Annotated in this window: 93 protein-coding genes and 3 pseudogenes (2 of these 96 only partly in view); 59 read left to right on the top strand and 37 right to left on the bottom strand. The window is 72.9% G+C overall.

The window, feature by feature from the left end:
• Positions 1 to 890 carry the 3' end of an alpha-mannosidase gene (locus ACWCO8_RS08980; protein ID WP_451031665.1) on the top strand. Its footprint begins 2146 nt before the window's first position, so only the last 890 of its 3036 coding nucleotides appear in the window; its start codon lies beyond the left edge, outside the window; the stop codon is at positions 888 to 890.
• A gap of 116 nt (positions 891 to 1006) precedes the next feature.
• On the opposite strand, the pseudogene ACWCO8_RS08985 reads toward ACWCO8_RS08980, so the two are convergent.
• The 11 genes and pseudogenes from ACWCO8_RS08985 to ACWCO8_RS09035 form a co-directional block, all read right to left on the bottom strand.
• A pseudogene (locus tag ACWCO8_RS08985) lies at positions 1007 to 2197 on the bottom strand (MFS transporter); the annotation flags it as partial.
• Between the two features lie 87 nt (positions 2198 to 2284).
• Positions 2285 to 2644: an ArsR/SmtB family transcription factor gene (locus tag ACWCO8_RS08990; RefSeq protein ID WP_362010157.1), complete on the bottom strand. Its 360-nt coding sequence runs from the start codon at positions 2642 to 2644 to the stop codon at positions 2285 to 2287.
• A gap of 93 nt (positions 2645 to 2737) precedes the next feature.
• Positions 2738 to 2959, bottom strand: coding sequence for a hypothetical protein (locus tag ACWCO8_RS08995; protein WP_362010155.1), 222 nt, complete (start codon positions 2957 to 2959; stop codon positions 2738 to 2740).
• A 129-nt stretch (positions 2960 to 3088) separates the two neighbouring features.
• Entirely contained in the window at positions 3089 to 5629 is a 2541-nt protein-coding gene (locus ACWCO8_RS09000; RefSeq protein ID WP_451031666.1) for a DUF4118 domain-containing protein, read from the bottom strand.
• Positions 5630 to 5669: 40 nt separating this feature from the next.
• Positions 5670 to 6356, bottom strand: a complete 687-nt coding sequence (locus ACWCO8_RS09005) for a response regulator (RefSeq protein ID WP_451031667.1) — start codon at positions 6354 to 6356, stop codon at positions 5670 to 5672.
• Between the two features lie 98 nt (positions 6357 to 6454).
• On the bottom strand, positions 6455 to 7198 hold the full coding sequence (locus ACWCO8_RS09010) for a potassium-transporting ATPase subunit C (protein WP_451031668.1): 744 nt from the start codon (positions 7196 to 7198) through the stop codon (positions 6455 to 6457).
• A gap of 2 nt (positions 7199 to 7200) precedes the next feature.
• Positions 7201 to 9336 (bottom strand): potassium-transporting ATPase subunit KdpB, encoded by a 2136-nt coding sequence (gene kdpB, locus ACWCO8_RS09015; protein ID WP_451031669.1) that lies wholly within the window; start codon positions 9334 to 9336, stop codon positions 7201 to 7203.
• The gene (kdpA, locus tag ACWCO8_RS09020) at positions 9333 to 10997 is read right to left on the bottom strand and encodes a potassium-transporting ATPase subunit KdpA (RefSeq protein WP_451031670.1); all 1665 of its coding nucleotides are present in this window, start codon (positions 10995 to 10997) and stop codon (positions 9333 to 9335) included. The genes kdpB (ACWCO8_RS09015) and kdpA overlap by 4 nt, the downstream gene beginning before the upstream one ends.
• A gap of 8 nt (positions 10998 to 11005) precedes the next feature.
• Complete coding sequence (gene kdpF / locus ACWCO8_RS09025; RefSeq protein ID WP_329853613.1) at positions 11006 to 11095, bottom strand: K(+)-transporting ATPase subunit F; 90 nt, start codon at positions 11093 to 11095, stop codon at positions 11006 to 11008.
• Positions 11092 to 11220, bottom strand: coding sequence for a hypothetical protein (locus ACWCO8_RS09030; RefSeq protein WP_362419934.1), 129 nt, complete (start codon positions 11218 to 11220; stop codon positions 11092 to 11094). The genes kdpF and ACWCO8_RS09030 overlap by 4 nt, the downstream gene beginning before the upstream one ends.
• Positions 11221 to 11375: 155 nt before the next feature.
• The gene (locus tag ACWCO8_RS09035; protein WP_451031671.1) at positions 11376 to 12992 is read right to left on the bottom strand and encodes a hypothetical protein; all 1617 of its coding nucleotides are present in this window, start codon (positions 12990 to 12992) and stop codon (positions 11376 to 11378) included.
• 467 nt (positions 12993 to 13459) lie between these two features.
• Here ACWCO8_RS09035 and kdpB (ACWCO8_RS09040) point away from each other — a divergent pair.
• From kdpB (ACWCO8_RS09040) to ACWCO8_RS09055, 4 genes and pseudogenes are all read left to right on the top strand, one after another.
• Positions 13460 to 15620 (top strand): annotated as a pseudogene (kdpB, locus tag ACWCO8_RS09040) (potassium-transporting ATPase subunit KdpB).
• Positions 15621 to 15905: 285 nt separating this feature from the next.
• The gene (locus tag ACWCO8_RS09045; RefSeq protein WP_451031672.1) at positions 15906 to 16715 is read left to right on the top strand and encodes an SDR family NAD(P)-dependent oxidoreductase; all 810 of its coding nucleotides are present in this window, start codon (positions 15906 to 15908) and stop codon (positions 16713 to 16715) included.
• 50 nt (positions 16716 to 16765) lie between these two features.
• Positions 16766 to 16843, top strand: a complete 78-nt coding sequence (locus ACWCO8_RS09050; RefSeq protein ID WP_451031922.1) for a 50S ribosomal protein bL37 — start codon at positions 16766 to 16768, stop codon at positions 16841 to 16843.
• A 78-nt stretch (positions 16844 to 16921) separates the two neighbouring features.
• Positions 16922 to 17701, top strand: coding sequence for a GNAT family N-acetyltransferase (locus tag ACWCO8_RS09055; protein ID WP_451031673.1), 780 nt, complete (start codon positions 16922 to 16924; stop codon positions 17699 to 17701).
• Between the two features lie 21 nt (positions 17702 to 17722).
• Here ACWCO8_RS09055 and ACWCO8_RS09060 read toward each other — a convergent pair whose 3' ends face one another.
• Together ACWCO8_RS09060 and ACWCO8_RS09065 are read right to left on the bottom strand one after the other, a co-directional pair.
• The gene (locus ACWCO8_RS09060) at positions 17723 to 18475 is read right to left on the bottom strand and encodes a DUF4118 domain-containing protein (protein WP_451031674.1); all 753 of its coding nucleotides are present in this window, start codon (positions 18473 to 18475) and stop codon (positions 17723 to 17725) included.
• A 121-nt stretch (positions 18476 to 18596) separates the two neighbouring features.
• The gene (locus ACWCO8_RS09065; protein WP_451031675.1) at positions 18597 to 20435 is read right to left on the bottom strand and encodes an APC family permease; all 1839 of its coding nucleotides are present in this window, start codon (positions 20433 to 20435) and stop codon (positions 18597 to 18599) included.
• A gap of 217 nt (positions 20436 to 20652) precedes the next feature.
• Between ACWCO8_RS09065 and ACWCO8_RS09070 the strand changes: the two genes are divergently transcribed.
• A complete protein-coding gene (locus tag ACWCO8_RS09070) occupies positions 20653 to 21438 on the top strand; it encodes an ATP-binding cassette domain-containing protein (RefSeq protein ID WP_451031676.1) in 786 nt (261 codons plus the stop codon).
• Here ACWCO8_RS09070 and ACWCO8_RS09075 read toward each other — a convergent pair.
• On the bottom strand, positions 21401 to 24601 hold the full coding sequence (locus tag ACWCO8_RS09075) for a BTAD domain-containing putative transcriptional regulator (RefSeq protein WP_451031677.1): 3201 nt from the start codon (positions 24599 to 24601) through the stop codon (positions 21401 to 21403). The two genes, ACWCO8_RS09070 and ACWCO8_RS09075, sit on opposite strands and share 38 nt — an antisense overlap.
• A 142-nt stretch (positions 24602 to 24743) precedes the next feature.
• Here ACWCO8_RS09075 and ACWCO8_RS09080 point away from each other — a divergent pair, with 142 nt between their 5' ends.
• Together ACWCO8_RS09080 and ACWCO8_RS09085 are read left to right on the top strand one after the other, a co-directional pair.
• Complete coding sequence (locus tag ACWCO8_RS09080; RefSeq protein ID WP_451031678.1) at positions 24744 to 25439, top strand: DUF6338 family protein; 696 nt, start codon at positions 24744 to 24746, stop codon at positions 25437 to 25439.
• Complete coding sequence (locus ACWCO8_RS09085; RefSeq protein ID WP_451031679.1) at positions 25414 to 25578, top strand: hypothetical protein; 165 nt, start codon at positions 25414 to 25416, stop codon at positions 25576 to 25578. The genes ACWCO8_RS09080 and ACWCO8_RS09085 overlap by 26 nt, the downstream gene beginning before the upstream one ends.
• Positions 25579 to 25623: 45 nt before the next feature.
• Here the strand turns inward: ACWCO8_RS09085 and ACWCO8_RS09090 are convergent, their stop codons facing one another.
• Positions 25624 to 30618 carry a CHAT domain-containing protein gene (locus ACWCO8_RS09090; RefSeq protein WP_451031680.1) on the bottom strand — a complete coding sequence of 1665 codons (4995 nt, stop codon included), beginning with the start codon at positions 30616 to 30618 and terminating at the stop codon, positions 25624 to 25626.
• Between the two features lie 211 nt (positions 30619 to 30829).
• Between ACWCO8_RS09090 and ACWCO8_RS09095 the strand changes: the two genes are divergently transcribed.
• Genes ACWCO8_RS09095 through ACWCO8_RS09105 form a run of 3 tightly spaced genes read left to right on the top strand, consistent with a single transcriptional unit; the run spans position 30830 to position 33113 of the window.
• Positions 30830 to 31465, top strand: coding sequence for a metal ABC transporter ATP-binding protein (locus tag ACWCO8_RS09095; protein WP_362010106.1), 636 nt, complete (start codon positions 30830 to 30832; stop codon positions 31463 to 31465).
• Positions 31462 to 32340, top strand: a complete 879-nt coding sequence (locus ACWCO8_RS09100; protein WP_451031681.1) for a metal ABC transporter permease — start codon at positions 31462 to 31464, stop codon at positions 32338 to 32340. The genes ACWCO8_RS09095 and ACWCO8_RS09100 overlap by 4 nt, the downstream gene beginning before the upstream one ends.
• On the top strand, positions 32283 to 33113 hold the full coding sequence (locus ACWCO8_RS09105; RefSeq protein ID WP_451031682.1) for a metal ABC transporter solute-binding protein, Zn/Mn family: 831 nt from the start codon (positions 32283 to 32285) through the stop codon (positions 33111 to 33113). Before ACWCO8_RS09100 ends, ACWCO8_RS09105 begins: the two co-directional genes overlap by 58 nt.
• A 65-nt stretch (positions 33114 to 33178) precedes the next feature.
• Here the strand turns inward: ACWCO8_RS09105 and ACWCO8_RS09110 are convergent, their stop codons facing one another.
• Positions 33179 to 34912 carry a class I adenylate-forming enzyme family protein gene (locus ACWCO8_RS09110; protein ID WP_451031683.1) on the bottom strand — a complete coding sequence of 578 codons (1734 nt, stop codon included), beginning with the start codon at positions 34910 to 34912 and terminating at the stop codon, positions 33179 to 33181.
• Entirely contained in the window at positions 34909 to 36702 is a 1794-nt protein-coding gene (locus tag ACWCO8_RS09115; protein ID WP_451031684.1) for a CoA transferase, read from the bottom strand. The genes ACWCO8_RS09110 and ACWCO8_RS09115 overlap by 4 nt, the downstream gene beginning before the upstream one ends.
• A gap of 171 nt (positions 36703 to 36873) precedes the next feature.
• Here ACWCO8_RS09115 and ACWCO8_RS09120 point away from each other — a divergent pair, with 171 nt between their 5' ends.
• On the top strand, positions 36874 to 38058 hold the full coding sequence (locus ACWCO8_RS09120; protein WP_451031685.1) for an acyl-CoA dehydrogenase family protein: 1185 nt from the start codon (positions 36874 to 36876) through the stop codon (positions 38056 to 38058).
• Here the strand turns inward: ACWCO8_RS09120 and ACWCO8_RS09125 are convergent.
• A complete protein-coding gene (locus tag ACWCO8_RS09125) occupies positions 38045 to 39154 on the bottom strand; it encodes a sugar ABC transporter permease (RefSeq protein WP_451031686.1) in 1110 nt (369 codons plus the stop codon). The two genes, ACWCO8_RS09120 and ACWCO8_RS09125, sit on opposite strands and share 14 nt — an antisense overlap.
• Positions 39151 to 40344, bottom strand: coding sequence for an MFS transporter (locus ACWCO8_RS09130; protein WP_451031687.1), 1194 nt, complete (start codon positions 40342 to 40344; stop codon positions 39151 to 39153). The genes ACWCO8_RS09125 and ACWCO8_RS09130 overlap by 4 nt, the downstream gene beginning before the upstream one ends.
• A 231-nt stretch (positions 40345 to 40575) precedes the next feature.
• Here ACWCO8_RS09130 and ACWCO8_RS09135 point away from each other — a divergent pair, with 231 nt between their 5' ends.
• A complete protein-coding gene (locus ACWCO8_RS09135; protein WP_451031688.1) occupies positions 40576 to 41286 on the top strand; it encodes a hypothetical protein in 711 nt (236 codons plus the stop codon).
• A gap of 117 nt (positions 41287 to 41403) precedes the next feature.
• The gene (locus tag ACWCO8_RS09140) at positions 41404 to 42120 is read left to right on the top strand and encodes a sigma-70 family RNA polymerase sigma factor (protein ID WP_451031689.1); all 717 of its coding nucleotides are present in this window, start codon (positions 41404 to 41406) and stop codon (positions 42118 to 42120) included.
• 130 nt (positions 42121 to 42250) lie between these two features.
• Here ACWCO8_RS09140 and ACWCO8_RS09145 read toward each other — a convergent pair whose 3' ends face one another.
• Positions 42251 to 42949, bottom strand: a complete 699-nt coding sequence (locus tag ACWCO8_RS09145; RefSeq protein WP_451031690.1) for a helix-turn-helix domain-containing protein — start codon at positions 42947 to 42949, stop codon at positions 42251 to 42253.
• 96 nt (positions 42950 to 43045) lie between these two features.
• On the opposite strand from ACWCO8_RS09145, the gene ACWCO8_RS09150 reads away from it, so the two are divergent.
• The 6 genes from ACWCO8_RS09150 to ACWCO8_RS09175 all read left to right on the top strand — a co-directional run bounded on the left by ACWCO8_RS09150 (position 43046) and on the right by ACWCO8_RS09175 (position 50048).
• Complete coding sequence (locus ACWCO8_RS09150) at positions 43046 to 44680, top strand: amidohydrolase (protein ID WP_451031691.1); 1635 nt, start codon at positions 43046 to 43048, stop codon at positions 44678 to 44680.
• Between the two features lie 113 nt (positions 44681 to 44793).
• Positions 44794 to 46428 (top strand): ABC transporter substrate-binding protein, encoded by a 1635-nt coding sequence (locus tag ACWCO8_RS09155; protein ID WP_451031923.1) that lies wholly within the window; start codon positions 44794 to 44796, stop codon positions 46426 to 46428.
• A complete protein-coding gene (locus tag ACWCO8_RS09160; RefSeq protein ID WP_451031692.1) occupies positions 46425 to 47378 on the top strand; it encodes an ABC transporter permease in 954 nt (317 codons plus the stop codon). Before ACWCO8_RS09155 ends, ACWCO8_RS09160 begins: the two co-directional genes overlap by 4 nt.
• A complete protein-coding gene (locus ACWCO8_RS09165; RefSeq protein WP_362010069.1) occupies positions 47375 to 48253 on the top strand; it encodes an ABC transporter permease in 879 nt (292 codons plus the stop codon). The genes ACWCO8_RS09160 and ACWCO8_RS09165 overlap by 4 nt, the downstream gene beginning before the upstream one ends.
• A 5-nt stretch (positions 48254 to 48258) precedes the next feature.
• Positions 48259 to 49236: an ABC transporter ATP-binding protein gene (locus tag ACWCO8_RS09170; protein ID WP_451031924.1), complete on the top strand. Its 978-nt coding sequence runs from the start codon at positions 48259 to 48261 to the stop codon at positions 49234 to 49236.
• A complete protein-coding gene (locus ACWCO8_RS09175; RefSeq protein ID WP_451031693.1) occupies positions 49233 to 50048 on the top strand; it encodes an ABC transporter ATP-binding protein in 816 nt (271 codons plus the stop codon). The genes ACWCO8_RS09170 and ACWCO8_RS09175 overlap by 4 nt, the downstream gene beginning before the upstream one ends.
• Positions 50049 to 50061: 13 nt before the next feature.
• Here ACWCO8_RS09175 and ACWCO8_RS09180 read toward each other — a convergent pair whose 3' ends face one another.
• Positions 50062 to 50460, bottom strand: a complete 399-nt coding sequence (locus ACWCO8_RS09180; protein WP_451031694.1) for a hypothetical protein — start codon at positions 50458 to 50460, stop codon at positions 50062 to 50064.
• Between the two features lie 169 nt (positions 50461 to 50629).
• Between ACWCO8_RS09180 and ACWCO8_RS09185 the strand changes: the two genes are divergently transcribed.
• From ACWCO8_RS09185 to ACWCO8_RS09200, 4 genes are all read left to right on the top strand, one after another.
• Complete coding sequence (locus tag ACWCO8_RS09185) at positions 50630 to 51385, top strand: DJ-1/PfpI family protein (protein WP_451031695.1); 756 nt, start codon at positions 50630 to 50632, stop codon at positions 51383 to 51385.
• Between the two features lie 74 nt (positions 51386 to 51459).
• Complete coding sequence (locus tag ACWCO8_RS09190; protein ID WP_451031696.1) at positions 51460 to 52215, top strand: (Fe-S)-binding protein; 756 nt, start codon at positions 51460 to 51462, stop codon at positions 52213 to 52215.
• A complete protein-coding gene (locus ACWCO8_RS09195) occupies positions 52212 to 53654 on the top strand; it encodes a LutB/LldF family L-lactate oxidation iron-sulfur protein (protein ID WP_451031697.1) in 1443 nt (480 codons plus the stop codon). Before ACWCO8_RS09190 ends, ACWCO8_RS09195 begins: the two co-directional genes overlap by 4 nt.
• Positions 53651 to 54301 (top strand): LutC/YkgG family protein, encoded by a 651-nt coding sequence (locus ACWCO8_RS09200; RefSeq protein WP_451031698.1) that lies wholly within the window; start codon positions 53651 to 53653, stop codon positions 54299 to 54301. The genes ACWCO8_RS09195 and ACWCO8_RS09200 overlap by 4 nt, the downstream gene beginning before the upstream one ends.
• A gap of 80 nt (positions 54302 to 54381) precedes the next feature.
• Here ACWCO8_RS09200 and ACWCO8_RS09205 read toward each other — a convergent pair whose 3' ends face one another.
• Positions 54382 to 54678 carry a hypothetical protein gene (locus ACWCO8_RS09205; protein WP_451031699.1) on the bottom strand — a complete coding sequence of 99 codons (297 nt, stop codon included), beginning with the start codon at positions 54676 to 54678 and terminating at the stop codon, positions 54382 to 54384.
• 218 nt (positions 54679 to 54896) lie between these two features.
• On the bottom strand, positions 54897 to 55832 hold the full coding sequence (locus ACWCO8_RS09210) for a TIGR03564 family F420-dependent LLM class oxidoreductase (protein ID WP_451031700.1): 936 nt from the start codon (positions 55830 to 55832) through the stop codon (positions 54897 to 54899).
• A 227-nt stretch (positions 55833 to 56059) separates the two neighbouring features.
• Between ACWCO8_RS09210 and ACWCO8_RS09215 the strand changes: the two genes are divergently transcribed.
• The 6 genes from ACWCO8_RS09215 (at position 56060) to ACWCO8_RS09240 (ending at position 62987) form a co-directional block, all read left to right on the top strand.
• Positions 56060 to 56827 carry a GntR family transcriptional regulator gene (locus ACWCO8_RS09215; protein ID WP_362010046.1) on the top strand — a complete coding sequence of 256 codons (768 nt, stop codon included), beginning with the start codon at positions 56060 to 56062 and terminating at the stop codon, positions 56825 to 56827.
• 45 nt (positions 56828 to 56872) lie between these two features.
• Complete coding sequence (locus tag ACWCO8_RS09220; RefSeq protein ID WP_189962398.1) at positions 56873 to 57100, top strand: 4Fe-4S dicluster domain-containing protein; 228 nt, start codon at positions 56873 to 56875, stop codon at positions 57098 to 57100.
• A gap of 14 nt (positions 57101 to 57114) precedes the next feature.
• Positions 57115 to 58488, top strand: coding sequence for an ABC transporter substrate-binding protein (locus ACWCO8_RS09225; RefSeq protein ID WP_451031701.1), 1374 nt, complete (start codon positions 57115 to 57117; stop codon positions 58486 to 58488).
• Positions 58485 to 59396, top strand: a complete 912-nt coding sequence (locus ACWCO8_RS09230; RefSeq protein WP_451031702.1) for an ABC transporter permease — start codon at positions 58485 to 58487, stop codon at positions 59394 to 59396. Before ACWCO8_RS09225 ends, ACWCO8_RS09230 begins: the two co-directional genes overlap by 4 nt.
• On the top strand, positions 59393 to 60139 hold the full coding sequence (locus ACWCO8_RS09235) for an ABC transporter ATP-binding protein (protein ID WP_451031703.1): 747 nt from the start codon (positions 59393 to 59395) through the stop codon (positions 60137 to 60139). The genes ACWCO8_RS09230 and ACWCO8_RS09235 overlap by 4 nt, the downstream gene beginning before the upstream one ends.
• An 82-nt stretch (positions 60140 to 60221) precedes the next feature.
• Positions 60222 to 62987: a fumarate reductase/succinate dehydrogenase flavoprotein subunit gene (locus ACWCO8_RS09240; protein ID WP_451031704.1), complete on the top strand. Its 2766-nt coding sequence runs from the start codon at positions 60222 to 60224 to the stop codon at positions 62985 to 62987.
• Between the two features lie 8 nt (positions 62988 to 62995).
• Here the strand turns inward: ACWCO8_RS09240 and ACWCO8_RS09245 are convergent, their stop codons facing one another.
• Both ACWCO8_RS09245 and ACWCO8_RS09250 read right to left on the bottom strand, forming a co-directional pair.
• Entirely contained in the window at positions 62996 to 63682 is a 687-nt protein-coding gene (locus ACWCO8_RS09245; protein ID WP_451031705.1) for a class E sortase, read from the bottom strand.
• A 125-nt stretch (positions 63683 to 63807) separates the two neighbouring features.
• Positions 63808 to 64521 (bottom strand): hypothetical protein, encoded by a 714-nt coding sequence (locus tag ACWCO8_RS09250; protein WP_451031706.1) that lies wholly within the window; start codon positions 64519 to 64521, stop codon positions 63808 to 63810.
• A 235-nt stretch (positions 64522 to 64756) separates the two neighbouring features.
• On the opposite strand from ACWCO8_RS09250, the gene ACWCO8_RS09255 reads away from it, so the two are divergent.
• The 9 genes from ACWCO8_RS09255 to ACWCO8_RS09295 all read left to right on the top strand — a co-directional run bounded on the left by ACWCO8_RS09255 (position 64757) and on the right by ACWCO8_RS09295 (position 78163).
• Complete coding sequence (locus tag ACWCO8_RS09255; protein ID WP_451031707.1) at positions 64757 to 65800, top strand: iron-containing redox enzyme family protein; 1044 nt, start codon at positions 64757 to 64759, stop codon at positions 65798 to 65800.
• Positions 65801 to 65877: 77 nt separating this feature from the next.
• Positions 65878 to 66564 carry a 2OG-Fe dioxygenase family protein gene (locus ACWCO8_RS09260; RefSeq protein WP_451031708.1) on the top strand — a complete coding sequence of 229 codons (687 nt, stop codon included), beginning with the start codon at positions 65878 to 65880 and terminating at the stop codon, positions 66562 to 66564.
• A gap of 74 nt (positions 66565 to 66638) precedes the next feature.
• Complete coding sequence (gene dapF, locus ACWCO8_RS09265) at positions 66639 to 67568, top strand: diaminopimelate epimerase (protein ID WP_451031709.1); 930 nt, start codon at positions 66639 to 66641, stop codon at positions 67566 to 67568.
• Positions 67565 to 68677 (top strand): pyridoxal phosphate-dependent aminotransferase, encoded by a 1113-nt coding sequence (locus ACWCO8_RS09270; protein ID WP_451031710.1) that lies wholly within the window; start codon positions 67565 to 67567, stop codon positions 68675 to 68677. Before dapF ends, ACWCO8_RS09270 begins: the two co-directional genes overlap by 4 nt.
• Before the next feature lie 239 nt (positions 68678 to 68916).
• Positions 68917 to 72090 (top strand): non-ribosomal peptide synthetase, encoded by a 3174-nt coding sequence (locus ACWCO8_RS09275; RefSeq protein ID WP_451031711.1) that lies wholly within the window; start codon positions 68917 to 68919, stop codon positions 72088 to 72090.
• Positions 72083 to 73528 carry a serine hydroxymethyltransferase gene (locus ACWCO8_RS09280; protein WP_451031712.1) on the top strand — a complete coding sequence of 482 codons (1446 nt, stop codon included), beginning with the start codon at positions 72083 to 72085 and terminating at the stop codon, positions 73526 to 73528. The genes ACWCO8_RS09275 and ACWCO8_RS09280 overlap by 8 nt, the downstream gene beginning before the upstream one ends.
• Positions 73525 to 76026 carry a non-ribosomal peptide synthetase gene (locus ACWCO8_RS09285; RefSeq protein ID WP_451031713.1) on the top strand — a complete coding sequence of 834 codons (2502 nt, stop codon included), beginning with the start codon at positions 73525 to 73527 and terminating at the stop codon, positions 76024 to 76026. The genes ACWCO8_RS09280 and ACWCO8_RS09285 overlap by 4 nt, the downstream gene beginning before the upstream one ends.
• Positions 76027 to 76031: 5 nt before the next feature.
• The gene (locus ACWCO8_RS09290) at positions 76032 to 76847 is read left to right on the top strand and encodes a thioesterase domain-containing protein (RefSeq protein WP_451031714.1); all 816 of its coding nucleotides are present in this window, start codon (positions 76032 to 76034) and stop codon (positions 76845 to 76847) included.
• Positions 76844 to 78163, top strand: coding sequence for an MFS transporter (locus ACWCO8_RS09295; RefSeq protein WP_451031715.1), 1320 nt, complete (start codon positions 76844 to 76846; stop codon positions 78161 to 78163). Before ACWCO8_RS09290 ends, ACWCO8_RS09295 begins: the two co-directional genes overlap by 4 nt.
• On the opposite strand, the gene ACWCO8_RS09300 is transcribed toward ACWCO8_RS09295, so the two are convergent.
• The 3 genes from ACWCO8_RS09300 to ACWCO8_RS09310 form a co-directional block, all read right to left on the bottom strand.
• Positions 78150 to 80222, bottom strand: coding sequence for a BTAD domain-containing putative transcriptional regulator (locus ACWCO8_RS09300; protein WP_451031716.1), 2073 nt, complete (start codon positions 80220 to 80222; stop codon positions 78150 to 78152). The two genes, ACWCO8_RS09295 and ACWCO8_RS09300, sit on opposite strands and share 14 nt — an antisense overlap.
• Positions 80223 to 80682: 460 nt before the next feature.
• On the bottom strand, positions 80683 to 81435 hold the full coding sequence (locus ACWCO8_RS09305) for a response regulator transcription factor (RefSeq protein ID WP_362009997.1): 753 nt from the start codon (positions 81433 to 81435) through the stop codon (positions 80683 to 80685).
• Positions 81419 to 82336: a sensor histidine kinase gene (locus ACWCO8_RS09310; protein WP_451031717.1), complete on the bottom strand. Its 918-nt coding sequence runs from the start codon at positions 82334 to 82336 to the stop codon at positions 81419 to 81421. The genes ACWCO8_RS09305 and ACWCO8_RS09310 overlap by 17 nt, the downstream gene beginning before the upstream one ends.
• Positions 82337 to 83164: 828 nt before the next feature.
• On the opposite strand from ACWCO8_RS09310, the gene ACWCO8_RS09315 reads away from it, so the two are divergent.
• From ACWCO8_RS09315 to ACWCO8_RS09325, 3 genes are all read left to right on the top strand, one after another.
• Positions 83165 to 83800 (top strand): MerR family transcriptional regulator, encoded by a 636-nt coding sequence (locus ACWCO8_RS09315; protein ID WP_451031718.1) that lies wholly within the window; start codon positions 83165 to 83167, stop codon positions 83798 to 83800.
• Between the two features lie 206 nt (positions 83801 to 84006).
• Complete coding sequence (locus ACWCO8_RS09320; RefSeq protein WP_451031719.1) at positions 84007 to 85566, top strand: M28 family peptidase; 1560 nt, start codon at positions 84007 to 84009, stop codon at positions 85564 to 85566.
• Between the two features lie 190 nt (positions 85567 to 85756).
• Complete coding sequence (locus ACWCO8_RS09325; RefSeq protein ID WP_451031720.1) at positions 85757 to 86980, top strand: cysteine desulfurase-like protein; 1224 nt, start codon at positions 85757 to 85759, stop codon at positions 86978 to 86980.
• Here ACWCO8_RS09325 and ACWCO8_RS09330 read toward each other — a convergent pair.
• A complete protein-coding gene (locus ACWCO8_RS09330; protein ID WP_451031721.1) occupies positions 86970 to 87527 on the bottom strand; it encodes an FABP family protein in 558 nt (185 codons plus the stop codon). The genes ACWCO8_RS09325 and ACWCO8_RS09330 overlap by 11 nt on opposite strands.
• Positions 87528 to 87636: 109 nt before the next feature.
• On the opposite strand from ACWCO8_RS09330, the gene ACWCO8_RS09335 reads away from it, so the two are divergent.
• Both ACWCO8_RS09335 and ACWCO8_RS09340 read left to right on the top strand, forming a co-directional pair.
• The gene (locus tag ACWCO8_RS09335; RefSeq protein WP_451031722.1) at positions 87637 to 89739 is read left to right on the top strand and encodes a DUF4139 domain-containing protein; all 2103 of its coding nucleotides are present in this window, start codon (positions 87637 to 87639) and stop codon (positions 89737 to 89739) included.
• Between the two features lie 7 nt (positions 89740 to 89746).
• The gene (locus ACWCO8_RS09340) at positions 89747 to 91399 is read left to right on the top strand and encodes a DUF4139 domain-containing protein (protein WP_451031723.1); all 1653 of its coding nucleotides are present in this window, start codon (positions 89747 to 89749) and stop codon (positions 91397 to 91399) included.
• On the opposite strand, the gene ACWCO8_RS09345 is transcribed toward ACWCO8_RS09340, so the two are convergent.
• The gene (locus tag ACWCO8_RS09345) at positions 91386 to 93545 is read right to left on the bottom strand and encodes an FUSC family protein (RefSeq protein ID WP_451031724.1); all 2160 of its coding nucleotides are present in this window, start codon (positions 93543 to 93545) and stop codon (positions 91386 to 91388) included. The genes ACWCO8_RS09340 and ACWCO8_RS09345 overlap by 14 nt on opposite strands.
• Positions 93546 to 93658: 113 nt before the next feature.
• Between ACWCO8_RS09345 and ACWCO8_RS09350 the strand changes: the two genes are divergently transcribed.
• The 4 genes from ACWCO8_RS09350 (at position 93659) to ACWCO8_RS09365 (ending at position 96125) form a co-directional block, all read left to right on the top strand.
• The gene (locus ACWCO8_RS09350; RefSeq protein WP_451031725.1) at positions 93659 to 94591 is read left to right on the top strand and encodes a MurR/RpiR family transcriptional regulator; all 933 of its coding nucleotides are present in this window, start codon (positions 93659 to 93661) and stop codon (positions 94589 to 94591) included.
• 267 nt (positions 94592 to 94858) lie between these two features.
• Positions 94859 to 95248, top strand: coding sequence for a hypothetical protein (locus tag ACWCO8_RS09355; protein ID WP_362009972.1), 390 nt, complete (start codon positions 94859 to 94861; stop codon positions 95246 to 95248).
• 103 nt (positions 95249 to 95351) lie between these two features.
• Positions 95352 to 95795 carry a DUF6325 family protein gene (locus ACWCO8_RS09360; protein WP_451031726.1) on the top strand — a complete coding sequence of 148 codons (444 nt, stop codon included), beginning with the start codon at positions 95352 to 95354 and terminating at the stop codon, positions 95793 to 95795.
• A gap of 51 nt (positions 95796 to 95846) precedes the next feature.
• Positions 95847 to 96125, top strand: coding sequence for an SHOCT domain-containing protein (locus ACWCO8_RS09365; RefSeq protein WP_451031727.1), 279 nt, complete (start codon positions 95847 to 95849; stop codon positions 96123 to 96125).
• Positions 96126 to 96149: 24 nt separating this feature from the next.
• Here the strand turns inward: ACWCO8_RS09365 and ACWCO8_RS09370 are convergent, their stop codons facing one another.
• Entirely contained in the window at positions 96150 to 96335 is a 186-nt protein-coding gene (locus ACWCO8_RS09370) for a CsbD family protein (RefSeq protein ID WP_451031728.1), read from the bottom strand.
• Positions 96336 to 96516: 181 nt separating this feature from the next.
• Here ACWCO8_RS09370 and ACWCO8_RS09375 point away from each other — a divergent pair, with 181 nt between their 5' ends.
• The 4 genes from ACWCO8_RS09375 (at position 96517) to ACWCO8_RS09390 (ending at position 98818) form a co-directional block, all read left to right on the top strand.
• Entirely contained in the window at positions 96517 to 97176 is a 660-nt protein-coding gene (locus tag ACWCO8_RS09375) for an HdeD family acid-resistance protein (protein ID WP_451031729.1), read from the top strand.
• Between the two features lie 282 nt (positions 97177 to 97458).
• Positions 97459 to 97917 (top strand): Crp/Fnr family transcriptional regulator, encoded by a 459-nt coding sequence (locus ACWCO8_RS09380; protein WP_451031730.1) that lies wholly within the window; start codon positions 97459 to 97461, stop codon positions 97915 to 97917.
• A 26-nt stretch (positions 97918 to 97943) separates the two neighbouring features.
• On the top strand, positions 97944 to 98090 hold the full coding sequence (locus ACWCO8_RS09385) for a hypothetical protein (protein WP_451031731.1): 147 nt from the start codon (positions 97944 to 97946) through the stop codon (positions 98088 to 98090).
• Between the two features lie 41 nt (positions 98091 to 98131).
• Complete coding sequence (locus ACWCO8_RS09390; protein ID WP_451031732.1) at positions 98132 to 98818, top strand: response regulator; 687 nt, start codon at positions 98132 to 98134, stop codon at positions 98816 to 98818.
• Positions 98819 to 98824: 6 nt separating this feature from the next.
• Here ACWCO8_RS09390 and ACWCO8_RS09395 read toward each other — a convergent pair whose 3' ends face one another.
• The 3 genes from ACWCO8_RS09395 to ACWCO8_RS09405 form a co-directional block, all read right to left on the bottom strand.
• Positions 98825 to 100558, bottom strand: coding sequence for a GAF domain-containing protein (locus ACWCO8_RS09395; RefSeq protein ID WP_451031925.1), 1734 nt, complete (start codon positions 100556 to 100558; stop codon positions 98825 to 98827).
• 127 nt (positions 100559 to 100685) lie between these two features.
• Complete coding sequence (locus ACWCO8_RS09400) at positions 100686 to 100988, bottom strand: universal stress protein (protein ID WP_451031733.1); 303 nt, start codon at positions 100986 to 100988, stop codon at positions 100686 to 100688.
• A gap of 246 nt (positions 100989 to 101234) precedes the next feature.
• Positions 101235 to 102128, bottom strand: coding sequence for a universal stress protein (locus ACWCO8_RS09405; RefSeq protein WP_451031734.1), 894 nt, complete (start codon positions 102126 to 102128; stop codon positions 101235 to 101237).
• A 246-nt stretch (positions 102129 to 102374) separates the two neighbouring features.
• Between ACWCO8_RS09405 and ACWCO8_RS09410 the strand changes: the two genes are divergently transcribed.
• Together ACWCO8_RS09410 and ACWCO8_RS09415 are read left to right on the top strand one after the other, a co-directional pair.
• Positions 102375 to 102998 (top strand): CBS domain-containing protein, encoded by a 624-nt coding sequence (locus ACWCO8_RS09410; protein WP_451031735.1) that lies wholly within the window; start codon positions 102375 to 102377, stop codon positions 102996 to 102998.
• 22 nt (positions 102999 to 103020) lie between these two features.
• Complete coding sequence (locus tag ACWCO8_RS09415; protein ID WP_451031736.1) at positions 103021 to 104010, top strand: Acg family FMN-binding oxidoreductase; 990 nt, start codon at positions 103021 to 103023, stop codon at positions 104008 to 104010.
• An 8-nt stretch (positions 104011 to 104018) separates the two neighbouring features.
• Here ACWCO8_RS09415 and ACWCO8_RS09420 read toward each other — a convergent pair whose 3' ends face one another.
• Genes ACWCO8_RS09420 through ACWCO8_RS09430 form a run of 3 tightly spaced genes read right to left on the bottom strand, consistent with a single transcriptional unit; the run spans position 104019 to position 108258 of the window.
• Positions 104019 to 106409 carry a glycoside hydrolase family 65 protein gene (locus ACWCO8_RS09420; RefSeq protein WP_451031737.1) on the bottom strand — a complete coding sequence of 797 codons (2391 nt, stop codon included), beginning with the start codon at positions 106407 to 106409 and terminating at the stop codon, positions 104019 to 104021.
• Positions 106406 to 107179, bottom strand: coding sequence for an HAD family hydrolase (locus ACWCO8_RS09425; protein WP_451031738.1), 774 nt, complete (start codon positions 107177 to 107179; stop codon positions 106406 to 106408). Before ACWCO8_RS09425 ends, ACWCO8_RS09420 begins: the two co-directional genes overlap by 4 nt.
• Positions 107179 to 108258 carry a zinc-dependent alcohol dehydrogenase family protein gene (locus ACWCO8_RS09430; RefSeq protein ID WP_451031739.1) on the bottom strand — a complete coding sequence of 360 codons (1080 nt, stop codon included), beginning with the start codon at positions 108256 to 108258 and terminating at the stop codon, positions 107179 to 107181. The genes ACWCO8_RS09425 and ACWCO8_RS09430 overlap by 1 nt, the downstream gene beginning before the upstream one ends.
• Before the next feature lie 174 nt (positions 108259 to 108432).
• Between ACWCO8_RS09430 and ACWCO8_RS09435 the strand changes: the two are divergent.
• From ACWCO8_RS09435 to ACWCO8_RS09455, 5 genes and pseudogenes are all read left to right on the top strand, one after another.
• A pseudogene (locus ACWCO8_RS09435) lies at positions 108433 to 108687 on the top strand (MBL fold metallo-hydrolase); the annotation flags it as partial.
• Positions 108688 to 109202: 515 nt separating this feature from the next.
• A complete protein-coding gene (locus ACWCO8_RS09440; protein WP_451031926.1) occupies positions 109203 to 109616 on the top strand; it encodes an MBL fold metallo-hydrolase RNA specificity domain-containing protein in 414 nt (137 codons plus the stop codon).
• Between the two features lie 371 nt (positions 109617 to 109987).
• The gene (locus tag ACWCO8_RS09445) at positions 109988 to 111322 is read left to right on the top strand and encodes a nicotinate phosphoribosyltransferase (RefSeq protein ID WP_451031740.1); all 1335 of its coding nucleotides are present in this window, start codon (positions 109988 to 109990) and stop codon (positions 111320 to 111322) included.
• A gap of 115 nt (positions 111323 to 111437) precedes the next feature.
• Positions 111438 to 112349 (top strand): potassium channel family protein, encoded by a 912-nt coding sequence (locus tag ACWCO8_RS09450; protein WP_451031741.1) that lies wholly within the window; start codon positions 111438 to 111440, stop codon positions 112347 to 112349.
• 122 nt (positions 112350 to 112471) lie between these two features.
• Positions 112472 to 112921, top strand: the 5' portion of a protein-coding gene (locus ACWCO8_RS09455; protein WP_451031742.1) for a DUF4389 domain-containing protein. It continues 222 nt past the right edge of the window; 450 of the gene's 672 nt are visible here — the first part of the coding sequence; the start codon lies at positions 112472 to 112474; the stop codon falls past the right edge of the window.

The following is a 112921-nucleotide window of genomic DNA, read 5'->3' on the forward strand; positions in this document are numbered from 1 at the left end:
TCGACCAGTTCTACCGGAACACCGTCACGGACCTGACGGAGGCGGACGAGGTGGTGCTCGCCGAGGAGGGCCCGCGGGCCGTCTCCGTACGGGTGACGCGGACCTTCGGCGCCTCGCGCGCGGTGCAGACGCTGAGGCTCGCGGCGGGGGCGAAGCGGCTCGACCTGGACACGGAGGTCGACTGGCACGAGACGGAGAAGTTCCTCAAGGCGGCGTTCCCGCTCGACCTGCACACCGACCGGTACGCGGCGGAGACCCAGTTCGGCCACCTGTTCCGGCCCACGCACACCAACACCAGCTGGGAGGCGGCCAAGTTCGAGGCCTGCAACCACCGGTTCGTCCACTTCGAGGAGCCCGGCTGGGGCATCGCCCTGGTGACGGCCTCGACGTACGGGCACGACGTGACCCGTACCGTACGGCCCGAGGACGGTGGCACGACGACGACCGTACGGATGTCCCTGCTGCGCGCCCCGCGCTTCCCCGACCCGCACACCGACCAGGGCGTGCACCGGTTCCGGCACGCCCTGGTGCCGGGCGCCTCCGTCGGCGACGCCGTGCGCGAGGGGTACCGGATCAACCTTCCGGAGCGCGTGGTTCCGGGGGACGCGGAGGTCGTGCCGCTGGCCGTCGTGGACGACGACGCCGTCGTGGTCAGCGCCGTGAAGCTGGCCGACGACCGGAGCGGCGACGTTGTGGTCCGGCTCTACGAGTCCCGGGGCGGGCGGGCCCGGACCCGCCTGACCACCGACTTCGGCTGGGACGCCGTGACGGTGTGCGATCTCCTGGAGCGCCCCCTCACCGACCTGGCGCCCGACGGGGACGTGGAGCTGTCCCTGCGCCCCTTCGAGCTGGTCACGCTGCGCTTCGCGCGGTCGGGCCAGCGCGGGTGAAGGGCGTCGATACGGAAGTCGTGCACGTGACAGGGGCCGTCCGCGCCGGCCAGGTGCGGATGGTCGACGGCCAGCTCGGGATGGCGGTGCTCCAGGGCCTCCGGGTCCTCGCGCGGCCAGAGCCGTAGGGCGGCGAAGGCCGCGCCGAGGGCGAGGAGGCCGAGCGCGCCGGAGGCGACCGCGAGGCCGGCGCGCGAGGCCGTCCACCCCGCCAGGGGGTAGGTCAGCAGCCAGCAGCCGTGGGCGAGGGAGAACCGGGCGGCGAAGACGGCGGGCAGGTCCGCGCTGCCCGCCGAGCGCCGCAGCAGCCGCCCGCCGGGCGTGAGGACGGCCGAGGAGGCGGCTCCGAGCAGCAGCCAGGCGACGAGCAGGCCGGGCCAGGCCCAGGGTCCTGGGACGGCCTCCCCGGCCGCCGGGAGGAGGAGCAGGACTCCGGCCGTCACGAAGGCGGCGGGGAGCATCACGGTGCGGTCGCCGGCCCGCTCCAGGGCGCGGGGCAGCAGCAGCGCGACGGCCATGGAGCCCGCTCCGTACGCGCCGAGGGCGAGCGTGACGTCGCCGGCCGGGCGGCCGAGGACCTCGCGGACCAGGACGACGGTGGTGACGAGGACCAGCGCGCCGCCGGCGGCGACGACCAGGTCGAGCGCGAGGAGGGCGCGCAGGCGCGGGGTGGCGAGGACGAGCCGGATGCCACCGGTCCGCCCGGCCGGGGCGGAGCCGGAGGCGGACACGGCTGCGGGGGCGGGCAGGAGGACGGAGGCGACGAGGGCGGCGGAGGCGAGGAAGCCGACGGCGGTCCCGGTGAAGAGCAGGCCGGCCGGGAGGACCGTGAGCAGCGCGGCCGCGAGCGCGGGGCTGAAGAGGTTCTCCAGGTCGTACGCGAGGCGGGAGAGGGCGAGGGCGCGGGTGTAGTCGCGCTCGTCGGGCAGGACGTCGGGGACGGTCGCCTGGAAGGTCGGGGTGAAGGCGGCCGAGGCGGCCTGGAGCAGCAGGATCAGGACGTAGATCTGCCAGACCTCGGTGACGAAGGGCAGGGCGAGGGCGGCCGTGGCCCGCGTGAGGTCCATGGCGACGAGCAGCGCCCGGCGGGGTATCCGGCCCGCCAGAGCGCCGGCCAGGGGCGCGACGGTGACGTAGGCGACCATCTTGATCGCGAGCGCGGTTCCTAGGACGGCGGTGGCGTCGGCGCCCGCGAGGTCGTACGCGAGGAGGGCGAGGGCGACGGTCGCGAGCCCCGTGCCGGCCAGGGCGACGAGCTGCGCGGTGAAGAGGCGACGGTAGGTGCGGTGACGCAGCACGGACAGCATGGGGCCCGCCCTCGTTCGGCTCCGGGGGTCGTGACCACCGTAGCGAACATGTGCATGCTTGCGCACACGTGGACGAGAAGCCGTGGTTCAGTCGTGCCAGGGCTCTCCGGTCACCTGGTGGTCGGCATGGCTGATCGCCTCGACCACGAGGCGCCGCATATGGCCGTCGGGCAGCGTGTAGACGACGCGGCGGCCGTCCTTCCGATGCTGGACCAGCCCGCTGAGCCGCAGCTTGGCCAGGTGCTGGCTCACGGCCGGGCGGGCCGCGCCGCAGGCCTCCGCGAGGGCGGTGACGTCGGACTCCCCGCGCGACAGGAGCCAGACCAGGTGCAGCCGGGTCGGGTCCGCGAGGAGCGCGAACACCCCCGCCGCCGCCGCGAGCTCGGGGGCGCCCGGTGTGCGCTGGTGCACCACGCTCGCAGCTGGGGACGGTTCGCGTTGCGACATGGGCCCATCGTAGGCACCGGAACGAAAGCCGCCCCGGTGCTCGGGGCACCGGGGCGGTCTCTCGTCAGGCTGTCGGGGCCGTAGAGGGGGCCGTCAGAGCTTGTGCATGCCCTTGTAGGGGCTGAGGACTCGGACCTGGCTGGCTCCGAAGTCGACGAGCAGCGCACCCGTCGGCTCCTGGCCGATGACCTTCCCGAGGCCGTGGCGATCGTGGGAGACGCGGTCACCGACGGCGAAGTCCTTGATCACGGGATCGGTGGGAGCCGCGAAGGGGCTGGTGGACAGGTGGCGCCGGGGCGCGGATCGGTTCGTCATCGTCCTGCCAGTATGCCCCGCGTAAGCGCGGGGGCACAGGCCCTGCGGTGAGGCCTGTGAGGCCGTTACGCCAACACACCTGCGCCGCACGGGCGTTGCCCCGCACATTCGCCGCCTCCGGACAGGTCCCTACGTGGTCGTCGCCGCCGGGAGTTCCGCGCGGGACAGGGGCAGGCCCTCGGCCATGCGGAGGCTGACGGCCATCGTCAGTCCGCCGCCCGGGGTGTCCTCGGCGGCCACCGTGCCGCCCATGGCCTCGATGAAGCCGCGGGCCACGGCCAGGCCCAGGCCGACGCCGGCGCCGCGCGGGGCGTCGCCGTAGCGCTGGAAGGCGCCGAAGATCCGGTCCTTGGCCTCGTCGGGGACGCCCGGGCCGCGGTCCACCACGCGCAGTTCGACGCGGTCGGCGATGGCGCTGGCGGCCACCAGGACCGGCTCGTCCGTCGGGCTGTACTTGACGGCGTTCTCGACGATGTTGGCGACGGCCCGTTCCAGGAGGCCCCGGTCGACGGCGACCATCGGCAGCGTCTCGGGGATGTCGAGCTCCACGCTGCCCTCCGGCACCCCGACGAGCGCCATCGGGACGACCTCGTCGAGGTCGGTCTCGCGGATGACGGCGGTGACGGTGCCGGTCTCCAGGCGGGAGACGTCCAGCAGGTTGCCGACGAGGTGGTCGAGGCGGTCGGCGCCGTCCTCGATGCCTTCGAGGAGCTCCGCGCGGTCCTCCTCGGACCACTCGATGTCGTCGGCGCGCAGCGAGGTGACCGAGGCCTTGATGCCGGCCAGCGGGGTACGCAGGTCATGGCTGACCGCAGCCAGGAGCGAGGTGCGGATCTTGTTGCCCTCGGCCATCTTGCGGGCCTCCTCGGCCTCGCCGACGAGCCGCTGCCGGTCCAGGACGGTCGCGGCCTGGGCGGCGAAGGCGCCGAGCACGCGCCGGTCCTCGGCGGGCAGGACCCGGCCGGTCAGGGCGAGCGCCAGGTGGTCGCCGATGGGCATGTCCACATCCGCGTCCTCGGGCCGTTCGCACTGCCGGGTGCCCACGGAGGCGACGCAGGACCAGGGGTCGGACTCCTCGCGGCGTTCGAGGAGGGCGACCGACTCCATGGCGAAGGTCTCCCGGACCCGTTCGAGGAGCGAATCCAGGCTGGTCTCGCCGCGCAGCACGCTCCCGGCCAGGAAGGACAGCGTCTGGGCCTCGGCCCGCGAGCGCGCGGCCTGCTGGGTGCGGCGGGCCGCCAGGTCCACCACGGAGGCCACGGAGATCGCCACGCCCAGGAAGACCACGAGGGCGACGATGTTCTTCGGGTCGGCGATCGTGAGTTCGCCGATGGGCGGCGTGAAGTAGTAGTTCAGGAGCAGGGACCCGACCGTCGCCGAGGCGAGGGCCGGCTTGAGCCCGCCGAGCAGGGCGGCGGCGACGGTGAGGGTGAGGAAGAGCAGGACGTCGTTGGCGAGCCCGATGTCCGGGGCGATCCCGAGGAGCAGGGTGAGCAGGGCGGGGCCCACGATGCCGGTGAACCAGCCCCAGAGGGTCCGGGAGCGGCCGAGCTTCGCGCCGCGGGCGGTCGGCAGGCCACGCCCCTTCGCCATCTCGTCGTGGGTGACGATGTGGACGTCGAGGTCGGGGCCCGACTCGCGGGCCACCGTGCCGCTGACCCCGGGCCCGAACACGTACTGCCAGGAGCGTCTGCGGCTGACGCCGAGGACGATCTGGGTGGCATTGACGCCCCGGGCGAACTCCAGGAGTCCGGAGGAGACGTGATCGCCGATGACGTGGTGGAAGGTGCCGCCGAGGTCCTCGACCAGCGTGCGCTGGACCGCGAGTTCCTTGGGCGAGGCGGCCGTGAGGCCGTCGCTGCGGGCGATGTAGACGGCGAGGACCTCGCCGCCGGCGCCCTTCTCCGCCAGCCGGGCGGCGCGGCGGATCAGGGTGCGGCCCTCGGGGCCGCCGGTGAGGCCGACGACGATCCGCTCGCGGGAGCCCCAGATCTTCGAGACCCGGTGCTCGGTGCGGTACTCCTGGAGGTACTCGTCGACCCGGTCGGCGGTCCAGAGCAGGGCGAGTTCGCGCAGCGCCGTGAGGTTGCCGGGGCGGAAGTAGTTGGACAGGGCCGCGTCGACCTTGTCGGACTTGTAGATGTTGCCGTGGGCCATGCGTCGCCGCAGGGCCTGGGGCGACATGTCGACCAGTTCTATCTGGTCCGCCCGCCGCACGACCTCGTCGGGGACGGTCTCCTTCTGCCGTACGCCGGTGATCGACTCGACGACGTCGCCCAGCGATTCGAGGTGCTGGATGTTGACGGTCGAGATGACGTCGATACCGGCGGCGAGCAGCTCCTCGATGTCCTGCCAGCGCTTGGAGTTGCGCGAGCCGGGCACGTTGGTGTGCGGCAGTTCGTCGACGAGCGCGACGGCGGGCTTCCTCGCCAGGACGGCGTCGACGTCCATCTCGGTGAAGGTGGTGTCGCGGTAGGCGATCGTGCGGCGCGGGATCTGTTCGAGCCCGTGCAGCATCACCTCCGTACGCGGCCGGTTGTGGTGCTCGACGAACGCGACGACACAGTCCGTGCCGCGTTCGACCCGCCGGTGCCCCTCGGAGAGCATCGAGTACGTCTTGCCGACGCCCGGTGCCGCGCCGAGGTAGATACGGAGCTTTCCGCGTCCCATGGTGGTGTGATGCCGTTTCTTCGATGGAGGACGGACCGGGTCACGCCTCGAAGCGGTAGCCCATGCCTGGCTCGGTGATCAGATAGCGGGGGTGGGAGGGGTCTCGTTCCAGTTTGCGTCGCAACTGGGCCATGTAGACCCGGAGATAATTGGTCTTTCCCCCGTAACTGGGTCCCCAGACCTCCTGGAGCAGCCGGCGCTGGCTGACGAGGACCCCGGGGTTGCAGATCAGTATCTCCAGCAGGTGCCATTCGGTCGGGGTGAGCCGTACGTCACGGTCGCCGCGGCGGACCTTCTTCGCCACCAGGTCGACGGTGAACTCGTCGGTGGCGACGAGGTGCGTGGTGTTCGGCTGGGCCGGGGCCTCCTCCGTACGGCGGGTGGCGGCCCGCAGCCGGGCGAGCAGCTCGTCCATGCTGAAGGGTTTGGTCATGTAGTCGTCCGCGCCCGCGTCGAGCGCGCGGATCTTGTCCTCGGAGCCGCTGCGGGCGGAGAGGACCAGGACCGGCGCCCGGCTCCAGCCGCGGAGGGCTCTGATGACATCGACGCCGTCCATGTCGGGCAGTCCGAGGTCCAGCAGGATCATGTCCGGCTGTCCCGCGGCCACGAGCCGGAGGGCGGTGGCACCGTCGGGTGCCGCGTCCACCAGGTACTGACGGGCCTGGAGATTGATCACCAAGGCTCGTGCGAGCTGCGCGTCGTCCTCCACGACAAGCACCCGGGTCATCGGCGTGCTGCCTTCCTCTTGTCGTCCACGTGCGACGGGAGTCGGCGGGTCCGGGACTTCCCGGGGCCCCGCCGACTCCCTCTGGTGCGTTAAGGCCATCAGCCCTTGGTCAGTTCCTTGAGCGCGATGTTGAGCTTGAGGACGTTGACGCGGGGCTCACCCATGAAGCCGAGGGTCCGGCCGTCGGTGTTGTCCGCGACGAGCTTCTCGACCTGCTTGACGTCGAGACCGTTCTTCTCCGCGACCCGGTGGACCTGCAGCTCCGCGTACTCCGGGGAGATGTGCGGGTCAAGGCCGGAGCCGGAGGAGGTGATGGCGTCCGCCGGGATGTCCTTGGGCGTGAAGCCGGCGGCCGTGTTGTCGGCGATGACGGCTTCCCGGGCGGAGAGCACCTTGTAGCAGAGCGAGGCCTGGTCGTCCTCGGTCTTGTACTCCTCGATCGGAAGGCAGGACGCCTTGCCGGTCTCCGGGTCGTGCTTGGCGCCGTCCTCACCGGAACGGTTGGTCGCGCCCGACAGGATCAGCGAGTACTGCGTGTTGACGCTGTTGGAGCCCAGACCGTTGGACGGACGCGGCTGGAACCACTTGAGGTCCGCGACCGGGGCCTCCTCGGCGTCGTCCGGGTTCTTCTTCGGCAGGTAGTAGCTCTGACCGATGAGTTCCGAACCGACGACCTTGCCGTCGCTCTTGATCTCGGAGCCGTTGGCCTTGTTGTTGAACGCCACCTGAGCCAGGCCCGTGACGACCAGCGGGTAGAGCACACCCGTCACCACGGTCAGGACGAGCAGGGCGCGGAGACCGGCCCAGAGCAGCCGCCCTGCGTTTCCTACGGAGTTGTTCATGATCAGCCGATTCCGGGGATGAGGGAGATGAGGAGGTCGATGATCTTGATGCCGATGAACGGGGCGATCAGGCCGCCGAGGCCGTAGATCCCGAGGTTCCGGCGGAGCATCTTGTCCGCGCTCGTCGGCCGGTACTGCACGCCCTTGAGGGCGAGCGGGACCAGCGCCACGATGATCAGCGCGTTGAAGATGACCGCGGAGAGGATCGCGGACTGCGGCGAGTGCAGGTCCATGATGTTGAGCTTGTCGAGCGACGGGTAGGCCACGGCGAACATCGCGGGGATGATCGCGAAGTACTTGGCCACGTCGTTGGCGATCGAGAAGGTGGTGAGCGCGCCTCGGGTGATGAGGAGCTGCTTGCCGATCTCGACGATCTCGATGAGCTTGGTCGGGTTGGAGTCCAGGTCCACCATGTTCCCGGCCTCCTTGGCGGCCGAGGTACCGGTGTTCATGGCCACGCCGACATCCGCCTGCGCGAGGGCCGGAGCGTCGTTCGTACCGTCGCCGGTCATCGCGACGAGCTTGCCACCGGCCTGCTCGCGCTTGATCAGCGCCATCTTGTCCTCGGGGGTCGCCTCGGCGAGGAAGTCGTCGACTCCCGCCTCCTCGGCGATGGCCTTGGCGGTCAGCGGGTTGTCACCCGTGATCATGACCGTCTTGATGCCCATCCGGCGCAGCTCGTCGAACCGCTCCCGCATGCCCTCCTTGACGACGTCCTTGAGGTGGATGACGCCGAGGACGCGGGCGCCCTTGTCGTCCTCCACCGCGACCAGCAGCGGCGTGCCGCCGGCCTGGGAGATCGTGTCGTTGAGCTGCTGGGCGTCGTCGGAGACGTTGCCGCCCCGCTCCTTCACCCAGGCCAGGACCGAACCGGTCGCACCCTTGCGGATCTTGCGGCCGTCGACGTCCACACCCGACATACGGGTCTGGGCGGTGAAGGCGATCCACTCGGCGCCGTCGAGCTCGCCCTGGTGGCGCTCGCGCAGGCCGTACTTCTCCTTGGCGAGGACCACGATGGAGCGACCCTCGGGGGTCTCGTCGGCCAGCGAGGAGAGCTGCGCGGCGTCCGCGACCTCGGCCTCGGTGGTGCCCTTGACCGGGACGAACTCGGAAGCCTGGCGGTTGCCGAGCGTGATGGTGCCGGTCTTGTCCAGGAGCAGCGTGGAGACGTCACCGGCGGCCTCGACCGCGCGGCCCGACATGGCGAGGACGTTGCGCTGCACCAGGCGGTCCATGCCGGCGATGCCGATGGCCGAGAGCAGGGCGCCGATCGTGGTCGGGATGAGGCAGACCAGGAGCGCGGTGAGGACGATCATCGACGTCTGGTCGTCGGCGCCCGCGTAGATCGCGAACGGCTTCAGCGTGACGACGGCGAGCAGGAAGACGATGGTGAGGGACGCCAGCAGGATGTTGAGGGCGATCTCGTTGGGGGTCTTCTGGCGCGCCGCGCCCTCGACCAGGTTGATCATCCGGTCGATGAAGGTCTCGCCCGGCTTCGTCGTGATCTTGATGACGATGCGGTCGGACAGCACCTTCGTACCGCCTGTGACCGCCGAGCGGTCGCCGCCGGACTCGCGGATGACCGGGGCCGACTCGCCGGTGATGGCGGACTCGTCGACGCTCGCGACACCTTCGACGACGTCACCGTCGCCGGGGATGATGTCGCCGGCCTCGCAGACCACCAGGTCACCGATCTTGAGGTCGGTGCCGGGGACGCGCTCCTCGTTCTTGCCGATCAGGCGGCGGGCGACCGTGTCGGTCTTCGCCTTGCGGAGCGTGTCGGCCTGCGCCTTGCCGCGGCCCTCGGCCACGGCCTCCGCCAGGTTGGCGAAGATGGTGGTCAGCCAGAGCCAGACGGCGATCGCCCAGCCGAACCAGTCGCTCGGGTCCTTGACGGCGAGCACGGTGGTGACCACCGAGCCGACCAGGACCACGAACATCACGGGCGACTTGACCATCACGCGCGGGTCGAGCTTCTTGACCGCGTCCGGGAAGGACTTGATCAGCTGCTTGGGGTCGAACAGACCCCCGCCGACGCGGCCGGCCGGCTTGTGTCCGCCGGACAGGTCGCCGTGCGGCGCCTTCGTCGGGGTTGCGGTGGACATGGCGTCCTCTTGCTTCTTCACATCGATGTTCATGCCGCGAGCCCTTCGGCGAGCGGGCCAAGGGCGAGGGCCGGGAAGTAGGTCAGACCGGTGATGATCATGATCGTGCCGACCAGAAGACCGGTGAACAGCGGCTTCTCGGTCCGCAGGGTGCCGGCCGTCGCGGGGACGGGCTTCTGCTCGGCGAGCGAGCCGGCCAGGGCCAGCACGAACACCATGGGCAGGAACCGGCCGAGCAGCATCGCGATGCCGATCGTCGAGTTGAACCACTGGGTGTCGGCGTTCAGACCCGCGAACGCGGAGCCGTTGTTGTTGGCACCCGAGGTGTACGCGTAGAGGATCTCGGAGAATCCGTGCGATCCGCTGTTGGTCATCGAGTTGGCCGGGGTGTCCAGGGCCATCGCCGCGGCGGTGAAGCAGAGCACCAGCGCCGGGGTGACGAGGATGTAGCAGGCCGCGTACTTGATCTCGCGGGTGCCGATCTTCTTGCCCAGGTACTCGGGCGTGCGGCCGACCATCAGACCGGCGATGAACACGGCGATGATCGCCATGATCAGCATGCCGTAGAGGCCGGAGCCGACACCACCGGGGGCGATCTCGCCGAGCTGCATGCCCAGCATGGTGATGCCGCCGCCGAAGCCGGTGAAGGAGGAGTGGAAGGAGTTGACCGCACCCGTGGAGGTGAGGGTCGTCGCCACGGCGAAGATCGACGAGCCGCCGATGCCGAAGCGGGTCTCCTTGCCCTCCATCGCGCCGCCGGCGATGTCGTACACCGGAGCGCCGTGGTGGAACTCGGTCCACATCATGAGCGCGGTGAAGCCGAGCCAGATGGTGGCCATCGTCGCCAGGATCGCGTAGCCCTGCTTGAGCGAGCCGACCATGCGGCCGAACGTGCGGGTCAGCGCGAACGGGATGACCAGGATCAGCCAGATCTCGAAGAGGTTCGAGAACGGGTTCGGGTTCTCGAAGGGGTGGGCCGAGTTGGCGTTGAAGTAGCCGCCACCGTTGGTGCCCAGCTCCTTGATGACCTCCTGGGAGGCGACGGCGCCGCCGTTCCACTGCTGCGTGCCGCCCGTGAACTGGCCGACCTCGTGGATGCCGGAGAAGTTCTGGATGGCGCCGGTGGCGACCAGGATGAGCGCGCCCACGATGGAGATCGGGAGCAGGATGCGGATGGTGCCGCGGACCAGGTCGGACCAGAAGTTGCCGAGCTCACCGGTACGCGAGCGGGCGAAGCCGCGCACGAGGGCGACGGCGACGGCGATGCCGACCGCGGCCGAGACGAAGTTCTGCACCGCGAGGCCGCCGGTCTGCACGACGTGGCCCATGGCCTGCTCGCCGTAGTACGACTGCCAGTTGGTGTTGGCGACGAAGGACGCGGCGGTGTTGAACGCCTGGTCCGGGTCGATGGAGGCGAAGCCGAGCGAGCCGGGGAGCGAACCCTGCACCCGCTGGAGCAGGTAGAGGAAGAGGACGCTCACCGCGGAGAAGGCGAGGACACCGCGCAGGTAGGCGGGCCAGCGCATCTCCGTGTTCGGGTTGGCACCGATGCCCTTGTAGATCCACTTCTCGACCCGCAGGTGCTTGTCGGAGGAGTAGACCCGGGCCATGTAGTCACCGAGCGGCTTGTAGGCCAGGCCGAGGGCGACGATCAGCGCGAGGAGCTGGAGGACACCAGCAAGAACGGGGCTCATATCCGTACTCAGAACCTCTCCGGCTTGACGAGGGCGAGGACGAGATAGACCAGCAGGGCGACGGCCACGATCAGACCGACGATGTTCTCGGCAGTCACAGCTTGGCCACCCCCTTGGCGATGAAGGCCACCAGCGCGAAGATCGCGATCGTGGTGACGACGAAGGCCACGTCGGCCATCGTGAGCTCCTGAGTGAAGAACGGATTCTCGGACTGGATGAGCAAAGCGCTTTTCGGCCACGTCAAGGCCGCCGTTAACGCGTCCCTGACGACCGGCACCGCGCTCTTTACGCATCCTCTACGTGGCCGAGCCCTGAGCTGGGAGTTCGCCTGCGCCCGGCGTACCGTCGGGCCCTGCGCGGGCCCCGGCGGGGGCACCGTCAGCGGAACTCGGCGAGGCGTGAGCGCAGGCCCAGGGCCGTCAGGACGGCGGCCGCGAGCAGGGCGAGGCCGGCCCAGGGCAGGGTGGTGCCGAGGGCGCCCCGGCCGTCCGAGGCGGCCTGTGCGAAGGCGGTGCGGTTGATGCCGGTGACCTCGTCGAGGGCCGCCATCCACGCGCCGAAGTGGGCGTTGGACTCCCCCGGGTCCCAGCCGATGCAGAAGGACACCGCCTCGCTCTCGTGGCCGGCGGCGACGAGGGACCGGATGGTGCGGTCGTCGCGCTGGTAGACGAGGTACGCCTGCACGGTCCTCTCGGCGGCGTCCCGCTCGCCGGGGAAGGTGATGTTGTCCAGCTCGCGGCGGAACTCGCCGGTGAACCGCTTGTCCGTAGGGTCCTGACCGTAGGCCTGCCAGGTCTCGGTGAGCGCGGGCTCGTACCCGCCGAGGGTGCTGACGCCCTCGACCCCGTAGAGGCTCTGCGACTTCGCCAGGAAGCCCGCCTCGTGGGCGGCGCGGTTCTCCTTGTCGAGCAGGTAGCGGCTCTCGTCGGCGTTGGCGTCGTACGCGATGGCACGGGCGCGCGACAGGGCGACGACGGAGTCGAAGGCGTCGCGGCGGGCGACCCGCAGCTCCTCGGAGGTCGCGGTGAGCGCCTGGGCACCGAGGACGAGCGCGGTCAGGACGCAGACGGTGGCGCCGAGGACGCCCGGGTTGAGGACCCGGTGGAAGCGGCGCGCGAGGTACCACTGGAGCGCCACGAGGACGGTGAGCAGCGCGGCGCCCACGCCCAGGAGCAGCGCGGTGTGCGTCCGCAGGTCCTCGCGTTCGGCGCCGTAGGCGTCCTCGAACTGCTGGTTGTTGGCGTCGACGAGAGCGCGGGACTCGGGCAGCATCCGCTCGGTCAGCAGGCTGTAGGCGGTGCGGTAGTCGTCGACGGCGGCCGTCTTGCCGCCGGCGCGGGTGTCGTTCTCCAGGGCGCGCCCGACGAACTCCTGGTAGCGGGCGAAGTCCTGGGTGAGGAGCTCCACGGTCCGCTGGGCCTTCTCGTCGCCCTCCGCCGCCACGGCGAGGGTGCGCAGCTCCTTGCTGACGGACTCGCGTGCCTCGTCGTAGAGCTGGAGCGCCTTGTCGTACGACTCGGTCAGCCGGCCCTTTCCGGCGTCACCGTTGGACAGCAGGATGTTGACGGCCTGCGCGTCCATGTCGTTGAGCGCGAGGTTCAGATCGGCGGCGCTCACCGTGCGCGGGGCGTGCCGGCCCGCGACGGCGTCCCAGGTGCCGGAGGCGGAGAGGCCCGCGGTGAGCAGGATCCCGGCGCAGGCGGCCGCGAGCAGCAGGACGCCGCCGCGCAGCAGGCGCAGCCGGGCGGGCAGGGTGTCGCCGTAGCGGCGGCGCAGCACGCGCAGGCGCCGCGCGACCCGGTTCACGGCCCGGTCGAGGAGCCGGGCGGGCGGGGCGCCGGGGTCTCCGGGTACGCCGGTGGGGCCGTCCGGACCGCGGCCCCCTCGTGGCCGCGGACCTGGACGGCCCGCCGGTCGTCCGGCTGTCCCCGTCGGTGCGGTGGCGGCCCGGGCCGTCGCGTCCGGACCTTGCGCGATACCTGTCGTGGTAGCCACGCACCCTCCCACCTCACATGATCGGACAGCCGTCCGATCCCCCGTGCGGACGAGTCTGCGTCCCGAACCGGCGCGGAATGACCTTCATTGACGGCCTCCTGACGGTCCGTCGGCCCGCTTTGACGGGCCCTTGGCGCGCGTCCGCGGCGCGCCGTCAGAGCGGTGTCAATTCCGGTGCCCGAACGCGTACGCAGCGTTGCCGTGCGACTAGATTCCCGTCTCGGTCGCTCACCGGCCGGGACGTCAGTGGCCTGACCGTCTCCGGCTCGCGAGGGCACGCGCCACCCGACCCCATCCGGTGGCCCGTGCCCTCACGGAGCGACCGACGCCGCACGTCCGCGGCCGTGACCATGGGTGCCGGGGTGACCCCGCGCCGCCCAGGCCGTGGGCGACGGCGCTCCCTGCCGTCTTCCCCCGGGCGTCCGCCGCGCGGGCTGCTCCGGGGCCCATCAGAAGGTCCTCCCGCGATGCATCCCGCGTCCCCGCACGCGCCTTCGGCACCGTCCGCCCCCTCGGCCCCGCCTCGCAACCCGGTCCCTCGGCCGGGGCGGCGGCGCTCGGCGCGGAGCGGGCTGCTCGACCCCGTCATGCTGATCAAGTGCTTCCCCGAGGCGGTGCGCAAGCTGCACCCCCGGGCCCTGGTGCGCAACCCGGTGCTCTTCGTGGTCGGCGCCGGATCGGTCCTGACCACCCTCTCCGCGCTCTTCGACCCCTCGGTCTTCACCTGGGTCATCAGCGTCTGGCTCTGGCTGACGGTGATCTTCGCGAATCTCGCCGAGGCGGTGGCGGAGGGACGGGGGAAGGCGCAGGCCGAGTCGCTCCGCAAGGCGCGCACCGACACCGTGGCGCTGCGGCTGCGGCACTGGCGGTACGGGGAGGACCTCGACCGGACCGAGACGGAGGCCGTCGCCGCGAGCGACCTGAAGCTCTTCGACTTCGTCCTCGTCGAGGCGGGCGAGATGATCCCGGCCGACGGCGAGGTGGTCGACGGGGTCGCCGCCGTCGACGAGTCCGCCGTCACCGGTGAGTCCGCCCCGGTGATCCGGGAGTCCGGCGGCGACCGGTCCGGCGTGACCGGCGGCACCACGGTGCTCTCGGACCGGATCCTGGTCCGGGTCACCTCCCGCCCCGGCCACTCCTTCATGGACCGGATGATCGCCCTCGTCGAAGGCGCCTCGCGGCAGAAGACCCCGAACGAGATCGCGCTCAACATCCTGCTCGCCGCGCTGACCATGGTCTTCATCCTGGTCGTCGTGGCCCTGAAGCCGATGGCCGCGTACGCCGAGGCCGCCCCGTCCGCGACCGTCCTCGTGGCGCTGCTCGTGACCCTGATCCCGACGACGATCGGGGCGCTGCTCTCCGCGATCGGCATCGCCGGCATGGACCGGCTCGTGCAGCGCAACGTCATCGCCATGTCGGGCCGCGCGGTCGAGGCGGCCGGCGACGTCAACACGCTGCTCCTCGACAAGACGGGGACGATCACGCTCGGGAACCGGGAGGCCGCCGCCTTCGTACCGCTGCCGGGGGTCGAGGAGGCGAAGCTCGCGGACGCCGCCCAGCTGTCGTCGCTCGCCGACGAGACGCCCGAGGGGCGGTCGGTGGTGATCCTCGCCAAGGAGCGGTACGGGCTGCGGGCGCCGGCCGAGGGCGAGCTCGCCAACGCCCGCTTCGTGGAGTTCAGCGCGCAGACCCGGATGAGCGGCATCGACCTGCGCTGGGACAACGGCGCCGCGTGCCACATCCGCAAGGGCGCGGCCGCGCAGGTGATCGCCTGGGTGGAGATGTACGGCGGCCGGGTGCCGGACGAGGCACGCACCTGGAGCGACGCGATCGCGGACGCGGGCGGCACGCCTCTTCTGGTGGCCGTGCACGACTGGGACGGCCCGCGGGTCCTCGGGATCGTCCACCTCAAGGACGTCGTCAAGGACGGCATCAAGGAGCGGTTCGCCGAGCTGCGGCGGATGGGCATCCGTACGGTCATGATCACCGGCGACAACCCGCTGACCGCACGCGCCATCGCCCAGGAGGCGGGCGTCGACGACTATCTCGCGGAGGCCACCCCGGAGGACAAGCTCGCCCTCATCAAGAAGGAGCAGGAGGGCGGCAAGCTCGTGGCGATGACCGGCGACGGCACGAACGACGCCCCGGCCCTCGCGCAGGCGGATGTCGGCGTGGCCATGAACACCGGTACCTCGGCCGCCAAGGAGGCCGGGAACATGGTGGACCTGGACTCCAACCCGACGAAGCTCATCGAGATCGTGGCGATCGGCAAGCAGCTCCTCATCACCCGGGGCGCGTTGACGACCTTCTCCATCACCAACGACGTGGCCAAGTACTTCGCGATCATCCCCGCGATGTTCGCCGGCGCCCACCCGGGCCTGGAGGCGCTGAACATCATGGGGCTGCACAGCCCCACCTCGGCGATCACCTCGGCCATCATCTTCAACGCCCTCATCATCGTGGCGCTGATCCCGCTCGCCCTGCGGGGTGTCCGCTACCGCCCCTCCTCCGCCCACGACCTGCTGAAGCGCAAACCTCACCGTGTACGGCCTCGGCGGCCTCGTCCTGCCCTTCCTGGGCATCAAGGTCATCGATCTCCTGGTCTCCACCATCCCCGGCCTGGGGTGAACTTCCGTCAGGAGGGCGTCAGGGAAACGGGGTCGTGCTTGCCCCGGGACTCCGGCGCGGGTTCGATGGACACCATGAACAGCGCATGGCTCCTTCTCGATCGGCCGCCTCATCAGGCGCCCCGTCGTGAGCCCCGCTGTCCGCAGACCGCAGCCTTCCGCTGTCCGGAGACCGCAGCCTTCCGCTGACCGTCTCCACATCTGCCTCGGGGCGTCGTGACTTCACAGTCCGGCGCCCCTTCTTCGTACCCGAACACTCTTCACCCTTGAGGGACTGAGACCAGTCATGTCCGTTTCCGACCTTTCCTCCCGCACCGTTCTGGTGACCGGTGCCACTTCCGGCATCGGTTACCAGACCGCGCGGCTGCTCGCCGAGCGCGGTGCGACCGTGCTCGTCCACGGCCGCACGGCCGAGGAGGCCCACGCCGCCACCGACCGGCTCGTCACGCTGGCCGACGTCGACGGGTCCCGACTGTGCGCGTTCTCCGCGGACTTCACGCGGCTGGAGGAGGTGGAACAGCTCGCCGCCCGTGTGTTGGCCGAGCACCCGCACCTCGACGTCCTGGTCAACAACGCCGGAATGGCGGCCCCCGAGCGGCACACCGTGACCCCCGACGGCAATGAGATCGCGTTCCAGGTCAACTTCCTGGCGCACTACCTGCTCACGCACCTGCTCGAGCCGGCCCTGACGACCGACCCGGGCGGCCGGGTCGTGAACGTCTCCTCCTCGCTGCACCGCACGGGCTCGATCCAGTGGAACGACCCCAACCGCACCCGTCGTTACTCCCGCCTGGCCGCGTACGCGCAGTCCCAGCTGGCGCTGACGGTCTTCGCCGCCGACGCGCGCGTCACCGCCGTCTCCGTCCACCCGGGCATCTGCACCACCAGCCTGCTGCCGCTCTACGCCCACGAGGGTGTGTCCCCGGCCGAGGGTGCCGAGCACGTCGTGCGGCTCTGCGACCCGGCCGTCGAGATCGTCAACGGCGCCTACTACGACCGCGAGCACCGCGTCGAGCCGGCCGCGGCCGCGTCCGAGGAGCGCACGGTCAAGCGCCTCAACAAGCTCGCCGACCTGCTCGTCGGCCAGCCCGCCTGACGACTCCAGGACCAGCTTCACCCCCCGTACCACCGAAAGGAACACCGTCCATGTCCAAGCGCGCCCGCAAGAAGAAGGCACGCCGCAAGAAGAAGGCGAACCACGGCTCCAGGGCCGGTCAGCGCTGAAGTGCCAGGGGGGCGGCCCGTCCATTACGCGGGCCGCCCCCGTCCCGTCCCCAGGTCCTGTTCCCGAAGGAGGTCTCCGTGTTCCCGCACCCGTCCCACCAGCCCCCCGCCCCCGCCCGGGCGTTCCCCACCGGTGCCCCCGGGACGGCCGCCCTCGCGGAGCACGTCCTCACCACCGGCCACGGCCGCTGGTGGACCGACCGCGCCGAGCGACCGCGCGCGGTCGCCGTCTCCTGCGGGGACCACGCCCTCCTGGCGGGCGACCCGACGGCCATGACACCGGCCGACCTCGCTCCGCTCGCCGACCACTACGTCGAGGCCGCGGACCGCTTCCTGCCGCTGCTGGGCGGCGCGTTCGACCGGGTCACGCCCTGGGAGCGGATGCTCTACATCCACCGCGTGCCCGTCGCCGCCTCCCCGGTGCCGCGCGGGGTGCGGGTGCGCCGGCTCTCCGCCGAGGACGCCCCGGCCCTCGCCGCGCTCGACCCCTCCATGGCCTGGATCCACGACACCTGGGACGGCCCGGCCGGGCTCGCCTCCTCCGGCCTTGCCTGGGCCGCGTTCCACAAGGGCCGTATCGTCGCCGTGGCGTGCACGCGCTTCCTGGGCAGCCGCTACGAGGACCTGGCCTGCGCGACCGCGCCCGACGCGCGCCGCAAGGGGCTGGCCCTCGCGTGCGTCACCCGGCTCGTAGCCGATGTGGCGGAGCGCGGCCGCACCGCGAGCTGGTGCTGCTCCCGCGACAACCGCCCGAGCCGGCTGCTGGCCTGGACGGCCGGATTCCGGCTCGACCACGAGTACGTCCACCATGTCGCGGGCTCGGCGGGGCGCGTGCCTCAGATCGCCGCGGCGGCCTGAGCCAGCGAGGTCGTACGGGCGTCACACCGGCGTCGCGGTCCTGCCGTCCTCGGCGAGGGCCGCGGCCGCCTGGGCCGCGAGGTCGAGGGCGACCAGGCGGGACTCCAGCGGCGGCGGTACGGAGCCGGGTGCGGGCCTCATCATGAAGCGCCCCTGGTAGCGGCCGTGCGCGACGGCGCGCAGTTCGATCTCGCCCTCCGGCCAGCCCTGCCGGTCCAGGTCCCAGATCCAGCCCTGCACCTTCACCGATCCGTCCGGATCGAGCCGCGGCGGGCGTCCGATCAGCGAGCCCTGCTCGAAGCGGCAGGCGCTCAGGTCCAGTACGTCGGTCAGCTCGGCGCGCACCCGGCGGACGATGTCGTCGGAGGAGGTGCTGAAGCGGGCGAGCCGTGTCGTGCCGTGCAGCCGCTCCAGGTGGGTGGCGTCGGTGACGGCGATCCGCTTCAGGGTCCTGGCGCGCGCCGCGAGTTGCGAGACGGCGAGGCCGACGACCAGGAGCAGGACCGAGGTCTCGATGTCGGCCCGGTCCTCGATGTGGAAGCTCTGGTACGGCGCGGTGAGGAAGAAGTCGAACCAGGCGGCGGCCGACAGGGCCCCGATCGCACCGGCGATCCGGTTGCCGAGGGCCGCCACGGCGACGACCACGACGACGAGCAGCAGCGCCAGATTGGTGTGCGTGACGCTGTCGCGCAGCGGCACCAGGACGAGCGCCGCGGCGAAGGGGGCGAGGACTCCGGCGGCCACGGCCACGGTGTCCCGGAGCGGAACGGCCATCGTGCACCTCCGTACGCGCGGCTCCGTACACGTCAAGCCTCCGCCCGGTGTCGCGTACGCGGCAACGGGCGGAGGGGTCCTTGACGGATTTCTTACGGCGGATCCGCGGGGATCCTCCGTGTCAGCAGCGGAACCGGAGCCGGCAGATCACCGCGTCGGTGTCGCGCCGGACGGCGTGGGCGACGACCGCGCCCCGCTGGTTCTGCAGGAGCCGCTGCCACAGGTGCGCGGGCTCGGCCTCCGGGATGAGGACCGTGACGCGGGTGTCCGGTTCGGTCTTCGCGAGCTCGCGGACGTACGCGGTGATGGGGCGGCCCAGGGAGCGGCGCTCGGAGGGCAGGCGGACGAGGTCGACGCCCGGGTTCCAGAGCGCCCAGTCGCGCTCCAGGGCCTCGGTCGCGGCGCGGTCGTCCGGCTCCGGGTGGCAGACGGTCACGGCACGGACCTCGTCGCCGAGGGAGACGGCCGCGGTGAGGGCCTCGCTGGTGAGCCGGGTCAGGGAGGAGACCGGGACGAGGACCAGCGAACGCTCGCGGTGCGGGGGCTCGGGGATCCGGCCGACGCCGAGACGCTCACCGATCTTGCCGTAGGCGCGGTGCACGGTCTCGAAGAGGACGACGAGCAGCGGCAGCGCGATCACGATCAGCCAGGCGCCGTCGTGGAACTTGGTCGCCGTGACGACGACGGCGGAGACGCCGGTCAGGAGGGCGCCGAGGCCGTTCAGGAAGGCCTTGCCGACCCAGCGCGGGCCGCGCTCGCGGCTCCAGTGCAGCACCATGCCGGTCTGGGCGATCGTGAAGCCGACGAAGACGCCGATCGCGAAGAGCGGGACGAGGGTGTTGGTGTCGCCGCCGGAGAAGACGAGCAGGGCGGCGGAGACGACCGAGAGCCAGACGACACCGTGGCGGTGGACCTGGCGGTCCGCCTTCAGGCCGAAGACGTGCGGCAGGTAGTTGTCGCGGGCGAGCAGCTTCAGCAGGACGGGCAGGCCGCCGAAGGAGGTGTTCGCGGAGAGCGCGAGCAGGATCATGGTGGCGAACTGGACGACGTAGAAGGCCCAGTTGTGGCCGAGGGACGCGTCGGCGAGCTGTGCGAGGACGGTGACGCCCTCGACCGGCTGGAGGCCGAAGCGGGAGATCAGGACCGAGAGGCCGATCAGCATGACGCCGAGGAGCACACCGAGGGCGACCTCCGCGCGCATCGCCCGCTTGGCGGCGGGGGCGCGGAAGGACGGTACGGCGTTGGCGATCGCCTCGACACCGGTGAGCGCGGAGCAACCGGAGGCGAAGGCCTTCAGGAGCAGCAGCGCGCCGACGGTGGTGGCGTTGTCGGCGAGGACGGAGGCGTGGCCCGCGGAGGCGGCCGTGGAGACGGGCGCGTCGCGGAAGAGGCCGACGACGATCAGGACGAGGATCGCGCCGATGAAGACGGCGGTCGGCGCGATGAAGGCGCGGGCCGAGTCGACGATGCCGCGCAGGTTGACCGCGGTGATCAGGACGAGGACGACCAGGCAGATCCACAGCCGGTCGCCGTAGAGCTCGGGGAAGGCGGAGGTCAGGGCCGCGACACCGGCGGTGACCGCGACGGCCACGTTGAGGACGTAGTCCAGGACGAGCGAGCCGGCGGCGACGAGGCTGGTGCGCCGGCCGAGGTGGGTCTTGGCCACCGCGTAGGAGCCGCCGCCGTCCGGGAAGGCCCGGATGACCTGCCGGTACGAGGCGACGAGCACGGCCAGCAGGCCGGCGATGGCGAGCGTGACCGGGAGGGTGAAGCCGAGGCCGTGGGCGCCGGCCGCCGCGAGGACGAGGACGATCGCCTCGGGTCCGTAGGCCACCGATGCCATCGCGTCGAGCGACAGCGCGGCGAGCCCGGTGACGGCGGTCAGCCGGTGGCGTGCACCGGTATCGGGGGGCTCCTCGGCGCTGGGGGCGGCACCGGGCTCGGTGGTCAGGACGGCCATCTTGCTGATCCCTTTCGTGGCAGGTCCGCTCAGGTTCGGCCCCCGGGCGGTCGCATTCACGCCACTCTTGCGCCCTCTTGACGCAGTCCTGGCTGGTCCGTACGCGTTCTTGACGCGGCCCGGCCGTCAACGCGCCGTCAGCGCGCTGTCAGCGGCGCCGGACATCGTGGGGCGGGTCCGTCGGGAACGCCGGGGAGCGGAAGGAAGGGGATGGACGATGTCGTACGCCGTCCGGGCGGAGGGCCTGGTCAAGAGGTACGGGGACACGGTCGCGCTGGACGGGTTCGACCTTGCGGTGCGGCCGGGCGAGGTGGTGGCGTTGCTCGGCCCGCAGGGAGCGGGCAGGACCACGGCCCTGCGCGTCCTGGCCGCCCTCGACCGGCCGGACGCGGGCCGCGCGACCGTCTGCGGCCACGACGTCGTACGGGAGGGGGCGCGGGTCCGCGAGCTGATCTGGGGCATGGAGTGGCCCGCGGGCGGTCGGGAGGCCGGCGACCTGCTCGGAAGTCCCCGGGTCCTGCTCCTGGACGAGCCGGACGCCGCGCTGCTGTGGAACGTCGTCGGGCATCGGGCGGCGGAGGGGACCGCCGTCCTGTTCACGACCCGGCACCCGGCCGAGGCGGACGGGCTCGCCGACCGGGTCACCGTCCTGGACGGCGGCCGGGTCGTCGCGGAAGGGCCCCCGGAGGAGCTCAAGCGGAGACTCGGCGACCCGTCGCTGCGGGTGCGCCCGAGCCTGGCCGGGGACGGGGACGCGGTGCAGCGGATCCTGACCGAGCTGACCGGCGCCGTCCCGTCGCACGACCGGCACACCGGCCTCTTCTCCGCACCGGCCACCGATCCGATGCTCCTGTCCGCACTCGTACGCCGCCTGGAGCGCGCGGGCGTCGGCACCGAGGAGGTGGGCCTGCGCCGGCCGGACCTGGAGGAGGTCGTGACCGCTCTGACGGCCGGCGCGGGCTCCGTCAGGCCTCGGTACCCGGCGGTGCCGCGCAGTCGGTGAGCAGGGCCAGTGCCTCCTGGCGGGGCATGGTGGCGCCGCGCTGGAACGCCTCGCGGTAGGCGTTCTCGCCGAGTTGGGCCGTCAGGCGGTCGGCCAGGGACCGCATGTGCGGGTCGCCGTGGTCGAACGCGCCGCGGACGACACGGGACATCCCCTGGCCCACCGCCGCGCCGACCGGGTCCCCCTCCAGGGCGAGCAGCAGGGCGCGCTGTTCCACCACCCAGGTGAGGCCGTTGCTGTCGCCCCGGGCGACATGGCCGCGCACGGCGCGGGGCAGCAGGGCGCGCGCCTCCTCGGCCGCGCCTCGCACGATCAGGTTGGCCATCCTGCCGGCGGCGATGATGTCCCGGCTTGTCTCCTCGGGGTACGGGAGCCGGTGCAGGAGGCTCTCCATCCGGTCCAGCGCCTCCTCGGCCCGGTCGAGCTCACCGGCGACGCGGTACACGTAGGAGAGCTGGGTCAGGAGACCGACCTCCACCCGCCGGTGGCCCAGTTCCCGGGCCTGCCGCTGAGCCGCGAGGATGTCGCGCAGCGCGCCCTCGTTGTCCCCGGAGCGCGAGCGTTCCTGCGAGAGCCGGTACTTGGTCCAGGTGAGGTGCTCCTCCGTTCCCAGTTCGGAGCTGATCGCCACGGCTCGCTCGAAGGCCGCGAGTGCGGGGCCGTAGTCGCCCCGCAGGGAGTGGTCCCGGCCGAGCGCGAGCAGGCTCATCACCAGTCCCCAGCGGTCGCCGACCTCCTCGAAGCCGCGCAGGGCCTCGGCCCGGGCCTCCGCTCCGCTCTCCAGGTCTCCCTGCTCGGAGAGGACGAAGTCGTGTGCCCAGTACGCGCTGGCCCGGACCCAGGGGTCCTGGGAGAGCAAGGACTGCTGGAGCCCGCGCTCCCGCTGGTCGGTGTCGCCCGCGAGCTGGGACATCCGCAGCAGCGGCAGCGCCGGGTGGAAGCCGAGCACCTCGGCGCGGTCGACGTCGGTCTTCTCCAGGAAGGGGTCGTCGGCGTCCGGAGGGCCGGCCGCGCTCCGGACGAGCCCGAAGGCCGTCCGCGTCTCCTCCGGGAGCGCGTCGCCGAGGTTCAGGACCTCCCCGAGGAAGGTCTCGAACTGGGTGGTCATGCCCCTGATCCCCCAGTACCAGAACAGCGCCCTGACGAAGCGGGCGGCGCGGGCCGCGTCCCGGGTGTCGAGGACCGAGCGCAGGGCGGCGGCCATGTTGTCGTGCTCGGCGTCGAAGGCGGCGATCGCGCGAAGCTGTTCGCGGGTACGGAGGAGGGGTTCGAGCTCCTCGGCCAGGGCCAGGAAGTGGTCGGCGAACGGCAGGCCGACGTCGTCCCCGTCCGTGACGAGCCGGTCGGCGGCGAAGGCCCGTACGGTCTCCAGCATCCGGTACCGGGGCTCGTCCTCGCCCGAGCAGGTCACCAGGGACTTCTCGACCAGGGTGTCGAGGACGTACGCCACGTCCTCGGCGGGCAGGGTCTCGTCGGCGCAGACCCCCTCAAGGGCGGCGACCGTGGCACCGCCCGGGAAGACCGAAAGCCGCCGGGCCAGGGTCCGTTCGGGCTCGTCGAGGAGGTCCCAGCTCCATTCGACCAGGGCGAGGAGCGTGCGCTGCCGGGGCAGCGCGGTGCGGCTGCCCGAGGTGAGGAGGCGGAAGCGGTCGTCGAGGCGGCGCGCGATCCGGTCCACGTGCATGGAGCGCAGCTTGGCGGCGGCCAGTTCGAGGGCGAGCGGCATCCCGTCGAGGCGGCGGCAGATCTCCACCACGGGGCCCACGGTGGTGGCGTCGAGGACGAAGTCGGGGCGGACGCCGACGGCCCGGTCCACGAAGAGCCGGACGGCGGTCGCGTCGGCGGACTCAGTAAGCTCGTCGGCGGTCGCGGGGAGGTCGAGCGGGCCGAGCGGGCACAGCACCTCGCCGGTGATGGCGAGGGCTTCGCGGCTGGTGGCGAGGATCCTCAACCTCGGGAGCCGGTCGAGGAGTTCCTCGGCGAGTTCGGCGGCGGCCTCGACGACGTGCTCGCAGTTGTCCAGGACGAGCACGGCCTCGCCGCCCTCGAAGAGTTCGGCGAGCCGGTCGACGGGGGTGAGGCGCCCGCCCTGCCCACTGTCGTAGACGCGGCCGTCCTTGGAGCTGAGCGCGCCGAGGACCGCGTCGGCCAGCTGGTCCCCGGGGCCGATGCTCGCCAGCGGCGCGAACCAGACCCGGCCGCGGTCGTGGGCCCGGTGCCGAGCCGCGGCCTCCAGGGAGAGCCGGGTCTTTCCCGCTCCGCCGAAGCCGACGACGGTGACGAGCCGGGACGAGTCCAGCAGACCGGCGACCCGCTCCAGTTCCCCCTCGCGACCGACGAAGCTCGTCAGCCGGGCCGGGAGGCGGCTCGCCACCGACTCCGCACGGGTGGGGGTCGTCAACTCGCCCCGGAGGAGGGCGAGATGGATCTCCTGGAGCTCGGGCGACGGGTCGACGCCCAGTTCGTCGGCGAGGCGACCGCGTATCTGCTCGTACACCGCGAGCGCGTCGGACTGGCGCCCGGCGGCGGAGAGCGCCTTCATCCGCAGCCCGGCGACGCGCTCGCTCAACGGGCGTTCCGTGCCCGCCGTTTCGAGGTCGGCGAGGACCTCGGCGCACCGGCCGAGGCGGAGTTCGGCGTCGAAGCGGTCCTCGGCGGCGGTGGCGCGCAGGTCGTCGAGGCGGGTGGCGGCGGCGCGGGCGAAGGGGGCGTCCAGGACGTCCGCGAGCGCGGGGCCCCGCCACAGCCCGAGGGCCGTACCGAGCAGCGACGCGGCCTCCTCCACGTGCCCGGCCGCCAGTTCGCGTCTGCCGCGCGCGGCCAGCTCCTCGAAGCGGTGGGCGTCCACGTCCTCGTCCCGTACCGACAGGCGGTAGCCGCCGGCCACGGACTCCAGGGTGGCCGCTCCCCGCAGGGCCTTGCGGAGCCGGGAGACCAGGGCCTGGAGGGCGTTCTGCGCCTCGGCCGGGGAGTCGGCCCCCCACAGGCCGTCGACGAGCGCGTCGACGGAGACGGGCCTGCCGCCCTCCAGCGCGAGCCGGGCCAGCAGCATGCGCAGCCGTACGCCCCCGATGTCGACGGCCGGCCCGTCCTCTATCGAACCGTCCTTGACCGAACCGTCGTCGGCCGTGGCCCCGACCGGGCCGAGCAGCGCGATTCTCACGACGGCAACCTCCCCCATGGTGCGGCGAATCGCGCCATCCTATCGATTCGATCACCCGTGCTCCCGCATGAGACCTCGCACGACGTACGGTGTGGGCCGGGGAGTTGGCGGCGCGCGCGACGGAAGTGGGAGCGAGGGAACGATGGTTCCGGGAACGGTGCAGCAGCTGACCATTCTGCTGATCCTGGTGCTGCCCGGAGTCTTCTACCAGGCCGTACGCGAGCATCTGCGCGGCGCGGTCGCGGCGGAGCAGGAACCGCAGAACCGGATCGTGCGGGCCATCGCGGCCGGCGCACTGCTCGACGCCGTGTACGCGGTGGCCGCCGGGCCGTGGCTGGTGCGGCTGCTCGGCGGGCAGGGCAAGGGGCCGGTCGCCGGGGTGCTCGCGCACCCCAGGGAGGCGGGGATCGCGGCACTCCTCCTCGTGGTCCTGGTGCCGGCGGGGATCGCCTGGGCGGAGGCCCGCCTGGACCGGAGGCGCAGGAGGGCCCGGTACGAGCCGACGCCGACGGCCTGGGACGCGCTCTTCCGAGACCGGGGTTCGTGCTTTGTCCGGGCCCGGCTCAAGAACGGGCTGTGGGTAGGTGGTTGGCTGGGGTCAAGGTCGGCGGTCTCGGCCTATCCGCAGCCGGGCGACCTCTATCTGCAGGCCCAGTACCGGATGGGTCCCGACGGCCGGTTCCTCGGGAAGGTTCCGGACACCGGCGGGGTGTATCTGCGCGCCGCCGACATCGACGTACTGGAAGTGCTGCAGCGGCCGACGGCGCCGGCCGTCCCCACGGCCCGGGCGCACGCGGAGGAAGGAGCCGGTCATGACACAGCATCACAAGGGCAGTGAGGACGCGGAGTTGGAGGAGCTGCTCACGGAGTTCTCGGGGCGCCGCACCTACCGGCCGTCCGACGACGCGGCGGAGCCGGACGACGTCCCCCAGGCACCGTCCGGTACGGCGATGGGCGAGGACGCGCCGTCCGACTGAACGGGCGGGCCGCCGGGTCCGTCGCGGAGGGCGGGCCCGCCCCCGTCACGGTCCGGTGTGGATGTGCGCGGCCCACAGGTGCGGGGCGCCCGCGAGACGGCGGCGCAGCTCCCTGACCGGGCGGTGCAGGGCCGTCGCCGGGTCGATCGGGCGGCCCCGCGCGAGGTCGTCCACGAGGCTCGCGTACAACTCCTCCGTCAGCCGGGTCGCCACCTTGTCGGCCACGGGCCACAGCGTGCCGATCACATGTGGGTACCCGGCCAGTTGGAACGACGAGGCCAGGTGGACCGACTCGTCGGGGAGGGTGAATCCGCCCTGGGAGGTCGAGCAGGCCGACAGGACGGCGAGAACGGCCTCGCGGGGGCGCTGCTCGGCGGCGTCGCGGACCGTGAGCCGCCCGTCGTGGAGGATCAGTCCGCTCTCCGACGGCGTGTTCGGGTCGCTCACTCCGTGGCAGCTGAAGTGGACCCACGGGTGCGCCGGCAGGGCGTCGCGGACGGCCGCCACGGTGGCGGCCCCGCCCGCGAGTTCGCGGTGCGCGGGGAACAGCCTCCGGAGCAGTTCCGCCTCCTGGGCGACGCCGGGCAGCGACGGGGCGCCGGGGGTGTCGGCGAGGCTGACGATCAGCGGGGCGGGGAGGGTCGTGGCGGCGCCGACGGGGGCGTTCCGGGCGCGGACCAGGGCGCGCAGGGTCGGGGTGTACGAGGAGACGACCCGGTCGAGGACGGTCTCGCCCGGCCTCGGGTCGGGGCGGCCCGCGGCGTGCAGCGGTAGGAGCGCCAGCCAGCCCGTGGGGCACCACCAGAGCCGGGTCGACGGTCCGTCCTCGCGCGGGGCGGCGAGCGGGCCGAGGCGGTCGAGGACCGGTTCGGCGACGGCGGTCCAGAGCCACTCCAGGGTGTCGGACAGGGTCCGCATCGCGGCGACGGCCCGCCGGGCCCCCTGGTCTCCGTACGCCCGGTCGACGGCCTCGACGAACTCGGTGGCCCGGTTGAGGGACTCCTCGTGGTCGAGGGCGGGCAGCGGGACGACCTGGATGCCCTCGGCGGTGACGAGGAGGGCGGCGGAGCCGTGCCGGCTGACGTTGACCACCACGACCGGTCCGCCGGAGGCCGCGCCGAGCAGATCCGCCGCCGCCGGCGCGGCCAGGAAGTCCTCCAGACCGGGCAGTCGGCGGATCCGGTCGAGGAGTTCGTCCCAGGTCCGGGCCAGGGCGTGCCGTGTCTCGGCGAGGAGTCCGGCCTCGTGCCCGGAGTACGAGGGGCCGTACGACGGGTCGTCGGGTGCGCCTGCATGCCGGGGAGCGGCGGGGATCGTCCTGAGGCCGCCGTTCGGATCGGCGCTCAGCGCGTCGCGGACGCGTTCGAACTCGGCGGCCAGGGCAGGGTCCGCCGCACGCAGCCGGGAGAGGTCGCCGCGGGTCTCCACGCCCTGGGCGAGCAGAATGCCCCGCCCCTCTTCGAGGAGGGTGAGCGCGGCCGACGGGTCCCCCGCCCGGAGCGCGAACGCGGCGGCGTCGGAGGCGAGCCCCGTACCGCCGGTCAGGCGGCCCTCCTGGTCGGCGCGGGCGAGACCGCGCGGGGCGAGCTTGGACAGCAGGCCGACGGCGTACGTGTACCCGGCGAGCGCCTCGGCGTCCTCACCCGCCGCGGCGGCCGCGTCGCCCCAGGTGCGCGCGGCCAGCAGACGCTGGGAGACCGGGGCGATCGTGCTGTGGGCGGCCTGCCGGGCGCACCGGATCGCCTCGCCGAGATCCGCGGCCCACGCGGCACCGCGGGAGCCCGCGTCGCCGGCCGCGCCCGCGCCCCCACCCGGCCCGTCGGTGAACCGGGCGCGGGCCACCTGGATCCGGGCGAGGATCCACAGGCCTTGGGTGTGGTCGGGGTGGCCTTCGGAGAGCCGGCCGAGCCCCTCCCGTACGGCGCTCAGCCCCCGGTCGAGCAGAGGGCCCAGTGCCGGGTCCGTGGCGCCCTGGGTCATCTCCGCGGTGCCCATGATGGTGCCGGCCAGGTTGATGAGTGCCATCGCCCGGCGCGGGTGGCGGTCGTCCAGGCCCGCGAGGGCCTCCTCCAGGACGCGCCTCGACTCCACGGCGAGGGGGCGGTCCTCCGCCTCCGGGGAGAACGCGACCCGGTGCAGCAGGATGCCGAGGTTGATGCGCGCGAGGTCCCTGCCGTGCCGCTCGCCGTGCTCCAGGGAGATCGCCTCGCGCAGCAGGTCCGCGGCCTCGTCCGCGTCGGCGCGGTCGCCCGTCTCGCTGTATCGGGTGCTCAGCGCGTGGGCGAGGTTGGAGAGCTGGACGGGGCGGTCGAAGGAGTTCGGCGCCGACTCGTCCACGGCGCGGCGCAGGACGGTCAGGCCCTCGGTGAGCCAGGTGCGGTCGCCGGTGAGGCTGGAACGCCGCACGAGGGCGATGCCGAGGTTCATGAGGACGCCCGAGCGCCCGGCGTGGGAGGCGGGGACGACGGTGGCCGCCTCGCGCAGGACGCCGAACGCGGTGTCCATGAGGGTGTCGTCGACGGTGTCGCCGGCGAGGGCGAAGAGAGCGTTGCCGTAGTTGGTGAGGAGGACGTGGCGGTCGCCGGGTTCCTGGCTGTTCTCGAGCGCGGCGCGGTAGTGGTCCAGGGCCTCCTCGCGCTGGGACGCGTCCAGGCTGCGCTGGTGGAGCTCCAGGAGGACGTTGGCGAGGTTGGACCGGGCGCGCCACACGGAGGCCGGGCGGGTGCCGGCGGTCCTCGGGGCGGGCACCCGTGACGCGGCGACGGCCTGTCGCTGCCAGTGGACGGCCTCTTCGAGGGGCCCGGCGTCGCCGGTGAAGCGGGTGAGCGAGCGCAGGGCGTTGCCGAGGCGGGTGAAGTTGTCGGCCGCGCCCGGCACGGTGGGGCCCGCGTCGCGGACGGCCTCGCGGAGCACTTCGACGGCCTCCTCGAGGAGGGTGACGTCCGAGCGGTGCTGGGCCAGGCGCTGGAGCGCGTCGCCCAGGTTGCCGAGGCGGTGCGCCCGGTAGTGGTCGCGCGGGCCGGTCGCCGCGACCGCCTCCCGGTGCGACCGTATCCCTTCGGCCAGCGGCGCCTCGTCGCCGGTGAGCATGCCCAGACCCGCCAGCGCGGCGCCGAGGTTGGAGCAGGCCACGGCCCTGTCGTGGACCTGGCCCGGCGGTGCGACCGCCACCGCGAGGCGCAGTGTGCGCACGGCCTCGGCGTAGGCTTCGGGGCCGCCGGTCGCCTCGCCGTGCTCCAGGAGGACGCAGCCCAGATCGGACAGGTACTCGGAGCGCCGGGGGTCGTCGTCGCGCATCAGGTCGAGCGCCTCGTCGATCAGGGCGAGCCCCTCACGGCGCGCCTCCTCCGCGCGCACAGCGACCGGATCGGCGATCGGACCCGCTGGTTCGCCGTAGACCGCGGCGCGGTTCGCCCGTCGTACGAGCAGCTGCCCGAGGGCGTTGCGGGCGGCGGCCCCGACGCCGTCGTTCCCGACCGTCAGCGCGACGCACTCCCGGTACGTGCGTTCCGCCTCCGCCTCGTGCGTCTCGGCCTGCTCGCTCCGGCCGTCGTCCGACGCGTCGAGGACCCGCGCCAGTTTGAGCAGCACCCTGGGCCGCCCGGCGTCGTGCACCGGGCTCTCGGCGGCGACGCGGCGCAGCAGGGCGAGCGCTTCGGCGAGCGCCTCGGGCGCGTCGCCGACGGCGCCCGCCCGCAGTCGCAGCAGGTCGGCGAAGTCCAGGGCCCGGCCCTCGTACTTGCCGTCGTGCGGCGCGGTGGCGTCCAGCGCGCTGCGGGCGTGCCCGAGCGCGGAGTCCAGCTCTTCGAGGACGCCGGTCTCGACGTACCGGGTGCGCAGGACCTGGGACAGGACGTACTCGGCGTAGGCGTGCGCCGGGTGTCCTGGCGGGGCGGTCGCCAGGGCGTCGCGGGCCGCGCGGTGGGCGTCGTCGAGGGCGGCGGGGTTGCCGGCCGTACGGCCGTTGAGGGCGAACGCGAGGTTCGAGAGGTAGAGGGAGGCCTCGACCGGATTGCCTGCCGAGGCGGCCGCGCGTCGGATGGTGTCGATGCCGTCGTCGTAGAGCCCGGTGCGGTCCTGCGGTCCCGTGGCCGGCTCGGGGGCGAGGGAGAGTCCGATCGACGCCATGCCCAGGTCGGCGAGATGGGCCGCGGGCGGCGGCTGCCCCGGGGGCTCGGCGGCGATCGACCGGCGCAGGAAGTCGACGGCCTCGACGAGGAGAACAGGCTGGTCGAGCCGGGGCGCGGCGCTGAGCAGCGCGGAGCCGAGGAGGCCGAGGTGCAGGGCGTGGTACGGATCTCCCGGCATGCTCACGTCCAGCGTCCGGCGCAGGGTGTCGACGCTCTCGCGCGTCACCTCCGGATCGGAACCCGCCTCCGCCACGTGCCTCAGGACGAGGCCCAGGTTGCCCTGCCTGCGGGCCTGTTCGGCCCGTTCCGGGGAGGGGGCGGCCACGGAGGCGCGGCTCTGGTGCACGGCCTCGTCGAGGAGTTCGGGGCCTCCGCCGTCCCGGAATCCGTAGAGGAGGACCAGACCGAGGTCGGACAGGAACGTGCCCTGTTCGGCGCTCCCCTCGGGGACGCCCGCGACGGCGTGGCGCAGCAGGACGGCCGAGGCGGGCAGCAGGGCGGGGTTGCGGTGCCGGGTGTACAGCAGGAGGATCCCGGCGCCCACGTCGTACGCGCTCCCGGGGTCGGCGTCCGCCCCGGCGGGCTCGCCCGCGAGGAGCGCGAGCAGCGGGCTCAGCAACGGCGGCACGTGCGCGGGCGAGACCCGGTGGACGTCGAGGAAGCAGAGGGCGGCCGAGCCGAGGACGGCGTGGTCCGTCGCGCCGCCCGCGAGGAAGCGGCCCCATTCGTAGTAGCCGATCGCGTTGACGGCGGCCAGCAGGACGTTGCCGTCCGGGAGCAGGCCGGCGCCGCGTACCGCCTCGGCGTCCGCCGTCGCCTCCTCGGTGAGGAACCAGGCGAGCGCCTCGGGGTCCTCTTCCGCCCGCTGGATGTGGTCCAGGATGCGGCGCGCTGTCTCCTCGACGTCCATCGGCCCCGCGCCCCGCTCCCCCGTCGGCTCCACCGTCGTGCCCGGTCGAGGTCAACGTAGCTCAGTGGTACGGGTGTTGACCAAGGTGCTCCGCCCGCACCGAAACCTCCCGGCCACCCGCCCCGCGAAAACCGGACGGACGCCGGGAACCGGAGGGGCGTCGCGTCCGACTACCCGGGCGGACTCCACGAGGATGGCGGGAAGGCGGGGAATGGGCGGACTTGACGTTCACATGCGGGGGGTCGCCTGCCGCCATGGCCGGGTCGACGCCGTCACGGGCGTGGACCTGGAGATCGCGGCCGGAGAGCGGGTCGCGCTGACCGGCACCAACGGGTCGGGGAAGACCACCCTGCTGCGGGCGGTCCTGGGGCTGCACCGGCCGGTGAGCGGCTCGATCCTGGTGGGCGGGCGGGGCACCGACTCCGCCGCGGAGGCGGCCTGGCGGCGCCGGGCCTGCGCCTGGATCCCGCAGAAGCCCGCCGCCGGCCGGTTCCCGCTGCTCGCGAACGAGCTCCTCGCGAGCGGCGGCGCGCCGGCGGAGGCCGCCGAGGCCGCCGCCCGGCTCGGGGTCGCGCAGCTCGCGGAGCGGCCCGTGCACACGCTCTCCGGGGGGCAGTTGCAGCGCGTGTACCTCGCGCGGGCGATGGGGTGCGTGGCCGCCGGAGCACAGGTGCTGCTCGCGGACGAGCCGACCGCCGCCCTCGACTTCGAGGGCCAGGAGGAGGCGGCCGACACGCTGACGGCCCTGCCGGTCACCCTGATCGTCGTGACGCACGACCGGGCGCTCGCCGAGCGGTGCGACCGGGTCCTGGAGATGGCCGCCGGACGACTGCGGGAGGTTCGGTGAACCTCGCCGCCGACTTGGGGGAACTGCTCCAACTGCTGCCGGTGCAGCGGGCCGGGTTCGCGTTGCTGCTCGCGGCGGTCGGCCTGCCGGTGGTCGGGGTGGTGATCGTCGGGCTCGACATCATGCCGGTGCGCTTCGCGATGATGCACGTGGCGCTGCTCGGCATCGCGGTGGGCCTGCTGACCGGTCTCGACCCGATGGTGTGCGCGCTGGTCGCGTGCGCCCTCGCGGGCGCCGGGGTCGCGCCCCTGGCCCGTACCCCCGACGGACTGTCCGGGGCGATGGGGCTGTTGATGAGCCTGGCCATCGCCGCCGCCCTGCTCGTCCTCGCCGTGTCGGGCGTCAACGCCTCAGGTGCGTTCGCCCTGTTGTGGGGGTCGATCCTGTCCGTCGGGACGGCCGACATCGTCGTGCTCGGTCTGCTCGCCGTGCTCGTCCCGGGCCTCTTCTGGTGGAAGCGGCGGGATCTGGCCCTCCTGCTGTACGACCGTGAGCTCGCGCTCTGCTCCGGCGTGCCCGTGCGCGCCCTGACGCTCGTCCTGCTCGTCCTGGTCGCGGTGGCCGTCGCCGGGGCGATCAAGCTGACCGGCGCGCTGCTCGTGGACGCCCTGACCCTGCTGCCCGCGCTGGCCGCCCGGCGGCTCGGCACCTCCCTGAAGTCGATCACCCTCTGGGCGATCTCCATCGGCGTCGCCGTCAACCTGACCGGCTTCCTCATCGCCCTCTGGCTGGACTGGCCCCCCGGGCCCGTCCTCGTCCTGACGGCGGGGGCCGTCGTCCTCGCCGTCCATCTCATCCCCGAACGGAGAACCCGCTCATGGCGCGCACCCGCGTCCGCATCCGCATCGCTTCCCTCCTCCCGGTCCTCGCACTGAGCGCGGCCTCCGTTCTGCTGACCGGCTGCGGCGCCGACTCGGGCCCCGAGCCCGACGCGGGCCGCGACGACGCGCGCCCGGGCGACGGGAAGCCGGTCGTGGTCGTGACCACGACCTGGGAGGGGGCCTTCGCCAAGGCGGCGGGCGCCGAGGACATCACGGTGATCGTGCCGCCGTCCACCCACCACGCGCCCGACTACGATCCCAAGCCCTCCGACCTCGCCGCCGTCGCGAAGGCCGACTTCGTGCTGTACGCGCCCTTCGAGCCGTACGCCGCGAAGATCAAGGAGGCTGCGGGCTCCAAGGCCGAGCTGGTCGAGGTCGGTCTCGACAACGACGCCGACAAGGTGAAGGCCGAAGTCACCCGTCTGGGCAAGCTGTTCGGCACGGAGCAGGCGGCGACGACCTGGAAGGCAGGCTTCGACACCGAGTACAAGAAGCTGTCGGGGGAGCTGAAGGTCGCCTGGCCGGGCGGGAAGAGCCCGAACGTCGTCGCGCAGGTCTTCACCGCCTGGTCGGCGAAGCTGGCGGGTGCGACGACGGTCGGCACGTACGGCCCCGAGGCCGTCACGCCCGCGCAGCTCGCGGACCTCTCCAAGAAGAAGCCCGCGTTGGTCCTCGACAACGCGCACATGTCGACGGGGACGGTGCTGCCCGACTCCGGCGCCACGCAGGTGAAGATCGTCAACTACCCGGGCGAGGACCTCGATCTGCTGGCCGTGTACCGGACGGCGGCGGCCGAGCTGAACAAGGCGATGGGCGCCACGTCCTGAGCCGGACGGTCGTAGGGAAGCGGTGAGGGTGGGGGCTGTCCGGTCGGACCGCCCCCACCGTCATGTCATCCGGCTGCGTGAACTTGCTGGCCTGTGTGGATGAGTTGAGCGCGCAGGGCCGCTCGGTCGGGCTTGCCCGCCGGGGTCAGCGGGAGTTCGGCGACGGTCAGCAGACGCTCGGGGTGCTTGCGCGCTTCGAGGCCGTACGCGGTCAGGTGCGCGCCCAGCGAGTCGAGCGCCAGGGGCGGGCCGGCCGGCCCGTCGGCACGGGGCACCACGCAGGCCGCGAGCCGCTCCCCCATCAGCTCGTCCGGCACGCCGACGCAGACGACGTCCCGGATCCCGGGGTGGGCGGCGAGGGCGCGTTCCACCTCGGCGGGGCTGATGTTGGCGCCGCCGCGGATCACGATGTCCTTGAGCCGGCCGACCACGTGGAGGATGCCGTCCGGGTCGAGGAAGCCGAGGTCGCCGGTGCGGACCCAGCCGTCGGCGGTGCGGTAGCGGGCGTCGAGTTCGGGCGCGCCGACGTAGCAGAGCGGGGTCATCGGGCCGCGCGCGACGATCTCCCCGACGCCGCCCTCGGGGAGCGGCTCGTGGGTCTCGGTGTCGGTGATCCGGATCTCGGCCACCCGGGGGTCGGGCCGGCCGGCGACGACACCGGCCGCGTCGGTGGGCGGGGTGCGGTTCTCCAGGCCGGTGTGGCAGTTGACGCCGTCGGCCGATCCGTACAGGTTGACGACCGGGCAGCCGAAGGCCGCCGCCGCGTCGGCCGCGGTCGTCTCGTCGAGCGGCGCGCCGCCCAGGACGAGGGCGGTGGGCGTGGGGAGCTCGGTGGACGCTTCTTCGGCCGTCTCCAGTCGGTCGAGCATCATGCGGATCATCGTCGGCACGCCGAGGATGTGGGTCGGCTCGTGCTCCCGGATCGCCGCGAGGGCGGCCTCGGGGGTGAACCGGTCGAGCAGCACGAGCGTGCCGCCGTGCCGGGCCAGGGTGACGGCCGTGCCGTTGGAGCCGAACGCGGAGGCGAGCGGCACGAGGAAGAGGCAGCGCGGCGGGGTGCCGTCGGGGATGAGGGAGGCGAGGAAGTTCCCGCGTCCGCCCGCGAGGGCGTTGTGCGAGTACGCGATCATCTTCGGCTCCGCCTCGGAGCCGGACGAGACGAGGATGCGGGCCGCGCTGTCGGGGTCGGGGCGGGCCGCGACGAAGTCGGCCGGATCCGAGCGCAGCAACTGGGAGAAGGCCCCGGCCCCTTCGGGCGCGGTCCCGGGTCCGGCGGCGACGACGTGGCGCAGGGCGGGCAGCTGCGGGGCCAGGGCCAGGAGGTCGGCGGCGGGATGGGCGTCGCGGTGCTCGGTCGCGGCGATCACGGCGACGGCCTCGGCGCGCCGCAGCAGGGAGGCGGCCTCCTGCGCGCACCGGCCGGCCGGGAACGGCAGCGCCACGGCTCCGAGTGCGGCGAGGGCCAGGTCGGCGATGACCGCGTTGCGGTTGTCGGGAAGCTGGACGCCGACCACGTCGCCCTCGCGTATGCCGAGCTCTCTGAGCCCGGTGGCCAGACATCGGACCTTGCGGTCGAGAGCGGTGTAACAGAGCTTCCCTTTGGAGTCGAGGACTGCTGTGCGGTGGAGCTCGGCGATCTGGCGGGCGCGGAAGAGGCTGTAGAGGTCGAGGTCGGGGCAGGTGCCGTCGACGGCCCAGGAGCGGCGCAGCCGCGCGGGGAGGAGGTCCCGGAGACCGGTCGTGGCGCCGGGTGTCCTGGCGAGGGGCAGGCTGGGGGCGGTGAGGCTGTCGGCGGTCATGCGAAGCTCCAGGGGTCGGGGACTGCGGGTGCGCCGTGCGCGTCGCGGCTGATCGAGCCGGCGAAGCGCGGGTCGTGGTGCAGGTCGGAGAGATCGGTGGTGACCGCCGTCGCGGTCAGACCGTGGGCGCTCAGCTGCCGTACGGCTTCATCGGTGGGCAGCTCGCTCAGGTCGTACGCGACCGCCGCGCCGGCGCACGCGTCGGCGGGGGTGACCCAGCCGTCGGCCGTGGGCAGCGGGTGGCGGAACCCGGCAGGGCGGCGCGGGTCCGCGCCTCCGGCGGCCCGCCGCAGCGCGGGGGCGATCAGCGTGTCGGCGGCGCCGAGGAGGGAGGAGTCGACCCGGACGCCGTGACCGGCGCGTTCGCGCAGCAGGAGCCCGGCGAGCACCGCCTCCGCGCCGACGAGCCCCCCGAGGACGTCGAGGAGGGTCATCAGGGAGGGCGCGGCGGTTTCGCCGTGCGGGCGGACGGCCTCGCCGACTCCCGTTCGGGCCTGCACCATGAAGTCCGTACCCATCGGGGCCTCGCCCAGCCGGTCGGCCCAGCCGCTGGTGTACGCGTGGACCAGGGCCGGGTTGACGGCAGCGAAGTCCTCGGCGTCGAGGCCGAGTTCGGCGGCCTTGCCCGGGGCCCAGTTGTGCAGGAAGACATCGGCCTCCGCGGCCATCTCCCGCAGCCGCCGCCGGTCGTCGGCCGACTTGATGTCGATCTCGACGGCGCGCTTGCCCCGGTTGAGGGCGAGCCAGCGCGCCGACACCCCCGAGCACGCGGGCGGCATACCGCGCAGGGGGTCACCGCCGGGCGGTTCGATGCGGACGACGTCGGCGCCCAGGAGGCCGAGGAGGTGGGCGGCGAGCGGGGCCTGGATGCGGCGGCCCGCCTCCAGGACGGTCAGGCCCGCGAGCGGACGCTCGGGGCTGGGCGCGCTCACCGGGGGCGCGGTTGTGCCCGGTCGCAGGAGGCCGAGCGACCAGGGGGCGGCGCCGTCGTCCTCCGCCGCGCGCTCGGCCAGGGTGCGCAGGGCGCAGACCTCGGCTCCGGAGACGCTCGCGGCCCGGCGTACGCGCTCCCAGCCGTGGGCGCGCGTGGTGGCGTGGAGCGTGGCGGGGAAGGGTGCGCAGGCGGTGGCGTATCGGAACTGGAAGGGCTTCCAGCCCGCCCGTATCGCGTCGGCCGGGGCGCCGAGGGCCCGCCAGAAGGCCGCCCAGGCCCCCGGGTCCAGGGTCTCCAGCTCGAACCGGACGCCGTCGGCGGAGGTGAACGGCGGCCCGCCGGGCGCCAGTTCGGCGGCCTCGCCCTCGTCGGCCCCGGCGGCGGCGAGGTACTGGGAGACGGCGAGGAGCCCGGCCCGGTCCGCCGAGGTGCCGACCCGCGCAGGGCCCTTGCCACCCCGGGCCTGGGCGAGGAGGCCGGCGAGCATGCCCTGCACGGTAAGGACGCCGGTGGCGGTGGCGGCGAAGTCGGCGGCGAGCCCGCGCGGAGCGCCGTCACGCCGGCCGTGCACCGCCATGATCCCCGTGGCGGCCTGGACGGTGGCCTCGTCGGCGATCCCGTACGCGGCGGGCGCGCCGCTCCAGGACATGACGGCCTCGACGTCGGCGAAGCCGCCCCCGCTCAACTGGGCGGCTGCAGGAGCGCGTTCGCGGCCGGGTGCGGCGAGCGTGGTCGCCGTGGCACCGAGCAGCCGCAGGTGACGGGCGACGACATCGGTGAGCTCCGGCGGCCCGACGGCGTCGAACTCGAGTGTGTCGAGCGGCCGGACCGTCTGGGTGGTGACGGATGTCGCCATGCCTCTCCTCTCCCGGCGCGGCGGTCGCGGCGCCCGGTGGGTGTTGGGTGAGCGGGAACCCGAAGGGCTCCGCTCCCGACCAGTTCCACGCATGAGTCAGTCGGACAGCCGTTCCCACGGGTTCCCGGCGACCTGGACCCTGGCCCCTGAAACCCGAACCGGAGGAGTGACGTGGCTGATACGGCCGTACAGGAGCGGGTGGCCGCGTTCGTACGGACGCTGGTCGTCCCGCGCGAGGGCGTGCTCGACGCCGGCGGCCCGGCCGCCTCGGCCGCCTTGCGCGAGCTGCGGGAGGAGGCGGTGACGCAGGGGCTCTGGGCGCTGCCGCTGCCCGCCGAACTGGGCGGTGGTGGCCTTGGGTTGGCGGAGTACGCGGCGTACGCCGAGGCAGAGGGGGCCAGCGACCACGGGCCCGCGGCGCTGGGTTCGGCCCCGCTGCTCGACGTACGGATGCTGGCGCGGCACGGCAGTGCGGGGGTACGGGACCGGTACCTGAAGCAGCTCGTGGCCGGGGAGGCACGGACCTGTTACGCCATGACGGAGCCGGACGTGCCCGGTACGGACCCGTTCCTGACCGCGACGCGCGCCGAGCGGCGACCGGACGGGAGTTGGCGCGTCACGGGGCGGAAGTGGTTCACGTCGGGTGCGGGGGACGCCGACCTGGTGACGGTCCTGGCCCGTACGGACGGAGCGGACGGCGACCGGGAGGGTCTGTCGCTGCTCCTGGTGCCGACGGGCTCGCCCGGGTTCCGGGTCGTGCGTGAACTGCCGGTGCTCGGGGTGGGCGGTCAGTGGGAGATCGAGCTGGACGGGGTCGTGATTCCGGGCGACCATCTCGTCGGCGGGCGGGGGCAGGGTCTGGCCGTCGCAGGTGAACGGCTGTCGTGGGGGCGGACGTTGCGGTGTCTGCGCTGGCTGGGCCAGGCGCAGCGCGCGTTCGACCTGATGTGTGACCGGGCGGTGTCCCGGGTCGGTTCGCGGGGGCCGCTGGCCGGTCACCAACTGGTCCAGCAGCACGTCTTCGAGGCCCTGCTCGCGCTGCGCACGACCCGCCCGCTTGTGCACGAGGCGGTGTCGCTGCTGGTGGCGGGGCGGGACGCGCGGACCGAGGTGGGCCTGGCCAAGGTGGCGGCCGCGCGGATGCTGCAGAAGGTCGCGGACGCGGCGATCCAGGTGCACGGCGCGGCGGGGCTCGGACCGGACACCGCGCTGCCGGCACTCTTCCGCACCGGCCGCGCGGCGCGGATCCTCGACGGTCCGGACGAGCTCCACATCACGTCGGTCGCCCGCCGCGTCCTGCGGGACCGCGACGCGGGTGGTCCGGCGGGTGGTGGTGTCGTCGCTACACGGCCGTGAGGTCGACGAGACCGGTGAGCGCGGCGAGTCCGAGGGCCAGGAAGAAGTCGCCCCAGACGAGTTGGTGCCGTACGGCGGTGCCGCTCCCGGCGTCGTAGCAGCCGTCGAGGAGCCTGCCGTCGGCCAGGTGCGCGGAGACCAGTCGCTGGAGCACGTCACGGGCGCGCTCCGCGTACCACGCGGAGCGGCTGTCCCGCAGGAGGGCGAGCTTCGCGAGGGCTACGGCGGTGATCGCGGCGGCGGAGGTGTCGAGGGGCCCGTCGCCAAGGCCGGCGTGTGCGGGGGGCACGAGCGGCTCGTCGGGGTGCGGCAGGAGCAACTCCAGTGCCTCGTGGACCGGTTGGGCGGCCGCTGAGGACTGCGCTGCCGGCAAAGCGTCGGCCACGGCGAGGAGGAGCCAGGCGCGGCCTCGGGCCCAGTCGGGGGGCGGGTCCTCGCACGGCTGCCAGCCGGTGGCGGTGTCCCACTGCCAGGCGGGGCGTGGCCCGCCTGGGCCGTGCACGCAGAGGTCGAGGTGGCTGCGGAGATGCGCGTCGGCTGCGGTGGCGTTCTCCGTGGCCAGCAGCGGGACCAGGCCGGGGACGCCGTCCGCCCGGGCGAGGAGTCGGGGGCCGCCGAGCGCGTCGCCCCAGGGGACCAGGCGGAGCTCGGGGTCGAAGTCCCGGAGGCAGGCGCGGGCCGCGCGCGCCCGGAGGGCGTCGGCGCCCGGGTCGCGGTCGGCGAGCGCGGTCCCGTACCAGAGGATGAGCCCGCGCGTCGCGGTGTCGGCCTCCGCCCAGGGCGCGAGCCGGGCCGTGCACTCCACCGCCGCCGCGCGGTCCCGCTCGTCGCCGGTGCCGCGGGCCCTCAGCCAGAGCAGCCCGGCCCAGAACCCGCCGGTCCAGGAACCGCGCCCGGTCGTGGTCCAGCGACCGGTGCCGGGGTCGGCGAACAGCGGGAACCGCGCCCCGACTTCGGCATGGCTCACCGCCACCCGGTCGAGCACCGCCCCGAGCGCCTCGGAGGCCCAGTGCTCCGGCTCGCCGGCGTGCACGCCCGGGACGTCGAGCCCTCGCACGTCATCCGCGCCGGACGGCGCCTCCCCCGTCGCCGTCATGACGCCTTGAGGACCGGGCTCTGAGCGCGGTCCCTGTTCGCCCAGACCAGGGCCACCGCGCTCGCCGTGGCGAACTCGGCGGCCACCAGGAGCCAGCCGGTGCCGTAGCGGCCCGATTCCGCGAGGAGGCCGAAGAGCGGCGGGCCCACGGCGAAGCCGGCGAAGAAGCCGGCCGCGACGAGGGCGGAGTCCTGGCCCGCGCGGCCGGGGGCGGCGCGTTGGAGGACGAGGACCATCGAGACCGCGTTGCCCGCGACCGCGAAGACACCGACGGCAGCCGCGCCCAGCCAGGCGGCCGGTTCCACGGCCCCCGCGGCCACGAGCAGCAGCGCGGCGCCGACCGCGCCGGCGGCCAGCAGGCCCGGGAGCCACTCGGCGCGGCCGGGGCGGGCCGCCCGCGACCAGCCGACGCGGCCGACGATCCCTGCCACGCCGAGGACCGCGACAAGCGCGCCGGCGGCGGTCGGCCCGAGGCCCAACTCCCGTGTGCCGAAGAGGGCGAGGTACGTGTTGACGGAGGCGATCCCGCAGCCGAGGAAGAGCGAGAAGACCGCGAGCCAGGCGATGAGCCCGCGCGGCACGAGCGACGGGCGCCCGCCCGGCGCCGGGGGCGCGGGAGGGTCCGCCGGGAGCGCCCGCCACGCCCACAGTCCGGTGAGCAGCGCCGTACCGGCGGCGATCCAGACGGCGCCCCGCCACCCGATCCCGCCCGCGAGGGCGGGCAGCGGCAACCCCGCGGCGAACGCGCCGAGTTGGACGCCGGACTGCTTCGTCCCGGTCACGGCGCCCCTGCGGTCGGGCGGAACGGCGGCCAGGACGGCCTTGTTGGTCGCGGGGTTCGCCAGCGCCTGCGGCAGCCCGCCCAGCGCGACCGCGCCGAGCAGCAGCCCCGCCCCCGGCGCCGCGCCGATCAGCGCGAGCGCGGCCGAGGAGACAAGGAGGAGCAGGACGAGGGAGCGCCTGGGGCCGATCCGGTCCACGACCCGCCCACCCGACGGCGACAGGACGGCGGCCGTGCCGAATCCGATGGTCGTCGTGAGCCCCAACACCGTGGGCGAGATGCCGAGTTCGTCGACCAGGCGCGGTCCGAGCGCGCCCAGCAGGAACAACTGCAGCATCGAGAACGCCATCGCGCAGGTCAGCAGTGCCGTGAGCCGGCGCTCCGCCCGCGCGTCCCCATCCATGGTCATGAGGCAAGGGTCGGATCGGGAGGCGGCTCAGTTCCCCTGCTCCGCTGTGACCTGTGCCACAACTCCTTTGCTGAGTACGGCATCGGGAAGGTTCCGTACCTACCGGTGCCTACGGACGGGGGGAATGCGAGGATGGCCCCCGCCATGATTCCGGACCAGTGGTGTCGAGGGATACGGGCCGCGGTGTTCGCGGCCGCCTGTGTGTTGCTCACAGCCACCGGCCACGTCCTCATGTCGGACACCTCTGTGCCCTGGTGGACGCTGGCGGCGGCGTTCGCCGTGACGGGCGGGGCGGCCTGGTGGCTCGCCGACCGGGAACGCGGTCCCGTCGGGGTCACCGCGGCGACGGTCGCCGCGCAGGCGGCCCTGCACACCTGCTTCTCCCTGGCCCAGGGCGCCACTTGGGCGTCGGGCTCCTGGCTCTCGTACCTGACCGGCGGCGCCTCGGGCCCGGGCAGCGCGACCGCCCCCACGACCGCGACGCACACCGCCCACTCCTCGCGCACGGTCCTGGGCCACGACCACATGGCCCACGCGACCATGGGTCACACCACCATGGCCCGCGACCCCATGGGCTACGCCTCCACAGGCCAGTCCGCCATGGGTGGCGGCCCCATGGACCTCAGCCCCATGGACCTCACACCCATGTCCGGCCACGACATGGCGGACATGTCGGCGAGCGGCATGCTCGCCGCCCACCTCCTCGCCGCGCTGCTGTGCGGCCTCTGGCTCGCGCACGGCGAGCGCGCCGCGTTCCGTGTCCTGCGCGCCCTCGCGGCCCTCGTCCTGGCGCCGCTCCGCCTCATCCTGCGGCTTCCCGCACCGCCCCACCGCCCCCGGATCCGCGCCCGCCGCCACGAGCGGGCCCGACGGCTCCGGCAGCTCCTCCTCGCCCACGTCCTCACCTCCCGGGGTCCACCCCCGGTTGCCGCCGCCCTCTGACGGCCGGCGGCAACCGGAACCACCGGTCGAGCGCGCCCGCGCCCGGCCGTACGACACACCGGCCGCGCCCCACACGCGCGCCGCCGGGACCCCATTCCTCACGAAGGACCCGAGGCGATGACCCCTGCCCCGAACCAGCCGCGCGTGTCGCGGCACGCCACCTGTACCGCCGACGAGGCGGTGACCCTCCTCGCGCTCGCCGCACGCAACGGCGACCCGCAGGCCGTGGACCGTTTCGTGCGCGCCACCCAGCGCGACGTCTGGCGGTACGTCGCCTTCCTCAGCGCCGACACCCAGGCGGCCGACGACCTGACCCAGGACACGTTCCTGCGGGCCCTGGGCGCGCTCGGCCGCTTCGAGGGCCGTTCGTCCGCGCGGACCTGGCTCCTCGCGATCGCCCGACGCACGGTGATCGACAGCGTCCGGCACGCCGCCGCACGCCCGCGGCTCTCGGGCCGGGACGACTGGCAGACGGCGGCCGAACTGGCCCAGCCGCGCGGTCTTCCCGGCTTCGAGGACGGCATCGCGCTCGCCGAGCTCCTGGCGGCGATACCGGCCGAGCGCCGCGAGGCGTTCGTCCTCACCCAGCTGCTCGGGCTTCCGTACGCCGACGCGGCCGCCGCGATCGGCTGCCCTGTCGGCACGGTCCGCTCCCGGGTCGCCCGGGCCCGCGGCGCGCTGATCGCCCTCCTGACCGAGGAGCCCACCACGACGCCGCCCGCGCTCGCGCCGTCGTCGGCGGAGTCGACCGCGGCCTCGACCGCGACCGCGCCCTCCCGTCCCCGTACCCCGGCCCGTACCCGTACGAGCGACAGGGCGCCCCTGGTGGCCTGAGCCACCGAAGCCACCGGCGCACACCCGCCGAGGCCGCGAGCCGCCACCCCAGCCGCTCGCGGCCTCGGCCGTGACCGGGCACCGGCTCCGGCACCGGCACCGGCACCGGCACCGGAGCCAGGACGCGCCCCTACCCCCGCAGCCGCGCCTCCGCCGCCTCCAGCATCAGGTCCAGGGCGAACGGATACCCGCTCTCGCGCATGTCGGCCGCCAGGAGCGGGAACGTCGCCGCGACGTTCGGGTGGGTGTCCGCCGGGAGCTTCCCGTACGAGGAGAGCCACACCTCCTCGTCGGCCTCGCGGGCCGGCCTCGGCAGGGCGTTCGCCGCCGCGTCCAGGGCCGCGAAGGCCAGCGCCTGGTCGACGAAGGCGTGGTAGAGCCGGACCGCGGTCGGATCGGGGAAGCCCGCCCCGCGCAGGATCCCGAGGATCTTCTCCACCGCCGCCGTCTCGTGGGCGCGCCCGGTCGTCCGGTGCGCCGCAAGCAGCGCGACCTGCGGGTTCTCCACGTACACCCCATGGATCCGCAGCCCCATGTCGCGGAGGTCCACCCGCCAGTCACCGGTGGGCGTCCACCTGTCCTGGGCGAGCCCGATGAACTCGTCGGCAAGCCGGAGCAGCAGGTCGTCGGTGTTGCGGAAGTACCGGTAGAGGGAGCTGGGGTCGGCGCCGAGGGCGGTGCCGAGCCGCCGTACGGAGAGCGCGTCCGCGCCGTGCTGCGTGACGAGCCGCAGCGCCGTGTCGATGATCAGCCGTTCCGAGAGGACGGCGCCTTGCTTGGTGGGCCTGCGGCGCCGCCGCTGCCCTTCGGGAACCACTCGCTCGGCCATGGGCGGACCTTACGACAACACCATTGACATGTAAACGCACCGACCAGTTCCATATCCGTTCACCAGACCCCTCCGCACTCTCGTTCTGGAGCCCCCATGTCCAAGGCCGATCTGGTCTTCACCCATGGCCCCGTCCACACCGGCGATCCCGCCCGCACCCGGGCGAGCGCGCTCGCCGTCACCGGGGAGCGCATCACCGCCGTCGGCCACGACGACGTCCACGCCCTCATCGGCCCGGACACGGAGGTCGTGGACCTGCGGGGCAAGGTGCTGCTGCCCGGCTTCCAGGACGCGCACATCCACGCCGTCTTCGGCGGGACCGAGCTCGCCGAATGCGACCTGACCGGCACGGTCGGCGTCGAGGACTATCTGGCCCGGATCCGGGAGTTCGCCGACGCCCACCCGGACCGCCCGTGGATCACCGGTGGCGGCTGGTCGATGGAGAGCTTCGAGGGCGGTCTGCCGACCCGGCAGCTCCTCGACTCGGTGGTCGCCGACCGCCCGGTCTACCTCGTCAACCGCGACCACCACGGCGCCTGGGCCAACACCCGCGCCCTCGAACTCGCCGGACTCACCCGGGAGTCGGCCGATCCGGTCGACGGCCGGATCGAGCGCGAGCCGGACGGCACCCCGAGCGGCACCCTGCAGGAGGGCGCCACCGGCCTGGTCTCACGGCTCGTCCCGCCCAGCACCCCCGCCGCCCGGCTCGCCGGTCTGCTGCGTGCGCAGGAGCTGCTGCACTCGCTCGGCATCACCGGCTGGCAGGACGCGATGCTCGGGGTGTACGGCGGCAACCCCGACCCCTCCGACGCCTATCTCGCCGCCGCCCGCGCCGGGACGCTCACCGCCCGCGTCAACGGAGCGCTGTGGTGGGACCGCGAGCGGGGCGCCGAGCAGATCGACGAACTCGTCGAACGGCGCCGTACGTTGGCGTACGGCCGGTTCCGCGCCGACTCCGTGAAGATCATGCAGGACGGCGTCGCCGAGAACTTCACGGCCGCCATGACGACGCCCTACCTCGACGGCTGCGGCTGCGCGACCGCCAACGCGGGCCTGAGCTTCATCGATCCGCTCGCCCTGCGCTCGTACGTGACCCGACTGGACGCCCTCGACTTCCAGGTGCACTTCCACGCGCTCGGCGACCGGGCGGTGCGCGAGGCCCTGGACGCGGTCGAGGCCGCGGTCGAGGCCAACGGCCGACGCGGGAACCGGCACCATCTCGCGCATCTCCAGGTGGTGCACCCGGACGACATGGAGCGCTTCGCACGCCTGGGCGCCGTCGCCAACATCCAGCCGCTGTGGGCCGCGCACGAACCGCAGATGGACGAGCTGACGATCCCCTTCCTCGGGCCCGAACGGGCCTCGTGGCAGTACCCGTTCGGCTCCCTGCTCCGCGCCGGAGCCACCCTGGCGGCCGGCAGCGACTGGCCCGTCTCCAGCCCCGACCCCCTCGCGGGCCTGCACGTCGCGGTGAACCGCAAGGAGCCCGGCACGACCGACGAGCGCGTCTTCCTGCCGGAGCAGCGCCTCGACCTGACCACCGCCGTCGCCGCGTACACCGCGGGTTCGGCCCATGTGAACGGCCACGACGAGACCGGCACGCTCCTCCCGGGCATGCTCGCCGACCTCGTGGTGCTCGACCGCGACATCTTCACCGCGCCGCCGGAGGAGATCGCCGAGGCGAAGGTGGACAGCACCTACGTCGGCGGCACGCGCGTGTACTCCGCCTGACGCCTCTCCACACCCTCCACTCCCCCCCACCCCCCGCACCCCCGCAGTACCGCTCCTCGCTCGATCCCCCAGCGCCCGTCACTACACCCGTAAAGGGGTGGGTCTCCTTGCGCATGTCCAGAGCCACCGCACTGCTCGTCCGTACCGCCACCGCCGTCGCCCTCGCGGCCGCCACCGCCGGCTGTTCCGGCGCCACCACGTCCGGGGCGGGCTCCGCCGCCTACACGGTGACCCCGACCTCCCCGCCGGCGAAGGGAGCGCTCACCTCCCTCACCTGGTCGCTCTACGCCGAGCCGTACACGCTCGACTACGCCCTCGCCTACGACTATCCGCCCAACACCGTCCTCGCCAACGTCTGCGAGCAACTGCTCCGGGTCACCCCCGAGTTGAAGATCGAGCCCGGTCTCGCCGTGAAGTACGCCAACCCGGACCCGAAGACCTGGGTGTACACGCTGCGCCCGGGTGTGACGTTCCACGACGGCACGACGATGACCGCCGACGACGTGGTCGCCTCCCTCACGCGCCACATGGACCCGGCCACCGGCTCCCCCTGGGGCTCCGCGTTCAAGAACGTCGCCTCCATCAGCGCCTCCGGGCCGCTTGAGGTGACGATCAAGCTGAACAGGCCCGACGTCCTCCTCAACGAGCTGCTCGCCGCCTCCCCGGGCACGGTCGAGAGCGCCGCGTTCCTGAAGAAGGCCGGCAAGGAGTACGGCGGCCCGAAGGGCAAGGTGAACTGCACCGGCCCGTACGCGCTCGACGGCTGGGCGCAGGGCGAGAGCGTGACGCTCAAGAAGTACCCGAAGTACTGGGACGCGTCCCTGGTCCCGAAGAACGACACGGTGACCTTCACCTTCATCGAGGACCCGGCGGCCCGCACGAGCGCCTTCCTGTCCGGTACCTCCGACGGCGGCTACATGGTGCCGTCCTCCTCGATCGCGCAGTTGCGGGGGACGACCAAGGGGAAGCTGTACTTCGGCCCCAACACGGCGGCCGCCGACCTCTCGGTCCTCAACCTCAAGGGCCCGCTGGGTGATCTGAAGGTCCGCCGGGCGCTCTCCATGGCCCTCGACCGGAAGAACATCGTCAAGGCGGCGGCCGGCGGTGTCGGCATCCCCGCGAAGGCCCCCACCGCGCGCGGCGCGTGGGCGCTCGTACCGGAGAGGACGGAGGCGTACTTCGCGGCGCTCCCGGAGCCGGTGTACGACGTGACGGCCGCGAAGAAGCTGATCGAGGAGGCGGGGGCCACCGGCCGTACGATCACACTCGCGACGAGCACGCTCGCACCGGAGATCAGCGTCGTCGCCAACGCCGTCCAGGCGGCGGGCAAGGAGATCGGGCTCGACGTACGGCTGAAGTCCGTCGCCCCGGAGGCGTACAGCAGCATCTTCGTCGACCCCACCGCCCGCGCGGGCCTGGACCTGGTCGTCACCAACGGGTACGACAACACGCCGGACCCGCTGGAGTTCTACCAGTACCTGCGCACGGGCGACTTCGGGAACTACGGCAACTGGTCGAACGCCGAGTACGACGCCGCCTTCGACAGGGCGAACGCGGAGCCCGACCCGGCCCGCCGGGCGGATCTGACGGCCGAGCTGATGAAGATCGCCGTACGGGAACTCCCGGTCATCCCGCTCTACGAGGCGCCGTACTCGGTCTTCCTCGGCAGCCGGGTGACCGGCGCGCCGACCGGGATCGCCCAGCTGTACTACCCGTGGGCGGCGACGATCGGGGCGGCCCAGTCATGACGCGCTATCTCGCGGGCCGACTGCTCGGCCTTCTGGCGGTGCTGTTCGTGACCTCGGTCGTGGTCTTCGGCGCCGTGCACCTCGCTCCCGGCGACCCGGTGTCGTTCCTGCTGCACGGACGTCCCGCGACGCCCGAGGCGGTCGCGTCGCTGCGCGCCCAGTACCACCTGGACGACCCGGTCCCGGTCCAGTACGCGAAGTGGCTGGGCGGGGTCCTCCAGGGCGACTTCGGCCGCTCCGCGCAGTTCCACCAGGACGTGGGCGCCCTGATCGGCTCGCGGCTGTCCGGCACGGGCGTGCTGATCGGGTACGCGGCGCTGCTCGTCGCCCTCCTCGGGGTGTCCGCCGGCGTACTCGCGGCCCTGCGGCCCGGGGCGGTGGACCGGGCGGTGCTGCTCGGCACCGGTGTGGCGACGGCGACCCCCTCGTTCGTCAGCGCCATCGGCCTCGTCTCGCTCTTCTCCGTCCAACTGGGCTGGTTCCCGGGGCCCGGTGGGACACCCGAGGGCTTCGGCGACCGGGTGTACCACCTGACGCTCCCGGCCTTCGCCCTCGCGATCACCTTCGCCGGGCTGCTCGCCCGGGTGACCCGGTCGGCCATGCTCGACGAGATGGGGCGCGAGCACGTCGAGGTGGCGCGCGCCCGGGGTGTCGCGGGCCGCGCGGTCGTCCGCCGGCACGTGCTGCGCAACGCGCTCGGCCCGATCGTCACCGTCGGCGGCACGATGCTCGCCTCCCTGCTGATCAGCACGTCCATCGTGGAGACCGCGTTCAACGTGTCCGGGGTCGGTTCGCTGCTCGTGCAGTCCGTGACCGCGAAGGACTTCGCGGTCGTCCAGGCGATCACTCTGCTCGGCGTCACGGGCTTCGTCCTCGTCAATCTCCTCGTCGACCTGCTCGTTCCGCTGGTCGACCCCCGCCTTTCACTCCACGGGGAGGCCTCCGGATGACCACCACCCTCTCGCCGCCGTCGAGCGCGCTGCGCCGCCGCCCCGGCATGCGCGGGCTGCGCGTCCTCGGGCAGGGCCCGCTCTTCACGGCCGCCGTCGTCGTCCTGGTCGCGCTCGTCCTGGTCGCCGTCCTCGCGCCCGTCCTCGCGCCGTACGACCCGGAGGCGCTCGACCTGTCGGCGAGCCTGGTCGGCACGAGCGGCGACCATCTCCTCGGCACCGACCAGTCGGGCCGGGACATCCTGTCGCGGCTGCTGCACGGCGCCCGGACGGGGCTGCTCGGACCGCTGCTCGTGGTCGGTGTCTCCACGGCGCTCGGCACGCTCCTCGGTCTCGTCGCCGCCTGGCGCGGCGGCTGGGCGGACGCGGTGCTCTCCCGGTCGATGGACCTCGTCTTCGCGCTGCCGGGTCTGCTGCTCGCGATCCTGCTCGTGGCCGTCCTCGGTTCGGGCATGACCGCCCCGGTGATCGCCATGGCGGTGGCGTACACGCCGTACGTGGGCCGGCTGGTGCGCGGTATCGCCCGTCAGGAGAAGGCCCGTGCGTACATCGAGTCGTACCGGGTGCAGGGCTGGTCGGGCTGGACGATCTGTCTGCGCCATCTGCTGCCCAACATCGCCCCGACGGTCTTCGCGCAGTCCGCGATGAACTTCGGGTACGCCCTGATGGACCTGGCCGCGCTGTCGTACCTCGGCTTCGGCGTACAGCCGCCGACGGCCGACTGGGGCGCCATGATCAACGAGGGCCAGGGTGCGCTCCAGCAGGGCGCGATGCTCCCCGCGATGGCGCCGTCGGTCTGCGTCGTCCTGGCCGTGGTGGCGTTCGGCATCGTCGGCGAGGGCATCGCCGACCGGATCGCGAAGCGGGAGCGGTGAGCACGATGGACAAGCAGTCTCCAGTCCTGCGGATCGACGGGCTCGAGGTCCGGCTGCCGGGCGCGCAGGCGGCCCGGCCGCTCCTCGACGGGGTGACTCTGCGGGTCGCGGCCGGCGAGACCGTCGGCCTGGTCGGCGAGTCCGGCTCGGGCAAGTCGGTCGCGTGCCGCAGTGTGCTCGGCCTGTTGCCGGCCGGGGCACGGACGAGCGGTGAGGTACGGGTCGGGGGCCGGGACGTCCTGACGATGGACCGGGCGGACCTGAACCGGCTGCGGGCCCGGCAGGTGGCGATGATCTACCAGGACCCCCGGGCCTCGGTGAACCCGCTGCGCCGCGTGGGCGACTTCCTCACCGAGGGGCTGCGGGGCGCCGGAACCCCGGCCTCGGTGGCGCGGGCCCGGGCCGAGGAGCTCCTCGACGCCGTCGGCATCCGCGATCCGCGCGGCGCGCTGCGCCGCTATCCGCACCAGTTCTCGGGCGGCATGCTCCAGCGGGTGGTGATCGCCGCGGCGCTCGCGGGCGAGCCGGAGCTGCTGGTCGCGGACGAGCCGACGACGGCGCTCGACGTCACCACGCAGGCCGAGATCATCTCCATCCTCACCCGCCTCCAGGCGGAGCGGGGCACGGGCCTGCTCTTCGTCACGCACGACCTGGAGCTGGCGTCGGCGATCTGCGACCGCGTGTACGTGATGTACGCGGGCCGGATCGTCGAGACGGCGGCCACGGACGCGCTGTTCGACCGGCCGCGCCACCCGTACACGGCGGGCCTGCTGGCCTGCACCCCGCGCATCGAGGCCGGGGCCCCGGCCCCGCGCCCCATCCCGGGCCGCCCGGTCTCCCTGGCCGAGGCACCCCCGGGCTGCGCCTTCGCGGGGCGCTGCGCGCACGCGCTGCCGAGGTGCGCGGAGGAGCCCCCTGCACTGATCGCCCAGGGCGACGGCCTGACGGCCTGCCACCGCGCCGACGAAGGAATCGAACTGTGAGTGGTACGTCGGAGGAACTGGTCGTCGAAGGCCTGCACAAACGGTACGGGGACCATCTGGCCGTGGACGACGTGTCGTTCACCCTCGCGCCGGGCGCCTCGCTCGGCATCGTCGGCGAGTCCGGCAGCGGCAAGACGACGACCGTGCGGATGCTGGTCGGCCTGGAGCGCCCCGACGGCGGGACGGTCCGCGTCGGCGGCCGGGACCGCTCGACCCCGGCCCGCGGCCGGGCCGAACGCCTCGCGCGGGCCCGCGAGATCCAGATGGTCTTCCAGGACCCGTACCTCTCCCTGGACCCCAGGGTCCCGGTGGCGCGGTGCGTGGAGGAGGTGCTCCGCCTCCATCACCCCATGGACGCCCGGTCCAGGGAGGCCCGTGTCGCCGAACTCCTCGACCAGGTGGGCCTCGGCGAACGGGAGGCGTCCGCCCTCCCCGGCCGCCTCTCCGGCGGCCAGCGCCAACGCGTGGCGATCGCCCGCGCACTGGCCGCCGAGCCACGGGTCCTCGTCCTGGACGAGGCGGTGGCGGCCCTGGACGTCTCGATCCAGGCGCAGGTCCTGGAACTCCTGACGAGGATCCGCCGCGAGACGGGCATCGCGTTCCTCTTCGTGACCCACGACCTTGCGGTGGTCCGCCACATCACGGACGAGGTGATGGTCCTCAAGGCCGGCAAGGTCGTGGAACACGCCCCGACCAACGACCTCTTGGAGTCCCCGACCCACCCCTACACCCGCCTCCTCCTCGCCTCGGTCCCCCACCGAGGGTGGAGTCCGACGACCCTGGCGTCTGCGGGCCGGGGTCGGCCGGACTAGTCCTCGTGCCGCATCAGGTCGACCCGTTCCGGACCGCCCGGGACCGCGCCGCACGATCCCGGGCGCGAACGATCAGCAGCGGTACGGACCCGACCAGCACCATCGCGAAGGCGCCGATCCAGTGGCGGGCCTGCTGACCCATCAGCAGGCCCGACACGGCACCGAAGACGGCGCCCGCGATCGGGATCAGCGCCGCCTTCCAGGGCGCGAGGCGATCGGTGAGGTCGGCGATGCAGAAGTACGCGACGATGAACCCCGCGAAAAGGGCGACGGCGTACCACTCGCCTCCGTCGGGGAAGGACCAGCCCTTGCGGTTTCGCTCGAGCCCCAGGTCGACGCCCCCGGCGACTCCCCAGAAGAACGCGCAGGACCCCACCACGCCGACAACGACGCGCCACCCCGTGTCTGTCATGCCGAGATCATATGAAGGACGCCGGAGAGCGTGAACGTCCGACGGGACGAACGTCGCGTCGGGCGGCCCGACATGCGACCGCGGAACTCCTGTGTCCCGCGCCACGACCAACTACCCATGAGGCCACTGGTGTTCAGTGGCGAGGTTCGTGACGGGTGGAGGCAAGCGCATGGTGGGGATCGATCGACGGAAGGCACTCGGGTCGGTGGCGGGAGCGGGGGCCGTCGTCGCCGGGTGGGGTGCGGGCGGCGGGACCGCGTCCGCGGCCACCGTGACCGCGAGCGGGTCGCCCGCGTGGAGCGCCGAGCGGCCCTTACGCGTACACATCGTCGCGTTCGACGGCGCGGAGGAGCTCGACATCTTCGGCCCGCTGGAGGTGTTCGGGGCGGCCAGGGCCATGGGGTATCCCGTACACCCCCTACTGGTCACCAGCGGGAAGCGGCCCGGCCGGGTCACGGCGAGCTTCGGCACCGAGATCGCCGTCCCCGGCGGCTGGGACCCGAGCGCCGCCGACGTCCTCGTCGTCCCCGGCGGCGGCTTCCGGAAGCGCGACGCGCCCGGCATCTGGACCGAGATCGCCAAGGGCGTCCTCCCCCGCGCCCTTGCCCGCGCCGAGCGGCCGTCCCTGACCGTCCTCGGCGTGTGCACCGGGGTCGTCGTCCTGCACGCCGCCGGGCTCCTCCGCGACAGGCCCTGCACGACCCACCACGGGGCACAGCAGTACCTCAAGGACCAGGGCGCCGACGTCCGTACCGTCCGCGTGGTCGACGACGGCAACCTCGTCTGCGCGGGCGGCGTCAGCTCCGGCATCGACGGCTCGCTGTGGCTCCTGGAGCGGGAGCTCGGCTCCGAGGTCGCCACCCGCGTCGAGGCGCTGATGGAGTTCGAGCGTCGGGGAACGGTGCTGCGTACGGCCGGCTCATGAGTTCCGAAGGGGTACGTTCCGGGGAGAGGATCAAGGGATCGACGGACGTGACCTGACCTGACCCTAGGAGCCCGATGCGTGTCGCTCTCTTCCTGACCTGTGTCAACGACACGCTCTATCCCGACACCGGCCGCGCCGTCGTACGGCTGCTGACCCGTCTGGGCGTCGACGTCGACTTCCCGCCGGGTCAGACCTGCTGCGGGCAGCCGCAGTACAACACCGGCTACCGCCGCCTCGCGGAGCCGCTCGCGCTCCGCTTCGCCGAGGTCTTCGGCGGGTACGACGCGATCGTCACGCCCTCCGGTTCGTGCGGGGCCATGGTGCGCGAGCTGTACCCGCGCATGGGCGAGCGCGCCCGGGCGGAGGGGCGTGGCGGCGGGCTCGCCGCCGCCGTCGCGCCGGTGGTGCCGAAGACGTACGAGCTGACCGAATTCCTCGTCGACGTCCTCGGGTTGACGGACGTCGGCGCCTACTACCCGCACAAGGTCACCTACCACCCCACCTGCCACGGCCTGCGCGGTCTCGGCCTCGCCGACCGGCCCCAGCGGCTGCTGGCGGCGGTCAAGGGGCTTGAGCTCGTGGAGCTGCCGGGCGCGGAGGAGTGCTGCGGCTTCGGCGGCACCTTCGCGGTGAAGAACCCCGACGTGTCCGCCGCGATGGGCGCCGACAAGGTCCGCAGCGCCGTCTCGACCGGTGCGGATGTGCTCTGCGCCGCCGACAACTCGTGCCTGACGCACCTCGGCGGCACGATGAGCCGGCTCGCGGTCGGCGTCCGGCCGGTCCACATCGCCGAGATCCTGGCGAGCACGGAAGAGGAGCCCCTGGTATGAGCGGTGCGAGCGATACCTTCCTCGGCATGCCGGCCTTCCCCGAGGCCGCGCACGAGGCCGTACGGAACCCCACCCTGCGCGCGAACCTCCGGCACGCCACGCACACCATCCGCGACAAGCGGGCCAAGGCGGTCGCCGAGCTGGACGACTGGGCCGAGCTGCGCGAGGCCGGCAAGCAGATCAAGGAGCACACCCTTCGCCATCTCGACCACTACCTGGTGCGGTTGGAGGAGGCCGTCACGGCAGCCGGCGGTGTCGTGCACTGGGCCGCCGACGCCGACGAGGCCAATCGGATCGTCACCGACCTCGTGAAGGCGACCGGGGAGACCGAGGTCGTCAAGGTCAAGTCGATGGCCACGCAGGAGATCGGGCTCAACGAAGCCCTGGAGGCCGAGGGCATCGCCGCCTACGAGACCGATCTCGCGGAGCTGATCGTGCAGTTGGGCAAGGACCGTCCCTCGCACATCCTCGTCCCCGCCATCCACCGCAATCGGGGTGAGATCCGGGACATCTTCCGCGCGGAGATGGGGAATTGGGGCCGCCCGGCGCCCGAGGACCTCACCGACCGGCCCGCCGACCTCGCGGAGGCCGCCCGGCTCCACCTCCGGGAGAAGTTCCTGCGCGCCAAGGTCGGCATCTCCGGCGCCAACTTCATGGTCGCCGAGACCGGCACGCTGGTGGTGGTCGAGTCCGAAGGCAACGGCCGGATGTGCCTGACCCTGCCCGAGACGTTGATCTCCGTCGTCGGTATCGAGAAGGTCGTCCCTACCTGGCGGGACCTGGAGGTCTTTCTCCAGACCCTGCCCCGCTCCTCGACCGCCGAGCGGATGAACCCGTACACCTCCATGTGGACGGGCACGACGGACGGCGACGGGCCCTCCACCTTCCACCTCGTCCTGCTCGACAACGGGCGCACCGACACCCTCGCCGACGAGGTCGGCCGGCAGGCGCTGCGCTGCATCCGCTGCTCGGCCTGCCTCAACGTCTGCCCCGTGTACGAACGGGCCGGCGGCCACGCCTACGGCTCCGTCTACCCCGGCCCCATCGGCGCGATTCTCACGCCCCAACTCCGGGGAACGGCAAGCGAGATCGACGCCTCACTGCCGTACGCCTCCTCCCTCTGCGGGGCCTGCTACGACGTGTGCCCGGTCGCCATCGACATCCCCGAGGTCCTCGTCCACCTCCGTGAGAAGGTCGTCGAGCAGGGCGGCCACCGTCTGGAGGGCGCGGCGATGGGGGCGGCGGCCTGGGCCTTCGACCATCCGCGCGCGTACGAGGCCGGGCAGCGCCTGGCCGCCCTCACCCGCCGCCTCCACCCCTCGCGCCTTCCCGGTCCCGGGCGCGCGTGGACGGACAGCCGCGACCTGCCCGAAGTCCCGGCGGAGTCCTTCCGCGCCTGGTGGAAGCGCGAGCACGAACGAAAGGAGGGCTCCGCGTGAGCAGCAGGGACCTCGTCCTGGGCCGGATCCGCCAGGCTCTGACCGACGTACCCCCGGCCGACCCGGACACCGCGTACGAAGCGGCCGTACCGCGTTCCTATCGGCGGGAGCACGGCGACCGGGACCTGGACCGGACCGTCGACCTTCTCGCCGAGAACCTGGCGGAGTACCGGGCCGTCGTCCACCGCTGCCGACCGGAGGAGCTGCCGGAGTTGATCGGCCGCCTCCTCGCCGAGCGCGGTGCGCGCCGGGTCCTCGTACCGGCGGGGCTGCCCCGTGCGCTGCTCGACCGTACGGACGCCACCGTCGTCGCGGACCGGGCCGACCTCACCCCGTACGAACTCGACGCCGTGGACAGTGTCGTGACCGGCTGCGCGGTGGCCGTCGCCGAGACCGGCACCGTGGTCCTCGACGCCGGCCCGGACCAGGGCGGCCGTCGGCTCACCCTCGTCCCCGACCACCACGTGTGTCTGGTGCGCGTCCCGGAGCAGGTCGTCGGCTCGGTCCCGCAGGCGCTCGAACGGCTCGACCCGGCGCGCCCCCTGACCTGGATCTCGGGGCCCTCGGCGACCAGCGACATCGAACTCGACCGGGTCGAGGGAGTCCATGGGCCGCGACGGCTCGACGTCGTCCTGGTCGGCGCCTGAGTGTCCGCACAGCTGAGTAGCCAGGTACCTGAGTTCCTGAGTACCGTCCCGCCGGGCACCCCCGCCCGGCGGGACCCCCCTCACTCTCCCGCTGCCGCCGCCAGCGGCTCACGGGACAGCGGCGCCCGTTCGGCGGTCCGGTGGACCAGGGCGAACGGGATGGAGAGGCTGTCGCACATCCTCTTCGCGCGGGCGACCGCGCTCATGGTCGCGGCGGAGGCCGGGCCGCCCGGCAGGTCGAGGACGACGGCCGCCGGCCGGTGGGCGTCGACCAGGGCCTGGATGAGGAGAGCGGCCGCGGCGCGATTCGTGACGTCGAGGCCCTGATGCAGTGTGACGCGGAGCGTGCCGACGTCGATGTGGTGGGTGAGAAGCATGCGACCTCCAGACGGAACCTCGGGTGTGCCCCGGCAGTCCGACGACGGAGCCAAGGGCAAAAGGGCTGGTTCCCGGCATTTGGCCCGGGAAAACCCAGGTCAGGCCCCCTTCCTGCGCCTGGCCCCGCCTGCGACCGCCGCGCCGACCCACCTCCGGTCCCGCCGTCGCCCCCGCCCCGGCCCACCGCCGGTCCCGTCGGCCGTCTGCGGCCCGCCCGTCAGGTGCCGGACGCCAGCTCTCCGAGCAGCTTCCAGGTGCGGCGGCGGTCGTCCTCGCCGCCCAGGTCGGTCGCCGTGAACACCACCTCCGTCGCCCCCGCCTCGCGGTACCGGCGGACCTCCGCCGCGACGGTCTCCTCGTCCCCGATCACCGCCACCTCGGCGGCCCTCTCGGCGCCGGACAGGCCGATGACCCGCTGGTAGGAGGGGATCTTCTCGTACAGCGCCAGCGTCTCGGCCGCCTTCTCCCGTACGGCGTCGGCGTGGGCGCGAGCCGTGACCACGCCGGGGACGAGCGCCACGACGCGCGGCGCCGGCCGCCCGGCCGCGTCGGCGGCGGCGGTGAGGGCGGGGACGATGTGGTCTGCCAGGGCGCGCGGCCCGGCCAGGAACGGCAGGGCGCCGTCGGCGAGTTCCCCGGTGACGCGCAGGGCCTGCGGGCCCATCGCGGCGACCAGGAGCGGCACGGGCGGGGCGGCTCCCGGTACGGCCGCCGGGAGTGGGGTCGTGGCGGTCAGCAGCTCGCCGTGGAAGTCGGCGGTACCGGTCTCAAGCAGCGGGCGCAGGGCGGTCAGGAACTCCCGGAGCAGCGCGATGGGACGCGCGTACGGGATGCCGAAGCCGTCCTCGGTCAGATGCCGGGTGCCGAGGGCGAGCCCGAGGTGGTAGCGGCCGCCGGTCGCGGCCTGGGCGGTCTGTGCCTGGCTGGAGACGAGCAGCGGGTGGCGGCCGAAGACCGGGATCGCGGAGGTCCCCACCTGTAACCCGGGCACCTCGCGCCCGACGATCGCGGCGAGCAGGGGAGAGTCGTACGAGAAGGTCTGCCCGAACCAGGCCGAGCGCAGGCCCGCGTCATGGGCCTCCCGCGCGAGCCGGACGGTGCTGTCGATGTCGAGCTGGTGGGCGGTCGAGCTGAGCGTCACTCCTGTGGTCATGCTCCGGGCAACAGCCCGCGGCGCGGGAGTCATTCCTCCTCGGGAGCGCGCGCAGGGGCCCGCGGTGTCGCATCGTGGGCAGAACGTGTCCATCTGGTGGGCCCGTGGGTGGCGGATCTTGTGAGGTCGTCGAGGAAACCGCAGGTCACAGCCGTGCCTTCGGGGCGTCAGGTGGCGCAATACCGCCGCAACACCACGCGCGCGCCGGCCCCGGTACGTTCCCGGACATGCCAGCCGAACCCACCCCCGCCTCCCTCCCGGTCGCCGCCGCGCGGCGTCGGCGGCTCCGCGCGGACCGGGCCCGGCAACTCGCCGACCTGCTGCGCCACCAGATCCTGACCGGCGGCTTCCCCGGCGGCGTCCTCCCTCTGGAGGACGTCATCGCCGCCGACTACCGGGCCAGCCGGAACACCGTCCGGCAGGCCCTGGACCTGCTGCGCGGCGAGCAGCTCGTCGAGCGGCAGCCCGGGGTCGGCACGGTCGTCGTCTGCGAGAAGTACCCGCACGGCCTGAACCGGCTCCAGGGCCTGGCGGAGACCCTGCACGAGCACGGCACGGTCACCAACGAGGTACGGACGATGGGTCCGGTCGCCGCGTCCGGGCCCGTGGCCCACCGGCTGCGCCTGCCCGAGCACACGGACGTGCTCTGCATCGAGCGGCTGCGCCGGCTCAACGGGCTGCCGCTCTCCCTGGACCTGTCGTACCTCCCCATGGACATCGGCGGCGAACTCCTCGGCTGCGACCTGGAGAACACGGACGTGTTCCGGCTCCTGGAGACGCTGACCGGCCGCCCGCTGGGGCACGCCGAGATCACCCTCGAAGCCGTCAACGCCGACGCGCACTCGGCCGCCGTGCTCCAGGCCCCGCGCGGGGCGGCCGTACTGATGCTGGAGCGGCTGACCTGTCTGCCCGACGGGCGGCCCGTGGACCTGGAGTTCATCCGGTTCCGGGGCGACCGCATCACCATGAGCGGCCTGCTGCACCGCTCCCTCTGACCCCTGCCCGAAGCACCTCCCCGCCCTTCCTTCCTGGAGACAGCCATGCCTCTGGTGCCGCAACGCGCCGACGTGCCCGTGACCATCGACGAGTCCCTGTGCATCGACGGCTGCACCCTCTGCGTCGACATGTGTCCGCTCGACTCGCTCGCGATCCGCGAGGACAACGGCAAGGCGTACATGCACGTGGACGAGTGCTGGTACTGCGGCCCGTGCGCCGCCCGCTGCCCCACGGGCGCGGTCACCGTCAACATGCCCTACCTGCTCCGGTGAAAGGCCCGACTCCCATGCCCGGCACCCGCCTCACCCCGCTCCGCTCCCTCTCCGTCTCCCTCGCGCTGCTGCTGCCGCTGGCCACCGCCTGCGGCGGCGCGGCGGACGCCGACGGCCCGGCCGGCGACGGGCGCACCGTCACGGTGACCGTCGGCTACCAGTCGAAGACCATCAACACCGTCACCGCCGGCACTCTGCTGCGCTCGCTCGGCTACTTCGAGGAGGAGCTCGCCGCGCGCGGCAAGAAGGACGGCGTCAGCTACAAGGTCGTCTGGCAGGACTACGCGACCGGTGCGCCGATCACCGCCCAGATGACCGCGGGCAAGATCGACATCGGCTCGATGGGCGACTTCCCGCTGCTCATCAACGCGGCGCGCGGCAAGCAGCTGCGGCAGCCGACGCGGCTGGTCTCGGTCACCGGCTACAACCTGCGCGGCGGTCTCAACACCGTGGTGACCAAGCCTGGTTCGACCGTCCGGTCGCTGGCCGACCTGCGCGGCAAGAAGGTCTCCACGAGCGTCGGCTCGGCCGCCGACGGGACGCTCGTACGGGCTCTCCAGCGCGCGGGCGTCGACCCGGCGCAGGACATCAGGAAGCTGAACCAGCAGCCCAGCGTCGGCGCGTCCGCGCTGACCGCCGGGAGCGTCGACGCGCTGTCCCAGTTCGTCGCCTGGCCGGGCCTGTTGGCCTTCGAGGGGCGCGCCACGGCGTTGTACGACGGGGCGGAGCTGAACCTGCCGACCTTCCACGGGGTCACCGTCCGGGAGAAGTTCGCGAAGGAGCGTGCGGGGGTGCTCGACGACTTCCTCACCGCTCAGCGGCGGGCCACCGACCACCTGCGGACGCGCCCGGTCGCCGCCGCCGAGTCGGTGGCCCAGGAGACCGGTCTGCCGGCCGAGGTGGTCTACCTCTACAACGGCGCCCAGGGCATCGCCACCTTCGACCCGGAGCTGCGCCCGGAGCTGGTCGACGCGCTGAAGAAGGACGTGCCGCTCCTGAAGGAGGCCAAGCTGGTGGGCGACGTCGACGTGGACGCCTTCGTCGACCGGGCGCCGCTGGCGCGGGCGGCGTCGAAGAACGCTGCGTACCCGAAGGCGGCCGCCGCCCGGCCCGAGCTGTGGCTGAAGGGGAAGAGCGAGACCCGTACGTTCGACAGCCCGAAGGCGCTCCTGAAGGCGGTCGGTGACGCGGGCTCGGCCGTCCGGGCCGCGTACGTGCCGGACGCGGTGACCGGCACGTCCTGGTTCGCCGACAAGGCGGTCTGGGTCGCCGAAGGCGCCGAGCTGCGGGCCTTCGTGACCCCGGCGGGAGCGCGGGCGTACGTCGACGCGCATGCCGGGTCCCGGGTCGTCGACCACCCGACGGCCCTCCGGCTGGCCGCGTCATGAGCGCGGTCGGCCGCCGGCTCCTTCGGGCCGGCTCGCTCGTCGCCGCGCTCGGCCTGTGGCAGCTCCTGACCACCCTGGACGTCAACCTGTGGCTTCGGTTCGAGCAGTTCCCCACGGTCGGCGAGGTGGCCGCCGCGTTCTCCGACCGGGTGGGCACGGAGGCGTACTGGCAGGACCTGGGCCACAGCCTGCGCCGGATCGTGGTCGGCTTCCTGCTGGCCTCGGTGCTCGGCGTGGCGGTCGGGACGCTGATCGCCCGCTCCCGCTGGGCCGCCGACTTGCTGGGCCCGGTCTTCGAGGTCGCGCGGCCGATCCCGGCCATCGCCCTGGTCCCGGTCGCCATCCTGCTGCTGCCCAGCAACGAGCAGGGCATCGTCTTCATCACCTTCACCGCGGCCTTCTTCCCGGTCCTCGTGTCGACCCGGCACGCGGTGCGCGCCCTCTCCCCCGTCTGGGAGGAGGCCGTGCTCACCATGGGCGGCGGCCGGGCTCGGGTGCTGTTCTCGGTGGTGCTGCCCGGCGCCCTGCCGGGGGTCTTCGGCGGGCTCTCGGTGGGGGTCGGTGTCTCGTGGATCTGTGTGATCTCGGCGGAGATGATCTCCGGTGAGTACGGGGTCGGCTACCGCACCTGGCAGGACTACACGGTCGTCGACTACCCGGGGGTCTTCGTCGGCATGGCCACCATCGGGGCCCTGGGCTGGCTCACCTCCACCGCCGTGGAGCTTCTCGGCCGCCGGGTGACCTCCTGGCTGCCCCGGCCGGCCGCGCGGCCCGTCTCCCGCCGGCGCGGTCGCGGTCCCGGTCGATCGAACTTCCGGCGGAGCGACTCCGGTTCGGCGTCGCCCGCCACCGCGAGCGTCACCGTCCCCGCCCCTGTCCCCGCCGCCGACAAGGAGCCGGTGTCATGACCAGTCCACTCGCATCGGACACCACCGGCGCCGAACTCGCCCTGTACGACGTGCGGCTCGGGCACTCGGACGGTTCCGTCGTGTTCGCCACCGCCGAACTACGCGTGTCGCCAGGTGAGTTGCTGGCGGTGGTCGGTCCGTCCGGGTGCGGCAAGTCGACGCTGCTGCGCACCCTCGCCGGGCTGCTCCCACCCCTGGGCGGGCGGGGGACCCACGACGGCCGGCCGATCGAAGGGCCGGACGCCGACCGGGCGTTGGTCTTCCAGGACGACGCCCTGCTGCCCTGGCGGACCGTCCGCGCCAACGTGGAACTGCCGCTCGCGATCCGCCGGGTCCCCCGGGCCGAACGGCGCCGGTCCGCCGCCGAGTGGCTGGACCGTGTCGGCCTCGCCGACCACGCGGGCAAGCTGCCGCACCAACTGTCCGGCGGGCAGCGGCAGCGCGTCCAACTGGCCCGCGCCCTGGCCGGCAGGCCGCGGGCGGTCCTGATGGACGAGCCTTTCGGCGCGCTCGACGCGCACACCCGCGCCGGGATGCAGGACCTCCTCGTGGAGATCCTGCGCGGCACGGGAGCCACCGTCGTCTTCGTCACGCACGACGTCGACGAGGCCGTCCACCTGGGCGACCGCGTCGCGCTGCTCCCGTCCGGCGAGGTGCTCGACGTACCGCATCCGCGCCGCAGGGACGCCCGGCAGGCGCCCGACACCGTCGAGCTGCGCCGCCGCGTCCTCGCCTCCCTCTGATCCGAGCCCCTCTCCGATCCGAGCCTCCCTCCGATCCGAGCGTCTCTCCTTTCTGTACGAAGAAGACCCCGAAAGGCACCCCGTGGAGACTCCCCCGGCCGCCGCCGCACCCGCCCTCACCGTCCCCGACCTCGCCGACGCGACCGAGCTGAGCTGCGACGTCCTCGTCATCGGCGGCGGCACGGCCGGCACCATGGCCGCGCTGACGGCCGCCGGGCGCGGCGCGAACGTCCTCCTCCTGGAGAAGGCGCACGTCCGGCACTCCGGCGCCCTCGCCATGGGCATGGACGGGGTCAACAACGCCGTCGTCCCGGGCCGTGCCGAACCCGACGACTACGTCGCCGAGATCACCCGCGCCAACGACGGCATCGTCGACCAGTCCACCGTCCGGCAGACCGCGACCCGCGGCTTCGCGATGGTCCAGCGACTCGAGTCGTACGGGGTGAAGTTCGAGAAGGACGAGCACGGCGAGTACGCGGTCCGGCAGGTGCACCGCTCCGGTTCGTACGTGCTGCCGATGCCGGAGGGCAAGGACGTCAAGAAGGTCCTGTACCGGCAGCTGCGGCGCCGCGAGATGCGGGAGCGGATCCGGATCGAGAACCGGATCATGCCGGTGCGCGTGCTCACGCACCCGGACGACGGGCGGGCCATAGGGGCGGCCGGGTTCCACACCCGTACCGGCGCGTTCGTCACCGTGCGGGCGGGCGCCGTGATCCTCGCGACGGGCGCCTGCGGCCGCCTCGGCCTGCCCGCGTCCGGGTACCTCTACGGGACGTACGAGAACCCCACCAACGCGGGCGACGGCTACGCCATGGCGTACCACGCGGGCGCCGCGCTGACCGGCATCGAGTGCTTCCAGGTCAACCCGCTGATCAAGGACTACAACGGGCCAGCCTGCGCGTACGTGGCGAACCCGTTCGGCGGGTACCAGGTGAACCGGCACGGCGAGCGGTTCGTCGAGTCGGACTACTGGTCCGGGCAGATGATGGCCGAGTTCGCGAACGAACTCGCCTCGGACCGGGGGCCGGTGTACCTGAAGCTCAGCCATCTGCCCGAGGAGACGATCGGCGCCGTCGAGTCGATCCTGCACACGACGGAACGCCCCACGCGCGGCACCTTCCACCAGGGCCGGGGGCACGACTACCGCACGCACGACATCGAGATGCACATCTCCGAGATCGGGCTGTGCGGCGGTCACTCCGCCTCGGGGGTACGCGTCGACGCGCACGCCCGCACCACCGTGGACCGCCTCTACGCGGCCGGTGACCTGGCGTGCGTACCGCACAACTACATGATCGGGGCGTTCGTCTTCGGTGACCTGGCCGGCGAGGACGCGGCCCAGTACCGGGCGTACGAAGGGGAGTTGCCGCACGAGCAGCTCGCCGCCGCCCACGAGCTGGTCTACCGGCCGCTGCGCAACCCCGACGGACCGCCGCAGCCGCAGGTGGAGTACAAGCTGCGCCGGTTCGTGAACGACTACGTGGCACCGCCGAAGACCGGCGCCAAGCTGTCGCTCGCGGTGGAGGCGTTCACCCGGATGTCGGCGGAGATCGAGGGTCTCGGGGCGCACACCGCACACGAGTTGATGCGGTGCGCGGAGGTGTCGTTCATCCGGGACTGCGCGGAGATGGCGGCGCGGGCCTCGCTGGCGCGGACCGAGTCCCGCTGGGGGCTCTACCACGAGCGCCTCGACCACCCGGAGCGCGACGACACGGGCTGGCTGCACCACATCGACCTGCGCAAGTCCCCTTCCGGAGCGATGGAGTTCACGGCCCGCCCGATCGAGCCGTACGTCGTCCCGGTCCCGGAGTTCACCCCGGAGCAGGGCCCCGAGCGGTGGCTGGGCGAGGTGGAGCTGGTCCCGACGGCGACGGCGGGCCGACGGGACGTGCCGCCGGCGGCGACCGCGCGGACCGATCGGACTGCGACAGCCGCCACCTCGGACCCGGTCGCCGCAGCCGGCTCAGGCTCCACGAACCCCGCCCTCCTCCGCCTCCTCACCCTCGCCGAGGAGGCCCCCGACCTGGACGCGCTCCGCCCGTACCTCGCCGACGCCGACCCGGCCGTGCGGACCGCCGCCGTGGTCGCGCTCGGGGAGACCGTGCCGGCCGGCGCCGGGCCCGCGCTCGCCGGGCGGCTGCGGGACGCCGCGCCCCAGGTCCGGCACGCCGCGGCGGCGGCCCTTCGGGAGCTGGTCGAAGTGCTGCCCGCGGAGGCCGAGTTGGGTACGGGGCTGCGGGAGGCACTGGCCGGGTCCGACCCGGTCGTCCGGTCCGCCGCGCTGGAGGTGCTGCGCGCCCTCCGGCTCGGCGACGCCGCGCTGTACGCCGGCGCGCTGGCCGACGCCGACCTCGACGTCCGCGTCCACGCCGTCCGCGCCCTCGTCTCGGTGGACGCCGTCGCGGAGCTCGCGGTCGCCGCCGCCGACCCGGCGCGCGAGGTCCGGGTCGCCGTGGCGCGTGGCCTCGCCGCCGTACGGACCCCGGCGCCCGCGCCGCTGCGCCCGCTCCTGGCCGACCCGGACCCGCTGGTGCGGGGGGCCGCCCTGGCCGCGCTCGCCGTCACCGGCTGCCCGCCCGCGTACGCCGAGCCCGCCGTGGCCGCGCTCGCCGACCCCGCCTGGCAGGTACGGGTAGGCGCGGCGACCGCTCTCCGCGCGGCCCCGGCCGAGCTGGCCGTCCCGGCGCTGGCCAAGGCCGTGGCCGACCCGAACGCGGACGTCCGCAAGGCCGCCGTCCTCTCGCTCCACCCCCGCCGCACCGCCCCGGACGCCCGCACCGCCCTCACCACGGCCACCACCGACCCGGACGCCGATGTCCGCGCCCACGCGGCGCGGGGCCTGTCCTGACCCCTCCGCTACGCGGGCCGCTCCGCGGTCAGGACGCCGATCTTGTCGATGCGGTGCTCGGGGTTGCCGTTGGAGTCCCGCCAGAAGTTGCCCGCCGCGTTGTCCTCGGGAGTCGCGCAGGTGGAGAGCGTGATCATGGCCTTGGTGGGCTTCTCCCCCGGCTCGCCCGGCACGGCCGCCCGCTGCTCGGCGAGGGAGCGGTCCGAGCGGAAGGACGTGCTCCGCGTCTCGACGATCGTGTACGTGTACACGGTGCCGGCGGCGGTGACGTGCACGACGTCCCCCACCTTGACGGCGGGCAGCTCGCGCAGGGCCCCGCCGGCCGAGAGCCGGTGGGCGGTCACCAGGTAGTTGCCGATCTCCCCCGGTCCGACGCCCCCGCGCGCGCCGTGCGGGCTCGCGGCCACGCCGCGGTCCTGGATCCGGGTGCCCGCCCGGTCGTCGGTGGTGCCCTGGTACGGCACGACGTCGAGGCCGTCGACGCCGATGGACGGGATGGATATCTCGGCGGGGACGGGCCCGCGCGGCGAGGGCGGCTCCGACGTCGTCGGAGCGGGCGCGGGCGGGGGCGGGGCCGTGGGCGCGGCGACGGTCTCGGAGACCGTGACCGAGGGCGCCGGGGCGTTGTCCTGGGCGGTCGGTGTGCCCGTACAGCCCCAGAGGGCGGCGACGACCGCGACCGAGGCAACGGACACGGCCGGGACGCGGCGTGCGCCCCGGCCTCTCCTCAGACCCCGACGGAGGGTCCCACCACCCTGGGCACCCATGCCCCCAGGATGGCCTAATCCCGACCGCCTGGCACCCCGGCGCCCCCAGGCGATCAGCCGACGCGGTCCCCCGCCGCCACCCGGTGCGCCTCCAGGCCGGGGGCGGCAAGGATCTCGGCGATCAGCTCCTCCGAGCCGCACACGTACGTGCTGACCAGGTCGACGTCCCCGCCCACGCACCAGGCCCGGTCCCGCGGCCACCACAGATCGGGGAGCTCGGCGAACGGCTCCTCCGCGTCGACGGAGAGGACGTCGGCCAGCGGTCCGGAGAGCAGGATCTCGTCCCGCTCCGGGGTGCGGAAGGTGGGCGTCCCGTGCCACTCCCGGCGGCCGTAGCCGTCCCAGAGCCCGAACCAGCACGCTCCCGGGGTGGCCGTGTGCCGGGTCAGTACGGGGATCAGGGCCTCGGCGACCTCGGCCGGCGTGGGCCCTTCGGCGGCGTGCTCGTCCCACACCCCGGGCAGGCCGTACTCCTGCGCGTTCTGGTAGAACCGTTCGGCGCCGATCACCTCGTACCAGTCCGTCAGCGCTCCGACCCGCCGTCCGTAGGCGGCGGCGACGGTCTCCCAGCGCACCGGGCGCTCGCCGAGGGACGCGGGGTGCAGGACCCGCGCGTACGCCGCGAACCCGGGTGCGGCGACTCCGCCGACGGTGGCGAACTCCCCGAATCCGGCGCGCCGTTCGGTCAGCCAGTCGGCCGGGCCGAGGTCGTCTCGCTCGACCTTCAGCCGTCCGTACGTGAGGGATGCCTCCGCGCTCCCAACCATCACCGCCATCACCTCCGTCACCACGCGTCAGGGCTGCCCAAGGGCAACGTCAGCCTAGTCGCGAGCGGCGTCGGGGGTCGTACAGAGCACGTACACAGGACGTCCAGCGGGCCCCTTGCAGAATGGCAACGCCCGCCGCCCCGGCGGCCGCCGTGAGGCACGACTTCGCCGCGGCGGTGGTGCGCGGACCACATGTCGAGAATCTGATTCGTCCAGTGAATCCAAGGGGAAACACATGCCTGAAGTCGGCGGCTCCAAGGGTCTGAATGTCTCCGGTGACCCGTTCCTGTCCACCGTGGACAGGGTGTGCGCATGGCTCGGCTCCGCGCCCGAGAAGGTGGACGCCCTGTCGGGCGGCGAGCGGATCCAGGTCCTGGGCGAGGTGGCCGACATCAACGCCGCCGCTGCCTCCGGGGACAGTGGCGCCCTGTACGCGCAGCAGTATCTGCTCGACAGGATCTACCAGTTGTACACGAAGATCCCCGGTCAGCAGAGCGCCGAGGGCTCGGTCGTCGTCTACGAGATAGCCCGGCTCCTGGAGACCGCCACGGCGGCCGCTCAGGACCTGCTGATCGAGCCGGGTCTGCTCGAAGAGGCGCCCACCGAGCCGCGCGAGTACCTGACCTGGCTCAAGAACACGGCGAAGAACCACCGGGTGTACAAGCACCCGTACTACCACGAGTTCATCCGCAACACGGCCACGGAGGCCGACCTCCGTAACTACGTGATGCAGGAGTCGGTCGTGGACGGCCGCTTCGACGACCTGCTCGCCATGATGCAGGTGGGCACCGCCGGCGCCGCCAAGTTGGAGATCGCCGCCAACTTCTGGGACGAGATGGGCAACGGCAAGCCCGAGGAGGTCCACACCCACCTCTTCAACAAGATCTACGAGGTCTTCGAGATCTCGGAGGACGAGCTCGCCCGCTCGCTCACCGCCACCTCGCTGCTCAACGGCAACCTCGCGGTCATGCTGTGCCGCCACCGCACCCTGTACCCGGAGGCCGTGGGCTTCCTCGGGATGACCGAGTGGATGGCCCCCGACCGGTTCGTGCAGGTCGTGCACGCCTGGGAGCGGCTCGGGCTGCCCGAGGTCGGGATCACCTACCACAAGCTGCACATCACCATCGACTCCCAGCACGCGCAGGGCTGGTTCCACAACGTGGTGCTGCCCGCCGCCGAGTCCGCGGACATGCGGCGCGCCATCGCCCGCGGGATCCTCTGGCGGCTCAACTCCTCTGCCGCGTATCTGGACGAGCGCATGCCTTCCGTCGCCGCCTGACGTCCGACGGCCGGCGTGTACCACGCCACCGCCCGACGTCCGCCTTCGTCGCCACCCCACCTTCTGGAGGAGAGACCATGCCCCTCGGCAGCGAACGGTTCACCATCATCGACCTGCCGGAAGTCTCGGCCGACGTCCTGCCCAGCTACGACGACTGCCCGGTCGACGAGTACATGGGCCACGGCACCCGCTTCAAGCGCTTCTCGCAGTACCGCCTCCGCCCGCAGGGCGAGGACGCGTGGTCGTTCGAGCGGCTCGCGCACCGGGACTACACCACGTACAAGAAGTTCAACTCGGTCGGCGGCGGCATCCGCCGCGTCTACGAGCCGATCAAGGTCGACTTCACGCCGCTCATCGAGCACGGCGTGCGCGAGCTCGGCCTGGACCGGTCCGAGGACTGGCAGATCAACGTCCACCAGAACCGGACCAAGGCGGACGGCGGCAAGCCGGGCCCGCTCACCCCGGAGGGCGTGCACCACGACGGGCACGAGTTCGTGATGATCGCGGTCCTCAACAAGGTGAACGTCGGCGGCGGTCAGACCCGGCTGTGGAACCCGGGGGCCGACGAGCCGTTCTGGACCGGGACGCTGGAGCCCGGGCAGGCGGTCCTGCTTGACGACCGCGCGCTGGCCCACGACGTCACCGACGTGCTCTCCGGCGACGGCGGCCCGGGCCACCGGGACATCGTCATCATCGCGTTCTCGCGGTGGGCGGAGAAGTGGTACGGCGAAGAGCACGACAACGCCGCGCTCGCCGAGCAGTGACCTGGGGCGCCGCTCCGGGGCGGGGCACCACGCCTCGGAGCGGCGCCGCGCCCAGCAGCCAAGGGAGATCATCCGTGATCGACTTCTACAAGTACCAGGCAGCAGGCAACGACTACGTCGTGATCGACCCCCGCCAGACCGACATCCCCGTGACCCGTGAGGCGATCCGGCTGATCTGCGACCGGCACCTGGGGATCGGGGCGGACGGTGTCCTCCACGGGCCGCTGGAACCGCCGAGACCCGGCGTCCCGGTGGTGCTCGACCTGTACAACTCCGACGGTTCCGACTGCGGCCGGAGCGGCAACGGGCTGCGGATGTTCGCGCTCCACCTCGCCGGCCAGGAGCCGGCGGCCTGGGCCGACGGGCGGGAGTTCACGCTCCGTACCGGCGCCGGCGAGTCCTCGGCGCGGGTCGTCGACCTGGCCGCGGGCCGCGTGGCGGTCGGCATGGGGCGCCCCAGCTTCGACGCCGCCGATGTGCGGCTGCTCCAGGAGGATGGGACGACCCCGTTCGACGGCCGGGCGGTGGGCGTGCCGCTGGCGGTGGACGGCGAGAAACTGACCGTCCACTGCGTGTACAACGGCAACCCGCACACGGTGGTGCCGGTGGACGAGCCGACGGCGGAGCTGGCGCGCCGGCTCGGTCCGGCCATCGCCGGGCACGCCCGGTTCCCGCAGCGCACGAACGTCCAGTTCATGCGGATGGTGAGCCGGTCGGTGATGGAGATCGAGGTCTACGAGCGGGGCGCCGGGTATGTGACGGCGTCGGGCGCCAGTGCCTGCGCCGCGGTCTCCGTGGCCCGCGAACTCGGGCTCTGCGAGGCCCGGGTGGAGGTCAGGATGCCCGGGGGCGCGGTGGAGATCACCGTCGCCGAGGACGGCCGGGTCACCATGACCGGCGACGCCGAGCAGGTGGCCGCCGGCTCCTTCGCGCCCGCGCTGCGCGCACGGCTCGACCGGACGGCGCGGGAGACCGCGCCGGTGTCCACGGGGACCGCGCGATGACCGTCTCCCCGTCGCGCTCGCGCGACTACCCCATCCAGCGCTGGGTCTTCGAGGACGCCGCCGGGCGCTTCGACATAGACCTGGGCGACAGCAACATGGTTCCGGGGCGCCTCGACGCCCTCTCGGTGCCGCCCGGTCTGGAGCTGGACTACGGCCACGACCGGGGCGTCCGCCCGCTGCGCGAGGCCGTCGCCGGACTGTACGGCGGTGCGGCCGACCAGGTCCTGATCACCCAGGGCGCGCAGCAGGCGCTGTATCTGGTGTACGCGGCGCTGCTCGAACCGGGCTCGCGTGTGATCGCCTTCCGGCCGGGCTGGCAGCAGTCCTGGGACGTGCCGCCCGAGCTGGGATCCACGGTCGACCTCGTGGGCTTCCGGCCGGATCTCAGCTTCGACGTCGAGGCCGCCGAGGCGGTGGCCGGGCCGGACGTGCGGCTGATCGTCGCCAACAGCCCGTGCAATCCGACCGGTCGGCGCATCGCGGAGAAGGACCTGCGCGCGCTGGTCGACCTGGCGGAGCGGACGGACGCCCATCTGCTCCTGGACGAGGAGTACGCGCTCGACCTCTCGTCCTCCGCGGCCGTGGGTTCGGACCGGGTGATCTCCGTGTCGAGCCTGTCGAAGGTGTACGGCTTCCCCGGCCTGCGGGTCGGCTGGCTGTACGGCCCGCCGGCCGTCGTGGAGCGCTGCGCCCGCCGCAAGTTCCTGTCCACCATCTCCAACTCGGTCCTGTGCGAGACGCTGGCCTGCGACGTCCTGGCACACCGTACGGACCACCTGCGCAACTACCACGAGCTCACTCGCCAAGGCCTCGACCTCGTACGGGAGTTCGCCCGCCGCAACGCGGACGCGGTGACCCTCGTGGAGCCGGAGGACACCCCGTTCGCCTGGCTCTGGCTCACCACCGGGGAGGAGCCGCTGACGATGTGCCGCCGCGCGCTCGACCTGGGCGTGCTGCTGATGCCCGGCGAGACGCTCGGCGCCAGTGACGGCTTCCGGATCTGCTTCGCGCGCTCGCCCGAGGCCGTGGCGGAGGGACTGAGCCGCGTGGAGCGGGTCCTCAGACCGCCCACTCCCCCGGCCGGCTCGACCCCGGTACCCGGACGCTGACCCGCCGGGGCCCCGGCCCCCAATCCTGGGAGCCGCCGCCCCGGCCCGTCAGGCCCCCACCTCAAGCAGCCCCAGCTAATGGCTCGGGCGCTCCCTTCCACGCCACCCCAGGACGATGCGCCGCCCGGGCGTCGGACCCGCGCCGCCTCGCCGCGCCCTGCCGTGCCGTAGCCCTCGTGCCCCGCCCCTCGCTCCGCCCTGCCCTGCTTCGCCATGCCCCGAAATGGAGTTCTGTGACGATGAGCAACCACACCGCCGAGTCGCGTATCCAACTGTCCTTCGGACAGGAGCAGTTGTGGTTCCTGGACCAGATGAGCCCCGGGGAGACCACGTACAACGTCCCGATCGCCTACCGGCTGCGCGGCCCGCTCGACACCGCCGCCCTCGAAGGCGCGCTCAACCTCCTGGTGCAGCGCCACGAGCAGCTCCGGGTGACCTTCCACGCGGCGGACGGCGTGCCGTACCAGGTCGTCTCGCCGGCCGAGGACCGGCCGCTGCCCCTGCGGGACCTCTCCGGTCTGACGCCCGAGGAGGCCGAGGAGACCCTGCGCAAGGAGCTGCAGGTGGAGGCGGACACGCCGTTCGACCTGGCGGCCGGGCCGATCTCCCGGTTCCAGCTGTTCCGGCTCGCCGCCGACCACCACGTGCTCGGCCTCAGCTTCCACCACATCATCACCGACGGCTGGTCCGGCGGTGTCGTGAGCCGGGAGATCTCCCAGGCGTACGCGGACCTCGCCGCCGGCCGGGAGCCCTCGCTGCCCGAGCTGTCCATCGGCTACCACGACCACATCAAGCGCCAGCGCAAGCAGCGGGCCGACGGGGTCTGGGAGGAGGAGCTGAAGTTCTGGGAGGAGCGGCTGTCGGGCCTCGAAGCGCTCGAACTGCCCGCCGACCGGCTTCGTCCGGCCGAGCCCACCCAGAACGGCGAGACCTTCGTCGTCGACTTCCCGGCCGAACTCCTTTCAAAGGCCCGGACGTTGGCGCACGAGCAGGGCGCGTCGCTCTACATGGTGGTGGCGGCCGCGCTGAACGTCGTACTGAGCCGCTACAGCGGGCAGGACGACATCGCGCTCGGCGTGCCGATGCTCGGCCGTACCGACCCCGAACTCGAGGACGTCGTCGGCCTGTTCATCAACATGACGGTGCTGCGCTGCGACCTGTCCGGCGGGGTCACCTTCGCCGAGCTCCTGGAGCGCATCGCCGACGCCAACCTCGACATGTACGACAACCAGGACGTGCCGTTCGACCACGTCGTCGACCGCGTGCAGACGACCCGCGACGCGGGGCGCAACCCGCTCTTCCAGATCGCCTGCCAGCTCCTCGGCGAGGCGGCCACCGGTGACGCCCTGGAGCTGTCGGGCCTCACGTCCGAGTCGATCACCCTGGCGACCTCCCGCTCGCGCTTCGACCTCTCCTTCAGCTTCGTCGAGGGCGCCGAACGGCTGCGTCTGATCGTCGAATTCGCCACCGACCTGTACGACCGCTGGCGCGTCGAGGCCATGATCGGCCACTTCCGGACCGTGCTCGACGCGGCCTCGGACGCCCCCGAGACCCCGGTCTCGGAGCTGCCGCTGCTCTCCCCGGAGGAGCGCCGCGAGCTGCTCGACGTGGGGCGCGGCGCGGACTTCGACTACTCGACGGAGCCGGTGCACGCGACGATCGCCCGGATCGCGAAGGAGAACCCGGAGCTGGTCGCGCTGGTCTGCCGGGGCGTGGAGATGACGTACGGGGAGCTGATGCGCCGGGCCGGCAAGCTCGCCCGGTACATCCGGTCCCGGGGCGTGCGCCAGGAGGAGGTCGTCGCCATCGCGATGGACCGTGACCTGGACGCCCTGGTGGCGATCCTGGGTGTCATGGTGTCCGGCGCGGCGTACACGATCATCGACCCCTCGCACCCGAACGCCCGCCTGGACCACATGCTGCGGGACACCAAGAGCCCGCTGGTGATCACCCGGGAGGGCTCGCTCGGCGACCTGCCGGACTCCTGCGGCTGGGAGAGCGTCCTCATCGACGCCGACTGGGCGGCCATCGAGGCGCTGCCGGACGACGAGCCGCTGGAGGAGTGGGCCGAGCCGACCTCCCTCGTGTACATCCTCTACACCTCGGGCTCGACCGGGCGTCCGAAGGGCGTGATGATCGAGCAGCGCGGACTGCGCATGTTCATCGAGGCCTACCGGCGCACCTTCGGCGAGTGGACCCACGAGGACCGGCTGCTGCAGCTGCCCGCGCTGACCTTCGACATGTCCCAGGGCGAGATCTTCGCCGGTCTGATCAGCGGCTCGGCCCTGGTCCTGGTGGCGCCGGAGGACGCCTCGTCCCCCGAGGCCCTCGGGGGTCTGATGCGCGACCAGCGGGTGACGTACGCGGGTCTGTCGCCGGCGATCCTCTCGGTCGTCGAGGCGGGTCCGTACCCGGATCTGAAGTACATCATGGGCGGCGCGGAGGCCCTGCCGGCCGAGCTGGTCAACAAGTGGAACCTGCCGGGCCGGAAGTTCGTGAACCTCTACGGCCCCACCGAGGCGTCGGTGGCGACGACCGAGTACCTCTGCGAGCACAAGGAATGGCAGTCCTCGCCGCCCATCGGCCGGCCGGAGTTCAGCCGCCTGCACTACGTCGTCGACAAGGAGTTCAACCTGGTGCCGGTCGGTGTCCCGGGCGAGCTGCTGATCGGCGGTGACGAGGGCCTGGCCCGCGGCTACCTCAACCTGCCGGAGATGACCGACGAGAAGTTCGTGCCCGACCCGTTCCTCGGCGAGGGCCGGGTGTACCGCACCGGTGACCTGGTGCGATGGACCCGCGATCTGCAGATCGACTTCATCGGGCGGCTCGACAACCAGGTGAAGCTGCGCGGGCTGCGGATCGAGCTCGGCGAGATCGAGTCCGGACTGCTGACGCACCCGAAGGTCCGGATGGCGCTGGTCCTGCTGCGCGAGGACTACGGGGAGAAGCAGCTCGTCGCGTACTACACGGTCCTCGGCGACAGCGCGCCGACGGTGGCCGAGCTCCGTGAGCACCTGGGCCGCACCATGCCGGAGTACATGGTGCCGACGGCCTGGGTGGAGCTGACCGAGTTCCCGCTGACCGCGGCGCGCAAGATCGACCGCGCCAAGCTGCCCGCGCCGGTCTCCGGTTCGGGCGACGGTACGGCGAGCTTCGTCGCCCCGGTGACCGCGACCGAGGAGAAGGTGGCCGAGGTGTTCGGCGCCGTCCTCGCGGCGCAGCAGATCAGCGCCGAGGGCAACTTCTTCGAACTGGGCGGCAACTCGCTCCAGGCGATGCGGGTGGTGAGCCGGCTCAACAAGCACTTCGGGGTCAAGGTCAACGTCCGGCTGCTGTACGGCGGTGCCTCGGTCGCCACGGTCGCCGGCGCCATCGACGCGCTGGTGGAGGCCAAGGCGGGTTCGCGTGCCTGAGGCTCCAGGGGCGGCGCTCCCGCCCCCGCGACCGCCGGTGACGGGCGCCCTGCCCGGCTCCGCGCAGGATCTGCTGCTGCGCCAGGGGGCGGAGCTGCTCAGCGGCTCCGACCCCGAGCTGGCCCTGCTCCTCGACCGCGAGGTGGAGGAGCAGGCCATGACCCTGGCGATGGTGGCCTCGGCCAGCGCCGCGAACCCGGCCGTCCTGGCCACGGGCGGGGCCGCCCTGTCGAACGTGACGGCGGAGGGCTACCCGGGGGCCCGCTACCACCCGGGCGCGGCGCGGTTCGACGGTGTGGAGCGGCTGGCGGTGTCGCGGGCCCGGCAGGCCTTCGGCGCGCAGTACGCCAATGTGCAGCCGCACTCGTGCTCCTCGGCCAACCAGGCCGTCCTGGCGGCGCTGCTGCCGCCGGGCGGCGCCCTGCTCGCCCTCGACCTGGACTCCGGCGGCCACCTCACGCACGGTTCGGCGGCCTCGGTGACCGGTCACCACTACCGGGCCGTCCACTACGGCCTGGACTACAAGGGGTTCATCGACTACGAGCAGGTGGCCGAGCTGGCCCTGGCCCACCGTCCCCAGGTGCTCATCGCGGGGGCAAGCGCCTATCCGCGGACCTTGGACTTCGCCCGGTTCCGGGCGATCGCGGACTCCGTCGGGGCGTACCTGGTGGCCGACATCTCGCACATCGCGGGCCTGGTGGCGGCCGGGGAGCACCCCAGCCCCATCGACCTGGCGCACGTCACCACGACCAGCACCTACAAGCAGCTGGGCGGGCCGCGCGGCGGCCTGATCCTGATCGGCGCGGAGCACCGTACGGCGGGTCCCGACGCCCGCCGTACCCCGCTCGCCCGGCTGATGCAGCGGGCGGTCTTCCCGCAGTCGCAGGGCACGCCGAGTCCGGCCGGGATCGCGGCCAAGGCGCACGCGCTCAAGCTCGTCACCGAGCCGGCGTTCCGGGAGACGATGCGGCTCGTCCGGGACGACGCGGCGGCGCTCGCCGACGCCCTGGACGAGTACGGCTACCGGGTTCTGACCGGCGGCACGGAGAATCACATGGTGCTGCTCGACATCTTCGACCGGGGCGTCACCGGGGTGGTCGCGGAACGTGCCCTGGAGGAGTGCGGGATCCTCACCAACCGCAACCGCATCCCCAAGGACACCAAGGCCCCGCTGGTCGCCAGCGGGCTGCGGCTCGGCACGAACGTGCTGGCGCAGCGGGGCATGGGGCCCGACGAGATGCGGACCTGCGCCCGGCTGCTGCACGAGGTGCTCGGCGCCACGACCGTGCTGAGCGACACCGAGTTCCACACGGACCCCGAGGTCCGGGACCGGGTCAAGGCCGAGGTGGCCGCCCTGTGCCGCACCCACCCCCTGCCCTTCGGCGCCGGGCTCCCCCCGGCCGGCGCCGCCGACCGCGAGCCAGGTGAGAGGTCTTGAGCCGGAACCCCGCCCCCGTGACGTCCCCTGCGACGTCCCCCGAGTCGTCCGAAGACGCGACGACTCCCGTACCGGCGCCCTCACCGGCGCCCGTACGGGCCCCGGCGCCGCCCGCGCTGCTCCCGGCCGACCGGCCGCGCATGCCCGGAGCCACTCCGGAACGCACCGCCTCCGCCCGGGTGCGGCTCGGTCCCCCGGCCCGTACCGCCCCGGAGGAGGTGCTCCTCGCCGGCTTCACGGCGCTGGTGCACCGCTGGAGCGGCCAGTCCACCTTCGGCCTCGTCGTCCGCACGCCCGGTGCCGGCCCGGTCCGCCTGGAGCGGACCGTCAGCGGGACGGAGACGCTGACCGGGCTGGCGGCCGCCGACGCGGAAGCCGACGACCTGGCCGACGACCGGCGAGATTCGGCCGAACGGACGCCGGGCCAGGACGAGTTCGAGCTCGTGCTGCACGCACCCGAAACGGCCGAGGACGGCTCGCCCGGCGCGGAGCTGCGGTACGCCCCCGAGCTCTTCGACCGGGAGACCGTGCTCCGCTTCCTCGCCTCCTACGTCACGCTCCTGGAGGACGGCCTGAGCGACCCGGACCGGCCGGTGGCGCGGCTGCGGCTGCTGCCGGACGAGGAACTGCGCCGGATGCTCGTCGACTGGAACGACACGGCGACGGAGCTGCCGTACGAGGTGTGCCTGCACGCCGCGTTCGAGGAGCGCGCCGCCGGGACGCCCGACGCCCTCGCCCTGATCGGGCCGGAGCGGACGTGGACGTACCGCGAGGTGAACGAGGCGGCGAACCGGCTCGCCCACCACCTGCGGACGCTCGGTGTCGGCCCGGACGGGCGGGTCGGCATCTGTCTGGACCGCTCCGCCGAGTTCCTCGTCGCCGTCCTGGGCGTGCTCAAGGCGGGCGGGGCCTACGTGCCGCTCGACCCCGACTATCCGCGGCAGCGCCTCGCCACCATGGTGGCCGGCACGTCCTGCGCGGTGGTCGTCAGCCGTACCGGACCGGCCGACAGCCTCCCCTCGCCGGACGACGGCGACGGCGGACCGGGCACGCCCGTGCTGCTCCTCGACCGGGACGCGGCGCTCCTCGCCGCGTACCCGGCGCACAACCCCGAGGGCGGGGCGACGCCCGACGATCTCGCGTACATCATCCACACCTCCGGTTCCACCGGCGCGCCGAAGCCGATCGCGCTGCGCCACCGCGGGGTGATGAACAACATCGCGGACCTCAACTCCCGCTTCGGCGTGGGCCCCGGCGACCAGGTCCTCGCCCTGTCCTCGCCGAGCTTCGACATGTCGGTGTACGAGTTCCTCGGCCTGACCGCGGCCGGCGGCGCGGTCGTCCTGACCGAGCCGGAACGCGCCAAGGACCCCGAGCACTGGGCCGAGTTGCTCGCGGCCCACCGGGTCACCGTCTGGAACTCGGCGCCCGCGCTCCTGGACATGGTCGTCGAGCACCTCGAATCGACCGGCGCGGCGGCCCTCCCCGATCTGCGGCTCGCGCTGCTCGGCGGCGACTGGATCCCCGTGTCGCTGCCGGACCGGTCCCGGGCGGTGGCCCCCGCGCTGCGCTTCGTCGCGCTGGGCGGGGCCACGGAGGCCTCGATCCACTCGACGATCTACGAGGTGGTGAAGACCGACGCGCGCTGGACGAGCATCCCGTACGGGCGCCCGATGGCGAACCAGCGTACGTACATCCTCGACGAGGATCTTCAGCCCGTGCCGCCCGGTGTGCCCGGGGAGCTCCATCTGGCGGGCATCGGGCTCGCCCGGGAGTACCTCGGCCGGCCGGAACAGACGGCGGAGCGGTTCTTCACCTGGTCCCACGGCGAGGTGGCGGACGAGCGGCTCTACCGCACCGGCGATGTGGCCCGCCACGGTCCCGACGGTCTGATCGAGCTGCTCGGCCGGGCGGACTTCCAGGTCAAGCTGCGCGGCCTGCGGATCGAACTGGGCGAGATCGAGGCCGTGTTCCGCGCCCACGACGCCGTCCGGGAGGCGGTCGTGACCGCGCATCCCGACGGCGCGGGCGACCGGCGGCTCGTCGCCTACCTCGTCCCCGAGGCGGGCCGGACCGTGGACGTGGCGGAGGTCGGCGAGCACGCGTCCCGGTCGCTGCCCGGGTTCATGGTGCCGAGCACCGTCCTCGTCCTGGCCGAGCTGCCCCTGACGCCCAACGGCAAGGTCGACCGCAAGGCCCTGCCCGAACCGCCCGAGCCGGTCGGCGAGCCGCCGGCCCAGTACACCGCGCCGGCCACGGAGACCGAGCGGACGGTGGCCGAGATCTTCGCGAACGTCCTCGGCACCTCCCGGATCGGCGCGGACAGCGGCTTCTTCGCCGTCGGCGGCAACTCACTTCAGGCCATGCGGGCCGTCACCCGCTTGAACAAGCACTTCGGGATCCGGGTGAATGTCCGTCTGCTGTACGGCGGTACGACCGTCAGCGGTATCGCCGCCGTCATCGACGAGCGGCTCTCACCCCCTTCGAACGGAGCGTAGGCACCGTGACAGCACCCGCAGGCGGCAGCCTCGTCCCGCTCAGGGACGAGGGCGACCTGACCCCGCTCCACTGCGTCCATCCGGTCTCCGGTTCGCCCTACTGCTACTCGGCGATGGCGCACCGACTCCCCACCGGACGCCCGGTGTTCGGATTCGAGGCCCCGGGCTTCGACGGCTCCTCCGAGCCGGTCCGGTCGATCACGGAGCTGGCCGAACTGCACACGGCCTCGCTCCTGGCGGACCGTCCGCACGGCCCGTACCAACTGCTCGGCTGGTCGCTCGGCGGGGTCGTCGCGTACGAGATGGCACGACTGCTCGTCGCCCGCGGCGAGGAGGTCCCGCTGCTCGTCGTCGTCGACGCGGCGCTGCCCGGCACCCAGAAGGTGCTCCCCGACGACGCGTTGGCCCGGCACTTCCTGTACGACTTCCTCGGCGTGACCCCGGAGCGGGCGCCGGGGATCGACAAGGCGCTGGTGGGCATGGCTCCGGGGGCGGAACCGGCCGAGATCTTCGCGGCGGCGGAGCAACACGGCGCCGTGCCAGAGGAGTTCGACGCGGAGTTCCTGCTGGAGCGGTACGCCCTGTTCCGTACCGGTGTCCTGGCCCTGCGCCGCCACCGGTTCGACACCGTCCACGCGGGGTCCGCGATCCTGATCAAGGCCGAGGAGTCGGTGGACGGGCTCCTGGACTGGGATCCGTACGTCGAGCGGCTCACGGTGCACACCGCGCCGGGCGACCACCACTCCGTGTGGCAGGGCCCGGGGCTCGACGCCATCACCGGCATCGTCGACGCAGCCCTACGAGAGGCGACTCCCGCATGACGGAGCACGGCACGTCCACCGCCTCGGCCTCCCCGGCCGAGGCGGAGGACCCCCCGCGGTCGCTCTGGCGCGACAGGGACTTCATGGTGTTCTGGGCGGGCGAGGCGCTCTCCCTGTACGGCACCCAGATCACCCATCTCGCGCTTCCCCTGACGGCCGTCCTGGTCTTCGAGGTGGGCGCCGGAGAGCTGGGCATGCTCCGCTTCGCCCAACTGGTGCCCTTCCTCGGGCTCGCCCTGCTCTTCGGGGTGTGGGTGGACCGGCGCCGGAAGCGGCCGGTGATGCTGGGCGCCAACCTGGTGCGGATGGTGCTCATCGGCCTGGTCCCCGTCCTGTACGAGCTGGACCTGCTGACGCTGCCGGCGCTGTACGCGCTGGCGTTCGGGATCGGGATCGCGACGGTCCTCTTCGACGTGAGCTGGATGTCGTACGTCCCGGTGCTCGTGAAGGACCGGCGCAGCCTGCTCGAGGCCAACACCAAGCTGAACGCCACCTATTCGTCGGCGGACATCGCCGGTCCCGGTCTGGCGGGCACGCTGGTGAGCGCGTTCTCGGCGCCGTTCGCGATGACCGCCAACGCCTTCTCCTACGCCCTGTCGGTGGTGTCGCTGCTCCTCATCAGGACGCCCGAGCCCGCCCCGGAGGTCCCGGAGGAGAAGCGGCGGCTGCGTACCGAGCTCGCCGAGGGGCTGCGCTGGGTGTTCGGCAATCGCTGGCTGCGGGCGATGGGTCTGGTCGGCTGCGCCTGCAACTTCCTGCTCACGATGGTGCAGTCGCTGTTCCTGCTGTACGCGGTGCGCGACCAGGATCTGTCGGCCGCCGCGGTCGGTTTCGTGATGGGCGCGGCGGCCGTGGGGGGTCTGCTGGGCGCGCTGGTGTCGGGCACGGTGGTGCGCCGGCTCTCTGTGGGCACCGCCTACCGGCTCTCGGTCTCGATCATCTTCCTCGGGCCGCTGCTCATCCCTGCGGCGGGCGGTCCGCGCTGGCTGCTCGTGGGCCTGTTCGTGGCCTCCTTCTTCATCGAGTACATGGGCGCGAGCGTCTCGAACGTGCTCATCGTGAGCCTGCGTCAGACCATCACCCCACAGCACCTGATGGGACGGATGACGGCCGCGATGCGGATGCTGCTGTACGGCGGCGGGGCGCTGGGCGGACCTGTCGGCGGTCTCCTCGCGGCGCTCGCGGGGCTGCACGGCGCGCTGTGGATCGCGGGCCTGATGTCGGTCGCGATGCTGGTCCCGATCTTCCTGTCCCCGGTCGGCCGGCTCCGCGAGATGCCGACCGGTCCCGAGGACGCCTCGCTCACCGCGCGGTGAGGTCGGTGGGCCGCGTCGCGGGGTCGTCCCACTGCCGGAACGCGGCCCTGCGCAGCACGGCGGCCCGGCGCAGGACGACCGCGTACGCCTCGCCCGGGTCCGTGGCCGGCGCGGGCTCGGGGGCGGCGTCGGGGTACGGGGCGGTCGCCCGTGGCGGGTCCTGGTGCGGGGGCGGGTCGCCCAGGCGGGCCAGGGCCGCCCGCCGGCTCAGCATGGGCTCGCGCTCGGCGCACTCGGCCGCGTAGATCCCGAGGAGGTCGTGCAGCCGGAACAGGGGTCCGTGCTCCTCCAGGAAGTGGTGGGCGGCCAGCACGTCGAGGAGGCGCCGGGCGGTGGTGTGGTCGGTGTCCGCGAGCCGCGCGGCGACGGGCACGGTGATCGGCCCGTCCTTGCGCAGGCCCAGGAAGCGGAACATCCGGGCCGCCTCCGACGGCAGCGCCTGGTACGAGGTCTCGAAGGCGTCGCGGACGCTGGCGAGGGCGTCGTCGCCGACGGTGAGCCGGTCGAGCCGGCCGCTCTCCGTCGTGTACTGCTCCACCAGCGTCCCGAGGGGTACGCCGGGGTTGGCGAGGAGCCCCTCGGCGGTGATGCGCAGGGCCAGCGGCAGTCCGCCGCAGAGGGCCGCGAGCCGCCGGGCGGCCTCGGGGTGGCCCGAGAGCCGTCCGCCGGAGAGGGTGGTGAGCAGCTGGGCCGCCTCGTCGACGGCCAGCGGGCGTACGGTGAGCGTGCGCGCCCCGTCCCGGGCGGCGAGGCCGGCGAAACGCTGCCGGCTGGTGGCCACGACGCAGGACGCGCCGCGGGGTAACAGCGGTCGCAACTGGTCCACGCTGAGGGCGTCGTCGAGGACGACGAGCATCTTCCGGCCGTACAGCAGGCTGCGGAAGAGCGTGGCGCGGCCGGCGGGGTCGCGCGGGATCCGGTTGCTGTCGGCGCCGAGGCTGGTGAGCAGGTGCAGCAGCGCGTCCGAGGCGCTCAGCGGTCGGCCGCGGAGCCCGTTGCCGCAGAGGTCCACATAGAGCTGGCCGTCCGGGAAGCGGTGGGCGAGCCGGTGGGCCAGTTCGAGCACGAGAGCCGACTTGCCGACTCCGGCGGGGCCGTCGACGACGATGACCGGGGTGCTGCGCTGGGCGGGCTCGTCGTCGAGGAGGCTCTCCAGGTGGGCGAGTTCGGTGTCGCGTCCGGTGAAGCCGCGTGCCACGGGAGGGAGTTGGGCCGGTACGGGTAAGGCGGTGGCGCCGAGTCCCGGTCGGCCGCCGGGGGTGATGCTCCCGACGGGGAGCCGTAACTCCCGCTGGCCCGCGAGGATCCAGCGGTGCAGGTCCTGCAGTTCGGCGCCGGGCTCGATGCCGAGTTCGCGGCGGAGCAGCTGCCGGGTCTCGGTGTACACGGCGAGGGCGTGGGCCTGGCGGCCCGCGTGGTAGAGCGCCAGCATGAGGAGCAGCCGGACCTTCTCGCGCAGCGGCTCCTCGACGGCGGCGCGCGACAGGGTGTCGACCGCCTCGGCGCACCCGCCGGTCGCCAGCATGACGGAGGCCCACTCCTCGACGGCGGTCAGCCGGAGGTCCCGCAGGCGGACGCCCTCGGTGGCGGCGAACGGTCCGGGCACCCCGGCGTACGCCTCGCCCCGCCAGAGCGCGAGGGCGTCCTCGTAGAGCCGTAACGTCGTCTCCGCGCTGCCGCCCTCGCGGGATCTGCGGGCGTGGCCGTGGCGCTCGACGAAGAGGGTGGCGTCCACGTCGGCCGGGTCGAGCCGCAGGCAGTAGCCGCCGGGTTCGGAGGACAGCACCGTGCTGGCGACCCTGCTGCCGCGCCCCGGTTCGAGGGCCCGACGTAATCGGGCGACGTAGGTGTGGACGCCGTTGGCCGCGGTCTGCGGGGTCTCGCTGCCCCACAGGGCGCTGGTGATGGCCTCCCCGCTCACCACCTCGCCCGCCCGGCTGGCGAGCAGGCTCAGGACCGCGCGCTGTTTCGGCGAGCCGAGCGCGACCTCCTCACCGTGCCGCCAGGCGCGTATCGGTCCAAGGAGCTGGATGCGAAGAGTTGCCCCCGTGCAGGTCATGATCCCGTTCACCCCTCAGGGTCGCGTGCTGTTCATGCCGGTCCCCGGTGGTGGCCGTTCGGGCCCCGGGCTTCGCGAAGGCGGCGAGTTGCGCCACGCGTTCGCGCGTTCATGAAGAGCCGGTGCGTCCGCCCATGGCGGGCCCGGCGTGCGGGCGGAAGGCCCGCCGAAGGCTCAGGCCGCGCCCGAGTGGCTCCGGCGCGGGGCCTGCCCGCCGCTGCGGTGACAACACGAAGAAGCAGCCGCACACCCGGGGAGGTACCGGGCCGTCCCGCTCGCGGACCGGTGGTGGCGGTCGCATTCGCGGTTCCTGTGAGTCTCGCAAGGCGTCACTGGCGGCATGGCCGCGAATCTAATCCGGTCACCTGAGCGACACCAGGCCCTTCAGGGAGCATCGGGCATGCTCCGAAAGGCGTACGGCGCCACTCCCGGCCCACTGACCGCCGGCCGCCCCAGGGGTTCAGACAACACGGCGGAACGCCAACTCCGCGAAGGGGGTCGGCCGTTGCACCGCGGGGCGGCGCGGCTCGGGCTGTTTGGCCTTCGCCGGATCGATCAGGCGGGCCTCGACGGCCTTGTTGACCGCCCCGATGCGCGAGGCCACGCCGAGTTTCTCGAAGATGTTCCTCAGGTGCCGCTTCACGGTCGCCTCCGTGATGCCCAGTTCGTTCGCGATCTGACGGTTGCTCAGCGCGCCGGCGACATGGGTGAGGACCTCGCGCTCGCGCGGCGAGAGGGAGGACCCGGCCGGGCTGAAGGCGGCGCTGGGCGTGGCGCTGCAGGGGAGCACGATCATGACCTGCGGGTCGTGCGCCGTGACGCCCCTGATGGCGGAGAGCAGTGAGGCACGCGGTGCGCTCTTGTGGAGATAGCCGTGGGCGCCGCGGGCCAGCAGCTCCTGCACGAGCGGGAGGTGGTCGTGCATCGACAGCATCAGCACCCGCAGCCGCGGGAAGCGGGCGGTCAACTCGCTGACGACGGTGGGCGCGTGGTGCCGGGGCATCTCGACGTCGAGCAGCACGACGTGCGCTCCGGTGGACGCCACCAGGTCGGCGAGCCCGACGGAGGTGTCGGCCTCGGCGACGACGCGCAGGTCGTCCTCCGCGTCGAGCAGCTGACAGAGGGCGTCGCGCAGGAGCGAGTGGTCGTCGACCGCGACGATGCGGATCGGCTCGCCCGTCCGCGGGATCCGCTGGTCATCTGGCGTCCGCATGCCACTCCTCACCCATCGGCACCGAGAACGCGAGGGTCGTGCCGAGTCCTGGGGCGCTCCGGATCTCCATGCCGCCGCCGAGCAGCCGGATCCTTTCCGCCACGGAGGCGAGGCCGTTGCCGAACTCCCGCTCCGGCGGGAGACCGACTCCGTCGTCGCTGACGGAGGCCCGTAATCGGCGTACGCCCGCGTCCAGTTGCTGGTCGCCTCGTACCTCGACGGTGACGCGGGAGGCGTGGGCGTGCGTCAGGGCGTTGCGCAGCCCTTCGCGCAGGACCAGGAAGAGCTGCTCGCCGACGGTGTCGGGCAGCGGGTCGTCGACGTCCTCGACCCGGATCTCGACGACGGGCCGGTCGATCGCCATGGCGGTGACGAAGGCGGAGAGCGCCACGCCCAGGGAGCCGGCGGAGTGCGCTCCCGTGCGCAGTTCGGTCACGATGTCCCGGGCACTCTGCATCGTCTCCAGGATCGCCTGCTTGAGGGCGTCGAGCCGAGGGTCCGTCACCGACGAGACGTTCTGGGTGAGTTCGTAGAGTTCCAGCTGGCGCAGCGCCAGGCCTGCCGCGCTGCCGACCCGGTCGTGGATCTCCCGCGCCATCGCGTCGCGACTGGCTCGGGTGGAGTCCCGTACGACGTCGAGCAGGTGAAGATCGTCTCCGTCCGCGGCGTCCTCCAGCTCGCGGGCGACGGCCGCCTGGACCCGTGCGAGGAACCGCGTCCGGTCGGCCGGATCGCCGGGCGGTTCGGGCTTCGTCCGCTCCAGGAACTCCGCCACGAGCTGGACCAGCAGGGCCCCCGCCCGTACGGCGTGGAGGGGTACCGTCCCCCGCGCGAGCCGCGCCCCGGCCGCGCGTGGCGCGGGCTCCTCCTTGCCGGGGCCGGGCGGCGCGGTCGCGCTCACGAGTTCCGCGGTCGCGCCCCCCGACGCGTCGCGGCATTCCGACAGTATTCTGCGCGCCTGGTCACGGCAGGATTCCCAGGATTCCGCATGGGTCCCCAGCGGATTGCGTTGATCGATGAGTCTGCTGCGATAGGCGTCGAGCAACTCGGGCTCGCAGGCGATTAATTCCGCGGCCAGCCCCGCGTCCTCGACACACGGGGCCTGCCCTGACATTCCCCGCGCCGTCGTGTCGGACAACGCCTCCCCCCTCCCCTTTACCCGTCCCCCTCCACCGCTCCCCCGTCCCCAGACGGTGCAAAACGGAGAGAAATACCGGAGATCGTCATGATCATGCCGTACCACCTAAAGGACGTCAAGTGTCCCGCTTGCGGAATCCACGCTTCCCGGCCCCATTGACCGGACGCAAATCCGGCGAAAGAGTTCGGACGGCCACGAACGTCCGGCATATCCACTTCCCGCCGGTGCCAAGGGGTGCCGAACAAGAACCGAGGGAGGGGCGAACGCCCGCCGAACAGCGCGACGGGCGCCCCGCGACCGGGCGGAAGATCGCCCACCCCTCCGGTTTTTGGTTTACCGCTGAACGGCATTTTCCGGCCGAGCCGGGGGAACATCCGCGAGCCGGCTCGCGCCACGCCGGAAGGCCTGTATAGAGAGACCGCCCAGCCGGGAGACAGGGGCGACTTCCCCTTTGAGCCAAATCCCCCGGGCGCCGGTCGGTCATGCCTTGTGTCGCCGCATTCCCGCGCCATAGGGTCACGGCGGCCTCGAATTCGATTGCCGGGTCGCCGACCACGCCCACGCCAACTCCTTCCCGAAAGCCGGTGGATTGTGTCGCAGCTCGCCGCTCTGAGTCGCCGTACCAAAGTCCCCGTCCGCACCTTGCGGTCGTATCAGGACCTGGATCTCCTGCCGACCGTTCCGGAATACGATGAATCGCATGTGCGCAGGGTTGCACTGGTAAAGGCTCTCCTGAATGTCGGCGGACTTTCCCATGCCGAGGTGCGCCGGCTCGTGCGCCATGTGGAGGAGGACCGACCACCGGCGAACGAACTCCTCCGCCTCACCCAGCACGCCTTACCGACTCCCGGCTCGTCTTCGCCCGACCAGGAGTGGGAATGGGCTCAGGCCCGGGTGTCCGGCCTGATCAGGGGCTGGGGCTGGCAGGTGGGCCCGGACAACCCGGCCTGGCAGACGCTCTGTCAGGTGGCCATCGCCTGCAAGTCGCTCGATCACCAGGACATTCCGCGGCTGTTTCCCGCGTATGCCGAGAACCTGGAGCGGATTGCCCGCCTTGAGATGCAAATCCTCAGCGAACAGGAGGACCCGGAAAGCGCCGTGACGCGGCTCGTGACGGTCACCGCGCTGGGCGACGTCGCCCTCTCCGCGATGCGCCGACTCGCCCACGAGCATTTCCTGTCCTCGGCCGCGAGCGGGGCGGAGCACGCGGCGCCTCGCGCGGACTGACCGGTCGGACCGCGACACCGCCGACCGCCCCACCCTCGCCCGACACCTCACGCACACCACAGCGGACGCGGAGCCTCCGCCACCCATCCTCCACATATTGTCTACAACTGTGCTCGAATTGCCGTGAGTTGTGGCACATCTGTTCACAGAACCCCCCAGAGATCGCTAACTTCCCCTCAACCTCGTTCGCACCGGGAAGGACCTCTGTGAACGCATCACCTCGCAGAGCCGTGGCCACCCTGGCCGCAGCTGCTCTCGCGACCCCGCTCCTGCTGGTCTCCGCCTCCCCCGCCTCCTCGCAGCAGGACAGGCCGGGCAAGGACGCCGCCAAGCTCGCCCAGGCGCTCGTCCGGGAGGCGTCCGCGCAGGACGCCTTACGGCACCTGGAGAAGTTTCAGGCCATCGCCGACTCGGCCGGCGGTCACCGCGTGGCCGGCTCGCTCGGCCATGACGCCTCTGCCGCCTACGTCTACACGCAGCTGAAGAAGGCCGGGTACAACGTCTCGTACCAGCGCTTTGACTTCGTCTACACGCAGACGCTCGCCGAGAAGCTCTCCGCCGTCACCCCGGCGCCGTACGACATCGAGATCAAGGCCCTGACGTACACGAAGTCGACGCCGGTCGGCGGGGTACGGGCCGATGTGGCCGCCGTCCCTGTCGACGCCGACGGCACCACGGGCTGCGAGCCCGGCGACTACGCGAGCGGCGCCTACGCCGGGAAGATCGCCCTGATCAAGCGCGGTGGCTGTGCCTTCGCCGTCAAGCAGCAGCAGGCCGCGGCGGCGGGCGCGATCGGCGCCCTCATCTACAACAACATCGACGCCGGGTACGGCCCGCTCTCGGGCACTCTCGGCGACCCGGCCGCCGCCAGGATCCCCACCGGCGGGATCAGCAAGGCCGCGGGCGAGAAGCTGGCCGCGGACCTCGCCCAGGGGCCCGTGAACCTCTCCTTCGAGATCCGGCAGCTCCAGGAGAAGCGTTCCACCAACAACGTCATCGCCGAGACCAAGGGCGGCAACGCGGCCGAAACGGTGATGCTCGGCGCCTCCCTCGACTCGGTCCTCGCGGGCCCCGGCATCAACGACAACGGCTCCGGCTCGGCCGGCCTGCTCGACGTCGCCCTGAAGCTGGCCAAGAAGGAGAAGAGCCCCCGCAACAAGGTGCGGTTCGCCTGGTGGTCGGCGGCCGAGAGCGGCCTGGTCGGCTCGCACCACTACGTCGCGAACCTCACGCCGCTCGACAAGCGGGAGATCAAGCTCTACCTCAACTTCGAGCTGATCGCCTCGACCAACCACGGCCTGTTCGTCTACGACGGCGACAACTCCGACGGCGCCAACGGCCAGTCCGCACCGGCCGGTTCGGACCTGCTGGAGCGGGACATCACCACGTTCCTCGGCAAGCGGGGCCTGCCGCACGCAGGCACGCCGTTCGTCGCCCGCTTCGACTACGGCCCGTTCGTCGACGCGGGCATACCCTCCGGCGGCACGTTCGCGGGCGCGGAGGCGCTCAAGACGGCCGCCGAGGCGGAGAAGTTCGGCGGTACGGCGGGGGCCATGTTCGACCCGAACTACCACGGGGCGGGCGACACGATCAGGAACATCAGCCTGCCGGCGTTCGACACGCACATCGACGTCATCGCCAACGCGGTCGGCACGTACGCGCACGACCTCAGCTCCCTGCGGCAGCCGACGGGCGCCGCCCGCGCGGACAGCGGCGCGGCAGCGGCGGCCCCGCGCGAGGGGCGCCCCTACGGCGTGACCGAGTAGGAGTCCGGCGCTCGTCCGCCGCCCCGGTGCCGGGCCCGTCGCGCATGACGGGCCCGGCGCCGGGGAACGGGCTTCCCCGGGTTCCCCCGCGCCCCAGGTTCCCCCGGCGCCCCAGGGTCCCGATGAGGACCACCGCACGGAGAACGGCACCGCACCAGCCCCCTCGCCCGCCCGACAGAAAGCCGAGGCCATGGCCATCGACGTCACCGCACTCCGAGCCCACTTCCCCTCCCTCGACGACGGCCTCGCCTTCTTCGACGGTCCGGGCGGCACGCAGACCCCCCGCCCCGTCGCCGAGGCCATCGCCGAGACGCTCACCGGACCCCTGTCCAACCGCGGAAAGATCAGCCCGTCCGAGCTCAACGCCGAGCGCTCCGTCACGGAGTTCCGCGCCGCCTACGCCGATCTGCTGAACATGCCCGCGGACAGCATCGTCCACGGGCGCAGCGCCACCCAGCTCACGTACGACTTCGCCCGCCTGCTGGCGCGGGGCTGGGGCGCGGGCGACGAGATCGTCGTCAGCCGCCTCGACCACGACTGCAACGTCCGCCCCTGGGTGCAGACGGCCGAACGCGCGGGAGCGACGGTCCGCTGGATCGAGATCGAGCCGGAGACCGCCGAACTCGACCTGGAGTCGTACGAGCGCGTCCTCTCACCCCGTACGAAGCTGGTGGCCGTCACGGCGGCCTCGAACGTCCTCGGCACCAAGCCCCCGCTGCGCCGGATCGCGGACCGGGCCCACGAGGTCGGCGCGCTGCTGTACGTGGACGGCGTGCACTACGCGGCGCACCACCTCGTGGACGTACCGGCGTTGGGGGCGGACCTGTTCGTCTGCTCGCCGTACAAGTTCCTCGGCCCGCACTGCGCCGTCCTCACCGGAACGCCCGAGCTCCTGGAGACCCTCCGCCCGGACAAGCTCCTGCCCTCGCCGGACACGGTCCCGGAGCGCTTCGAGTTCGGCACGCTCCCCTACGAGATCCTCGCGGGCGCGCGGGCGGCGGTGGACTTCCTCGCGGCGGTGGACCCGGGCGCGGAGACCTCGCGCCGGGGCCGGCTCACCTCGTCCCTGGGCTCCCTCCACGCGCACGAACTGTCCCTGCGTACGCGCCTCGAGGAGGGGATACGCGGCCTCGGCGACGCCGTGACCCTGTACTCGAACGCCCAGGACCGCACCCCGACGCTCCTGATGACCCTCGAAGGCCGCGACCCCCGCGAGGCGCAGATCCACCTGGCCGCCCGCTCCATCCTGGCCACGGCGGGCCAGTTCTACGCGTACGAGCCCTTCACCGCCCTAAAGCTGGAGGGCCCGGCCCTCCGGGTGGGCCTCGCCCCCTACAACACCGCCGACGAGGTGGACCGGCTGCTCGAAGGCCTCGCCGACTTCCTCCGCGCCCAGGGCGCGCCTAGGACTTGACGCCGCCGCCTGCCCGCACCAGCTGTGCGGAGAGGTGGTGCTGCAGAGGCTGACCGACCGCCGCGAGGTCGTGGGTGAAGTCGAGGGTGTCCTCGGCCGTCAGGGTGTAGCGACGGCGGGTGGCGCGCACCTCCTTGGCCGTGGGGGTGAGCGCCACCTGGTGGCTGCTGAGCTCGACCAGGCCGGCGTCGGCGCCGCCGACCAGGATCTCCGCGATGCCGGTGGGCTGGGTGATCAGCGCCTCCACCCGGCCCTCCGGCTGAATCCGCCACCAGCCGGTCTCCCGGGCCGACGGCCGCAGCGGGTTGCCGTCGGAGTCGAGGAGCCAGGCGCGCGCCTCGAACTGGAGGAAGGGCCGCCCGTCATGACGGAAGGTCACCTCCTGCGCGTACGTGAACTCCTCCTCCAGCGTCGGGTATCCGCCCCGGCCCCGGCCGACCCAGGTCCCGAGCAGCCCGAGCACAGGAGCGAGCAGCGGGTGGGGTGCGGGGGAGGCCTCCGGGTGGAGCGCGTCGGGGAACGGGGGCTGCTGGGCGGGGTCGTGCATGATGTGCGCTCCTGGGATGCGTCCGGTACCGGATGGCAGCTTAGGGGGACGCGTGGGCCGCCTCGGCATAGGCTTCGCTCGGCATACGAGTTCCAGGGGACGGGGGAGCATGAAGGCGGGAACGACGGTGCGCTGGGGTTCGACCCTCGATTCGGTCGTGGTGTACGCGCAGGGGGCGCTCTGTCTGCGTCTGGCGCGGGGCACCGTGCCGGCGGACGGGCGGGTGCTCGTGACTGGACTGCCCCGTTCGATCGACCCCGGTTCGCTGCGGGCCCGCGTCCTGCGCGCGCCCGGGGTGCGGGTCACCGAGGCGCGGGTGGAGATCGGGGCCGAGCCGGTCGGCGCGGGAATCCCCGACGAGTTGCGGCGCGAGGCCGAGCGGCTGCGGGAGGCGTACACGGAGGCCGAGGCGCGCCGGGACCGGCAGCTGGGCCTGATCGCGGAGGTCGCGGCGCTCCGTCCGGTTCCGCCCGGCCGCAAGCGCGACGACCCGCAGCACCGCCGTACCCCCGTCGACGCGTGGCTGGAACTCGCCGACTTCGTCGACGAGCGCCTCGCGGGACTGCACGCCCGCCTCGCCGACCTTGAGCAGGAGGTGCGCGAGGTCGAGCACGCGCTCGAAGTCGCCTCCGACCGGGAGGCCCGAGCCTCCTCGGACACCCCGCAGGCGCACGTGGAGACCACGGTCGGCGCGCTCCTCACGCTCGACGGCGCCGCCGGGGGCGAGGTCGAGGTGGAGGTGGAGTACGGCGTGCCGGGCGTGGTCTGGGTGCCGACGTACCGGCTCACGCACCGTCAGGGGGACGGCAGCGGCCGCCTGGTGCTGCGCGCCTCGGTCGCCCAGCGGACCGGCGAGGACTGGACGGGCGTACGGCTCGCCCTGGCCACGGCCGATCTGCGGCGCCGCACCGATCTGCCGCGGCTCCGGTCGGTCCGGATCGGGCGGCGTCAGGTCGCCCCCGCGCCGTCCGGCTGGCGCGAGCCGCCCGCCGGGCTCGCGGAGCTGTTCTCCGGCTTCGACGCGGCGGGCCCTTCGCCGGATTCGGGCGCGGCCGCCGCGGCGGCCGGAGGCACGGCCCGTGCCGTGGCCGGGGGCATGGCCGGTGGTATGGCCGTGTCCGCTCCCGTCCCGCCACCGCCGCCCGCCCCGCAGGGCTTCGGCGCCCCGGCAGGTGGTCTTCCGGTGCCCGGCGCCGCGTACGGCGCGGCGATGCCGGCCATGATGCCCGCACCGTCGCAGCCGTCCGGGCCGCAACCGCCCGGCGGCCGGCCGGCCGCCAAGGCACGTAGCCGGGGCCGTGCCCAGTCCGACATGGACGACATGGACGGCATGGCGCGCGCGGAGGGCGCCGCCCCGCCGCCGCTCCCGACCGGGCCGCCGCAGCCGAGCGGGGCCGAGCTCGACTACGCCGCGCTCGTCCTGAGCGGGCCCGAGGAGCCGGGCGTTCGCCGGGGCCGGCTGTTCCCCGACACCGCCTTCGATCCGGTGGCGGTCGAGCACCGCCGCCGTGCCGAGACGGTGGCCGCGCTCCCGCTGCCCGGCCACGGCGTGCGCCCCCGCGTGTCGGCGGGCTCCTTCGACCACCGGTTCGACGCGGCCGCCCGCGCCGACATCCCGTCGGACGGCACCTGGCACACCGTCACCGTCGGGGAGATCCCGGTCGGCCTGCGGACCGAGTACCTCAGCGTGCCGTCCGTGGAGCCGACCGTGTACGCGACGCTCGTGCTCTCCAACGCCACCGACCAGGCCCTCCTGGCCGGCCCTGTCGAGGTCACCGTCGACGACGACTTCCTGCTGACCACGGCGCTGCCGACGCTCGCCCCCGGCGGTGTCCGCCGGGTCGGGCTCGGCCCCGCCGAGGGCATCCGGGTCACCCGCCGCACCCAGCTGCGCGAGTCGACGGCGGGCCTGCGCAACACCACCACGGTGCTCGACACCCGCGTCCACGTGGAGCTGGCCAACGCGCTCGCGCGGCCCGTCACCGTCGAGGTCCGCGAGCGCGTCCCGGTCACCGCGGAACCGGACGTCCGGATCGAGGAACGGGCCGACTGGACGACCCCCGAGGCGGACACCGGGCCCGACCGCCACGCACCGGGCACGCGCGTGTGGCGCCTCGATCTGCCCGCCGGGGCCACCGCCGCCCTCGAAGGCGGCTACGAGATCCGCATCCCGACCGGCAAGGCCCTGGTCGGCGGAAACCGCAGGAGCTGACGCACCCATGTCCACCACCCCGATGCCCTCGGCTCCGAAGTCCCCGACCTCCGAGTCGGTAGCCCCTGACGCGACGGCCCCGGAGTCGACGGCCTCCGAGTCCGCGGCCCCGGAGGCGATCGCTCTCCCCGTCACCGCCGTCACCTGCCTCGAAGACCGCGCCCACGTCGAACGCGCCACCGTGCTCGACCTGACCGCCGGGGTCCACCGCCTGCGTCTCGGACCGATCGGGGCGCTCGCCGTCGACCGGACCCTGCACGCCGAGCTGACGGCCGATCACCGGGCGACCGTCCTGGACGTGCGGATGGTCCGCGCCTGGAACCCGCGCGGGCCGCAGCCTCCCACCGACGAGGACTCGCCGCTGCGCCGGCGCGCGCACGCCCTCGAAGAGGAGCGGGTCGGCCTGGAGCGCCGCCGCGACCGGCTCCGTACCCGCCTCGAACTGCTCGGCACTCTCGCCGGGGACCTGCTCCGGGAGATCGGCGAGGGCGCCGGCTTCGGGGAGGCCGAACGGACACGCTGGGCCCGCGAACTGGACCGGGTCGACGCCGACCGCGAGACGTCCGGCGAGGAACTCCGCACCGTCGACGTCCGGTTGAAGGCGCTCACCACCGAACTCGGCGATGTCGCCCGGGCGATGGACCTCGCCGAGGAGGATCCCGCCGAGCTGGTCGGCCATGTCGAGCTGACGCTGGAAACCGAGGCGGCGGGGCCGGTCGCCCTGAGCCTCAGCCACCTCACCCCGTGCGCGCTGTGGCGGCCCGCGTACCGTGCCGTGCTCGACGGTGACGCGCTCACCCTGGAGACCGACGCGATCGTCTGGCAGCGCACCGGGGAGGACTGGTCGGACGTACGGCTCACCCTGTCGACGGCCCGCTCCGCCCTGGCCACCGACCCGCCGCGGCTGCGCGAGGACCGGCTGACCCTCAAGGACCGCTCGGCGGCGGAGCGCCGCGCCGTCGACGTCGAGCTGCGCGAGGAGGAGATCGGGACGCTCGGCCCGGCCCCCGTGCTCGGCCTGCCGGGGGTGGACGACGGCGGCGAGACACGGGTGCTCCGTGCCCCGGCGCCGGTCTCGGTGCCCGGGGACGGCCGCGCCCACCGGGTGCCGCTCTCCTCCTTCAGCGCGGCCCCGCGCAGCGAGTACGCCTGCTCTCCGGAGCTTTCGCCGCTGGTCACGCAGGTGGTGCGGTTCGACAACGGCTCCGGGCACGCGCTGCTCGCGGGGCCGGTGGACCTGGTCCGCGCGGGCGGCTTCATCGGGCGCGGCACGCTCGACTTCACCGCCCCGGGCGCCCCTGTCGAGCTGGCCTTCGGCAGCCGCGACGACCACCGGGTGGTCCGGGAGACCGAGGAGTCCCGCGACACGACCGGGCTCACCCAGCGGACGGTGGTCACCCGCACGGTCCGGCTGCACCTGTCCCGGTTCTCCGCCCCCGGCGAGCAGGGCGAGCGGGTGGTCGTCCTGCGGGAGCGGATCCCGGTCTCCGAGGTGTCGGCGGTGGAGGTACGCCTCCACAAGGACGCCTGTTCCCCGGCCCCGGACACGGTCGACGCCGACGGCATCGCCCGCTGGGACGTCCCCCTCGCCCCCGGCGGCCGGCGCACGGTGACCCTGGTCTACGACCTCTCGGCGAGCGCGAAGGTCACGGGCCTCTGAGCGGAGGGCGCCTCACGGGGCCTTGGCCGGGGCCCCCACCGTCCGTGACCCGGTCCAGGTCCGCGAGGAGGGCCTCCAGCCAGGTCTCGGCCGCGTAGTAGCGGCCCGGTGCCCCGGCGGGCGAGGTCCCCTCGGGCGGGGCGTCCGGTGCGCCGGGGGCGTCCCTGGGCGACTCGAGCCGGGCGGCGAGCAACAGCATCCGGCCCGCCACCCGGTCGCCGCGCCGGGTCAGCGCGGCGGCCGCCTCGGGATCGAGCGGCGGTACGGAGACGGGGCCCGACGTGCCGCCCTCCGGTACGGGCGGGGCGGCAAGGAGCCGGTCCGCGCCCCACAGCGCGTGGTGCCCGGTCAGCAGCACGGCCTGCCAGTCGGTCGGCCGGGCCCGCTCCCCCGCCGCCGGCACCCGGGGTTCGGCCTGGAACTGCGCGTACGCCGACTCGGCCAGGACGAGCGAGCGCCGCAGGGAGGCGTGGCTGGGAGGGCCGGCCGGGTCCCGTACCCCGCCCGCCGCGATCGTCGAGGCCGTGGCCACCACCGCCTCGGCCGCCGAACGGAGCAGGGCCGCGCTGGACTGCCGTACCTCCCGCTGTGCGCCGCGCGGCCAGGCGAGCAGACCGAAGACGGCACCGATGGCGCTGCCGATGAGGACGTCGAGCAGCCGGACCTCGGCCAACTCCCAGGTGGTGGGCGCCAGTTGGGCGAAGACCAGCGAGACCACGATCGCGAAGAACGCCTGGGCCCAGCCGACGCCCTTCACGGGCCCGACCGTGAACGTGAGCAACAACAGCGGTACGAGCACGGCCGCGTACACCGTGGTGTCCGTCCCGACCAGGGCGAGGACCCCGGCGGTGCACAGGGCGCCGATCAGTGTGCCGGTCACGGCCTGCCGGATGACGGACCGGGTCGCGTCCAGGGTCGTCCGGGTGAGGCTCAGCGTCGCGAGCATGGCCCAGAAGCCGTGCGGGAGGGTGTCGAGGCCTGCGACGACCCGGGCGGCCGCGAGGGCCAGGCTGATCCGGACCGCGTTCTGGAAGAAGACCGAGCGGGACCCCGCGTTGCCGATCAGCCGCCGCCACCACAGCTGCGGGGCCCGCATGCGCGCGTACCAGAACCGCCCGAGCGGCGGCTCGGGCCCGGCGCCGCGTCCCCGTACGGCCAGTCCCGCGGCGGTCGACAGGGCGAGGGCGGCATCCGCCAGTTCGAGCAGCGCGGCGTCACGGCGCAGGCTCACCGGGTCGGCCGACCGCTCCCGCGCGGCGGCGAGCGCCGCCCGCTCCCGGGCCGGACTCGCGGCCCCCGCCCCAGGAACTCCGCGCAGCAGCGCGGCGGTGTCGGCCGTCGACCGCGCGACGGCGCGCAGCAGGTCGAGACCGGGCTCCGCGGGTGTCCGCCCCTCCGGCACCGCGGGCAACCGATGCAGCCGGTTGACCAGGGTCCGCGCGGCGAGACCGGTATGGGCGAGCGCCCGCGAGCGGACCCCGGGCCCGGCGGGCCGGTCCGCCTCCGGTACGTGCGAGGGGCGCAGCGACTGGGCGGCCGCACCGGACGCGTCGCCCGCGTCCAGGGAGAGCACGTACGGCGGCCGGGCGAGCTCCCCGGCGCACCGCTCGGCGACGTCGGCGGCGCGGGCCGCGAGTTCCCGGTAGGGCACGGTCACCGGTTCGCGGAACAGGACGGCCTCGGCGAGGACGAGCAGCAGGATCCCGACGGCGCTCCCGATCAGCCGCTCCCCCAGGGTGTCGGGGGCGTACGGCGGGAACGACGGGAGGATGTAGAGCAGTTGGAGCCCCGGCGCCGCACCGGCCGGGCGGGGCCCGCCGACGGCGACGAAGGCGAGCGCGAAGCCGATGACCAGCATGCCGGCCACCGCGCTCGCGGTCCGCACGGCCAGGAACGTCCCCACGACGACGAGGAGCAGGGCCACCGGCACCACCCGCAGCAGGACGACCGCCCGCTGCCGCCCGGTCCCCGGGATGCGCGAGAGACCCCCCAGCGAGACCGCGCCGAACAGCGCGTAGGTCGCGGCGACGGTCTCTCCGAACCCGTACAGGAACAGGTAGAACCCGCCCGCCGCGGCCACCGTGACCCGCACGGAGTTGCGGGCCGCACCCACGTAGGCGGCGGGCACCCGCGGCAAACCGCTCACCCCACCAGCATCGACCACACCCCGGCCCACGGCACCCCGCACCGATCTCTGCCCCATGCGGCCACCGTTCGTGAACTATCTTGGGCGGCATCGGGACGAAAGGGAGGCACCCCGTGCCATCAGGGCAGCAGGCGCGTGCGCAGGCGGCGGCGATCACACCTGGCACGCACGGCTCGGAGGCGGAGGCGGAGCAGGCGTCGCCCGTCGACCAGGTGCGCGCGCTCTTCGGCGGTCACCGGCTCTCCCCCGGCCAGCGGCGCATCGCCCAGTTCCTGATCGACCACCTCACCGAGGCCGCGTTCCTGTCGATCACCGAACTGGCGGAGCGCGTGGGCGTGAGCCAGCCGTCCGTGACCCGGTTCGCGTCGTCGCTCGGTTTCAGCGGATATCCCGCGCTCAGGGACGCCCTCCAGCCCATCGCGCTCAGCGCGATCGCCGGATCGCCCGAGGGACGGGAGGCGAAGCGGCGCAACGAACTCCAGGCGGCGGTCGACGCCGAGATCGAGAACCTGGCCTCACTGCGCCGCTCCCTCGCGAGCACCGACCAGATCCTCGACATCGGACGTGAGCTCGCCCGCTCCACCCCGCTCACGGTCCTCGGACTGCGCATCTCGGCCTCCCTCGCCGAGTACTTCGCCTACGCGGCGCGGCGCATCCACCCCGATGTGCGGGTGGTGACCCGCGGCGGCAGCGTCGCCTACGACGCGCTGCTCCAGTCGCGCGAGGCGGGCGGCACCTGGGTGCTGGCCTTCGCGATGCCCCGCCACTCCAAGGAGACCCTCGCCGCCATGAGGGCGGCTCGCGGCGCGGGGCTGCGCGTCGCGCTGATCACGGACCTGGCGCTCGGCCCGCTGGTCCACGAGGCCGACGTGAGCTTCACCGCCGGTACGGGCTCGCGGCTGGTGTTCGACTCGTACTCGGCGCCGGGAGTCCTGTCCGCGGCCATCCTCCAGGCGATGGCGGACGCCGATCCGGAGCGGACCCAGGTCCGGCTGGAGAAGTACGAGCAGGCGTCGGAGCAGTACGACTTCTTCCTGGAGGACTGACCGGGTCCGACCTGCGCCCTTTCACGCCTCCAGCTCGAATGAATTTTTTCATGCCCTTGCGTACTCGACGGTATATATATTTACTACAGAGGCCCCGCGGGCACGGGCAGAACAGCGTCGGGTCGGCCCCCTCCTCCTCAGTCGGCCCCTGAGTTGTTCCACAGGGAGCACTCCGCGCCACACGGGTGCCCCCGCGGCGGCTCCGGTCAACCCCTGGGCCGGAGCCGCCGCGCCCCTCCCACCAGGAACCTCCCAAAGGCGACGACGATGTCCCACCTCCTTCAGGCCCACGCCGACTGGCCCTACACGGTCGCGACCCCCGGCAACCGCAACTGGGAGACCACGGCCGTCCGCTGGCTGCGCGACCTCCTGCCGGCCCGGTACGGCGGCTACACCACCCTCACGCACCACCCGGTCCTGCTGGCCCGCCACGCCCAGCTGCAGGTCGAGCACGAGATCCGTGCGGTACGGGTGGCCATGCAGACCTGCCGCGCGGAACTGCCCACCCTGGGCGTCTCCGGCCCGACGATCGAGAGCACGATCAGGCTCTACGCCGTCGAACTGGACCAACTGAGCCGCCTGGCCCGCGGCGTCCGCCTGGTCACGTCGGCGCTCCTCGCCAACGACCAGACCCCCCGCCGCCAGGCCCGCGTCTGACAGACCCGCCCCCACGTGCCCGTCGCGAGGCCGTACCGGATGCACCGCGCGACAACCGGTGTTGGAATGGCGATCAGGGGCCTCCAGGATCAGAGGTGACGTGGTGAGCGAGCAATTCGACGAGATCGGCCCCATCGACTATCTGGTGATCGAGTTTCCAGGCAACCGCATGACGGGCGAGGGCTTCCCGCTCCTGGTCGACCTGGTGGACCGCGGCCTCATCCGGATCCTCGACCTGATGTTCATCAGGAAGGACGAGGACGGTTCGGTGACCGCGCTGGAGATCGCGGATCTCACCGGGGACGGCCATCTCGACCTCGCCGTCTTCGAAGGCGCCCGGTCGGGGTTGCTCGGCCAGGACGACCTGGAGGAAGCCGCGAACGCCGTCGAGCCGGGCAACTCGGCCGGTCTGCTGATCTACGAGAACGTGTGGGCCGCGCCGTTCGCCGCCGCCCTGCGGCGGGGCGGAGCCCAGTTGGTCGCCTCCGGGCGCGTGCCCGTACAAGCCATCCTCGCGTCGCTCGAAGCGACCGAGGAAACGGGATGACCCGTCGCCGTTCGCGCGCCGACTTCGCGTGAGATGTGAGAGGAGAACGCGATGCCAGGTCTACTTCGCGGAGTGGCCCGCACGGCGGTCGTCGCGGGTACCGCGACCGCGGTGTCCAACCGCGTGTCGCGCCGCCAGCAGGGTCGCTGGGCCGCTCAGGAGGGCTATCAGACGCAGGTGGCCGAACCGCCGCCGGCTCCCGCTCCGCCGCCGGCCGACGACGGCATGGAGAGCAAACTGGACCAGCTCAAGCAACTCGGGGAGCTGAAAGAGCAGGGAGTGCTCACCGAAGCCGAATTCGAGGAGCAGAAGCGCCGCATCCTCGGCTGACCGGCCCTTCGGAAGGGTCGAGGGTTACGAGCGATCACGCTTGAGCGAGTCCACGATTCCCTCGGCCCGGTGGCGAACGCTCTTCGCCTTCTCACGGAGCTTGGCTTTCGCCTGGTCCGTCCTGCCCTCGGCCTCGAGGCGCTCGTGGCCGGTGATCTTTCCGGCGATCTCCTTGAGTCGGCCTTTGGCCTTGTCCATGGCGTCACTCATTGCTCGTGATCCTCCGTCCCATCGTTTCGTTTCCCCCCATCCACGCTAGGTTCGGACGCCCGCGGGTGCTCGTCGGCGGGCCCGCGTGGAAGCACCGTGGCGCCCGGCCGAAGGCGGCGGCCACGCGAAGAGCGCACACTGGCACTGGAGCGATCCACACGTGCGGGCGTGAGGAGGACACATGTCAATGCCACAAGGCTCCTCACCCGGTGCCGGACCGGAGGACATGACCGGGAGGGCGCCCACGGCTTCCGCGGTCGACCCCGCGGACCAGCTGGCGCGTCTCGGCCGGTCCTGGACCTGGCTCATGGGCGCGGCGCTGGCGACACTCGTACCGGGCATCCTGGCGCTCGTCTGGCCGGACGTGACCCTGCACGTCCTGGCCGTGCTCATCGGGCTCTACCTGCTGGTGATCGGCGTCTTCCGCTTCGTGGCCGTGTTCGGCCGCGACAGCGGCGACCGCGTGCCCGGGCTGATCGTGGCCGTCCTGTGTGTCCTGGGCGGGGTGCTGTGCCTGAGGAACCCGCTCCAGACGATCGCCGCGCTCTCGCTCATCGTCGGCGCGGTCTGGCTGGTGTCCGGGATCGTCACCCTGTACTCCGCCGTCGCCACCAAGAACATGCCGCACCGCGGCATCGTCATGGCCGTCGCGGCCCTCGGCATCGTCGCGGGAGTCGTGGTCCTGGCGCTTCCGACAGAGTCGGCCCAGGCCCTGACCAGGCTGCTCGGCCTGTGGCTCGTTCTCATCGGCCTGGCCGAGGCCGCGGTCGCCCTGGCCTGGCGGTCGGCCCTGCGCAGGGCGGGCATCACGGGCCACGAAGCGTCCGGCCCGGCCACCTGACACCCGCACCTGACACCCGCACCGGCACCGGCACGGCTCACTGCCCGAGGAACGTCAGCCGCACCTGACGCTCCGGGTTGTCCTTGTTCGTGTGAGCAGGTCGCCCAGTCGGCGTCGAGTTCGTGATCAAGAATCCGATGGGTGCCGCACACGGCGGGACGCCCGAGGCGGGTCCGACACGCCTCGCACGGGCCGAACAGGCCCCAAGGGGGCCATCCGGCCCTCCTCCGCCCTCACCCACCGAAGCCAGACTGGAAGTCGACACCGCCGAGGAGGTCCCCGATGAGCACTCCCCCCAACCCGCGGCTCACAGCAGCTCTCTCCGCCGACCAGCGTGACCGGCTGTTGCAGTGCGCCGGCCCGGTGGACTTCCCTGAAGGGACCCGGCTGTTCGAGGAAGGCGGCTACGCCGATCGGTTCTGGATCGTCCGTACCGGGACGGTCACCCTGGACGTCCGCGTCCCCGGTAAGCGGCCCGCCGTGGTCGACAGCGTCAGCGCCGGCGAACTGCTCGGTTGGTCGTGGCTGTTCGAGCCGTACCGCTGGCATTTCGGAGCCGAGGCCATGACGCGGGTACGCGCGGACGAGTTCGACGCGGCGACCGTGCGGATGATGATGGACTCCGATCCGCGCTTCGGCCTCGCCCTGGACCACTTCGTCGGACAGATGCTCGCCCACCGTCTCTTCTCCGCCCGTGTGCGGCTGCTGGATCTCTACGCCCCGCACGGGAGCGGCCTGTAGATCTCCACCCCACGGTGGCCGAGGGGGTGGCCACGCTCCGCGGCGCGCTCTCCGACCGGTCGCTGGTGCCGCTCCTGGCGCGGGCGGTGCGCGCGATGGAGGGGGTCGTCGACGTCCCCGAATGGATCTCGGTCATGCCCCGTGAGGCGTTCGATGACGGACAATCCACTTGAGGGGCGGGGCCGTCAGTACCCGATCGACCACAGGGGTCGTCATGACCGATCTGCCCACAGCCGCCGCACCGACGCGCGTCTTCCTCGTCGACGATCACGAGGTCGTGCGCAGGGGCCTTCGTGACCTGATCGACGACGAGCCCGACATGGACGTGGTCGGGGAGGCGTCGACGGCCGAGCAGGCGCTGGCCCGGGGCCCCGCCCTGCGGCCGGACGTGGCGGTTCTCGACGTGCGGCTGCCCGACGGCGACGGGATCTCCGTGTGCCGGGAGCTCCGCTCCCGGATGCCCGGGCTTGCCTGTCTGATGCTGACGTCGTTCGACGACGAGGACGCTCTTCTCGACGCGATCATGGCGGGGGCCGCCGGGTACGTCCTCAAGCAGATCAAGGGGTCCGATCTGGTGTCGGCGGTACGGACCGTGGCCACGGGCCAGTCGATGCTCGACCCGGCCACCACCGCCCGGCTGATGCGTTCGCTGCGCGACCCCGAGGCGGCGAAGCCGCCGGAGGACGAGCGGCTCGCGGTGCTCTCCGAGAGGGAGCGGTCGGTGCTCGATCTCATCGGCGAGGGTCTCACCAACCGGCAGATCGCCAAGCGGCTCTACCTGTCGGAGAAGACCGTCAAGAACCACATCTCCCGGCTGCTCGGCAAGCTCGGCGTGGAGCGGCGTGTGCAGGCGGCTGTCATCGCCGCGCAGGTCCACGAGCACGACGCCGAGGACACCTAGGCGCTCTCACTCACCCTCCCCCGGGAGTGGAATCCGCCATTCGAGGACCGTGCCGCTGCCCGGCTCTGCTCGCGCGTGGACCGACAGGGTGCCGCCCAGCCGCTCGGCCCGTTCGGACAGGTTCCGCAGCCCGCTGCGCCGGCCGCCGTGCGGCATGCCGACACCGTCGTCGCTCACCGTCACCACCAGCACCCCCTCGTCGGCCACGACCGCCACCTCCGCCCTTCGGGCCCGCGCGTGCCGTGCCACGTTGGTAAGCGCTTCCCCGAGGACGGCGACCACCTCCTCGGCCGCTTCCGCGGGCACGTCGGTGTCGATCAGGCCCTCCATGCGCAGCGCCGGAGCGAATCCGAGTGTCGACGCGGCCGAGTCGACCGCTTTGACGACACGATTGCGCAGTCTGGGTGGTTCTCCAGGGGCGTTGCGTTCCCGGAGGCCGAAGATCGTCGATCGGATGATCTTGATGGTGGCGTCGAGGTCGTCGATGGCACGGGTCAGGCGGTCCACGGCCTCCGGGTGCTCGACGAAGCGCCGGGCGCTCTGCAGCGTCATACCAGTGGCGAAGAGACGCTGGATCGCCAGGTCGTGGAGGTCCCGGGCGATCCGGTCTCGGTCCTCCAGAAGACTCACCTGCTCGGCGTCACGACGGCGGTCGGCCAGTTCGAGCGCCAGCGCGGCCTGCCCCGCGAATCCGGGAAGCGCCGTGACCTCGGCGGTGGTGAAGAGAGGCCTCCCGTGGCGCCGCGCGAGGATCAGCACCCCGCTGAGTCGCTCCTTGGTGCCGACCGTGACGGCCACCGCAGGCCCGAACCCCTGCCACCGTTCGGGCTGCACCGTGATGCGCGGCTCGTTCTCGACATCGACGACCGTGACCAGGCCTTCCTGGGCCAGGGCGGCCTCGACGAGGGTGCCCTCGCTGCTCGGCAGGACGACGCCCCGGTGCGCTTCGGCCCCGTCGCCGCAGGCCAGCGAACCCCGCAGCGCACCGCCCGTACCCACGAGGTAGAAGACCCCCATGTCGGCGCCCGCGATGTCCACGGCCTGCTCCAGCATCCCGTCGAGGACCTGGGACTCCTCCGCGCCGGACAGGAGGGCGCTGGTCAGGTCGGAGTTCGCGGCCAGCCAGCGCTGCCTGAGCCTGCCCTCCTCGTAGAGGCGCGCGTTCTCGATGGCGATGCCGGCCGCGACAGCCAGGGTCGTCACCACGGCCTCGTCCTCGGTGTCGAAGTCCACCGCTCCACGCTTCTCGGTGAGGTAGAGATTGCCGAACACCTCGTCGCGGACCCGGATGGGGACGCCGAGGAACGAGCGCATCGGCGGGTGGTGGGGCGGGAATCCGTACGAGGCCGGGTGCTCGGACAGCTCGGAGAGGCGGAGCGGTTGGGGGTTGCGGATCAGCTCGCCCAGGAGGCCGTGGCCGGAGGGCAGATCGCCGATCTGCTCGCGTTGGTCGTCGCCGATGCCGACGGGGAGGAACTCGGAGAGTCTGTTGTCGTCGCCGATGACGCCCAGGGCTCCGTACTCGGCGTCCACGAGGGTCACCGCCGCCTCCACGATGCCGCGCAGCACCTGCGGCAGGTCGAGTTCGCGGCCCACGGACATGACGGCTTCGAACAGCCCGTTGAGCCGGTCCCTCGTGCCACGCACCTCGTCGATGCGCACCTGGACCTCGTCGAGCAGCTCGTCGAGTCTCAGCCGCGGAAGCCTGTTCTCCGCGGGCTCCGGGCCCTCACGACCCATCCAGACCTCCGGCTGCGTCGAGCGCACGGGCCGCACCCGCAACGCGCACTCTCACCGTAGTCCGGATGAGCCACCCGATCCTGTCGGGTCCGTCGGGCGAAAGGCGGTCCGCAGTAGCCGGGCCCGCTCACCCGGCAGGGACGGTGATCACCGGGCAGTGGGCACGGTGCAGCAGCCCGTGGACGACGGAGCCGACGCGCATCCCTGTGTATCCGCCCCGGCCTCGACGGCCGACGACGACGGCAAGGGCGTGCTCGGCAGCGTCCGCGAGCGTCTCCACGGGGGAGCCGATCGGCACCTCGTGGGTCAGCCGGACGTCGGGATACTTCTCCGACCAGCCCGCGGTGGTCTCCGAGAGCAGGCGGCGCTCGGCATGGAACAGCGTGTCGCTGCTGTGCAGGGAGAAGAAGGGAGGACGTGGCTTTGACACCCGGTTGGCGAGCCTGCGCCCAGGCGAGCGCGGTACGCAGAGCCTCCGTGCCGGCCTGCCGCTGTGCCCGGTGACGGGGGGAGTCGTCGACGTGTCGGGGGTCGTGCCGCGGTGGTGGTACCGCGACGACCAGGCGCAGGCCCAGTCCACGCAGGTGAGCCTCGTCCGCGGCCCAGGCGAGGGCCATGTGCACGTTCTTGACCGGGTCGATACCGACGACGATGCCGCTGCGATCCGTGGTGCCTGTCATGACGTGCTCCCATGTCCGTGTCCCTGCCGAGGGATGAGCTCCACGGGGCAGTGGGCGTGCTGCAGCAGGCTGAGCGTGGTCCGACCGAGCGTCGGTCCGAGGTATCCGGGCGATCGCCGACCGCCGACGACCAGAAGATCGGCGCGGTGCGACGCGTCGACGAGAGCTCCGGGCACGCTGTGGCTCTTCTGGCCATCGGCACGCACAGTCACTTCCGGGAACTCCTCCTGGACCCGGTCGGAGAGCTCCGCCAGCACATGGACGTGATCGCGGGCGCCCTCCTCGCGCGACACTGCCCGTGAACCGACGGACAGACCCACGCCCCAGACGTGCAGCAGCCGCAGAGGCACGTTGCGCAGCAGTGCCTCGCGTGCCGCGGCACGGGCACAGCCCGCATCGGCCTCGTCCCGGACCGCCGCCAGGACGACACCGGCCTCGGCGGGCTCGGGGGCCCCGCGCACCACGACCACGGGCGTGGCCGCGGCAGCCACGACCTCGAGGCCGACCGATCCGAGCATCAGCGAGGAGAATCCGCCGAGGCCCCGGTGTCCGACGACGATCGTGCCGGTCTGGGCGGCGGCTCGCCGCAGACTGTCAGGAGCTGCGCCATGGGTGAGTTCCGTGACGACCGTCAGGTCGGGGTGGCTCGCCGCGATCTCGTCAGCGGTCCGGTCGAGTAGTTCCCGCCCTGCTCGTCGGCTCGTGACGATCTCCGCCTGGGACAGAAACGGGACGGGTGGGTCCGTGTCTGCCGCGTGGACGAGGCAGAGAGTCGTGCCCCTCCGAGCCGCCTCCGCGACAGCCCACGTGACCGCCGAGCTTGCGGAGGGTGATCCGTCGACGCCGACGACGACCCTGCCGAGGCCGGGACGGGCTGTGGATCCGTCCATGGCTCCTCCTCCCAGGGATGAAGGACGGCTTCCACCCTCACATCCGGTCGCGGGGAGCCGGAGGGCCGCTGGGGCCAAGGCCAGGACCAAAGGTCCCACCCGGCTGGGCAGCGCGCGGACCGGGCCGTGCCGAGCCCGTTCGGTCCTGACGGTGGACCATTCGGCCCTCGCCGTCCCCGGGCGTGCGTTGGAGGGTGGTGACGCGGGACCTCGCACCGTCCGAGCCCTCGAACAGGAGGCGTGGCGATGAAGCACATGAAGGTGGGCGCTCTGATGACCGGCGACGTGGTCACTGCCGTCCCGGCGACGTCCTTCAGGGACGTGGCGAAGATGCTCGCCGAACGCGACATCAGCGGAGTTCCAGTCGTGGATGAAGACGACCATGTCGTCGGCGTCGTGTCCGAGAGCGACCTCCTGGCCCGTCACGAACTGACCGCGCGGGACCTGATGACCACACCGGCCATCACGGTTCACGCCGAGGAGACCGTGGCGGACGCGGCGCGGCTGATGGTGCGCCGCGGAGTCGAACGCCTTCCGGTGGTCGACGAGGAGGAACGACTGGTGGGCATCGTGACCCGCCGCGATCTGCTCTGCGTCTATCTCCGCCCGGACGCGGAGATACGACACCGCATCCGTGAGGACGTTCTCGCGGATGCCATGGACCTGCCCGGGGAGGCGGTGGACGTGCACGTCCTCGACGGCGTGGTGACGCTCGGGGGCCGCGTCCGGCGGCGGAGTCAGGCCCTGACGCTCGTCGGGCTCGCCGAGCGCGTGGACGGCGTCGTCGCCGTGGTGGACCGGCTGTCCTTCCATGAGGACGACACACGCCTCACACCCTCCGCCCGGACTCCGCACGACATACCGTGGTGACTCCGCACAGACAGGACCAGCCGTGTCGAACACCGCTCTGACCCCACCGCTCGTGACGTCGCTGGTGGAAGACGCTGTCACAGCTCCCTCGATGCACAACGCACAGCCCTGGAAGTTCGTCCACAGGACGGGCACCGGCATCATCGAGCTGCACGGCGATCCACTGCGCGGCATGCCGCAGGAGGACCCCGACCAGCGCGCCCTCCACCTCGGGTGCGGCGCCGCCCTGTTCGGTCTTCGGGTCGCCGCTGCCCACAGGGGTCTGTCCGCCGTGGCCCGGCTGCTGCCCCGCCCCGAAGACCGATGGCACTTCGCCGACGTGGAACTTCGCGGACCGAACGAAGCCGACATCGATCTCGCCGCACTCCATCCCGCCCTGTCGCGCCGTCACACCAGCCGCTTCCCCTTCACCGAGGAGCGGATCCCCTCCGAGGTGATCGACGGTCTGCGCGCCGCGGCTGTCCTGGAGGGGTGCCGGCTGGTCGTACCGGGGGCCTGGCACACCGACAACGTCCTCGGGATCGTCCACGAATCCGAACGGTTCGAGGCCGCCGACGAGGCCGTTCGCGCGGAGATCGCGGCCTGGGTGCGCACCGGGACGTCCGAGGAGGACTCCGAGACCGAGGGCATCCCGTCGTACGCCATCGGCCCACGGCAGTACGACGTGACCTCGCCCGTCCGAGACTTCGACTCGGCCCGCCACATGCCGGACCGCGCCTCGGCACGGTTCGAGAAGCGACCTCAGATCGCTCTTCTGGGCACGGCCGAGGATGGCCCCGAAGAGTGGCTGAAGGCGGGTCAGGCGATGCAGCGGGTACTGCTCCGGGCGACCCTCGACGGCCTGTCCACCTCGCTCATGTCCCAGCCCCTGGAGTGGTCCGAACTCCGCTCCGTCATGCGGGATCCGACGTCGACGACGAGCTACGTCCACATGGTGTTCCGTCTGGGCTACGGTCCCCGGGGGTGGGCCACGCCACGCCGTCCCGTCTCCGACGTGCTCAGCTTCGGCTGATTCTCCCCTCACAGGCGGAACCAGCGTTCCTGTCCGGGTGGGACGGTGAGCCTCCGCTCGCCGGGGAGCACGACGGCGAGCGGGCCCTCGGGTGAGGCGGGAACCCGAACGGCCAGCCGCCCGGGGAGGATCCGCAGGCGCACCCCTCGATGCCGGCCGCAGCACAGAGTGAAGGTGAACCGTGGGATCTCCGCGAGTGCCACCGGAGCCACGCGAAGCCCCTCCGGTCCCGTTTCCAGGCCGGTGATCCCGCGTTCGACGAGGTCGAGAGTGCCGGCCATCGCGCCGAGGTGAACACCCTCGCCGGTCGTTCCGCCCTGGACGTCGGCCACGTCGGCGAGCAGTGCCTCCTCGCAGTAGCGCCAGGCGTCCGCGCCTTTCTGCCGGGCCAGTACCCACCCGTGGACGAGGCTGCTGAGTGTCGAGCCGTGGCTGGTGCGCCGCAGGTAGTACGAGACGGTCGCGCGCCACGTCTCGTCGTCCAGCGTGTGGCCGAGCCGGCCGAACAGACCGCACAACTCCTCGGGCCGGAAGAGATGGCCGAGCATGAGCGTGTCGGCCTGCTTCGACGCCTGATAGCGGTTGACCGTGTCGCCCTCGGCCTCCAGGATCCGATCGAGTCTGCGGATCTCGCCGTAACGGGCCCGGTACGCCTCCCAGTCGAGCTCCGCCAGCTCGCCGTACCCCTCGAACTGGCTCACCACGCCCTGATGGAACGGCACGTACAGACGGTGGGAGACGTCCTCCCAGCGGGCGAGTTCGCCGTCGTCCAGCGACAGTTGCTCCGAGAGTTCCGCGCGGCCGGCCTCGGGCAGTTCGCCGAGCAGGTCGAGGCCGCGGGCGAGCACCCAGGCGGCGGTCGCGTTGGTGTAGGCGTTGTCGTCGATCCCCGGGGTCGCGGCGTCGGGGTAGGCGTCGTGGTACTCGTCGGGTCCCACGACCCCACGGATGCGATAGCGACCGAGCGCCGGATCGAACGTGGCGGCCCCGGCCCAGTAGCGGGCGATCTCAAGGAGGATCTCCGCCCCTGCGGAGTGGAGGAACCCGCGATCGCCGGTGGCCTGGGCGTACTGCCAGGCGTTGTACGCGACGGCCGAGCCCACATGGCGCTGGAGCCGGGAGTGGTCGGCCAGCCACCGGCCCGAGCGCGGGTTGAGGTGCAGGGCCTGTGTCTCCTCACGGCCCGAGCTCGCGCTCTGCCAGGGATACATGGCCCCTTGCTGACCGGCAAGGCGGGCGGCCGCGCGGGCGGCCGGCAGCCGGCGATGCCGGTACATGAGCAGCGCCCGGGCCACCTCGGGGAAGTGGAGGTCGAGGTAGGGCAGCACGAAGAGCTCGTCCCAGAAGACATGCCCCCGGTACGCCTCACCGTGCAGCCCGCGAGCCGGCACGCCCACGTCGAGTTCCGCCGTGTGCGGGGAGAGCGTCTGCAGCAGGTGGAACACGTGCAGCCGCAGGATGCGTCCGACCTCCCCGGGCACGTGCAACTCACCCTGCTCCCACATGCGATGCCAGGCCGACTTGTGGGCCGAGAGCAGCCGGGGGAAAGCCGGAGCACGAGCGATCATGTCGAGGGCCGCGGAGTGCGGCTCGGCGGCGGGCCGGTCCAGCGAGGTACGCAGCGCCAGGGTCTTCACGACCATGGCCGAGCGGCGGGGACCGACCGGAAGGCGGTACGTCTGCACGGTGCCGACCGACGTGGCCGCCTCCCGCGCGGGCCGCACGGGACGGGTGAGCGTGCGCACGGCCATGGCGATCCTGATGCCCGGGTCGACGGTACGACAGGAGATCCAGGCGACGCCCTCGGGCTGGAATCCGGTCCGGTGGTCGGTGAGATGACGCCCGTCGAGGTGCCGGTAGCGCTCGACTCCGGCGTTGGTGACGGCGCCGTCGAGAACGGACTGCACCTCGACGTAACCGCTCCACCCGTAGGCGCGGAAGACGGTGCACTGAGCCGCCAGCCCAGGGGCCCCCATGTGAACGACGCGGATGTGGCTGACCCGCAGGCCCCGTCCGCGGGCGTCCTCGAAGAACAGACGTCGGGTGAGCACACCCGCGCGCAGGTCGAGGCTCACGTCGTAGTGGCGCAGCTCCCCTGCGTCGGGCGTCAGCCAGTCGCCGGGTGGCCCGTCGTCCGGCACGCGGCGATAGCGCAGAAGCGTCCAGTTCGGGAGGTTGACGAGGTCCTCGTTCTCCACCCGCTCGCCCTCGACGACCGAGGTGAGCCGGTCGTAGCAGCCGGCCAGATAGGTGCCCGGGTAATGCGTGGTCCCGGCGGTGCACTCGGGAGCGGAGCCCCGGGTGGCGAACCGACCGTTGCCGAGAGTGCAGAGCGCTTCGACCAACGGCTCGCGTTCCGGGTCGTACCGGTCGTAACTCCACGTCCAGCTGGTGGTCATACGCGGTCACCCCACACTCTTCGGACCAGCGTCATGAGATCGGGCACCACCAGGTCGGCACCCTGCTCCCGCAAGGGAGCGGCGGCGCGCCCCAGCGGTGTGCGATCGACACCGACGACAAGACCGAATCCGCCGCGACTGGCTGCCTCGACTCCGGCGAGTGCGTCCTCGGCGACCGCGGTCTCCTGCGGGCGGCTGCCGAGGAGGGCCGCCGCCCGCAGGAAGAGCGCGGGATCCGGCTTGCCGGCGAGGCCGAGACGGGCGGCGTCCTCGCCGTCCACGATCACGGCGAGGAAGCCGGCGAGCTCGGCGGCGCCTATCAGCGCCCGGGCATGATGGGAGGCGGACACCGCGGCGCACGGCACGCCCGCCGTGGCCAGGGCCGCGAGAGCCGGCCGGGCGTCGGTGAAGGCGGTGACGCCTTCCGTACGAAGCAGATCGACGAACGCCTGTTCCTTGTGTGCCGCGACGGCCCAGACCGTGCCGGAGCCGGGTGCGTCGTGGGGCTCTCCCGGTGGGAGGTGAAGGCCGCGGGCGCTGAGGAAGGCCGCGGCGCCGTCGTACCGGGACCTGCCGTCGACGAGCCGGCGGTACTCGGCGTCCGCGTCGAAGGGCGGCTGTGTCCCACTGCCGGGCGCCAGTTCGCCGAGGCAGGCGTCGAACGCGACCTTCCACGCCGCCGCGTGCACGACGGCGGAGTCGAGCAGAACACCGTCGGTGTCGAGAACGACACCCTCCGGCGGCCGAGAACCCCGGCCGCGGCCGTTCATCAGGCCACCGGCGGGGCAGGCAGGCTCACGGCCGTGTGCTGCGGGCCCCCCAGCGCGACCTTGATGGCACCGGTCTCGGCCGCGCGGCCGAAGACCTCGTACGCCTCCTCCATCTCATCCAGCTCGAACCGGTGGGTGACCAGTTCCTCCGACGGCAGCCGTCCGGCGGCCATCATGCGCAGCAGCAGGGGCGTGGACGAGGTGTCCACGAGTCCCGTGGTGATGGTGACGTCCTTGATCCACAGGTCTTCGAGGTGGAGGGCAGCGGGCTTCCCGTGGACTCCGATGTTGGCGACCCGACCCCCGGGCCGGACCATGCGGGTGCACATCTCGAACGCCTCCGGAACGCCGACGGCCTCCATGACGACGTCGGCGCCGAGGCCGTCGGTCAGATCCGCGACCAGCTGTTCCGGTTGCTCCCCGGTGGTCACGGTGGCGTCGGCGCCCAGGGTACGGGCGGCGGTCAGCCGCGACTCGGCCAGGTCGACGGCGATGATCCGGCCCGGGCTGTAGAAGCGGGCGGTGGTGATGGCGGCCAGACCTACGGGACCCGCGCCGACCACGACCACCGTGTCGGCGGGGCGCACGGCGCCGTTCAGCACACCTACCTCGTAGGCGGTCGGGAAGATGTCGGCGAGGAGGACGGCGTCGAAGCTGTCGATCGAGTCCGGCAGCGGGTGGACGGACAGGTCGGCGAAGGGCACCCGGACGTATTCGGCCTGTGTGCCGTCGATGGTGTGGCCGAGGATCCAGCCGCCTCCGCCGCGGCACTGTCCGTAGCGGCTCTCCCGGCAGAAGCGGCACCTGCCGCAGGCGGAGATGCAGGAGATCAGGACTCGGTCGCCCGGTCGCACCGTGCGGACGTCGCCACCTGTGTCGACCACCGTGCCGACCGCCTCGTGGCCGAGAGTCCGGCCGGGCGTCACCTCCGGCACGTCCCCCTTCAGGATGTGGAGGTCCGTGCCGCAGATGGTGACGGCGTCGACGCGAACGATCGCGTCGGCGGGGTCCTCGACGACCGGGTCGGACACGTCCTGCCAGGCGATCCGGCCCGGCCCCTGAAAGACGAGTGCCTTCATGGCGCCCACCAACTTCCTCGCGCGTCGTTGCGGTCCCCGTCCACCAGGCTCCGGGGAGTGCTCCGGCGGCGCATGGGCCGGTCGGCCCCCGAAGGGGACCGCTCGGACCCTCCTGGCCGGGTTGGTCCGGACGCGAGGGTGGAGACCGGCCCACACTCCGAAGGAGGGCTGGCCATGTCCGAGGCAGCCCCGTTCCCCGCCCCTGCCGCTCCCAGGCCGGCTCTGCTCAGCTTCCTGGGCGGCGTGGGGACGGTCACCGGAAGCAAGTTCCTGGTCGAGAGCGACCATGCCCGGATCCTCCTCGACTGCGGTCTCTTCCAGGGTTTCGCGAACCTGCGACGCCGCAACCGGGAACGTTTCGCCCGCGACGCCGCGGACGTCGACGCCGTGGTCGTCACCCACGCCCACCTGGACCACTGCGGCTACCTGCCCCGCCTGGTCCGCCAGGGCTTCCGTGGGCCGATCCTCACCAGCGCCCACACGGCCCGGCTCGCCGGGATCGTGCTCCGCGACAGCGCCCGTCTCCAGATGGAGGCCGCCCGGCATGCCGACGAACACGGCTGGCCGTTCTCGGGCGCCGATGTGCTGCTCATGGAGTCCACGTACGGCGACCGCCGCCACGACCAGGAATCCGCACGTTCGGAGTTCGCCTCCGTGATCGAGCGCGCCCTGGCTCGCCACGGCACCGTGGTGATTCCCGCCTTCGCGATCGACCGCACCGAGGTCGTCCTGCATGAACTGACCCGGCTTCGCGAAACGGGCGCCCTGCCCCGCTCGGTCCCCGTGTATGTGGACAGCCCCATGGCGCTGGCGGCCCTCGACGTCTACCGGGACGCCGTACGGGGGCGCTCCGCCGAACTGCGGCCGGAGATCCTCGCCCGTGGAGAGGCCGCGCTGAGCCCGAGCCGTTCCTCGCCGCCAGAACGGTCCAGGAGTCCATCGACATCAACAGCGCTCGAGGACCCGCCGTCATCGTCTCCTCGGCCGGGATGGCCACCGGTGGCCGCGTCCTGCACCACCTCCACCGGCTGCTCCCCGACCCGCGCAACGCGGTCGTCGTGGTCGGCTTCGCCGCAGCCGGCACCCGGGCGCGTGACCTGGTGGACGGAGCACGGGCGCTCAAGATGTTCGGCGAGTACGTGCCCGTACGGGCCGAGGTCGCCGACGTCCCCCACTTCTCGGCCCATGCCGACGCCGTACAGATCATCGACTGGCTGCGCGGCTCCCCTCCCCCGCACACCACGTACCTCGTCCACGGCGAACCGGCCGCTTCCGAGGCCCTGCGCGACCGCATCGACGGCGAGCTGGGCTGGACGGCCGTCGTCCCCCGCTCCGGTGAGAGTGTCCTGGTCCGCTGAGTTCAAGGAGATCGTCGCCGCCATGAAGCGGTGGAAGGTGACGGCCGTACCGGTCGTCGAGGGAGAAAGCCGCGTCGTCGGGGTGGTCTCCGAGGCCGATCTGCTCCTCAAGGAGGAGTTCCATGACCACGCCCTCGGTCTCGTCGAACAGATGCGCCGGCTCGACGCCACGGCCAAGGCGGGTTCCCGCCGGGCCGAGGACCTGACGACCTCGCCCGCTGTCACCGTCCGGACGAGGATCTCGCGGCCCGCCTGGCCCGCGCCGTCGAAGGCGTGGTGGACGTACGGTGCGCACCCACCGCCAAGAGCCGGACGTAGCCGTGTCCGGCCGTTCCCGTGCGGTTCACGGGGCCGCCGCGCATGCTCGAAGTATGTCTCAGGTGACCAGCACGGACCTGTACGAGGTCACGATGGCGCTCTCGTACCTGCGGGAGGGCATGCGGGCACCGGCCACCTTCAGTCTCTTCGTCCGCGATCTCCCCCCGGGCCGCGGGTTCCTCGTCGCGGCGGGGCTCGAACCGGCCCTCGACTACCTTTCCCGGTTCCGGGTGGGCCGCTCCGACGTCCTGGAGTTCGCCGAGGCGCTGCGGCGGCCGATCGAGGACCTGGAACCGCTCCATGGTCTGTCCTTCGACGGCCAGGTCCGCGCTGTGCCCGAAGGACGGCTCGTCCTCGCGGGTGAGCCGCTCCTGGAGGTCACCGCACCGCTGGCGCAGGCTCAACTCGTGGAGACGTACCTGCTGTCGCTCCTCTGCCATCAGACGACGGTCGCGTCGAAGGCGGCACGGTGTGTGCTCGGCGGCGGCGGGCGGCCCCTGGTGGACTTCTCGCTGCGCCGCACCCACGGGCCCGAGGCCGGCATGCAGGCGGCGCGCCTGTGCGCGCTGGTCGGCTTCGCCGGCACGAGCAACGTCGCCGCAGCGAACCGGTTCGGTATCCCGGCAGTCGGCACCATGGCCCACTCCTACATCGAGACCTTCAGCTCCGAGGAGGAGGCGTTCCGGGCCTTCGCCCGCACCCATCCGGGCCCGGTGACCTTCCTTGTCGACACCTACGACACCGACCGCGGCGTCGCGACCGCCGCACGCGTCCTCACAGACCTCGGGCTCGGTCCGGCCTGCGCGGTCCGGCTCGACAGCGGCGACCTGGGCTCGCTCGCCCGCCGGGCCCGTACCGCACTCGACGAGGCGGGACTCGGGGACGTGCGCATCATCGCGAGCGGCGGCCTGGACGAGTACTCCATCGCCACACTCGTACGGAGCGGGGCGCCCATCGATGTCTTCGCCGTGGGGACGAAGCTCGGCACGGCCGCCGACGCGCCCTACCTGGACGCGGCGTACAAGCTGGTCGAGTACGACGGGCGACCCGTCATGAAGCTCTCGTCGGCGAAGGTGACTGCTCCGGGCCCGAAGCAGGTCTTTCGCGGCGTCGGCCTCCACGATGTCATCGCCCTGGCGCACGAGGAACCGCCCGAAGGCAAGCAGCCGCTGCTGAGGACCGTGATGCGCGGCGGGCTCCGCACCGTGCCGCCCGACACCCTGGACGCCGCCCGCGCCCGCTTCGAGGCCGACGTCGAAGCACTGCCGGAGGAGGCCCGGCGCATCGAGGATCCGGTGCCGCCGTCGCCGGTGGTGTCGACCCGGCTGACGGCCCTCACCGCAGTCGTGCGGCACAGGCTCGAGGAGCGGACGCGCGACGGGCGGTAGCACCGGCGTCACGCCGCAGTGGCAGCGCGCCCGAAGGGGCGAGCAGGCACCGCCACCGGGCTGAGATCGAAGCCGGGGGCGGGACTCCGTCGCCGCTCGTGGGAACAGTGTCGGGATGTCGTGGCTTGCGACGCCCGCGGGCGCTGTCCTGGTGCTGTTCATCCTCCGGGACGTGTTCCACACGCTCTGGCACCCGACCCGTCACGGAGGTCTGAGCAGACTGGTGATGACGTCCATGTGGCGGCTGTCCGCCCGCCTCGGCACGAGGTGGCGGCCCGCCGGTCTCGCGGGCCCGCTCGGCATGGTGACCGTCTTCGCCACGTGGGCGCTGACCGTGGCCGTGGGATGGGCTCTCATCTACTGGCCCCACATGCCGGAGGACTTCTCGTACGCGGCCGGGCTCGTCCCGTCCGAACACGCGGGCCCGCTCGACGCCCTCTACGTCTCGCTGGTCACCTTGGCCACGCTCGGCCTCGGCGACATCGCGCCGACATCCGGCTGGCTGCGCGTGTTCGCCCCCGTCGAGGCCCTCGTGGGCTTCGTCCTGCTGTCGGCGACCGTCGCCTGGATCCTCGGCATCTACCCGGCCCTGGCCAGCCGCAGAGCGCTGGCCCTGCGGCTGTCGCACGTGCGCCGAAGCCGGGCCACCGCCCAGGCGCTCGACTCCGCCGGGGGTGCGGCGCTCCTCGACGGCCTCGCCTCGGCCCTCTCCACCCTCACGGTCGACTTCCAGCAGTACGCCGAGTCGTACTACTTCCACGACGGGAACGAGAACACGTCCCTGCCCCGGCAGCTGCCGTATGCCGTCGGCCTCGCGGACCAGGCCACCCGGGCGCATCACCCGGACGTCAGGCTCTCCGAGTCGGTCCTGCGCTGGGCACTGGAAGACCTGGCCGTCGTGCTCGACGAGCGCTTCCTGCACACGGGCGAGGGGCCAGAGCGGGTGTTCGCCTCCTATGCCGACGACCACGGGCAGCGCCAGGGGCCGGACGGCCCTCCCCAGGACGACGGATCCGGGCGATCCTGAACAGTGAGGGCCGCCGGTCGAACGCGCGAGAAAGGCAGGCTGTGCAACAACGTCGACGGTGTCGTGGAGGGCGTCGACCGGCTCAGGTACGAAGACGACGACCTGTCGAGGAAGTGACGGTCATGGAAACCCCCCGCACCCCGCACAGTCCCGTGGCGGTATCCGCCGAACTCGACAGCCGGCTGTCCCGCTGGCTGTGGCTGGTCAAGTGGATCCTGGTGCTCCCCCACTGGATCGTGCTGCTCTTCCTCTGGATCGCCTTCCTCGTCGTGACGGTGATCGCGTTCTTCGCCATCCTCTTCACCGAACGCTTCCCCCGGGGCCTGTTCGACTTCAACCTCGGCGTGCTCCGCTGGTCCTGGCGCGTGTCGTACTACTCGTACGGCGCCCTGGGCACAGACCGCTACCCGCCCTTCAGCCTGGGCCCCGAGCCCGACTACCCGGCCCGTCTGGACATCGCCTACCCGGAGCGGCTGTCGCGCTCGCTGGTGCTGGTCAAGTGGTGGCTGCTCGCCATCCCCCAGTACCTTGTGGTCGCCTTCTTCACCAGCGGCATGCACGCAGGATGGTGG

The sequence above is a fragment of the Streptomyces sp. NPDC001927 genome (assembly GCF_053594455.1).

What these genes read in the sequence shown, in the direction of transcription:
- ACWCO8_RS08990 (WP_362010157.1), bottom strand. Translation starts at nt 2,644, where the DNA reads ATGTCGCAACGCGAACCGTCCCCAGCTGCGAGCGTGGTGCACCAGCGC.
- ACWCO8_RS08995 (WP_362010155.1), bottom strand. Translation starts at nt 2,959, where the DNA reads ATGACGAACCGATCCGCGCCCCGGCGCCACCTGTCCACCAGCCCCTTC.
- ACWCO8_RS09000 (WP_451031666.1), bottom strand. Translation starts at nt 5,629, where the DNA reads ATGGGACGCGGAAAGCTCCGTATCTACCTCGGCGCGGCACCGGGCGTC.
- ACWCO8_RS09005 (WP_451031667.1), bottom strand. Translation starts at nt 6,356, where the DNA reads ATGACCCGGGTGCTTGTCGTGGAGGACGACGCGCAGCTCGCACGAGCC.
- ACWCO8_RS09010 (WP_451031668.1), bottom strand. Translation starts at nt 7,198, where the DNA reads ATGAACAACTCCGTAGGAAACGCAGGGCGGCTGCTCTGGGCCGGTCTC.
- kdpB (WP_451031669.1), bottom strand. Translation starts at nt 9,336, where the DNA reads ATGAACATCGATGTGAAGAAGCAAGAGGACGCCATGTCCACCGCAACC.
- kdpA (WP_451031670.1), bottom strand. Translation starts at nt 10,997, where the DNA reads ATGAGCCCCGTTCTTGCTGGTGTCCTCCAGCTCCTCGCGCTGATCGTC.
- ACWCO8_RS09045 (WP_451031672.1), top strand. Translation starts at nt 15,906, where the DNA reads ATGTCCGTTTCCGACCTTTCCTCCCGCACCGTTCTGGTGACCGGTGCC.
- ACWCO8_RS09050 (WP_451031922.1), top strand. Translation starts at nt 16,766, where the DNA reads ATGTCCAAGCGCGCCCGCAAGAAGAAGGCACGCCGCAAGAAGAAGGCG.
- ACWCO8_RS09060 (WP_451031674.1), bottom strand. Translation starts at nt 18,475, where the DNA reads ATGGCCGTTCCGCTCCGGGACACCGTGGCCGTGGCCGCCGGAGTCCTC.
- ACWCO8_RS09065 (WP_451031675.1), bottom strand. Translation starts at nt 20,435, where the DNA reads ATGGCCGTCCTGACCACCGAGCCCGGTGCCGCCCCCAGCGCCGAGGAG.
- ACWCO8_RS09070 (WP_451031676.1), top strand. Translation starts at nt 20,653, where the DNA reads ATGTCGTACGCCGTCCGGGCGGAGGGCCTGGTCAAGAGGTACGGGGAC.
- ACWCO8_RS09080 (WP_451031678.1), top strand. Translation starts at nt 24,744, where the DNA reads ATGGTTCCGGGAACGGTGCAGCAGCTGACCATTCTGCTGATCCTGGTG.
- ACWCO8_RS09085 (WP_451031679.1), top strand. Translation starts at nt 25,414, where the DNA reads ATGACACAGCATCACAAGGGCAGTGAGGACGCGGAGTTGGAGGAGCTG.
- ACWCO8_RS09090 (WP_451031680.1), bottom strand. Translation starts at nt 30,618, where the DNA reads ATGGACGTCGAGGAGACAGCGCGCCGCATCCTGGACCACATCCAGCGG.
- ACWCO8_RS09095 (WP_362010106.1), top strand. Translation starts at nt 30,830, where the DNA reads ATGGGCGGACTTGACGTTCACATGCGGGGGGTCGCCTGCCGCCATGGC.
- ACWCO8_RS09105 (WP_451031682.1), top strand. Translation starts at nt 32,283, where the DNA reads ATGGCGCGCACCCGCGTCCGCATCCGCATCGCTTCCCTCCTCCCGGTC.
- ACWCO8_RS09110 (WP_451031683.1), bottom strand. Translation starts at nt 34,912, where the DNA reads ATGACCGCCGACAGCCTCACCGCCCCCAGCCTGCCCCTCGCCAGGACA.
- ACWCO8_RS09115 (WP_451031684.1), bottom strand. Translation starts at nt 36,702, where the DNA reads ATGGCGACATCCGTCACCACCCAGACGGTCCGGCCGCTCGACACACTC.
- ACWCO8_RS09125 (WP_451031686.1), bottom strand. Translation starts at nt 39,154, where the DNA reads ATGACGGCGACGGGGGAGGCGCCGTCCGGCGCGGATGACGTGCGAGGG.
- ACWCO8_RS09130 (WP_451031687.1), bottom strand. Translation starts at nt 40,344, where the DNA reads ATGACCATGGATGGGGACGCGCGGGCGGAGCGCCGGCTCACGGCACTG.
- ACWCO8_RS09135 (WP_451031688.1), top strand. Translation starts at nt 40,576, where the DNA reads ATGTCGGACACCTCTGTGCCCTGGTGGACGCTGGCGGCGGCGTTCGCC.
- ACWCO8_RS09140 (WP_451031689.1), top strand. Translation starts at nt 41,404, where the DNA reads ATGACCCCTGCCCCGAACCAGCCGCGCGTGTCGCGGCACGCCACCTGT.
- ACWCO8_RS09145 (WP_451031690.1), bottom strand. Translation starts at nt 42,949, where the DNA reads ATGGCCGAGCGAGTGGTTCCCGAAGGGCAGCGGCGGCGCCGCAGGCCC.
- ACWCO8_RS09150 (WP_451031691.1), top strand. Translation starts at nt 43,046, where the DNA reads ATGTCCAAGGCCGATCTGGTCTTCACCCATGGCCCCGTCCACACCGGC.
- ACWCO8_RS09155 (WP_451031923.1), top strand. Translation starts at nt 44,794, where the DNA reads ATGTCCAGAGCCACCGCACTGCTCGTCCGTACCGCCACCGCCGTCGCC.
- ACWCO8_RS09160 (WP_451031692.1), top strand. Translation starts at nt 46,425, where the DNA reads ATGACGCGCTATCTCGCGGGCCGACTGCTCGGCCTTCTGGCGGTGCTG.
- ACWCO8_RS09165 (WP_362010069.1), top strand. Translation starts at nt 47,375, where the DNA reads ATGACCACCACCCTCTCGCCGCCGTCGAGCGCGCTGCGCCGCCGCCCC.
- ACWCO8_RS09170 (WP_451031924.1), top strand. Translation starts at nt 48,259, where the DNA reads ATGGACAAGCAGTCTCCAGTCCTGCGGATCGACGGGCTCGAGGTCCGG.
- ACWCO8_RS09180 (WP_451031694.1), bottom strand. Translation starts at nt 50,460, where the DNA reads ATGACAGACACGGGGTGGCGCGTCGTTGTCGGCGTGGTGGGGTCCTGC.
- ACWCO8_RS09185 (WP_451031695.1), top strand. Translation starts at nt 50,630, where the DNA reads ATGGTGGGGATCGATCGACGGAAGGCACTCGGGTCGGTGGCGGGAGCG.
- ACWCO8_RS09190 (WP_451031696.1), top strand. Translation starts at nt 51,460, where the DNA reads ATGCGTGTCGCTCTCTTCCTGACCTGTGTCAACGACACGCTCTATCCC.
- ACWCO8_RS09195 (WP_451031697.1), top strand. Translation starts at nt 52,212, where the DNA reads ATGAGCGGTGCGAGCGATACCTTCCTCGGCATGCCGGCCTTCCCCGAG.
- ACWCO8_RS09205 (WP_451031699.1), bottom strand. Translation starts at nt 54,678, where the DNA reads ATGCTTCTCACCCACCACATCGACGTCGGCACGCTCCGCGTCACACTG.
- ACWCO8_RS09210 (WP_451031700.1), bottom strand. Translation starts at nt 55,832, where the DNA reads ATGACCACAGGAGTGACGCTCAGCTCGACCGCCCACCAGCTCGACATC.
- ACWCO8_RS09215 (WP_362010046.1), top strand. Translation starts at nt 56,060, where the DNA reads ATGCCAGCCGAACCCACCCCCGCCTCCCTCCCGGTCGCCGCCGCGCGG.
- ACWCO8_RS09220 (WP_189962398.1), top strand. Translation starts at nt 56,873, where the DNA reads ATGCCTCTGGTGCCGCAACGCGCCGACGTGCCCGTGACCATCGACGAG.
- ACWCO8_RS09225 (WP_451031701.1), top strand. Translation starts at nt 57,115, where the DNA reads ATGCCCGGCACCCGCCTCACCCCGCTCCGCTCCCTCTCCGTCTCCCTC.
- ACWCO8_RS09230 (WP_451031702.1), top strand. Translation starts at nt 58,485, where the DNA reads ATGAGCGCGGTCGGCCGCCGGCTCCTTCGGGCCGGCTCGCTCGTCGCC.
- ACWCO8_RS09235 (WP_451031703.1), top strand. Translation starts at nt 59,393, where the DNA reads ATGACCAGTCCACTCGCATCGGACACCACCGGCGCCGAACTCGCCCTG.
- ACWCO8_RS09250 (WP_451031706.1), bottom strand. Translation starts at nt 64,521, where the DNA reads ATGGTTGGGAGCGCGGAGGCATCCCTCACGTACGGACGGCTGAAGGTC.
- ACWCO8_RS09255 (WP_451031707.1), top strand. Translation starts at nt 64,757, where the DNA reads ATGCCTGAAGTCGGCGGCTCCAAGGGTCTGAATGTCTCCGGTGACCCG.
- ACWCO8_RS09260 (WP_451031708.1), top strand. Translation starts at nt 65,878, where the DNA reads ATGCCCCTCGGCAGCGAACGGTTCACCATCATCGACCTGCCGGAAGTC.
- ACWCO8_RS09270 (WP_451031710.1), top strand. Translation starts at nt 67,565, where the DNA reads ATGACCGTCTCCCCGTCGCGCTCGCGCGACTACCCCATCCAGCGCTGG.
- ACWCO8_RS09275 (WP_451031711.1), top strand. Translation starts at nt 68,917, where the DNA reads ATGAGCAACCACACCGCCGAGTCGCGTATCCAACTGTCCTTCGGACAG.
- ACWCO8_RS09295 (WP_451031715.1), top strand. Translation starts at nt 76,844, where the DNA reads ATGACGGAGCACGGCACGTCCACCGCCTCGGCCTCCCCGGCCGAGGCG.
- ACWCO8_RS09300 (WP_451031716.1), bottom strand. Translation starts at nt 80,222, where the DNA reads ATGACCTGCACGGGGGCAACTCTTCGCATCCAGCTCCTTGGACCGATA.
- ACWCO8_RS09305 (WP_362009997.1), bottom strand. Translation starts at nt 81,435, where the DNA reads ATGCGGACGCCAGATGACCAGCGGATCCCGCGGACGGGCGAGCCGATC.
- ACWCO8_RS09325 (WP_451031720.1), top strand. Translation starts at nt 85,757, where the DNA reads ATGGCCATCGACGTCACCGCACTCCGAGCCCACTTCCCCTCCCTCGAC.
- ACWCO8_RS09330 (WP_451031721.1), bottom strand. Translation starts at nt 87,527, where the DNA reads ATGCACGACCCCGCCCAGCAGCCCCCGTTCCCCGACGCGCTCCACCCG.
- ACWCO8_RS09335 (WP_451031722.1), top strand. Translation starts at nt 87,637, where the DNA reads ATGAAGGCGGGAACGACGGTGCGCTGGGGTTCGACCCTCGATTCGGTC.
- ACWCO8_RS09340 (WP_451031723.1), top strand. Translation starts at nt 89,747, where the DNA reads ATGTCCACCACCCCGATGCCCTCGGCTCCGAAGTCCCCGACCTCCGAG.
- ACWCO8_RS09355 (WP_362009972.1), top strand. Translation starts at nt 94,859, where the DNA reads ATGTCCCACCTCCTTCAGGCCCACGCCGACTGGCCCTACACGGTCGCG.
- ACWCO8_RS09365 (WP_451031727.1), top strand. Translation starts at nt 95,847, where the DNA reads ATGCCAGGTCTACTTCGCGGAGTGGCCCGCACGGCGGTCGTCGCGGGT.
- ACWCO8_RS09370 (WP_451031728.1), bottom strand. Translation starts at nt 96,335, where the DNA reads ATGAGTGACGCCATGGACAAGGCCAAAGGCCGACTCAAGGAGATCGCC.
- ACWCO8_RS09375 (WP_451031729.1), top strand. Translation starts at nt 96,517, where the DNA reads ATGTCAATGCCACAAGGCTCCTCACCCGGTGCCGGACCGGAGGACATG.
- ACWCO8_RS09380 (WP_451031730.1), top strand. Translation starts at nt 97,459, where the DNA reads ATGAGCACTCCCCCCAACCCGCGGCTCACAGCAGCTCTCTCCGCCGAC.
- ACWCO8_RS09390 (WP_451031732.1), top strand. Translation starts at nt 98,132, where the DNA reads ATGACCGATCTGCCCACAGCCGCCGCACCGACGCGCGTCTTCCTCGTC.
- ACWCO8_RS09395 (WP_451031925.1), bottom strand. Translation starts at nt 100,558, where the DNA reads ATGGGTCGTGAGGGCCCGGAGCCCGCGGAGAACAGGCTTCCGCGGCTG.
- ACWCO8_RS09405 (WP_451031734.1), bottom strand. Translation starts at nt 102,128, where the DNA reads ATGGACGGATCCACAGCCCGTCCCGGCCTCGGCAGGGTCGTCGTCGGC.
- ACWCO8_RS09410 (WP_451031735.1), top strand. Translation starts at nt 102,375, where the DNA reads ATGAAGCACATGAAGGTGGGCGCTCTGATGACCGGCGACGTGGTCACT.
- ACWCO8_RS09420 (WP_451031737.1), bottom strand. Translation starts at nt 106,409, where the DNA reads ATGACCACCAGCTGGACGTGGAGTTACGACCGGTACGACCCGGAACGC.
- ACWCO8_RS09425 (WP_451031738.1), bottom strand. Translation starts at nt 107,179, where the DNA reads ATGAACGGCCGCGGCCGGGGTTCTCGGCCGCCGGAGGGTGTCGTTCTC.
- ACWCO8_RS09430 (WP_451031739.1), bottom strand. Translation starts at nt 108,258, where the DNA reads ATGAAGGCACTCGTCTTTCAGGGGCCGGGCCGGATCGCCTGGCAGGAC.
- ACWCO8_RS09445 (WP_451031740.1), top strand. Translation starts at nt 109,988, where the DNA reads ATGTCTCAGGTGACCAGCACGGACCTGTACGAGGTCACGATGGCGCTC.
- ACWCO8_RS09450 (WP_451031741.1), top strand. Translation starts at nt 111,438, where the DNA reads ATGTCGTGGCTTGCGACGCCCGCGGGCGCTGTCCTGGTGCTGTTCATC.